108 protein-coding genes, 1 tRNA gene and 2 pseudogenes (2 of these 111 only partly in view) are annotated in these 113,041 nt (G+C 61.2%); 72 read left to right on the top strand and 39 right to left on the bottom strand.

Annotation, left to right across the window (positions count from 1 at the left end; genetic code table 11):
• The 3 genes from ngg to mnmC all read right to left on the bottom strand — a co-directional run.
• Window positions 1–1,335: the 5' portion of an N-acetylglutaminylglutamine synthetase gene (ngg, locus tag AB688_RS21170; protein WP_054893859.1), read on the bottom strand. 408 nt of this gene lie to the left of the window's left edge; 1,335 of the gene's 1,743 nt are visible here — the first part of the coding sequence; it begins with the start codon at window positions 1,333–1,335; the stop codon falls past the left edge of the window.
• A gap of 3 nt (window positions 1,336–1,338) precedes the next feature.
• Entirely contained in the window at window positions 1,339–3,126 is a 1,788-nt protein-coding gene (locus AB688_RS21165; RefSeq protein WP_054893860.1) for an N-acetylglutaminylglutamine amidotransferase, read from the bottom strand.
• 123 nt (window positions 3,127–3,249) lie between these two features.
• A complete protein-coding gene (gene mnmC / locus AB688_RS21160; RefSeq protein WP_063545788.1) occupies window positions 3,250–5,235 on the bottom strand; it encodes a bifunctional tRNA (5-methylaminomethyl-2-thiouridine)(34)-methyltransferase MnmD/FAD-dependent 5-carboxymethylaminomethyl-2-thiouridine(34) oxidoreductase MnmC in 1,986 nt (661 codons plus the stop codon).
• A 132-nt stretch (window positions 5,236–5,367) separates the two neighbouring features.
• Between mnmC and pap the strand changes: the two genes are divergently transcribed.
• Window positions 5,368–6,861: a polyphosphate:AMP phosphotransferase gene (gene pap / locus AB688_RS21155; RefSeq protein WP_063545787.1), complete on the top strand. Its 1,494-nt coding sequence runs from the start codon at window positions 5,368–5,370 to the stop codon at window positions 6,859–6,861.
• Between the two features lie 137 nt (window positions 6,862–6,998).
• Window positions 6,999–7,961, top strand: coding sequence for a DMT family transporter (locus AB688_RS21150; protein WP_054893863.1), 963 nt, complete (start codon window positions 6,999–7,001; stop codon window positions 7,959–7,961).
• Window positions 7,962–8,019: 58 nt separating this feature from the next.
• On the opposite strand, the gene AB688_RS21145 is transcribed toward AB688_RS21150, so the two are convergent.
• Entirely contained in the window at window positions 8,020–9,414 is a 1,395-nt protein-coding gene (locus AB688_RS21145; RefSeq protein WP_063545786.1) for a class II fumarate hydratase, read from the bottom strand.
• 157 nt (window positions 9,415–9,571) lie between these two features.
• Here AB688_RS21145 and AB688_RS21140 point away from each other — a divergent pair, with 157 nt between their 5' ends.
• The 7 genes from AB688_RS21140 to AB688_RS21110 all read left to right on the top strand — a co-directional run bounded on the left by AB688_RS21140 (window position 9,572) and on the right by AB688_RS21110 (window position 17,336).
• Window positions 9,572–10,096, top strand: a complete 525-nt coding sequence (locus tag AB688_RS21140; RefSeq protein ID WP_054893865.1) for a DUF2059 domain-containing protein — start codon at window positions 9,572–9,574, stop codon at window positions 10,094–10,096.
• A 10-nt stretch (window positions 10,097–10,106) separates the two neighbouring features.
• Window positions 10,107–10,403: a BolA family protein gene (locus AB688_RS21135; protein WP_054893866.1), complete on the top strand. Its 297-nt coding sequence runs from the start codon at window positions 10,107–10,109 to the stop codon at window positions 10,401–10,403.
• 117 nt (window positions 10,404–10,520) lie between these two features.
• Window positions 10,521–11,453 carry a rhodanese-related sulfurtransferase gene (locus AB688_RS21130; protein WP_054893867.1) on the top strand — a complete coding sequence of 311 codons (933 nt, stop codon included), beginning with the start codon at window positions 10,521–10,523 and terminating at the stop codon, window positions 11,451–11,453.
• 3 nt (window positions 11,454–11,456) lie between these two features.
• Window positions 11,457–12,089 (top strand): DsbA family protein, encoded by a 633-nt coding sequence (locus AB688_RS21125; RefSeq protein WP_063545785.1) that lies wholly within the window; start codon window positions 11,457–11,459, stop codon window positions 12,087–12,089.
• Window positions 12,082–13,914, top strand: coding sequence for an ABC transporter ATP-binding protein (locus AB688_RS21120; protein WP_054893869.1), 1,833 nt, complete (start codon window positions 12,082–12,084; stop codon window positions 13,912–13,914). The genes AB688_RS21125 and AB688_RS21120 overlap by 8 nt, the downstream gene beginning before the upstream one ends.
• 122 nt (window positions 13,915–14,036) lie before the next feature.
• The gene (locus tag AB688_RS21115) at window positions 14,037–16,493 is read left to right on the top strand and encodes an EAL domain-containing protein (protein ID WP_063545784.1); all 2,457 of its coding nucleotides are present in this window, start codon (window positions 14,037–14,039) and stop codon (window positions 16,491–16,493) included.
• 45 nt (window positions 16,494–16,538) lie between these two features.
• The gene (locus tag AB688_RS21110) at window positions 16,539–17,336 is read left to right on the top strand and encodes a TenA family transcriptional regulator (protein ID WP_063545783.1); all 798 of its coding nucleotides are present in this window, start codon (window positions 16,539–16,541) and stop codon (window positions 17,334–17,336) included.
• A gap of 58 nt (window positions 17,337–17,394) precedes the next feature.
• On the opposite strand, the gene AB688_RS21105 is transcribed toward AB688_RS21110, so the two are convergent.
• The 4 genes from AB688_RS21105 to AB688_RS21090 all read right to left on the bottom strand — a co-directional run bounded on the left by AB688_RS21105 (window position 17,395) and on the right by AB688_RS21090 (window position 20,946).
• A complete protein-coding gene (locus AB688_RS21105) occupies window positions 17,395–18,135 on the bottom strand; it encodes a YciK family oxidoreductase (protein ID WP_054893871.1) in 741 nt (246 codons plus the stop codon).
• A 48-nt stretch (window positions 18,136–18,183) separates the two neighbouring features.
• Window positions 18,184–18,855, bottom strand: coding sequence for an N-acetylmuramic acid 6-phosphate phosphatase MupP (gene mupP / locus AB688_RS21100; protein ID WP_063545782.1), 672 nt, complete (start codon window positions 18,853–18,855; stop codon window positions 18,184–18,186).
• 2 nt (window positions 18,856–18,857) lie between these two features.
• Window positions 18,858–19,556 (bottom strand): bifunctional 2-polyprenyl-6-hydroxyphenol methylase/3-demethylubiquinol 3-O-methyltransferase UbiG, encoded by a 699-nt coding sequence (ubiG, locus tag AB688_RS21095; protein ID WP_063545781.1) that lies wholly within the window; start codon window positions 19,554–19,556, stop codon window positions 18,858–18,860.
• 64 nt (window positions 19,557–19,620) lie between these two features.
• Window positions 19,621–20,946, bottom strand: a complete 1,326-nt coding sequence (locus tag AB688_RS21090) for a TRZ/ATZ family hydrolase (RefSeq protein ID WP_063545780.1) — start codon at window positions 20,944–20,946, stop codon at window positions 19,621–19,623.
• Window positions 20,947–21,055: 109 nt separating this feature from the next.
• Between AB688_RS21090 and mtnA the strand changes: the two genes are divergently transcribed.
• The 7 genes from mtnA (at window position 21,056) to rpsA (ending at window position 32,394) form a co-directional block, all read left to right on the top strand.
• Entirely contained in the window at window positions 21,056–22,132 is a 1,077-nt protein-coding gene (gene mtnA / locus AB688_RS21085) for an S-methyl-5-thioribose-1-phosphate isomerase (RefSeq protein WP_063545779.1), read from the top strand.
• Between the two features lie 257 nt (window positions 22,133–22,389).
• The gene (gene gyrA, locus AB688_RS21080; protein WP_063545778.1) at window positions 22,390–25,161 is read left to right on the top strand and encodes a DNA gyrase subunit A; all 2,772 of its coding nucleotides are present in this window, start codon (window positions 22,390–22,392) and stop codon (window positions 25,159–25,161) included.
• 155 nt (window positions 25,162–25,316) lie between these two features.
• Entirely contained in the window at window positions 25,317–26,402 is a 1,086-nt protein-coding gene (gene serC / locus AB688_RS21075; RefSeq protein WP_054893889.1) for a 3-phosphoserine/phosphohydroxythreonine transaminase, read from the top strand.
• A complete protein-coding gene (gene pheA / locus AB688_RS21070; RefSeq protein ID WP_054893877.1) occupies window positions 26,402–27,496 on the top strand; it encodes a prephenate dehydratase in 1,095 nt (364 codons plus the stop codon). Before serC ends, pheA begins: the two co-directional genes overlap by 1 nt.
• Before the next feature lie 173 nt (window positions 27,497–27,669).
• Window positions 27,670–29,907: a bifunctional prephenate dehydrogenase/3-phosphoshikimate 1-carboxyvinyltransferase gene (locus AB688_RS21065; RefSeq protein ID WP_063545777.1), complete on the top strand. Its 2,238-nt coding sequence runs from the start codon at window positions 27,670–27,672 to the stop codon at window positions 29,905–29,907.
• Window positions 29,904–30,590: a (d)CMP kinase gene (cmk, locus tag AB688_RS21060; RefSeq protein WP_054893879.1), complete on the top strand. Its 687-nt coding sequence runs from the start codon at window positions 29,904–29,906 to the stop codon at window positions 30,588–30,590. The genes AB688_RS21065 and cmk overlap by 4 nt, the downstream gene beginning before the upstream one ends.
• Window positions 30,591–30,714: 124 nt before the next feature.
• On the top strand, window positions 30,715–32,394 hold the full coding sequence (gene rpsA, locus AB688_RS21055) for a 30S ribosomal protein S1 (RefSeq protein WP_054893880.1): 1,680 nt from the start codon (window positions 30,715–30,717) through the stop codon (window positions 32,392–32,394).
• Window positions 32,395–32,487: 93 nt separating this feature from the next.
• Here the strand turns inward: rpsA and AB688_RS21050 are convergent, their stop codons facing one another.
• Window positions 32,488–33,114 carry a hypothetical protein gene (locus AB688_RS21050; RefSeq protein ID WP_155738229.1) on the bottom strand — a complete coding sequence of 209 codons (627 nt, stop codon included), beginning with the start codon at window positions 33,112–33,114 and terminating at the stop codon, window positions 32,488–32,490.
• A 324-nt stretch (window positions 33,115–33,438) separates the two neighbouring features.
• Between AB688_RS21050 and ihfB the strand changes: the two genes are divergently transcribed.
• From ihfB to AB688_RS20940, 23 genes and pseudogenes are all read left to right on the top strand, one after another.
• Window positions 33,439–33,735, top strand: coding sequence for an integration host factor subunit beta (gene ihfB, locus AB688_RS21045; protein WP_063545775.1), 297 nt, complete (start codon window positions 33,439–33,441; stop codon window positions 33,733–33,735).
• Between the two features lie 19 nt (window positions 33,736–33,754).
• On the top strand, window positions 33,755–34,018 hold the full coding sequence (locus tag AB688_RS21040) for a lipopolysaccharide assembly protein LapA domain-containing protein (protein ID WP_063545774.1): 264 nt from the start codon (window positions 33,755–33,757) through the stop codon (window positions 34,016–34,018).
• Between the two features lie 610 nt (window positions 34,019–34,628).
• Complete coding sequence (locus tag AB688_RS21035; RefSeq protein ID WP_063545773.1) at window positions 34,629–35,678, top strand: LPS O-antigen chain length determinant protein WzzB; 1,050 nt, start codon at window positions 34,629–34,631, stop codon at window positions 35,676–35,678.
• Between the two features lie 173 nt (window positions 35,679–35,851).
• Window positions 35,852–37,231: a Wzz/FepE/Etk N-terminal domain-containing protein gene (locus tag AB688_RS21030; RefSeq protein ID WP_231100265.1), complete on the top strand. Its 1,380-nt coding sequence runs from the start codon at window positions 35,852–35,854 to the stop codon at window positions 37,229–37,231.
• Window positions 37,232–38,115: 884 nt separating this feature from the next.
• Window positions 38,116–38,667 (top strand): annotated as a pseudogene (rfbC, locus tag AB688_RS27265) (dTDP-4-dehydrorhamnose 3,5-epimerase); the annotation flags it as partial.
• On the top strand, window positions 38,641–39,108 hold the full coding sequence (locus AB688_RS27260) for a sugar 3,4-ketoisomerase (protein ID WP_231100335.1): 468 nt from the start codon (window positions 38,641–38,643) through the stop codon (window positions 39,106–39,108). The pseudogene rfbC and the gene AB688_RS27260, both read left to right, overlap by 27 nt.
• Window positions 39,083–39,550 carry an acyltransferase gene (locus tag AB688_RS21020; RefSeq protein ID WP_063545771.1) on the top strand — a complete coding sequence of 156 codons (468 nt, stop codon included), beginning with the start codon at window positions 39,083–39,085 and terminating at the stop codon, window positions 39,548–39,550. Before AB688_RS27260 ends, AB688_RS21020 begins: the two co-directional genes overlap by 26 nt.
• Window positions 39,543–40,640, top strand: a complete 1,098-nt coding sequence (locus AB688_RS21015) for a DegT/DnrJ/EryC1/StrS family aminotransferase (RefSeq protein ID WP_063545770.1) — start codon at window positions 39,543–39,545, stop codon at window positions 40,638–40,640. The genes AB688_RS21020 and AB688_RS21015 overlap by 8 nt, the downstream gene beginning before the upstream one ends.
• Window positions 40,641–40,780: 140 nt before the next feature.
• A complete protein-coding gene (locus AB688_RS21010; protein WP_063545769.1) occupies window positions 40,781–42,052 on the top strand; it encodes an O-antigen translocase in 1,272 nt (423 codons plus the stop codon).
• Window positions 42,053–42,095: 43 nt separating this feature from the next.
• Window positions 42,096–43,001, top strand: coding sequence for a glycosyltransferase family 2 protein (locus AB688_RS21005; RefSeq protein WP_063545768.1), 906 nt, complete (start codon window positions 42,096–42,098; stop codon window positions 42,999–43,001).
• Complete coding sequence (locus tag AB688_RS21000) at window positions 42,998–44,347, top strand: hypothetical protein (RefSeq protein ID WP_155738228.1); 1,350 nt, start codon at window positions 42,998–43,000, stop codon at window positions 44,345–44,347. The genes AB688_RS21005 and AB688_RS21000 overlap by 4 nt, the downstream gene beginning before the upstream one ends.
• Complete coding sequence (locus AB688_RS20995) at window positions 44,347–45,234, top strand: glycosyltransferase family 2 protein (RefSeq protein WP_063545766.1); 888 nt, start codon at window positions 44,347–44,349, stop codon at window positions 45,232–45,234. Before AB688_RS21000 ends, AB688_RS20995 begins: the two co-directional genes overlap by 1 nt.
• A 39-nt stretch (window positions 45,235–45,273) precedes the next feature.
• The gene (gene asnB / locus AB688_RS20990) at window positions 45,274–47,199 is read left to right on the top strand and encodes an asparagine synthase (glutamine-hydrolyzing) (RefSeq protein ID WP_063545765.1); all 1,926 of its coding nucleotides are present in this window, start codon (window positions 45,274–45,276) and stop codon (window positions 47,197–47,199) included.
• A 27-nt stretch (window positions 47,200–47,226) separates the two neighbouring features.
• On the top strand, window positions 47,227–48,033 hold the full coding sequence (locus AB688_RS20985; RefSeq protein ID WP_063545764.1) for a glycosyltransferase: 807 nt from the start codon (window positions 47,227–47,229) through the stop codon (window positions 48,031–48,033).
• Window positions 48,034–48,039: 6 nt separating this feature from the next.
• Window positions 48,040–48,999 (top strand): NAD-dependent epimerase/dehydratase family protein, encoded by a 960-nt coding sequence (locus tag AB688_RS20980; protein ID WP_063545763.1) that lies wholly within the window; start codon window positions 48,040–48,042, stop codon window positions 48,997–48,999.
• A 12-nt stretch (window positions 49,000–49,011) separates the two neighbouring features.
• Complete coding sequence (locus AB688_RS20975; protein ID WP_063545762.1) at window positions 49,012–50,352, top strand: UDP-glucose dehydrogenase family protein; 1,341 nt, start codon at window positions 49,012–49,014, stop codon at window positions 50,350–50,352.
• Entirely contained in the window at window positions 50,315–51,325 is a 1,011-nt protein-coding gene (locus tag AB688_RS20970) for an NAD-dependent epimerase/dehydratase family protein (RefSeq protein WP_331249791.1), read from the top strand. The genes AB688_RS20975 and AB688_RS20970 overlap by 38 nt, the downstream gene beginning before the upstream one ends.
• Window positions 51,326–51,348: 23 nt before the next feature.
• Window positions 51,349–52,362, top strand: coding sequence for an MraY family glycosyltransferase (locus tag AB688_RS20965; protein ID WP_063545760.1), 1,014 nt, complete (start codon window positions 51,349–51,351; stop codon window positions 52,360–52,362).
• A gap of 36 nt (window positions 52,363–52,398) precedes the next feature.
• On the top strand, window positions 52,399–54,408 hold the full coding sequence (locus AB688_RS20960) for a polysaccharide biosynthesis protein (RefSeq protein WP_419555247.1): 2,010 nt from the start codon (window positions 52,399–52,401) through the stop codon (window positions 54,406–54,408).
• Between the two features lie 135 nt (window positions 54,409–54,543).
• A complete protein-coding gene (gene rfbB, locus AB688_RS20955) occupies window positions 54,544–55,614 on the top strand; it encodes a dTDP-glucose 4,6-dehydratase (protein ID WP_063545759.1) in 1,071 nt (356 codons plus the stop codon).
• The gene (gene rfbD, locus AB688_RS20950) at window positions 55,611–56,507 is read left to right on the top strand and encodes a dTDP-4-dehydrorhamnose reductase (protein WP_063545758.1); all 897 of its coding nucleotides are present in this window, start codon (window positions 55,611–55,613) and stop codon (window positions 56,505–56,507) included. Before rfbB ends, rfbD begins: the two co-directional genes overlap by 4 nt.
• 5 nt (window positions 56,508–56,512) lie before the next feature.
• Window positions 56,513–57,394: a glucose-1-phosphate thymidylyltransferase RfbA gene (gene rfbA / locus AB688_RS20945; RefSeq protein ID WP_196759911.1), complete on the top strand. Its 882-nt coding sequence runs from the start codon at window positions 56,513–56,515 to the stop codon at window positions 57,392–57,394.
• 468 nt (window positions 57,395–57,862) lie between these two features.
• The gene (locus AB688_RS20940) at window positions 57,863–58,198 is read left to right on the top strand and encodes a ComEA family DNA-binding protein (RefSeq protein WP_063545756.1); all 336 of its coding nucleotides are present in this window, start codon (window positions 57,863–57,865) and stop codon (window positions 58,196–58,198) included.
• Window positions 58,199–58,253: 55 nt separating this feature from the next.
• On the opposite strand, the gene AB688_RS26585 is transcribed toward AB688_RS20940, so the two are convergent.
• On the bottom strand, window positions 58,254–58,421 hold the full coding sequence (locus AB688_RS26585; protein WP_081255297.1) for a DUF2897 family protein: 168 nt from the start codon (window positions 58,419–58,421) through the stop codon (window positions 58,254–58,256).
• Window positions 58,422–58,601: 180 nt separating this feature from the next.
• Between AB688_RS26585 and pyrF the strand changes: the two genes are divergently transcribed.
• Window positions 58,602–59,303, top strand: coding sequence for an orotidine-5'-phosphate decarboxylase (gene pyrF / locus AB688_RS20935; protein ID WP_063545755.1), 702 nt, complete (start codon window positions 58,602–58,604; stop codon window positions 59,301–59,303).
• A gap of 75 nt (window positions 59,304–59,378) precedes the next feature.
• Here the strand turns inward: pyrF and AB688_RS20930 are convergent, their stop codons facing one another.
• Window positions 59,379–60,380 (bottom strand): NADP-dependent oxidoreductase, encoded by a 1,002-nt coding sequence (locus AB688_RS20930; protein WP_063545754.1) that lies wholly within the window; start codon window positions 60,378–60,380, stop codon window positions 59,379–59,381.
• Window positions 60,381–60,609: 229 nt separating this feature from the next.
• Between AB688_RS20930 and AB688_RS20925 the strand changes: the two genes are divergently transcribed.
• Window positions 60,610–61,371, top strand: coding sequence for an SDR family oxidoreductase (locus AB688_RS20925; RefSeq protein ID WP_063545753.1), 762 nt, complete (start codon window positions 60,610–60,612; stop codon window positions 61,369–61,371).
• Here the strand turns inward: AB688_RS20925 and AB688_RS20920 are convergent.
• Window positions 61,322–62,497 carry an MFS transporter gene (locus AB688_RS20920; protein WP_063545752.1) on the bottom strand — a complete coding sequence of 392 codons (1,176 nt, stop codon included), beginning with the start codon at window positions 62,495–62,497 and terminating at the stop codon, window positions 61,322–61,324. The two genes, AB688_RS20925 and AB688_RS20920, sit on opposite strands and share 50 nt — an antisense overlap.
• A gap of 121 nt (window positions 62,498–62,618) precedes the next feature.
• Between AB688_RS20920 and AB688_RS20915 the strand changes: the two genes are divergently transcribed.
• From AB688_RS20915 to AB688_RS27570, 3 genes and pseudogenes are all read left to right on the top strand, one after another.
• Window positions 62,619–64,016: a PLP-dependent aminotransferase family protein gene (locus AB688_RS20915; protein WP_063545751.1), complete on the top strand. Its 1,398-nt coding sequence runs from the start codon at window positions 62,619–62,621 to the stop codon at window positions 64,014–64,016.
• A 116-nt stretch (window positions 64,017–64,132) separates the two neighbouring features.
• Window positions 64,133–65,164, top strand: a pseudogene (locus tag AB688_RS27575) (methyl-accepting chemotaxis protein); the annotation flags it as partial.
• Between the two features lie 36 nt (window positions 65,165–65,200).
• On the top strand, window positions 65,201–66,076 hold the full coding sequence (locus tag AB688_RS27570; RefSeq protein ID WP_371264443.1) for a methyl-accepting chemotaxis protein: 876 nt from the start codon (window positions 65,201–65,203) through the stop codon (window positions 66,074–66,076).
• 133 nt (window positions 66,077–66,209) lie between these two features.
• Here AB688_RS27570 and AB688_RS20905 read toward each other — a convergent pair whose 3' ends face one another.
• Window positions 66,210–67,400 carry a benzoate/H(+) symporter BenE family transporter gene (locus AB688_RS20905; RefSeq protein WP_063545749.1) on the bottom strand — a complete coding sequence of 397 codons (1,191 nt, stop codon included), beginning with the start codon at window positions 67,398–67,400 and terminating at the stop codon, window positions 66,210–66,212.
• Window positions 67,401–67,542: 142 nt separating this feature from the next.
• On the opposite strand from AB688_RS20905, the gene AB688_RS20900 reads away from it, so the two are divergent.
• The gene (locus AB688_RS20900) at window positions 67,543–68,145 is read left to right on the top strand and encodes a glutathione S-transferase family protein (protein ID WP_063545748.1); all 603 of its coding nucleotides are present in this window, start codon (window positions 67,543–67,545) and stop codon (window positions 68,143–68,145) included.
• A 40-nt stretch (window positions 68,146–68,185) separates the two neighbouring features.
• Here AB688_RS20900 and AB688_RS20895 read toward each other — a convergent pair whose 3' ends face one another.
• The 5 genes from AB688_RS20895 to AB688_RS20875 all read right to left on the bottom strand — a co-directional run bounded on the left by AB688_RS20895 (window position 68,186) and on the right by AB688_RS20875 (window position 70,871).
• Complete coding sequence (locus AB688_RS20895; RefSeq protein WP_063545747.1) at window positions 68,186–68,557, bottom strand: glutaredoxin family protein; 372 nt, start codon at window positions 68,555–68,557, stop codon at window positions 68,186–68,188.
• Between the two features lie 76 nt (window positions 68,558–68,633).
• Window positions 68,634–69,179, bottom strand: coding sequence for a GTP cyclohydrolase I FolE (folE, locus tag AB688_RS20890; protein WP_054891992.1), 546 nt, complete (start codon window positions 69,177–69,179; stop codon window positions 68,634–68,636).
• Between the two features lie 69 nt (window positions 69,180–69,248).
• Window positions 69,249–69,809: a Smr/MutS family protein gene (locus AB688_RS20885; protein ID WP_054891991.1), complete on the bottom strand. Its 561-nt coding sequence runs from the start codon at window positions 69,807–69,809 to the stop codon at window positions 69,249–69,251.
• Between the two features lie 70 nt (window positions 69,810–69,879).
• Entirely contained in the window at window positions 69,880–70,200 is a 321-nt protein-coding gene (locus tag AB688_RS20880; protein WP_054891990.1) for a hypothetical protein, read from the bottom strand.
• 80 nt (window positions 70,201–70,280) lie between these two features.
• Complete coding sequence (locus tag AB688_RS20875) at window positions 70,281–70,871, bottom strand: cysteine hydrolase family protein (RefSeq protein ID WP_063545746.1); 591 nt, start codon at window positions 70,869–70,871, stop codon at window positions 70,281–70,283.
• A 176-nt stretch (window positions 70,872–71,047) separates the two neighbouring features.
• On the opposite strand from AB688_RS20875, the gene prmB reads away from it, so the two are divergent.
• Window positions 71,048–71,956: a 50S ribosomal protein L3 N(5)-glutamine methyltransferase gene (gene prmB / locus AB688_RS20870; RefSeq protein WP_054891988.1), complete on the top strand. Its 909-nt coding sequence runs from the start codon at window positions 71,048–71,050 to the stop codon at window positions 71,954–71,956.
• Between the two features lie 39 nt (window positions 71,957–71,995).
• Here the strand turns inward: prmB and AB688_RS20865 are convergent, their stop codons facing one another.
• Both AB688_RS20865 and AB688_RS20860 read right to left on the bottom strand, forming a co-directional pair.
• Complete coding sequence (locus AB688_RS20865) at window positions 71,996–72,778, bottom strand: hypothetical protein (RefSeq protein WP_054891987.1); 783 nt, start codon at window positions 72,776–72,778, stop codon at window positions 71,996–71,998.
• Between the two features lie 140 nt (window positions 72,779–72,918).
• Complete coding sequence (locus tag AB688_RS20860) at window positions 72,919–73,890, bottom strand: alpha/beta hydrolase (RefSeq protein ID WP_231100264.1); 972 nt, start codon at window positions 73,888–73,890, stop codon at window positions 72,919–72,921.
• Window positions 73,891–74,012: 122 nt separating this feature from the next.
• Between AB688_RS20860 and aroC the strand changes: the two genes are divergently transcribed.
• From aroC to AB688_RS20845, 3 genes are all read left to right on the top strand, one after another.
• The gene (aroC, locus tag AB688_RS20855) at window positions 74,013–75,104 is read left to right on the top strand and encodes a chorismate synthase (protein WP_063545745.1); all 1,092 of its coding nucleotides are present in this window, start codon (window positions 74,013–74,015) and stop codon (window positions 75,102–75,104) included.
• 73 nt (window positions 75,105–75,177) lie between these two features.
• The gene (locus AB688_RS20850; protein WP_063545744.1) at window positions 75,178–76,332 is read left to right on the top strand and encodes an MFS transporter; all 1,155 of its coding nucleotides are present in this window, start codon (window positions 75,178–75,180) and stop codon (window positions 76,330–76,332) included.
• On the top strand, window positions 76,332–76,862 hold the full coding sequence (locus AB688_RS20845; protein ID WP_063545743.1) for an oxidase: 531 nt from the start codon (window positions 76,332–76,334) through the stop codon (window positions 76,860–76,862). Before AB688_RS20850 ends, AB688_RS20845 begins: the two co-directional genes overlap by 1 nt.
• Window positions 76,863–76,937: 75 nt before the next feature.
• On the opposite strand, the gene AB688_RS20840 is transcribed toward AB688_RS20845, so the two are convergent.
• Window positions 76,938–77,210, bottom strand: coding sequence for a DUF3509 domain-containing protein (locus AB688_RS20840; protein WP_054891983.1), 273 nt, complete (start codon window positions 77,208–77,210; stop codon window positions 76,938–76,940).
• Window positions 77,211–77,479: 269 nt separating this feature from the next.
• Here AB688_RS20840 and AB688_RS20835 point away from each other — a divergent pair, with 269 nt between their 5' ends.
• Together AB688_RS20835 and AB688_RS20830 are read left to right on the top strand one after the other, a co-directional pair.
• Window positions 77,480–78,001: an ankyrin repeat domain-containing protein gene (locus tag AB688_RS20835; protein WP_054891982.1), complete on the top strand. Its 522-nt coding sequence runs from the start codon at window positions 77,480–77,482 to the stop codon at window positions 77,999–78,001.
• Window positions 78,002–78,056: 55 nt separating this feature from the next.
• Window positions 78,057–78,587 carry a hypothetical protein gene (locus AB688_RS20830; protein WP_063545742.1) on the top strand — a complete coding sequence of 177 codons (531 nt, stop codon included), beginning with the start codon at window positions 78,057–78,059 and terminating at the stop codon, window positions 78,585–78,587.
• A 57-nt stretch (window positions 78,588–78,644) separates the two neighbouring features.
• Here the strand turns inward: AB688_RS20830 and AB688_RS20825 are convergent, their stop codons facing one another.
• Window positions 78,645–79,583 carry a ZIP family metal transporter gene (locus AB688_RS20825; RefSeq protein ID WP_063545741.1) on the bottom strand — a complete coding sequence of 313 codons (939 nt, stop codon included), beginning with the start codon at window positions 79,581–79,583 and terminating at the stop codon, window positions 78,645–78,647.
• Between the two features lie 128 nt (window positions 79,584–79,711).
• Between AB688_RS20825 and AB688_RS20820 the strand changes: the two genes are divergently transcribed.
• From AB688_RS20820 to AB688_RS20805, 4 genes are all read left to right on the top strand, one after another.
• Window positions 79,712–79,903 (top strand): PLDc N-terminal domain-containing protein, encoded by a 192-nt coding sequence (locus tag AB688_RS20820; RefSeq protein ID WP_054891979.1) that lies wholly within the window; start codon window positions 79,712–79,714, stop codon window positions 79,901–79,903.
• Window positions 79,904–80,055: 152 nt separating this feature from the next.
• On the top strand, window positions 80,056–82,134 hold the full coding sequence (locus AB688_RS20815; protein WP_063545740.1) for an LTA synthase family protein: 2,079 nt from the start codon (window positions 80,056–80,058) through the stop codon (window positions 82,132–82,134).
• 177 nt (window positions 82,135–82,311) lie between these two features.
• Window positions 82,312–82,548, top strand: coding sequence for a hypothetical protein (locus AB688_RS20810; RefSeq protein WP_063545739.1), 237 nt, complete (start codon window positions 82,312–82,314; stop codon window positions 82,546–82,548).
• Between the two features lie 183 nt (window positions 82,549–82,731).
• Window positions 82,732–83,064 (top strand): ribonuclease E inhibitor RraB, encoded by a 333-nt coding sequence (locus tag AB688_RS20805; protein WP_054891976.1) that lies wholly within the window; start codon window positions 82,732–82,734, stop codon window positions 83,062–83,064.
• 37 nt (window positions 83,065–83,101) lie between these two features.
• On the opposite strand, the gene AB688_RS20800 is transcribed toward AB688_RS20805, so the two are convergent.
• Entirely contained in the window at window positions 83,102–83,902 is an 801-nt protein-coding gene (locus tag AB688_RS20800) for a c-type cytochrome (protein ID WP_063545738.1), read from the bottom strand.
• Window positions 83,903–84,428: 526 nt separating this feature from the next.
• Between AB688_RS20800 and AB688_RS20795 the strand changes: the two genes are divergently transcribed.
• A complete protein-coding gene (locus AB688_RS20795) occupies window positions 84,429–85,163 on the top strand; it encodes an amidotransferase (RefSeq protein WP_063545737.1) in 735 nt (244 codons plus the stop codon).
• Between the two features lie 74 nt (window positions 85,164–85,237).
• Here AB688_RS20795 and AB688_RS20790 read toward each other — a convergent pair whose 3' ends face one another.
• From AB688_RS20790 to AB688_RS20780, 3 genes are all read right to left on the bottom strand, one after another.
• Entirely contained in the window at window positions 85,238–86,209 is a 972-nt protein-coding gene (locus AB688_RS20790; protein ID WP_054891973.1) for a magnesium and cobalt transport protein CorA, read from the bottom strand.
• Between the two features lie 70 nt (window positions 86,210–86,279).
• Complete coding sequence (locus AB688_RS20785; protein WP_063545736.1) at window positions 86,280–86,999, bottom strand: lysophospholipid acyltransferase family protein; 720 nt, start codon at window positions 86,997–86,999, stop codon at window positions 86,280–86,282.
• A 130-nt stretch (window positions 87,000–87,129) separates the two neighbouring features.
• A complete protein-coding gene (locus AB688_RS20780; protein ID WP_054891971.1) occupies window positions 87,130–87,819 on the bottom strand; it encodes a crotonase/enoyl-CoA hydratase family protein in 690 nt (229 codons plus the stop codon).
• 289 nt (window positions 87,820–88,108) lie between these two features.
• Between AB688_RS20780 and AB688_RS20775 the strand changes: the two genes are divergently transcribed.
• A tRNA-Ser gene (locus tag AB688_RS20775) sits at window positions 88,109–88,198 on the top strand.
• A gap of 120 nt (window positions 88,199–88,318) precedes the next feature.
• Here the strand turns inward: AB688_RS20775 and AB688_RS20770 are convergent.
• Both AB688_RS20770 and AB688_RS20765 read right to left on the bottom strand, forming a co-directional pair.
• A complete protein-coding gene (locus AB688_RS20770) occupies window positions 88,319–90,451 on the bottom strand; it encodes a TonB-dependent siderophore receptor (RefSeq protein WP_063545735.1) in 2,133 nt (710 codons plus the stop codon).
• 217 nt (window positions 90,452–90,668) lie between these two features.
• A complete protein-coding gene (locus tag AB688_RS20765) occupies window positions 90,669–91,043 on the bottom strand; it encodes a hypothetical protein (protein ID WP_054891968.1) in 375 nt (124 codons plus the stop codon).
• Window positions 91,044–91,485: 442 nt separating this feature from the next.
• Between AB688_RS20765 and AB688_RS20760 the strand changes: the two genes are divergently transcribed.
• From AB688_RS20760 to AB688_RS20740, 5 genes are all read left to right on the top strand, one after another.
• A complete protein-coding gene (locus AB688_RS20760) occupies window positions 91,486–92,943 on the top strand; it encodes a serralysin family metalloprotease (RefSeq protein ID WP_063545734.1) in 1,458 nt (485 codons plus the stop codon).
• A 136-nt stretch (window positions 92,944–93,079) separates the two neighbouring features.
• Window positions 93,080–93,391 (top strand): AprI/Inh family metalloprotease inhibitor, encoded by a 312-nt coding sequence (locus AB688_RS20755; RefSeq protein ID WP_231100263.1) that lies wholly within the window; start codon window positions 93,080–93,082, stop codon window positions 93,389–93,391.
• A 37-nt stretch (window positions 93,392–93,428) separates the two neighbouring features.
• Complete coding sequence (locus tag AB688_RS20750; RefSeq protein ID WP_063545732.1) at window positions 93,429–95,150, top strand: type I secretion system permease/ATPase; 1,722 nt, start codon at window positions 93,429–93,431, stop codon at window positions 95,148–95,150.
• Complete coding sequence (locus AB688_RS20745; protein WP_063545731.1) at window positions 95,147–96,439, top strand: HlyD family type I secretion periplasmic adaptor subunit; 1,293 nt, start codon at window positions 95,147–95,149, stop codon at window positions 96,437–96,439. The genes AB688_RS20750 and AB688_RS20745 overlap by 4 nt, the downstream gene beginning before the upstream one ends.
• Before the next feature lie 10 nt (window positions 96,440–96,449).
• Window positions 96,450–97,796 carry a TolC family outer membrane protein gene (locus AB688_RS20740; protein WP_063545730.1) on the top strand — a complete coding sequence of 449 codons (1,347 nt, stop codon included), beginning with the start codon at window positions 96,450–96,452 and terminating at the stop codon, window positions 97,794–97,796.
• Window positions 97,797–97,830: 34 nt separating this feature from the next.
• On the opposite strand, the gene AB688_RS20735 is transcribed toward AB688_RS20740, so the two are convergent.
• Complete coding sequence (locus tag AB688_RS20735; protein WP_063545729.1) at window positions 97,831–98,580, bottom strand: 3-oxoacyl-ACP reductase family protein; 750 nt, start codon at window positions 98,578–98,580, stop codon at window positions 97,831–97,833.
• A 121-nt stretch (window positions 98,581–98,701) separates the two neighbouring features.
• Between AB688_RS20735 and AB688_RS20730 the strand changes: the two genes are divergently transcribed.
• Complete coding sequence (locus tag AB688_RS20730; RefSeq protein ID WP_063545728.1) at window positions 98,702–99,634, top strand: LysR family transcriptional regulator; 933 nt, start codon at window positions 98,702–98,704, stop codon at window positions 99,632–99,634.
• Between the two features lie 9 nt (window positions 99,635–99,643).
• Here AB688_RS20730 and AB688_RS20725 read toward each other — a convergent pair whose 3' ends face one another.
• Complete coding sequence (locus AB688_RS20725; protein ID WP_063545727.1) at window positions 99,644–100,126, bottom strand: GreA/GreB family elongation factor; 483 nt, start codon at window positions 100,124–100,126, stop codon at window positions 99,644–99,646.
• 2 nt (window positions 100,127–100,128) lie between these two features.
• Window positions 100,129–100,515 (bottom strand): hypothetical protein, encoded by a 387-nt coding sequence (locus AB688_RS20720; RefSeq protein WP_054891959.1) that lies wholly within the window; start codon window positions 100,513–100,515, stop codon window positions 100,129–100,131.
• Between the two features lie 143 nt (window positions 100,516–100,658).
• Between AB688_RS20720 and earP the strand changes: the two genes are divergently transcribed.
• The gene (gene earP, locus AB688_RS20715; RefSeq protein ID WP_063545726.1) at window positions 100,659–101,789 is read left to right on the top strand and encodes an elongation factor P maturation arginine rhamnosyltransferase EarP; all 1,131 of its coding nucleotides are present in this window, start codon (window positions 100,659–100,661) and stop codon (window positions 101,787–101,789) included.
• A 48-nt stretch (window positions 101,790–101,837) separates the two neighbouring features.
• A complete protein-coding gene (efp, locus tag AB688_RS20710) occupies window positions 101,838–102,407 on the top strand; it encodes an elongation factor P (RefSeq protein ID WP_028691737.1) in 570 nt (189 codons plus the stop codon).
• Window positions 102,408–102,468: 61 nt separating this feature from the next.
• Here the strand turns inward: efp and AB688_RS20705 are convergent, their stop codons facing one another.
• From AB688_RS20705 to AB688_RS20695, 3 genes are all read right to left on the bottom strand, one after another.
• Window positions 102,469–102,897 carry an organic hydroperoxide resistance protein gene (locus tag AB688_RS20705; protein WP_063545725.1) on the bottom strand — a complete coding sequence of 143 codons (429 nt, stop codon included), beginning with the start codon at window positions 102,895–102,897 and terminating at the stop codon, window positions 102,469–102,471.
• A gap of 127 nt (window positions 102,898–103,024) precedes the next feature.
• Window positions 103,025–103,480 carry a MarR family winged helix-turn-helix transcriptional regulator gene (locus AB688_RS20700; protein ID WP_054891956.1) on the bottom strand — a complete coding sequence of 152 codons (456 nt, stop codon included), beginning with the start codon at window positions 103,478–103,480 and terminating at the stop codon, window positions 103,025–103,027.
• 57 nt (window positions 103,481–103,537) lie between these two features.
• Window positions 103,538–104,491, bottom strand: coding sequence for a LysR family transcriptional regulator (locus AB688_RS20695; RefSeq protein WP_054891955.1), 954 nt, complete (start codon window positions 104,489–104,491; stop codon window positions 103,538–103,540).
• A 116-nt stretch (window positions 104,492–104,607) separates the two neighbouring features.
• On the opposite strand from AB688_RS20695, the gene AB688_RS20690 reads away from it, so the two are divergent.
• Window positions 104,608–105,357 (top strand): sulfite exporter TauE/SafE family protein, encoded by a 750-nt coding sequence (locus AB688_RS20690; RefSeq protein ID WP_063546849.1) that lies wholly within the window; start codon window positions 104,608–104,610, stop codon window positions 105,355–105,357.
• Window positions 105,358–105,363: 6 nt separating this feature from the next.
• On the opposite strand, the gene AB688_RS20685 is transcribed toward AB688_RS20690, so the two are convergent.
• The gene (locus AB688_RS20685) at window positions 105,364–106,215 is read right to left on the bottom strand and encodes a LysR substrate-binding domain-containing protein (protein WP_063545724.1); all 852 of its coding nucleotides are present in this window, start codon (window positions 106,213–106,215) and stop codon (window positions 105,364–105,366) included.
• Window positions 106,216–106,311: 96 nt separating this feature from the next.
• Here AB688_RS20685 and AB688_RS20680 point away from each other — a divergent pair, with 96 nt between their 5' ends.
• On the top strand, window positions 106,312–106,527 hold the full coding sequence (locus AB688_RS20680; protein WP_054891953.1) for a DUF1127 domain-containing protein: 216 nt from the start codon (window positions 106,312–106,314) through the stop codon (window positions 106,525–106,527).
• A 35-nt stretch (window positions 106,528–106,562) separates the two neighbouring features.
• Here AB688_RS20680 and AB688_RS20675 read toward each other — a convergent pair whose 3' ends face one another.
• From AB688_RS20675 to AB688_RS20660, 4 genes are all read right to left on the bottom strand, one after another.
• Complete coding sequence (locus AB688_RS20675; protein WP_054891952.1) at window positions 106,563–107,240, bottom strand: response regulator transcription factor; 678 nt, start codon at window positions 107,238–107,240, stop codon at window positions 106,563–106,565.
• Window positions 107,241–107,247: 7 nt separating this feature from the next.
• On the bottom strand, window positions 107,248–107,637 hold the full coding sequence (locus AB688_RS20670) for a hypothetical protein (protein ID WP_063545723.1): 390 nt from the start codon (window positions 107,635–107,637) through the stop codon (window positions 107,248–107,250).
• A gap of 132 nt (window positions 107,638–107,769) precedes the next feature.
• The gene (locus tag AB688_RS20665) at window positions 107,770–108,069 is read right to left on the bottom strand and encodes a YciI family protein (protein ID WP_050706755.1); all 300 of its coding nucleotides are present in this window, start codon (window positions 108,067–108,069) and stop codon (window positions 107,770–107,772) included.
• Between the two features lies 1 nt (window position 108,070).
• A complete protein-coding gene (locus AB688_RS20660; RefSeq protein ID WP_063545722.1) occupies window positions 108,071–108,667 on the bottom strand; it encodes a septation protein A in 597 nt (198 codons plus the stop codon).
• A 67-nt stretch (window positions 108,668–108,734) separates the two neighbouring features.
• Between AB688_RS20660 and AB688_RS20655 the strand changes: the two genes are divergently transcribed.
• From AB688_RS20655 to rluB, 5 genes are all read left to right on the top strand, one after another.
• Complete coding sequence (locus AB688_RS20655) at window positions 108,735–109,595, top strand: PHP domain-containing protein (protein ID WP_054891949.1); 861 nt, start codon at window positions 108,735–108,737, stop codon at window positions 109,593–109,595.
• Window positions 109,596–109,608: 13 nt separating this feature from the next.
• A complete protein-coding gene (locus AB688_RS20650) occupies window positions 109,609–110,238 on the top strand; it encodes an L-threonylcarbamoyladenylate synthase (RefSeq protein ID WP_081255296.1) in 630 nt (209 codons plus the stop codon).
• A 125-nt stretch (window positions 110,239–110,363) separates the two neighbouring features.
• On the top strand, window positions 110,364–111,062 hold the full coding sequence (locus tag AB688_RS20645) for a segregation and condensation protein A (protein ID WP_162714451.1): 699 nt from the start codon (window positions 110,364–110,366) through the stop codon (window positions 111,060–111,062).
• 15 nt (window positions 111,063–111,077) lie between these two features.
• Window positions 111,078–111,845 carry an SMC-Scp complex subunit ScpB gene (gene scpB / locus AB688_RS20640; RefSeq protein WP_063545720.1) on the top strand — a complete coding sequence of 256 codons (768 nt, stop codon included), beginning with the start codon at window positions 111,078–111,080 and terminating at the stop codon, window positions 111,843–111,845.
• 149 nt (window positions 111,846–111,994) lie between these two features.
• Window positions 111,995–113,041, top strand: the 5' portion of a protein-coding gene (gene rluB / locus AB688_RS20635) for a 23S rRNA pseudouridine(2605) synthase RluB (protein WP_063545719.1). 36 nt of this gene lie beyond the right edge of the window; only the first 1,047 of its 1,083 coding nucleotides appear in the window; it begins with the start codon at window positions 111,995–111,997; its stop codon lies off the right edge, out of view.

Genomic DNA, 113,041 nt, shown 5'->3' with positions numbered 1-113,041 from the left:
CAGCGCCTTTATGGTGTGCTTGCCGTCGCCGATCACCTCGGCCGGATGGCGAATGGCGGCGGCCACTACCTCGAAGCCGATCACCAGGATGCGCAGGTCGAAACCGGCGTGGAAGCTCTCCAGCAGCACGCGGCTGTCGAAACGCCGGGCGTGCTCCACAGCCTGGCTGATCTCGTCGTATTCGGTGAGGTTGACCGCGACGCCCTGGCCCTGCTCGCCATCGACCGGCTTGACCACCACGGCGCCATGCTCTTCGAGAAAAGCCAGGTTGTCGTCGGCGTTGCCGGCCAGTTGCTGGGCAGGCACCTGCAGGCCGGCATCGTGCAACACCTTGCGGGTCAGGCGCTTGTCCTGGCACAGGGTCATGGTCACGGCGCTGGTCAAGTCACTCAGCGATTCGCGACAGCGAATCCTGCGACCGCCCAGGCTCAGGGTGAACAGCCCGGCGCTGGCGTCGTCTACCTGGACTTCGATACCACGGCGCAGGGCTTCGTTGACGATGATCCGCGCGTAGGGATTGAGCCCGGCTTCAGGGCCAGGGCCGAGGAACAGTTCCTGGTTGATGCCATTCCTGCGCTTGACGGCGAAGGTGGGCAGGTTACGAAAGCCCAGCTTCTGGTAAAGCCGCTTGGCCTGGCGGTTGTCGTGCATCACCGACAGGTCGAGGTAGGCCAGGCCGCGGCTCATGAAGTGCTCGACCAGATGGCGCACCAGCACTTCGCCGACACCCGGACGGCTGCACTGCGGGGAGACGGCCAGGCACCACAGGCTGCTGCCGTGTTCAGGGTCGTCGAAAGCCTTGCTGTGGTTCAGACCCATGACGCTGCCGATCACAGCGCCGGTGTCCTCGTCCTCGGCAATCCAGTACACCGGGCCACCCAGGTGGCGCGGGGTGAGTAGCTCGGGATTGACCGGCATCATGCCGCGCGCCTGATACAGCGTGTTGATCGCCTGCCAGTCGCCTTCGGCCTGGGCGCGGCGGATGCGAAACCCGCGGAATACGCGCTGGGCCGGGCGGTAGTCGGTGAACCACAGGCGCAGGGTGTCGGAGGGGTCGAGAAACAACTGTTGCGGCGCCTGGGCCAGCAACTGCTGGGGGGCCGCCACGTACAGGGCGATGTCACGTTCGCCGGGCTGTTCGTCGAGCATGGCCTCGGCAAGTTGTGCAGGGTCAGGGTAGGTGTGGCCGATCAGCAACCGTCCCCAGCCGCAGTGCACGGCGCGCGGCTGGTCGTGGGGGTCGCTGCCGTCACCGGCCAGGCGTGCCTGCAGGCGTTCGTAGGAGGGCGCCTGGCCGCGCAACAGGCGCTGGCCATAGGCACTATGGGCTTTCATCGGTCAGATTCCTTGTTCGCTGAGCCACAGGTTCAGGGCCGCCAGTTGCCACAGCTTGGAGCCGCGCAGTGGGGTGAGCTGGCCGTGGGGGTTGCTCAGCAGGCGATCGAGCATGGCCGGGTTGAACAGGCCACGGTCCTGGCTCGGGTCGGTCAGCAGTTCGCGTACCCAGCCAAGGGTCGCGCCCTCCAGGTGCTTGAGGCCGGGTACGGGGAAGTAGCCCTTCTTGCGATCGATGACTTCATGGGGAATGACCCGTCGCGCCGCCTGCTTGAGCACCTGCTTGCCGCCGTCGGGCAGCTTGAAGCGGGCCGGGATACGGGCAGAAAGTTCGACCAGGCGATAGTCGAGGAACGGCGTACGTGCCTCCAGCCCCCAGGCCATGGTCATGTTGTCGACACGCTTGACCGGGTCGTCTACCAGCATCACCGTGCTGTCCAGGCGCAGGGCCTTGTCCACCGCATGGGTTGCACCGGGACGGGCGAAGTGCTCGCGGACGAAATCGCCAGCGGCATCGTTGTCCAGCAACCAGGGGGCCTGCACGGTGTCGCGGTATTCGTCGTGGCTACGGTCGAAGAACGCCTCGCGATAGGCAGCGAAGGCATCCTCGGCACCATTCACCTGCGGGTACCAGTGATAGCCGGCGAACAACTCGTCGGCGCCCTGGCCGCTCTGCACGCCCTTGCAGTGCTTGGCGACTTCACGCGAAAGCAGGTAGAAGGCGATGCAGTCATGGCTGACCATCGGCTCGCTCATGGCGCGGAAGGCGGCCGGCAACTGATCGATGATCTCGTGTTCCGCGATGCGCAGCTGGTGGTGGCGGGTGCCGTAGTGCTTGGCGATCAGGTCCGAGTACTGGAACTCGTCGCCACGTTCGCCGCCGGCATCCTCGAAACCGATGGAGAAAGTCGACAGGTCGTCCACGCCGACCTCGCGCAGCAAGCCGACCAGCAGGCTGGAGTCGACACCGCCTGACAGCAGCACGCCGACATCCACAGCCGCGCGCTGGCGGATCGCCACGGCATCGCGAGTGGCATCGAGCACGCGGGTGGTCCAGCCTTCGAGGTCGAGGTCCTGTTCGTCCGGGGTTGGGCCGTAATGCAGTTGCCACCAGGTCTGGCGCTCGACTTCGCCGTGGCGGTCGATGCGCATCCAGGTCCCGGGCTCGAGCTTCTGCACGTTGGCCAGCATCGTGCGCGGTGCTGGCACCACGGCGTGGAAGTTGAGGTAGTGATTGAGCGCCACCGGGTCGATCATCGGATCGATGTCGCCGCCTTTGAGCAGCGCCGGCAGGGTCGAGGCGAAGCGCAGGCGCTCGCCGTTGCGCGACAGGTACAGCGGCTTGACGCCGAGGCGGTCGCGGGCCAGGAACAGGCGCTGGTTGTCGCGCTCCCAGATGGCCAGGGCGAACATGCCGTTGAGCTTGGGCAGCAGCGCGGCGCCCCAGGCGTGGTAGCCCTTGAGCAGCACTTCGGTGTCGCCGTCTGACCAGAAGTTATAGCCCAGGTCCTGCAGTTCCTGGCGCAGCTCCGGGAAGTTGTAGATGGCGCCGTTGAACGCCAGGGACAGGCCGAGGGTGTTGTCGACCATCGGCTGCGCCGAGCCGTCGGACAGGTCCATGATCTTCAGACGCCGATGGCCGAGGGCGATCGGCCCCTGGCTGTGGAAGCCCCAGGCATCAGGGCCACGTGGCGCCAGATGATGGGTGATGCGCTCCACCGCGGCGAGATCCGCCGGGCGGGGGGCTTGGTCGATGGGGGTGAAACGCAACTCTCCTGCTAATCCGCACATAAGTCCTTACCGGTTTTGCCGTTGGGGAAAGAGTGCCCCCACATGGGGCACCTTAAGGAACTGACCCAGGGGATTTGCGGGAGTTTTAGATCAATCTGTTATATGGGATGGGTGGGTGCTGTTTCATTTGCCGCGAATCAGCTTGCGCAGCGTGAAGCGGTTTGGATGACAGGCCTCGGCCACGGCCCGAGGTACCGGCAGTGGTTCGCCACTGGCCCAGGCGGCAATCAGCTCGCCGCTCAAAGGCGCGGTAATCAGGCCGCGTGAGCCGTGGCCGCTGTTGACGTACAAGCCTTCCAGCCAGGGGCAGGCGATCGCCGGAACCTGTCGGGCATCCTTGGCCAGCATTGAATAGGTCGTGCTGAACGCAGCAGGATCGGCCAGCGGCCCGACAATCGGCAGGTAATCCGGGCTGGTGCAGCGAAACGCTGCGCGCCCCTGCAACTGTTCCGGATCCAGTGCGGCCGTGTCGAGCCGCTGCGCCAGGTCGGCAGAAATCGCTTCCAGCAGACCAAGATTGCTTGCGTGCTCGCCGGCAGTGGGAGCGAGGTCGAGGCTATGGAAGTCGAAACTGGCGCCGAGGGTGTGCTCGCCATCGCGCGCCGGGGCGACGTAGCCGTCGGCGCAGACCACGGTGCCCAGCGCCTGGCTGCGCTCGGTCAGCGGCAGGCGGGTGATCTGTCCGCGGATACGCTTGAGCGGCAGCTCGGCGCATGCCTCGAAGTTGCGTATCTCAGCGGCACCGGCCAGCACCACCAGCGGCGCACTGGCCAGCAACCGTTCGCCGTCCCAGGCTTGCCACAGACCGTCGACGCGGCGCAGTTCGATCACCTGGTGATGGTTGAGCAGGCGAATGCGCGGGTGTTGCAGTTGCGCGTGGCACAGTGCGGGCGGGTGCACCCAGCCGCCCTCGGGGTAGAACAGCCCACCGCTGGCCAGGGCGACCCCGGCGATCGCCTCGGCCTGCTCGCGATCCAGGCACTGCAGCAGGCTGCTGTCGAAGGCGCCGGCAAGTTTGGCCTGGCGTTCGGTTTCCTTGGTGTCGAAGGCCAGTTGCAGCACGCCGCAGTCGTCCCAGTCGCGGCCACGCTGCAGGCGTTCGAGCCAACGGCGGGTGTAGCCGAACCCGGCGAGGATCATCTGCGACAAGGCGGTGCCGTGTGCCGACAGCTTCAGGTACAGCACGCCCTGGGGGTTGCCGGAGGCCTCTCGGGCCGGGGCGTCGTGGCGTTCCAGCACTTCGACCTGCCAACCGCGTGCAGCCAGGCTGGCGGCGCTGGCGCAACCGGCCAGCCCGGCGCCGATGACCAGCGCGCGACGGGGGCCGTCCACGGGTGCAGGGCGTGCATACCAGGGGGCTGGTTGTGGCGGCGTCGGCAGGTCTTCAGGCCAGCCGACGAACTCTCCCCCCATCACTTCCCACTTCTTGCCCAGCCCCGGCACTTTCTTGATGGCAAAACCGGCGGCTGCCAGGCCGCGGCGCACCCAACCTGTGGTGGTGAAGGTCCCCAGCGTGGTGCCGGGGCGTGACAGCCGTGCCAGTTGCGCGAACAGTTCCGGGGTCCACATGTCCGGGTTCTTCGCCGGGGCGAAACCATCCAGAAACCAGGCGTCGATGGGCGCGTCGAGCTGGGGCAACTGTTCCAGCACGTCACCGACCAGCAGGGTGAGGGTGACCCGGCCCTGCTCGAAGCTGAACTGCTGGAAGCCTGGGTGCACGGCCACATACTGCGCCAGCAAGGGGTCGCTGAAGGGCGAAAGCTCCGGCCACAGCGCTGCCGCGCGGGCCAGGTCGGCGCGACTCAGCGGGTACTTCTCGACACTGACGAAATGCAGCCGCGCCTCGGGGTGGGCTTTTTCTGCGAACAGTTGCCAGGCACAGAAGAAGTTCATGCCGGTACCAAAACCGGTCTCGCCGATCACCAGGCAGGCGTGCGGCGCAAGCTCGGCGAAGCGCCGGGCCAGGTGGTTGCGCTCGAGGAAGACGTATACCGTTTCGTGCACGCCCTCGTTCTTCGAGAAATAGACGTCGTCGTATTGCCGCGAGTGGGGGCGGCCCTGGTCGTCCCAGTCGATCTGGGCGTGCTGGGGGAGTGGGGTATCAGGCATGGTCGGTTCGGCTGGCAGTGAAGCGAAGATTTTATGCCATCTGCGTCGCCGACGCTGTATCCGCCGTGGTGAAGAGGGCGCAAGACTGGCGTGCAATCCGCTACTCTTGCTTATCCATCGAAGGAGTGAGCCATGTTCGAATCCGCGGAAATCGGTCACAGCATTGACAAGGAAACCTACGAGGCCGAATTGCCGGCCCTGCGCGAGGCGTTGCTGGAGGCCCAGTTCGAGCTCAAGCAGCAGGCGCGTTTCCCGGTCATCGTACTGATCAACGGTGTCGAGGGTGCCGGCAAGGGCGAAACGGTCAAGCTGCTCAACGAGTGGATGGACCCGCGGATGATCGATGTGCTCACCTTCGACCAGCAGACCGACGAAGAACTGGCGCGCCCACCCGCCTGGCGATACTGGCGTGCACTACCGCCCAAAGGGCGAATGGGCGTGTTCTTCGGCAACTGGTACAGCCAGATGTTGCAGGGGCGGGTGCATGGTCGCTTCAAGGATGCGGTGCTCGACCAGGCCATCACCGGCGCCGAGCGCCTGGAGCAGATGCTTTGCGACGAAGGTGCACTGATCATCAAGTTCTGGTTCCACCTCTCCAAGAAACAGATGAAGACCCGGCTCAAGGTGCTGCGCGACGATCCGCTGCACAGTTGGCGCATCAGTCCGCTGGACTGGCAGCAGTCCGAGACCTACGACCGCTTCGTACGTTTCGGTGAGCGGGTTCTGCGGCGCACCAGCCGCGACTACGCGCCCTGGCATGTGATCGAGGGTGTCGATCCGCACTACCGTGCGCTGGCGGCCGGGCGCATTCTGCTCGAAAGCCTGAACGCGGCGCTGGCCAATGCGCCGAAGGGCAAGCACCAGGGCAATGTCGCGCCATTGGGGCGCAGTATCGATCAGTTGAGCTTGCTCGGCGCGCTGGATCTCACCCGGCGCCTCGACAAGCACGACTACCAGAAGCAGCTGGTCGCCGAGCAGGCGCGCCTGGCCGGGCTGTTGCGGCACAAGCGCATGCGCGAGCACGCCCTTGTCGCGGTGTTCGAAGGCAACGATGCTGCGGGCAAGGGTGGGGCGATTCGTCGCGTGGCCGCCGCGCTGGACCCACGCCAGTACCGCATCGTGCCGATCGCTGCGCCCACCGAAGAGGAGCGAGCCCAGCCCTACCTCTGGCGGTTCTGGCGGCATGTACCGGCGCGCGGCAAGTTCACCATCTTCGACCGCTCCTGGTACGGCAGGGTGCTGGTGGAGCGAGTCGAAGGATTCTGCACCCCGGCGGACTGGATGCGCGCCTATGGCGAGATCAATGATTTCGAGGAACAGTTGAGCAACTCGGGCATCGTGGTCGTGAAGTTCTGGCTGGCAATCGACCAAGAGACACAGTTGCAGCGCTTCGAGGAACGTGAAGAGATCCCGTTCAAGCGCTACAAGATCACCGAGGAAGACTGGCGTAACCGTGACAAGTGGGATGTATACGCCGAGGCGGTGGGTGACATGGTCGATCGTACCAGCACCGAGATTTCGCCCTGGACGCTGGTAGAGGCCAACGACAAGCGCTGGGCGCGGGTCAAGGTGCTGCGCACCATCAACGATGCACTGGAAGCGGCGTTCGCCAGGCACAAGAAGTGACGCATCCCGTCCGCCGCGGGGCAGCCATGCCCCGCGGGAATGACCTGATGAATTCTTTTCCCGCCACTTTCTGCCAGCCCCATCTTTGCAGCCCTTAGACTTCAATCACCCCACTCAGGGCATTGATCGAGGACGCTATGCACATTTCTTCCGGACGCTGGGTCCATGGTCTGTTCCTGGCGCTGCTGACCGCGCTGCTGTGGGGCATTCTGCCGATCAAGCTCAAGCAGGTGCTGCAGGTGATGGATCCGATCACGGTCACCTGGTATCGGCTGCTGGTCTCCGGCGGCCTGTTGTTCGCCTGGCTGGCCGCCAACCGGCGCCTGCCGCCAGTCCAGCGGCTAGGGCGCAAGGGCTTGGGCCTGGTAGCGGTGGCCGTGTGTGGGCTGATGGGTAACTACGTGCTGTATCTGGTCGGTCTCAAACTGCTCAGCCCTGGTACTGCGCAGTTGGTGGTGCAACTGGGGCCGGTGCTGTTGCTGGTGGCCAGTGTGTTTGTGTTCAAAGAGCGTTTCAGCTTGGGCCAGGGTATCGGGTTGCTGGTGTTGCTGGCCGGTTTCGGGCTGTTCTTCAACCAGCGCCTGGACGAGCTGCTGACATCACTTGGGACCTATACCACCGGTGTACTGACGATCATCCTGGCCACCAGCATCTGGGTGTTCTATGCCCTGAGTCAGAAGCAGTTGCTGACGGTCTGGCATTCGCAGCAGGTAATGATGGTGATCTACCTGTGCTGCGCGGCGCTGCTGACGCCTTGGGCGCACCCGCTGGAGGCGCTGCAACTGACGGCTGTACAAGGCTGGTTGCTGCTGGCGTGCTGCCTGAACACCCTGGTCGCCTATGGCGCATTTGCCGAGGCTTTGGCGCATTGGGAAGCATCGCGGGTGAGTGCGACCTTGGCACTGACGCCGCTGGTCACCTTTATTGCGGTGGCGCTATCGGCCTGGGTGTGGCCGGAGTACGTGCATGCCGAACAGATCAATGCGCTCGGCTATGCCGGGGCGGTGACGGTGGTGGCAGGGTCGGCACTGGTGGCGCTGGGGCCTTCGCTGGTGGCGGGGTGGCGGGCGCGGCGGGCCAGGGTGGCAGAGGTTCGCTGATAATCGGCGATGGCCTCTTCGCGGGCAAGCCCGCGAAGAGGCCCCTATCGGCTCAGGATCAGCCCTTGGCCCCCGGTGCCAGCATGTTTTCCGGGCGCACCCACTGGTCGAACTGCTCGTTGGTCAGGTACTTGAGCTCCAGCGCTGCCTCGCGCAGGGTCTTGCCCTCGCTGTACGCCTTCTTGGCAATTTCCGCAGCCTTGTCGTAGCCGATGTGCGGGTTCAGCGCCGTCACCAGCATCAACCCGCGCTCCAGGTGGGCGGCCATCTGTTCGGCGTCCGGCTCGATGCCGGCCACGCAGTGCTCCTGGAAGTTGTGGCAGCCATCGGCCAACAGTTCGATCGTCTGCAGCAGGTTGTGGATGATCACCGGCTTGAACACATTCAACTGCAAGTGCCCCTGGCTGGCCGCGAAGCCGATCGCCGCATCGTTGCCCAGTACCTGACAGGCCAGCATCGACAGGGCTTCGCATTGGGTCGGATTGACCTTGCCCGGCATGATGGAGCTGCCTGGTTCGTTGGCCGGCAGGCGTACCTCGGCAAGCCCGGCACGCGGGCCGGAACCCAGCAGGCGCAGGTCGTTGGCGATCTTCATCAGGACCACGGCGAGAGTTTTGAGCGCGCCAGCCAGGCTGGTCAGTGGCTCATGGCCGGCGAGGGCGGCGAACTTGTTCGGTGCGGTGACAAAGGGCAGGCCGGACAGCGCCGCGAGCTCAGCGGCAATGGCTTCGGCAAAGCCGTGTGGGGCGTTGAGACCGGTGCCGACGGCCGTGCCGCCCTGGGCCAGTTCACAAACTGCCGGAAGGGTGGCGCGAATTGCCCGCTGGGCGTAGTCAAGCTGGGCAACGAAGGCCGAGATTTCCTGGCCGAAGGTGATGGGCGTGGCGTCCATCATGTGCGTGCGGCCAGTCTTGACCAGATTCGAGTGACGCGCCGACAGTTCTGCCAGGCCCGACGACAACTCGGCGATGGCCGGCAGCAACTTGCCATGCACGGCCTGGGCGGCGGCGATGCTCATGGCGGTAGGGAAGCAGTCGTTGGAGCTCTGCGAGCGGTTGACGTGGTCGTTCGGGTGGACTGGCACCTTGCCGCCACGGCCCTTGCCAGCCAGTTCGTTGGCGCGCCCGGCAATCACTTCGTTGACGTTCATGTTGCTCTGGGTGCCACTGCCGGTCTGCCAGACCACCAGCGGGAACTGATCGTCGTGTTCGCCGTCGAGCACTTCGTCGGCGGCTTGTTCGATCAGTCGGGCAATGTCGGCTGGCAGGTCGCCGTTACGGTCGTTGACTCGTGCCGCGGCTTTCTTGACCAGCGCCAGGGCGTGGAGGACAGCCAGGGGCATGCGCTCCTTGCCGATGGCGAAGTTGATCAGCGAGCGCTGGGTTTGCGCACCCCAGTAGGCGTCCTCTGGAACTTCGACCGGGCCCAGGCTGTCTGTCTCGATACGGCTCATGCTGCGCTCACTCCTTTGTTCAGTCAGAAGTCGCAGTTTAGGCCCTGATCCACCCGGGCGGTCAATCGCTCGTCTTCCCACTTGAGCACAGTGCCCATCGCGGCGCAGAATGCTCTACTCTGAGGTATCCGCCTCACCCTCTCATGAAGGAATTGCAATGACCCGCCTCCGTGTCCTCTTTGCCGCCGTCGCCCTGGCCTGTGCCAGCGGCCAGGTCCTCGCCGCAACTGCCAGCCACAACGCCGCCGCCGAGAAATTCCTGACCCTGGCCAATGCCGACAAGCTGGGCACCCCGGTGTACATGCAGGTCCAGCAGATGTTCGCCCAGCGCTTCGAGCAGACCAAGGCCCCGGCCGCGAAGAAATCCGTGCTCGACAGCTACCAGGCCAAGGCCAACGCCGCCCTGGACAATGCCATTGGCTGGAAGAAGCTCAAGCCGCAGATGGTCAACCTGTACACCGCGACCTTCACCGAGCAGGAGCTCAACGACCTGGTCAAGTTCTACGAGTCGCCGCTGGGCAAGAAAGTCCTGCGCGAAATGCCCAAGGTCACCCAGCAGTCGGCCCAGCTGACCCAGCAGAGCCTGGAGCCTGCAGTGCCGGTGGTGAACAAGCTGCTGGACGACATGACCAAGGAGCTTGACCCGAACGCTGGCAAGGCCGCCGCTCCGGCGAAGAAGTGAGCCTGAATCGATGAGCATGCAACAACGCATCGAGCAGCAACTGGCAGCGCTTGGCGATCAGCACCTGCAGGTGCTGAATGAAAGCCACATGCACAGTCGTGGGCAGGAGACGCACTACAAGGCGGTGCTGGTCAGCGAGCAGTTCGCCGGCCTGAACAGCGTCAAGCGTCACCAGAAGGTCTACGCCACCATGGGCGAGCTGATGGGCGAGATTCATGCCCTGGCCATCCACACCTACACGCCCGAAGAATGGGCGCAGGTAGGGGCGGCGCCGGCCTCGCCGGTGTGTGCCGGCGGCGGGCACTGAAACCTGTCCGTCGTTCTGGTAGAATCCGCTTCATCCGGGGGCCGCTTTGCGGCCCCCGTGTTTTTTGTCAAACCCGGTCCGCCCCTTACGAGGGCAACCACCTGGAGATACAGATTCATGTCCCAACCGATCGTCGTGGCGGCGCTCTATAAGTTCGTCACCCTCGAAGACTACCTCGACCTGCGCGAGCCATTGTTGAAAACCCTGCAGGACAACGACGTCAAAGGCACTTTGCTGCTGGCGCTCGAGGGTATCAATGGCACGGTCTCCGGTACCCGTGAAGGTATCGACGGCCTGCTGGCCTGGCTGCGCAACGACCCGCGCCTGGCGGATGTCGACCATAAAGAGTCGTACTGCGATGAGCAGCCGTTCTACCGCACCAAGGTCAAGCTCAAGAAAGAGATCGTCACCCTCGGCGTGCCGGGCGTCGACCCCAACAAGCAGGTCGGCACCTATGTCGAACCCAAGGACTGGAACGCGCTGATCAGCGACCCCGAAGTGCTGCTGATCGACACCCGCAATGACTATGAAGTGGCCATCGGCACCTTCAAGGGCGCCATCGATCCGAAGACCGAGACCTTCCGCGAGTTTCCCGACTACATCAAGGCCAACTTCGACCCGAGCAGACACAAGAAGGTCGCGATGTTCTGCACCGGCGGCATTCGCTGTGAAAAAGCGTCCAGCTACATGCTCGGTGAAGGCTTCGAGGAGGTCTATCATCTTAAGGGTGGGGTCCTGAAATACTTCGAGGAAGTGCCTCAGGAAGAAAGCCTCTGGGACGGCGACTGCTTCGTCTTCGACAACCGCGTCACGGTGCGCCACGACCTGTCCGAGGGCGAGTACGACCAGTGCCATGCCTGCCGCCATCCGATCAATGCGGATGACCGTGCGTCCGAGCATTATTCGCCCGGGGTGAGCTGCCCGCATTGCTGGGACACCCTGAGCGAGAAGACCCGGCGCAGCGCCATCGACCGCCAGAAGCAGATCGAGCTGGCCAAGGCGCGCAACTTGCCGCACCCGATCGGTTACAACTACAAAGCCGAGGCCTGATGCATGACTGCACGCCTGCTCTATGTGATGGACCCGATGTGTTCCTGGTGCTGGGGCTTCGCTCCCGTGGCCGAGGCGTTGATCGCCCAGGCGCGGGATGCCGGTGTGCCGACGCGCCTGGTGGTGGGTGGCCTGCGCAGCGGTAGCAGCGCGTTGGATAGCTCGACGCGCAAGTACATCCTCGAGCATTGGCAGGCGGTCGCCGAGGCCACTGGTCAGGCGTTTTGCTTCGAGGGCGCCATGCCTGACGGGTTCGTCTATGACACCGAGCCGGCCTGCCGCGCCTTGGTCACGGCGCGTGATCTCGATGCCGAGCGCGGTTGGGCGCTGCTCAAGCTGATCCAGGGCGCGTTCTACGAACAGGGCCTGGATGTCACCCGTGCCCCGCAACTGGTGGACCTGGCCGAGCAGGCAGGCTTCGACCGCGAACGGTTTTCTGCAGCGTTCGCAAGCGTCGAGACCCGCACGACCACGACAGCCGACTTTGCCTGGGTTCAGGACCTGGGTATCGCCGGCTTCCCGACCCTGCTGGCCGAGCGCAATGGTCAACTGGCCCTGCTGACCAACGGCTATCAGCCGCTCGATCGCCTGCAGCCGTTGCTGGGCCGCTGGCTGCAGCAGGCTGCCTGTGCTTGATCTGCCAGGGTCTAGCGACCCTGTGCCGGGGAAGCCCCCCGTTGCGCACGATCGTCTGAGCTGGGCGGAAATCCGCCGCCTGGCGCTGCACCACAAGAAGGCCTTGTGGACTGCCAACCTGGTTGCCGTGCTTGCCGCCCTCTGCAGCGTGCCGATTCCCTTGCTGCTGCCCTTGCTGGTCGATGAAGTGCTGCTGGGCCATGGCGACGCTGCCTTGAAATGGATGAACCAGTTCCTGCCGAGCCAGTGGCAGGTGGCAGCCGGTTATATCGGCTTGATGCTGGTTGCGACCCTCAGCCTGCGCCTGGCCTCGCTGGCCTTCGGCGTGATCCAGGCCAGGCAGTTCGCCGGGCTGGCCAAGGATATCGTGTACCGCTTGCGAATCCGCCTGATCGAGCGGCTCAAGCGGATCTCGCTCAAGGAGTATGAAAGCCTGGGCAGTGGCACGGTCACTACGCATCTGGTCACCGACCTGGATACCCTGGACAAGTTCGTCGGTGAAACGCTCAGCCGCTTCCTGGTGGCCATGCTGACGCTTACCGGCACTGCGGCGATCCTGATCTGGATGCACTGGAAGCTGGCGCTTCTGATCCTGCTGTTCAACCCGTTGGTGATCTATTTCACCGTGCAGTTGGGCAAGCGGGTCAAGCACCTGAAGAAGCTCGAGAACGACAGTACCGGACGTTTTACCCAGGCGCTGAGCGAGACCCTCGACGCCATCCAGGAAATCCGCGCAAGCAACCGCCAGGGCTATTTCCTTGGGCGCCTGGGAGTACGTGCGCGGGAGGTACGCGACTATGCGGTGGCCTCGCAGTGGAAGAGTGACGCCAGTGGTCGGGCCAGCGGTCTGCTGTTCCAGTTCGGCATCGACATTTTCCGTGCTGCGGCGATGCTCACGGTGTTGTTCTCCGACCTGTCGATCGGGCAGATGCTGGCTGTGTTCAGCTACCTGTGGTTCATGATCGGCCCGGTGGAACAGTTGCTCAACCTGCAGTACGCCTATTACGCGGCCGGTGGTGCGCTGAGCCGGCTCAACGAGTTGCTGTCGCGAGAGGACGAGCCGCAGTATCCGGCCGCCTGTGATCCGTTCGCGGGGCACGCGACGGTGGGTATCGAGGTGCGCGACCTGCGCTTCGCCTATGCCGATGAGCCGGTGCTCGATCACCTGGACCTGTCCATCGCTCCGGGCGAGAAGGTGGCTATCGTCGGTGCCAGCGGCGGCGGCAAGAGTACGCTGGTTCAGCTGCTGCTGGGGTTGTACAGCGCCCAGGCCGGGACCATTCGCTTTGGCGGTGCCAGCCTTCAGGAGATCGGCCTGGAGACCCTGCGCGAACATGTCGCGGTGGTGCTGCAGCATCCGTCGTTGTTCAACGACAGTGTGCGCGCCAACCTGACCATGGGCCGCGAGTGCAGTGACGACGCCTGTTGGCAGGCGCTGCGCATTGCCCAGCTCGATGCCACCATCGCCGCGCTGCCGCAGGGATTGGACAGTGTGGTGGGGCGCTCTGGTGTGCGCCTGTCCGGGGGCCAGCGTCAACGCCTGGCGATTGCCCGCATGGTACTGGCCGAGCCGAAGGTGGTGATTCTCGACGAGGCCACCTCGGCCCTCGATGCGGCCACCGAATACAACCTCCATCAGGCCCTGGCGCGCTTCCTCAGCGGCCGCACCACCCTGATCATTGCCCATCGCCTGTCAGCGGTGAAACAGGCTGATCGGGTTCTGGTATTCGACGGCGGTCATGTGGCCGAAGACGGCGGCCACCAGCAGCTCATCGCCGAAGGCGGGTTGTACGCCAAGCTGTATGGGCACCTGCAACAGTCCTGATCGGGCGGTGCATCAATAGGTGCAGTGGCTGCGACAAAAAGCTCCGCGCAGTTATGGCAAATGGCCTACGCTGTGCTTGTCTGGGTCGATTCGTGCCATATCCGCTCTGAGACAGGGACTACATGAAGGGAAATCGGACTCTCGAGGCGCCAAGGTTGCTGGGAATCATCTGGCCCTTCGTCGCAGTGGTGGTTTTCCAGGTGCTGTTGGGCAGCCTCAGTCTTTATTCGCTTTCGGCCATGCGCGCGTACGTGGCCGGCGAAAGCCTGTGGTCCAAGGCACAGAAAGACGCCATCTATTACCTCAATCTGTATGCCGAAAGCCAGGACGAACGCATCTTCCAGCGTTATCGCCAGGCCATTGCCATACCCCAGGGCGACCGTGAGCTACGGGTGGCTCTCGATCAGCCTATCCCGGACCTGGAGGCGGCGCGGCGCGGGATCTTGCAAGGTGGTAACCATCCGGACGACGTCAACCGGATCATCTGGTTCTACCGCAATTTTCGCCAGATCAGTTACATGCAGAAGGCCATCGGCTACTGGAACACCGGCGACGACTACCTGCGGCAACTGGACGGCCTGGCCCAGCAAATGCGCGAGGCCTTCGTCCAGGGGGTGGCCACTGAACGCGAGGTGGCGGACTGGAAAGCGCGTATCGTTTCGATCAACGAGGGCGTGACGCCGGCCGCCAAGGCATTCAGCGATGCCTTGGGTGAAGGCTCGCGGGTGCTGCTCCGGGTGTTGATGGTCACCAACCTGCTCACGGCGTTGATTCTCATCGCCCTGGCCTGGCGCCGTTCTGCACGGTTGCTGTCCCAGCGCCAGGCGTTTGCCAGCGCTTTGCAGGTGGAGCGTGAGCGGGCACAGACCACCCTTGAGTCGATCGGCGATGCGGTGATCACCACCGATGTCGAGGGGTGCATCGTCTACATGAACCCTGCCGCGGAGCAGTTGACCCATTGGCAGGCTTCCCAGGCCCAGGGCTTGCCGCTGGCGGCGCTGTTCAGTCTGCTCGATGAGAATGCCGAGCGGGACAGCCTGACCCTGGTGGAGCAGGTTCTCAGCGGCAGCCTCAAGGGCGGCGCCGAGCATGCCCGGCTGATCCAGCGCCTGGATGGCAGTACGGTGTCGGTCAACCTGGTTGGATCGCCGATCCACACCGACGGCCAGATCAGCGGTATCGTGCTGGCCTTGCATGACATGACGCAGGAGCGGCAGTACATCGCCAACCTGTCCTGGCAGGCGACTCACGATGCCCTGACGGGCCTGGCCAACCGCCGCGAGTTCGAGTATCGCCTGGAGCAGGCGCTCAACACCCTGGCCCGTCAGTCGGGGCGCCATTCGCTGATGTTTCTCGACCTTGATCAGTTCAAGCTGGTCAACGATACCTGCGGACACGCTGCGGGTGATGAGTTGCTGCGCCATATCTGCGCCGTGCTGCAGGCAGGCCTGCGCGAAGGTGACACCCTGGCCCGGCTGGGCGGTGACGAATTCGGCGTGTTGCTGGAAAACTGCCCGCCCGACCAGGCCGAGCGGATTGCAGAGCACTTGCGCCAGACCGTGCAGAGCCTGCATTTCGTCTGGAAGGGACGACCCTTCGTCACCACCGTCAGTATTGGCCTGGTACACATTGCCCAGTCGCCTGGCACCCTTGAGGCTTCGCTGCGGGCAGCCGACATGGCTTGCTACATGGCCAAGGAGAAGGGGCGCAACCGTGTGCAGGTCTACCATGCCGACGACAGCGAGTTGTCGATGCGCTTTGGCGAGATGGCCTGGATCCAGCGCCTGCATGTCGCGCTCGAGGAAAACCGCTTCTGCCTGTATGCCCAGGAAATCGCCCCGCTCAAGCCTGACATGGGCGCCGGGCACATAGAGATTCTCCTGCGCCTGCATGACGAGAGCGGTCGGACCGTTCTGCCTGACAGCTTCATCCCTGCTGCCGAACGCTATGGCCTGATGACCGCACTTGATCGCTGGGTGGTGCGCAATGTGTTTCAGGTGATTCGTCAGGCACTGGATGAAGGTTGCAGCCGGCCGCTGGCGATGTGCGCGATCAATCTGTCGGGTAGCAGCATTGGGGACGACAAGTTCCTGGAGTACTTGCAGCGATCGTTCGCCGAGTACCAGATTCCTCCGCACATGATTTGTTTCGAAATAACCGAGACCAGCGCAATCGCCAATTTGGGAAGTGCTATTCGCTTCATCAACGAATTGAAAGGCTTGGGGTGCAAGTTCTCCCTCGACGATTTCTGCGCCGGGATGTCGTCATTCGCCTATTTGAAGCATTTACCCGTAGACTTCCTGAAGATCGACGGAAGTTTCGTCAAAGATATGCTGGACGATCCCATTAACAGGGCTATGGTGGAGGTGATCAACCATATCGGCCATGTCATGGGTAAGCGCACCATCGCCGAGTTCGTCGAGACGCCGTTGATCGAGCAGGCGCTGCAGGAGATCGGCGTGGATTTCGCGCAGGGTTATCTGATCGAGCGGCCGCAGGTGTTCACCTGTGGCAGCCTCCAGCGACAACGGATTGCAGTAAGGCCCCTGTTGCACCGGGCGCCAGGGACCTTCCGCTGACACCAATAGCCGTCCGGGAAATCACAGGGAATCAAGGAGCTGACAGTGATTGACGCATTCGTTCGGATCGGTCCATTGATGGACGCCAAGAGCTATCCCGACTGGGCGCAGAAAATGATCGATGATTGCGCCGAGAGCAAGCGCAAGGTGGTCGAGCATGAGGTCTACCAGCGCCTGAGCGACGGCAAACTGAGCAAGAAGACCATCCGCCAGTACTTGATCGGTGGTTGGCCGGTGGTCGAACAGTTCTCGCTGTACATGGCCCACAACCTCACCAAGACCCGCTATGGCCGAAGCCAGGGCGAGGATATGGCGCGGCGTTGGTTGATACGTAATATCCGGGTCGAACTCAATCATGCCGACCATTGGGTCAAGTGGTGCAAGGCGCACGACATTACCTTGAAAGACTTGCAGGCCCAGGATGTTCCGCCTGAGCTGAACGGCTTGAACGATTGGTGCTGGCGCGTCTGTGCGACCGAGTCCCTGGCCATTGCGATGGCCGCGACCAACTATGCGATCGAAGGGGCGACGGGCGAGTGGTCGGCGAAGGTGTATCCCGACACGGACTATGCGCAGGCCTTCATCCAGCGAGGTGACAAGGAGTCCAAGGCGGCCATGAGGTGGCTGGATCTGCACGCCGAGTACGATGATGCTCACCCATGGGAGGCGCTGGAGATCATTTGCACGCTGGTGGGCGAGAACCCTTCCGTGGAATTGCAGGCGCAGCTGCGCAAGGCGATCTGCAAGAGCTACGACTGCATGTACCTGTTCCTGGAGCGTTGCCTGGCAATGGAGCCTGTGCAGCGTCAGACCTTCAGCAAGCCGGTGTTGGCGGCGGGCTGATCAGGTGCCCGGCCTCATCGCGCGCTTGCAGGGATGAGGCCGGTGCAGTTGCCGGCGGTTATTGGGCGTTGAACGCCTGCCCGTTCACGCCGCTGCTGTCAGGGCCCATCAGGTACAGGTACACCGGCATGATGTCTTCGGGCAGCGGATTGTCTTGCGGGTTCTCGCTGGGATAGGCCAGCGCCCGCATCGCCGTGCGCGTGGCACCCGGGTTGATGCTGTTGGCGCGCACCGGCGCCACGCCTTCAAGTTCGTCGGCCAGGGTCTGCATCAGGCCTTCGGTGGCGAACTTCGACACGCCATAGGCGCCCCAGTAGGCCCGGCCCTTGCGCCCCACGCTGGACGAGGTGAACACCACCGACGCGTCCTCGGACAACTTGAGCAGCGGCAGCAATGTGCTGGTCAGCATGAAGGTCGCGTTGACGTTGATGTGCATCACGCGCATGAAGTTGTCGCCCGACAACTGCTCCAGCGGCGTACGCGGGCCGATGATCGACGCGTTGTTGAGCAGGCCGTCGAGGCGCCCGAACTGTTCTTCGACCATCACCGCCAGTTCGTCGTATTGATGGGGCAGGGCGGTTTCCAGGTTGAACGGGATCACCACGGGTTGTGGGTGGCCGGCGGCCTCTATCTGGTCGTAGACCTCGTTGAGGTTGGCCTCGGTCTTGCCCAGCAGCAGCACGGTGGCCCCCAGTGCTGCGTAGGCCTTGGCGGCGGCAGCGCCGATGCCGCGGCCAGCGCCGGTGACAAGAATGACCCGACCCTTGAGCAGGTCGGGGCGGGCGATGTAGTCGAACATTGAGAATTCCCTGTTTTTATCCCTGTGTGTGCTGCCAGCCCTTACTGCTCAGCAGCCGCACAACGCACTGTCGATCACCTTGCGCAGGTCCAGCGGGTGGTCCACCACCACGTCGGCACCCCAGTTATTGGGGTTGTCCTCTGGATGAATATAGCCGTAGCGCACGGCTGCGGTGCGGGTGCCGGCATCGCGGCCGGATTCGATGTCACGCAGATCGTCGCCGACGAACAGTACGCTGGCCGGATCCAGGTCAAGCGTCTTGCAGGCGAGGATCAGCGGCTCGGGGTCGGGCTTGCTGTTCTTCACGTGATCGGGGCAGATCAGCAGCGCCGAGCGCTCGGCCAGGCCAAGCTGCTGCATGATCGGCTCGGCGAAGCGTACCGGCTTGTTGGTGACCACGCCCCACAGCAGGTTGCCTTTCTCGATGTCGTCCAGCAGTTCGGCCATGCCCTCGAACAGCTTGCTGTGCACCGCGCAGTCGCGCTGGTAGCGCTCAAGAAACTCCAGGCGCAGCGCTTCGAAGCCTTCGGCGTCAGGGCTCATGGCGAAAGTGGCGGCGACCATGGCCCGGGCGCCGCCGGAGATCACGCCGCGGATCAACTCGTCGTCCACGGCCGGCAGCCCGCGTTCGGCGAGCATGGCCTGGCAGATGGCGATGAAGTCTGGCGCGGTGTCCAGCAGGGTACCGTCCATGTCGAAGAGTACTGCTCGCAGGCGCATGCTCATTCCTCGCGCAGGGTCTGGATCATGTAGTTGACATCGACGTCGCTGGCCAGCTTGTAGTGCTTGGTCAGCGGATTGTAGGTGAGGCCGATGATGTCCTTCACTTCGAGGCCGGCAACACGGCTCCAGGCGCCGAGCTCCGATGGCCGGATGAATTTCTTGAAGTCATGGGTGCCGCGCGGCAGCATCTTGAGGATGTACTCGGCGCCGATGATCGCCAGCAGGTAGGCTTTGGGGTTGCGGTTGATGGTGGAGAAGAACACCTGGCCGCCGGGCTTGACCAGGCGATGGCAGGCGCGGATCACCGAGGAGGGGTCGGGTACGTGTTCGAGCATTTCCAGGCAGGTGACCACGTCGAACTGGCCAGGCAGCTCTTCTGCGAGCGCTTCGGCGGTGATTTGCCGGTACTCGACCTCGACCCCCGATTCCAGCTGGTGCAGGCGCGCCACGGCCAGTGGTGCTTCGCCCATGTCGATACCGGTCACGGTGGCGCCGCGCTGGGCCATTGCCTCGCTGAGGATGCCGCCGCCGCAGCCGACGTCCAGTACCTTCTTGCCGGCGAGGCTGGCGCGCTCTTCGATCCAGTTGACCCGCAGCGGGTTGATCTCGTGCAGGGGCTTGAACTCGCTCTCGCGGTCCCACCAGCGGTGAGCCAGGGCCTCGAACTTGGCGATTTCGGCGCGGTCGACGTTGCTCATTGAACAGATCCTCTGAAAACTTCGATAAAAGGTGTCTCAGGCGGCAGCCGCAGCTGCCGGCCGGTCATTCTTTGCCAGCGCGAATGCGCGCTCCCCAGGTGCGGGCGGTGTCGATCAGTGCGGCTTCGTCCATCTGGGTCAGGCGCCTGTCGTCGAGCAGGTGGTGGCCCGCGACCCAGACGTGGCGCACGCAGTCGCGGCCGGTGGCGTAGATCAGTTGCGAAACCGGGTCATGCACCGGTTGCTGGGCAAGGCCCGAGAGGTCGAAGGCGGTGATGTCCGCAGCCTTGCCCACCTCCAGCGAGCCGATGCTTGCCTCCAGCCCCAGGGCTCGGGCGCCGTTGAGCGTGGCCATGCGCAGGGCGCGGTGGGCGTCCAGGGCCGTGGCCGAACCTGCGACGGCCTTGGCCAGCAATGCTGCGGTCCGGGTTTCGCCAAGCAGGTCGAGGTCGTTGTTGCTGGCGGCGCCGTCGGTGCCTACGGCGACGTTGACCCCGGCCTGCCACAAGCGTTCGACCGGACAGAAGCCGCTGGCCAGCTTGAGGTTGGATTCCGGGCAGTGCACCACGCTGGTGTTGCTTTCTACCAACAGGGCAAGGTCGTCGTCGCTGATCTGGGTCATGTGCACGGCTTGCAGGCGCGGACCCAGCAGGCCGAGGCGCGCCAGGCGTGCCAGCGGGCGTTCGCCGTGCTCGGCCACGGCCCGCTCGACCTCGCCGGCGGTCTCGTGGATGTGCATGTGCAGCGGCGCGTCGAGCTGGTCGGCGATGACCCGGATCTTCTCCAGATTCTCGTCATTGACTGTATACGGGGCATGGGGGCCGAGGGCGATACTGATGCGTGGGTGATGGCGCAGGTCGCCGAACAGCTCGATGGCCAGGTGCAGGGCCTCGTCGGTGGTGCGCGCACCGGGGATGGGGAAGTCCAGCAACGGCACGGCCACCTGGGCGCGGATGCCGCTGCGGTGCACGCGGTCACAGGCTTCGCGGGGGAAAAAGTACATGTCGGCAAAGCAGGTGATGCCACCCTTGAGCTGCTCGGCGATTGCCAGGTCGGTGCCGTCGCGCACGAAGGCTTCGTCGACCCAGCGCCCCTCGGCCGGCCAGATGTGCTCCTGCAGCCAGGTCATCAGCGGCAGGTCGTCGGCCAGGCCGCGGAACAGGGTCATGGCGGCGTGCCCGTGGGCGTTGACCAGCCCCGGGGTGAGCACGCAGTCGGGCAGTTCGCGCACCTCGCGCGCCTGTGGTGCCCGCTCGCGGGGGCCGATCCAGGCAATCAGCCCGTCCCGAATGCCCAGGGCGTGCCCTTCGAGCGCCACGCCGGCCGGCTCCACGGGCACCAGCCAGCGGGGTGCGAGCAGCAGGTCGAGCGGCGAAGAGGCTGAAAGCATAGGCAGGCTACCGGGTTCCGTTAAATGGAACGCGCAGTATACCCGAGCGCCTGCGCCCGAGGCTCGCTATAATCGTCCGCTTTTGATCAGTGAATTGCGGGGAGAGGCGATGCGCGAGCGACTTTTGGCGGCGGAGAAGGTGACCAGCATCCAGTGGCGTGATGGCACCCTGCATCTGCTCGACCAGCGTCTGCTACCGACCCGCGAGCACTGGCTGACCTGCGTCGATGTGGCCTCCGTGGTCCAGGCGATCCGTGGCATGGCGGTGCGGGGTGCGGCTGCCATAGGCATCAGTGCTGCCTATGGGCTGGTGCTTGCGCTGCGTCAACGCCTGGCCGAGGACGATGACTGGGAGCAGGCGCTGGAAGAGGACTTCCTCGAACTGGCCGAGGCGCGCCCGACTGCTGCCAACCTGTTCTGGGCACTCAACCGCATGCGCGAGCGCCTGCAGCGGTTGCGCCCCGACGAGGACGTGCTCGCAGCCATGGAGGCTGAAGCTGTGGCGATCCACGACAGCGATCGCGAAGCCAACCTGACCATGGCGCAGAGCGGTATCGAGCAGATCCGTCGCCACCAGGGCAGCGAGCAGACCTTGCTGACCTACGGCAATGCCGGAGCTTTGGCCAGCGGTGGTTTCGGCACTGCGTTGGGGGTGATCCATGCCGCCTATCTGGAGGGCATGGTCGAGCGCGTCTATGCCGCAGAAACCCGCCCCTGGTTGCACGGATCGCGCCTGACGGCCTGGGAGCTGTCCCATGAGGGGATTCCGGTCACGTTGTGTGCAGACTCGGCGCTGGCGCACCTGATGAAGACCAAGGGCATCACCTGGGTTGTGGTCGGTGCCGATTGCATCGCGGCCAATGGCGACATGGCGAGCAAGATCGGCACATATCAGCTGGCGGTCTCTGCCATGCACCACGGCGTACGTTTCATGGTGGTGGCATCGAGTACCAGCATTGACCTCAACCTCGCCAGCGGTGATGACATCCCTCTCGAAGAGCGCGAGGCAGACGAGTTGCTGGAAGTGGCCGGGAAGCGGGTTGCTGCGGATGTCGAGGTGTTCAACACTGTTTTCGATGTGACCCCTGCGGATCTGATCGACGTGATCGTGACCGAAAAGGGTATTGTCGAGCGTCCGGACGCTGCAAAAATCGCCCAGTTGATGTGTCGCAAGCGCTTGCATTGAGGTTTTCGCGAGGGGGATGGCGGTCGGGACTTTCCGCTTCAGTGGCATCCTGCCCCATCTCCCACCCGCCAACCCTTTGTGATACCATCCGACAGTTTCCAAGGCCGCTCTTTTCCGCGGCCTTCATTGCGCAGATCCTGGGCACAACTCATTGATTTGTCGTATGTCGTCGCACTGTCGAACGCTGCGGCGACGAGCTTCGTTCGTCCACCGATGGATATGGCGAAGTTTCACCAGAAAAAGGAATCAGGCTTCTCATGGGCGAACTGGCCAAAGAAATCCTCCCGGTCAATATCGAAGACGAACTGAGACAGTCCTACCTCGACTACGCGATGAGCGTGATTGTCGGGCGAGCGCTGCCCGATGCGCGTGACGGCTTGAAGCCTGTGCATCGCCGCGTCCTGTACGCGATGAGCGAGCTGGGCAACGACTGGAACAAGCCGTACAAGAAGTCCGCCCGTGTGGTCGGTGACGTCATCGGTAAATACCACCCGCACGGCGATACTGCTGTGTACGACACCATCGTGCGCATGGCGCAGCCGTTCTCGCTGCGCTATCTGCTGGTCGATGGCCAGGGCAACTTCGGTTCGGTGGACGGCGACAACGCCGCGGCCATGCGATACACCGAAGTGCGCATGACCAAGCTGGCTCACGAGCTGCTGGCCGACCTGCACAAGGAAACGGTCGACTGGGTGCCCAACTACGACGGCACCGAGCAGATCCCGGCTGTCATGCCGACCAAGATCCCCAACTTGCTGGTCAACGGCTCCAGCGGTATTGCCGTGGGCATGGCGACCAACATTCCGCCGCACAACCTGGGCGAGGTCATCGATGGCTGCCTGGCGCTGATCGACAACCCCGAGGTCACCGTCGATGAGCTGATGCAGTTCATCCCAGGCCCGGACTTCCCGACTGCCGGCATCATCAACGGTCGCCAGGGCATCATCGAGGCCTATCGCACCGGTCGTGGCCGCATCTACATGCGTGCCCGTTCCGAGATCGAAGACATCGACAAGGTCGGTGGCCGTCAGCAGATCGTCGTCACCGAGCTGCCGTACCAGCTGAACAAGGCGCGTCTGATCGAAAAGATCGCCGAGCTGGTCAAAGAGAAGAAGATCGAAGGCATCACCGAGCTGCGCGACGAGTCCGACAAGGACGGCATGCGCATCGTCATCGAGCTGCGTCGCGGCGAGGTGCCGGAGGTGGTGCTCAACAACCTCTATCAGCAGACCCAACTGCAGAGCGTGTTCGGTATCAACGTCGTCGCGCTGATCGACGGTCGTCCTCGGTTGCTGAACCTGAAAGACCTGCTCGAGGCCTTCGTTCGTCACCGTCGCGAAGTGGTCACCCGTCGCACCGTGTTCGAATTGCGCAAGGCGCGCGAGCGTGGGCACATCCTCGAAGGTCAGGCCGTCGCGCTGTCCAACATCGATCCGGTCATTGCCCTGATCAAGGCCTCGCCGACGCCGTCGGAAGCCAAGGAAGCCCTGATCGGCACGCCGTGGGAGTCCAGCGCCGTGCAGGTCATGGTCGAGCGCGCCGGCGCCGACTCCTGCCGTCCGGAAGACCTGCCGGAGCAGTATGGCCTGCGTGATGGCAAGTACTGGCTGTCGCCTGAGCAGGCCCAGGCCATCCTCGACCTGCGTCTGCACCGCCTGACCGGCCTGGAGCACGAGAAGCTGCTGGCCGAGTACCAGGAGATCCTCGAGCAGATCGGCGAGCTGATCCGCATCCTCAACAGTGCCCAGCGCCTGATGGAAGTGATCCGCGAAGAGCTCGAAGCGATCCGCGCCGAGTACGGCGATGCCCGTCGTACCCAGATCCTCGATGCCCGTCACGACCTCAACTACGGCGACATGATCCCCGAAGAAGAGCGTGTGGTGACCATCTCCCATGGTGGCTATGCCAAGACCCAGCCGTTGTCCGCTTACCAGGCCCAGCGCCGTGGTGGCAAGGGCAAGTCGGCCACCGGCGTGAAGGACGAGGACTACATCGAACACCTGCTGGTCGCCAACAGCCACGCCACGCTGCTGCTGTTCTCCAGCAAGGGCAAGGTGTACTGGCTCAAGACCTACGACATCCCTGAAGCCTCCCGCGCCGCGCGTGGGCGCCCGATGGTCAACCTGCTGCCGCTGGAAGACGGCGAGCGCATCACCGCGATGCTGCAGATCGATCTCGAAGCCCTGCAGCAGAGCGCCGACCTCGACGAAGAGATCGACGAGGCGGAAGACGCGGTGCTCGAGGGCGAGGTGATCGAGCCGGAAGAGGTCGACGAAGAGGATGGCGACACGCCGGAATTGGTTGCCGAGCCAACCGGCGCCTACATCTTCATGGCGACCGCTTCCGGTACCGTCAAGAAGACCCCGCTGGTGCAGTTCGCTCGCCCACGCTCCAACGGCCTGATCGCGCTCAAGCTGAAGGAAGGTGACACCCTGATCGCTGCTGCCATCACCGATGGCGCGAAAGAAGTCATGATGTTCTCCAACGCCGGCAAGGTGATTCGCTTCGCCGAGAGCGTGGTTCGCGAGATGGGCCGTACCGCGCGCGGTGTGCGTGGGATGAGGCTGGGTAAGGGGCAGGAAGTGATTTCCATGCTGATCCCCGAGTCCGGCGCACAGATCCTCACCGCCTCCGAGCGTGGCTTCGGCAAGCGTACTCCGCTGTCCAAGTTCCCGCGTCGCGGCCGCGGCGGGCAGGGTGTGATCGCCATGGGTACCAAAGGGCGCAACGGTTTGCTGATCGGTGCCATCCAGGTTCAGGAAGGCGAGGAGATCATGCTGATTTCCGATCAGGGTACGCTGGTGCGTACACGGGTTGGCGAGGTCTCCAGTCTGAGCCGTAACACCCAGGGTGTGACGCTGATCAAGCTGGCCAGCGACGAGACGCTGGTGGGGCTGGAGCGTATCCAGGAACCGTCCGAGGACGAGCTCGACGACATCGTCGAGGCGGACGAGGAGGGCGTCGACAACGACGCGCTGGACACGGCTGGCGAAGACGCCGCAGGCACCGAAGAGGCGCCGCAGGACTAAGCCAGTGCACTACCCGAACGGGGCGACCAAGGTCGCCCCGTTTGACTGATTAGCGACGGCAACGTCTGGTTTCTGTGGGAGCGGGCAAGACCGCTCCCACAGGATTACCGCTGAACCAGCTGGTTAGATTTTGTTCTATTAGAGCGAGAGTGGATGTGAGCAAACGAGCCTTTAACTTCTGCGCAGGCCCTGCCGCGCTTCCCGACGCTGTGCTGCAGCGTGCTCAGGCCGAAATGCTGGACTGGCGCGGCAAGGGCTTGTCAGTGATGGAAATGAGCCACCGCAGCGATGACTACGTGGCGATCGCTGAAAAGGCCGAGCAAGACCTGCGTGATCTGCTGACCATTCCCTCGAACTACAAGGTGCTGTTCCTGCAGGGCGGTGCCAGCCAGCAGTTCGCCGAGATCCCGCTGAACCTGCTGCCGGAAAACGCCACCGCCGACTACATCGAGACCGGTATCTGGTCGAAGAAGGCCATCGAGGAAGGGCGCCGTTTCGGCAACATCAACGTTGCCGCCAGCGCCAAGCCCTACGACTACCTGGCCATTCCTGGCCAGAACGAGTGGAAGCTGACCCCAGGGGCTGCATACGTTCACTACGCCTCCAACGAAACCATCGGCGGTCTGCAGTTCGACTGGGTGCCTGAAACCGGTGATGTTCCGCTGGTGGTCGACATGTCGTCCGACATCCTCTCGCGCCCGATCGACGTGTCGCAGTACGGCCTGATCTACGCCGGTGCGCAAAAGAACATTGGCCCGAGCGGCCTGGTGGTGGTCATCGTGCGCGAAGACCTGCTCGGTCGCGCGCGCAGCACGTGCCCGACCATGCTCGACTACAAGATCTCGGCCGATAATGGTTCGATGTACAACACTCCGGCTACCTACTCCTGGTACCTGTCGGGCCTGGTATTCGAGTGGCTCAAGGAGCAGGGCGGCGTCGAGGCCATGGAGCAGCGCAACCGCTCCAAGAAAGAACGCCTCTACGGCTTTATCGACGCCAGCGAGTTCTACACCAACCCGATCAGCCATAACGCCCGCTCTTGGATGAACGTGCCGTTCCGTCTCGCCGACGAGCGCCTGGACAAGGCATTCCTCGCCGGTGCCGACGCCCGCGGCCTGCTCAATCTCAAGGGCCATCGTTCGGTCGGTGGCATGCGTGCCTCGATCTACAACGCGCTGGGGCTGGATGCGGTGGAAGCCCTGGTGGCCTACATGGCCGAATTCGAGAAGGAGCACGGCTGATGTCCGAACAGGAACTCAAGGCCCTGCGCGTTCGCATTGACAGCCTCGACGAGAAAATCCTCGAGCTGATCAGCGATCGTGCCCGCTGCGCCGAAGAAGTGGCGCGGGTCAAGACCGCTTCGCTCGCCGAAGGCGAGAAGCCGGTGTTCTACCGTCCTGAGCGTGAGGCTGCAGTGCTCAAGCGCGTCATGGAGCGCAACAAGGGGCCGTTGGGTAACGAGGAGATGGCGCGTCTGTTCCGCGAAATCATGTCGTCGTGCCTGGCGCTGGAAGAGCCGTTGAAGATTGCCTACCTCGGCCCCGAGGGCACCTTCACCCAGGCTGCGGCCATGAAGCACTTCGGTCATGCGGTGATCAGCCGTCCGATGGCGGCCATCGATGAAGTGTTCCGCGAAGTGGCGGCCGGCGCGGTCAACTTCGGCGTGGTGCCGGTGGAAAACTCCACCGAAGGCGCGGTCAGCCACACGCTGGACAGCTTCCTTGAGCACGACATGGTGATCTGTGGCGAGGTCGAGCTACGCATCCACCACCACCTGCTGGTGGGCGAAAACACCAAGACCGACAGCATCACCCGTATCTACTCGCACGCCCAATCGTTGGCCCAGTGCCGCAAGTGGCTGGACGCGCACTACCCGAACGTCGAGCGCGTTGCAGTTTCTAGCAATGCCGAGGCGGCCAAACGGGTCAAGGGCGAGTGGAATTCGGCGGCGATCGCCGGTGACATGGCAGCCAATCTTTATGGTTTGACCCGTCTGGCCGAGAAGATCGAAGACCGTCCGGACAACTCCACGCGCTTCCTGATGATCGGTAACCAGGAAGTGCCGCCAACCGGCGACGACAAGACCTCGATCATCGTTTCGATGAGCAACAAGCCAGGGGCGCTGCATGAGCTGCTGGTGCCATTCCACGATAACGGCATCGACCTGACCCGCATCGAGACCCGCCCGTCGCGCAGCGGCAAGTGGACCTACGTGTTCTTCATCGACTTCGTTGGCCACCACCGCGATCCGTTGATCAAGGCGGTGCTGGAGAAGATCAGCCAGGAGGCCGTGGCGTTGAAGGTGCTGGGGTCTTATCCGAAGGCTGTGCTCTGAATTTATTGTTGCCCGTGGGTGGGAGCGCTTTGCGCTCCATCGCGGGACCAGCCCGCTCCCACAGGTTTCACGTTACCCGTGAGAGTGGCGTCGGACCTATAGTGCGGGTTCGTCCTGCCCATCTGTAGGCTGTAATTTGGCACATGTTGCTGTTCTGAACAGGGTTCGCACTCGTGGTTAATGCTGTAAACAAACCCGCACCGCTCATCAATCGCCTGGTCGTCGTCGGCCTCGGCCTGATCGGTGGTTCCTTCGCCAAGGGTCTGCGTGAAAGCGGCCTGTGCCGTGAAGTGGTCGGTGTCGACCTGGATGCCCAGTCGCGCAAGCAGGCTGTCGCCCTCGGCGTGGTCGACCGCTGCGAAGAGGATCTGGCCGCGGCCTGTGTCGGTGCTGACGTGATCCAGCTGGCGGTACCGATCCTGGCCATGGAAAAGCTTCTGGCCCGCCTGGCGTCGCTCGACCTGGGGGCTGCGGTGATCACCGATGTCGGCAGCGCCAAGGGCAATGTGGTGCGTGCCGCGCGGGCCGTGTTCGGGGAGCGTCTGGCGCGTTTCGTACCCGGCCATCCGATCGCAGGGTCCGAGCAGAGCGGTGTGGAGGCTTCCAATGCTGCACTGTTCCGTCGTCACAAGGTGATCCTCACGCCGCTCGCCGAAACCGATCCGGCAGCCCTGGCCCTGGTCGATCGCCTGTGGCGCGCGCTGGAGGCCGATGTCGAGCACATGCCGGTCGAGCGTCATGACGAAGTCCTGGCGGCCACCAGCCACCTTCCGCACCTGCTGGCGTTCGGCCTGGTGGATTCGCTGGCCAAACGCAATGAAAACCTCGACATCTTCCGGTACGCTGCGGGAGGGTTCCGCGATTTCACGAGAATCGCTGGCAGCGACCCGATCATGTGGCATGACATCTTCCTCGCCAATCGCGACGCTGTCCTGCGCACGCTGGATACATTTCGCAGCGATCTCGACGCCTTGCGCGACGCGGTCGATGCAGGGGACGGGCACCAGCTGCTGGGTGTATTCACCCGCGCTCGGGTCGCCCGCGAGCATTTCAGTAAAATCCTGGCCCGCCGGGCCTATGTGGACGCTATGAACGCCAACGACCTGATCTTCCTGGCCCAACCTGGTGGCCGCGTGTCCGGACGGATTCGCGTACCGGGCGACAAATCGATTTCCCACCGCTCGATCATGCTCGGCTCGCTGGCCGAGGGCACCACTGAAGTCGAAGGCTTCCTCGAGGGAGAAGACGCCCTGGCGACCTTGCAAGCCTTCCGCGACATGGGTGTGGTCATCGAGGGGCCGCACCACGGCCGCGTCACCATTCATGGTGTCGGCCTGCACGGCCTGAAGCCGCCACCTGGTCCGATCTACCTGGGTAACTCCGGGACCTCGATGCGCCTGCTGTCGGGCCTGCTGGCCGCACAGCCGTTCGACGTGACCATGACCGGTGACGCTTCGCTGTCCAAGCGTCCGATGAACCGCGTGGCCAATCCGTTGCGCGAGATGGGCGCCGTGGTCGAGACCGGCCCCGAGGGGCGCCCACCGCTGACCATTCGCGGTGGCCAGAAGCTCAAGGCGCTGAACTACACCCTGCCGATGGCCAGTGCCCAGGTTAAGTCCTGCCTGCTGCTGGCTGGCCTGTACGCCGAAGGCACTACCACCGTCACCGAGCCGGCACCGACCCGTGATCACACCGAGCGCATGCTGCGCGGCTTTGGCTACAGCGTGCAGAGCAATGGCCCTGTCGCCTCGCTGCAGTCCGGCGGCAAGCTGACTGCCACTCGGATCGAAGTGCCAGCCGATATCTCGTCCTCGGCCTTCTTCCTGGTCGCAGCGTCCATCGCCGAAGGTTCGGAACTGGTGCTGGAGCACGTCGGCATCAACCCGACCCGCACCGGCGTAATCGACATCCTGCGCCTGATGGGGGGTGACATCACCCTGGAGAACCAGCGTGAAGTCGGTGGCGAGCCTGTCGCCGACCTGCGCGTGCGTGGCGCAAAACTCAAGGGTATCGAGATTCCGGAAGATCTGGTGCCGCTGGCCATCGACGAATTCCCGGTGCTGTTCGTCGCTGCGGCCTGCGCCGAAGGGCGTACCGTGCTGCGCGGCGCCGAGGAGCTGCGGGTCAAGGAGTCGGACCGTATCCAGGTCATGGCTGATGGCCTGATCGCCCTGGGCGTGAAGTGCGAGCCGACCCCGGACGGCATCATCATCGACGGCGGCCAGATTGGTGGCGGTGAGGTCCACGGTCACGGTGATCACCGGATCTCCATGGCCTTCAGCATTGCCTCGCTGCGTGCCAGTGCGCCGATCCGTATTCACGACTGCGCCAACGTCGCCACCTCCTTCCCCAACTTCCTGGCGCTTTGTGCCGAAGTCGGCATCCGCGTGGCGCAAGAGGGCAAGTCGTGAATTCGCAGGCGCCGGTCATCACCATCGACGGGCCAAGCGGCTCGGGCAAGGGCACGGTCGCTGGCCTGCTGGCACGCGAGCTTGGCTGGCGGCTGCTGGATTCCGGAGCGTTGTATCGCCTGCTGGCGTTCAATGCCTCGAACCATGGCGTCGACCTGACCAACGAAGAGTTGCTCAAGGCGCTTGCCGCCCACCTGGACGTGCAGTTCATCGCTGCCGAGCCGGGCAAGCTGCAGCAGATCATTCTCGAAGGTGAGGATGTGAGCAATGTGATCCGTACCGAAACGGTAGGGGCGGGCGCCTCGATGGTCGCTTCTCTGCCAGCGGTGCGCGAGGCGCTGCTGCAGCGCCAGCGCGCCTTCCGCGAAGCGCCGGGTTTGATCGCCGACGGTCGTGACATGGGCACCGTGGTGTTTCCCGATGCGCCACTGAAGGTGTTTCTCACTGCCAGTGCCGAGGAACGCGCCCGCCGCCGTTACCTGCAGTTGAAGGGCAAAGGCGAAGATGTTAGTCTGTCGAGTCTGCTAGATGAGATTCGTGCGCGCGATGAGCGCGACACCCAGCGCGCAGTGGCCCCGCTCAAGCCGGCGGCCGATGCAATCCAGCTGGACTCTACCGAGTTGTCCATCGAGCAGGTGCTGCAACGGATCAGAAGCGAGCTCGCATTGCGCGACCTGCTCTGATCGCCAGGAAAGCAGGCAGGGGCACCAGTCAACGTCCTGCCCGCTTTCCTTTACTTAAACGAAACCCACATTGTCTGGAATGTGGCGATGGGCGTCTGTCTCGCCCGAATTTACAGGAATTAAAATGAGCGAAAGCTTTGCAGAACTCTTTGAAGAAAGCCTGAAAACCCTCAATCTTCAGCCGGGCGCAATCATCACCGGTATCGTTGTCGACATCGACGGCGACTGGGTTACCGTTCACGCTGGTCTGAAGTCCGAGGGCGTCATCCCGCTCGAGCAGTTCTACAACGAAGCTGGCGAGCTGACCATCAAGGTCGGTGACGAAGTTCACGTTGCGCTGGACGCGGTCGAAGACGGCTTTGGCGAAACCAAGCTGTCCCGTGAAAAAGCCAAGCGCGCCGAGTGCTGGATTGTTCTGGAAGCTGCTTTCGCTGCCGAAGAAGTGGTCAAGGGCGTTATCAACGGTAAGGTTAAGGGCGGCTTCACTGTCGACGTTAACGGCATCCGTGCGTTCCTGCCGGGCTCCCTGGTTGATGTCCGCCCAGTGCGTGACACCACCCACCTGGAAGGCAAAGAGCTGGAATTCAAGGTCATCAAGCTGGACCAGAAGCGCAACAACGTTGTCGTTTCCCGTCGCAGCGTGCTGGAAGCCGAGAACAGCGCCGAGCGCGAAGCCCTGCTGGAAACCCTGCAGGAAGGCCAACAGGTCAAAGGTATCGTCAAGAACCTCACCGACTACGGTGCCTTCGTGGACCTGGGCGGCATCGACGGCCTGCTGCACATCACCGACATGGCCTGGAAGCGCATCAAGCACCCGTCGGAAATCGTCAACGTTGGTGACGAAGTCGACGTTCGCGTTCTGAAGTTCGACCGTGAGCGCAACCGCGTTTCGCTGGGTCTGAAGCAGATGGGCGAAGATCCGTGGGTTGCTATCACTTCCCGCTACCCAGAAGGTACTCGTGTTACCGCTCGCGTCACCAACCTGACCGACTACGGCTGCTTCGCCGAGCTGGAAGAGGGTGTCGAAGGCCTGGTACACGTTTCCGAAATGGACTGGACCAACAAGAACATCCACCCGTCGAAAGTCGTTCAGGTTGGCGACGAAGTGGAAGTCATGGTTCTGGACATCGACGAAGAGCGTCGTCGTATCTCCCTGGGTATCAAGCAGTGCAAATCCAACCCATGGGAAGACTTCTCCGGCCAGTTCAACAAGGGTGACAAGATCACCGGTACCATCAAGTCGATCACCGACTTCGGTATCTTCATCGGTCTGGACGGCGGCATCGATGGTCTGGTTCACCTGTCCGACATTTCCTGGAACGAAACCGGCGAAGAAGCCGTGCGTCGTTTCAAGAAGGGCGACGAGCTGGAAACCGTCATCCTGTCGGTTGACCCAGAGCGCGAGCGCATCTCCCTGGGCATCAAGCAGCTGGAAGACGATCCGTTCTCCAACTTCGTTGCTGTCAACGACAAGGGTGCAATCGTCAAGGGCATCGTGAAGGAAGTTGACGCCAAGGGCGCCATCGTCACTCTGGCCGACGACATCGAAGCTACTCTGAAAGCTTCCGAAATCAGCCGTGACCGCGTTGAAGACGCGCGTAACGTCCTGAAGGAAGGCGAAGAGATCGAAGCCAAGATCATCAGCGTTGACCGCAAGTCCCGCGTCATCAGCCTGTCCATCAAGTCGAAGGACGACGCTGAAGAGCGCGAAGCAATCCAGAGCCTGAAAAACACCGCTCCGGAAGCTGCTGCCGACACCACCATGGCTGCGCTGCTGCGCGAAGCAATGGCCAAGCAGAACTGAGTTCTGTTTGATCGGTAAAAAGGGCGACCCTCGGGTCGCCCTTTTTTTGGCTGTGTGTCAGGGATTGATGGTGCGGGTGTTGTGAAGCTCGTATTAGTTGTTAGGGGGCGTGCGGCTGGAAGTGTCACCTGTAGTGCTTACCCCCATCCCCACGGTGTCGTCGGCAGAAAGCGTGAATATCACGGCATAGCGACTGAGATCGCTTTCGTTTCGCTGAAAGCGGACGGCGACCTGTTTGCCTTCCCATGTGATGGTCTTTATCTCATAGGTTGCGCCTGAGCTCAGTTGAATTCGGCGACTCAGGCTTGAGCCCGGCTGTCCGAGGGTGTCGGTTAGAAAATCATCGACCAATGCCAGGCTGCTGGCTCTTCCTGTCAACATTAATTGGCTGATTTTGCCATCCTTTGTGCTTGCGAAGAGTTGGTACCCCGAGCTGATAGGGATATAGGGCAGCCCGTGAACTTCGTACCGGTCAGGCTCCGAGGTGTTGATGCGGCAGGGTGTGTCTTGGCGAGCGGCGCTCTCGGGGCATTCCGGAACCTGGGCCTTGAAGTTGCCATGCAAAGGAACACCCAGAAACTCGGATGGCTCCTTTTCCCAGATCTGGTGTTGTCGAGCGCCTTGAGCGAACGCCACCGGTGTGGTAATGAGGGTCGCCAGGGTGAGTGAAAGAGAGAGGGTCCGCATAAACAATCCTTGTGTGTACTGCTTGAAGAGCAAGTAGATAACCACTTTGCAATCAGTTTTGAGGGCGAATCAAAATGGGATGCGTCTGATTTTTTATCAGACAAATCTTACGAGGCTTAGGTTCGCTTACGTGGAAAATTTCAATAATCCGCCGAGCGGCTTCTCCGCTTTGCGGCCTGCCGCAGCGCTGGTGGTCGGCCTGGGTCGGTGGTGTGGGGCATTGCTATTCGCCTTATTCCTTAACAATCCAATCTTGAATTTTTTTATTAAGTCAAGAACCACCCTGTTCAAATCCCTCTGAGCGTGCTACAAACTCCTTAAGCAATGATCTAGCTGCTTGATAACGAAGGGAAAAACATGACGAAGTCGGAGCTGATCGAACGTATTGTCACCCATCAGGGGCTGCTCTCGTCCAAGGATGTGGAGTTGGCTATCAAGACCATGCTTGAGCAAATGTCGCAATGTTTGGCCACGGGAGATCGTATCGAGATCCGTGGATTTGGCAGTTTTTCCCTGCACTACCGTGCGCCGCGCGTAGGCCGCAATCCCAAGACGGGCCAGTCGGTGGAGCTCGAAGGCAAGTTCGTGCCGCATTTCAAGCCGGGTAAGGAGCTGCGAGATCGGGTCAATGAAGACGAGCGCGAACACCCTTGAGCGATGAAGGAGCAACCTGATGCGTAACCTCAGGCGTGCGCTGGCAGTAGTATTCGTCCTGCTATTGGCAGCAGCAGTGCTGTTTTTTGTGCTGGAGAACCAGCAGGCTGTTTCGCTGATGTTCTTCGGTTGGTCGGCCCCGGCTTTGCCGGTGGCGGTGCCAGTGATGGCTGCCCTGGTGGTTGGCCTGGCTATTGGCCCCTTGCTGGGGGCTTATGGCGTTCAGCGCAGCAAGCGCAAGATCCGTGCATCGATGCGTCAGGCTGCACCCGCTAGTAATTAGAGAAAGAGCCTGTACGGTTTGGGGATATGCGCCTTTACACGCAGCCACTCAAATACATATCAGGTATCCAATCAGTGGGCTGTGCAAGTGGGCAGGAATATACACTTTCCCAATATTTCCCTTCATGGCGGCGGGCGTAAGGGGCCCTGTCACGAAGCGCATCTTGACTCGGCATCCGGTCGCTCGTCGACTGGGGTGGGCAGGGGGTCGATGCCCATTTCGGCGCCTGCTTTGGCTCAAGATTCAAAACCTGGGTTGTTGAGGCACTGGCTGCTCCCCACAAGCACTTTGATCACGCCCTTGGCATGCGTTCCCTGCTGGACGCAGGCTTTCGTGGGCCGGTTCTCTGCCGTACGCCTTCGGTAAAGCTGTTGCTCTTGATGCTGGAGCGGGCCTATCGGCTGGCTGGCAATCGGACGGAAATCGCTCAGTTGGCGCAGGTCTGGGGAACTTCTAACCTCAAAGTCTCTCTACTTCCGAATAATGCTACACGGTAAAGCTGGCACGCGTGTTGATATTGCCGCTACGCTTGGCTGGAAGGGGGCGTCAAGGTTTGGCGGTCATCCCCTGTGTTGAAGTGATTAGACGGACCCAAGGAAAAAAAGACTAAATGCGCAATGAACGCGAGCGCCTGAGTGGTGATGATGAGATTGATTTGCTTGAGCTTGTGCAGGGGGTCTGGCGGCAGAAATTCTGGGGGGGGATAGTCGCGGCAGCGGTGATTGGCCTGGCCATGATTTATGTGGTGCTCGCTTCGCCGGTCTATGAGGCAAAGCTCTACATTCGGCCTCCAGCACAGAATGATGTGGCGCAGCTCAATTTTGGTCGTGGTGAGGGTACGGGGCTCCAGCCGCTTAGCGCCAAAGACGTCTATAGCGTTTACCTGAGAGCGCTGCAGTCTGAAGCGGTGCGTGAGAAGTTCTTCCGTGGGGCCTTTCTTTCAACGCTGAGCGAAGAGGATAGGAAGGGCTCGCGTGATGCGCTGTTTGCCCAATTCAATAGCATGCTGACGGTGGCCCAGGCGGCGAGGGACATGCCTGATCGCTTTGTTATCACTGCGGACGTCGAAGATCCGCAACTCGCTGCCAACTGGGTGTCCAGCTATGCCGAAATGGCTGCGGACCGAGCGAAAGATGAGCTGCTTGGCGGTACCCGTAGCGACATTTCAATCATGGCGGATAACCTGGAGCAGCAGATACAGGCTTCGCGAGCCAGCGCGTTTAATCAGCGTACAGATCAGATCGCCAAGCTCAATGAGGCGTTGCGAGTGGCAAAGTCCATCGGTCTGGAGAAACCGCCGATCATTTCGAGTGCATTATCCAACGAGGTGTCTGCTGGCATGGGTGGCTCTCTGATCTACATGCGCGGCTCCCGAGCGCTGGAGGCAGAGATCGCCAACCTTGAGTCTCGTGCGTCGGATGATCCCTACATCCCGGGGTTGCGCGAGAAACAGGAAAGGCTGATCTTCATGCGTAATCTCAAGATCGACCCAGCGCTGGTCGCAATGTACCAGCAGGACGGGCCAGTCTTTCAGCCCGACAAGCCGATAAAGCCGCGTAAGGCAATCATCATGGCACTGGGGGTATTCGCGGGTCTGGCTATGGGTGTGCTCGTAGCGTTGGGGCGTGATCAGTGGTTGAGGCGAAGGGCGAGCGATTAAGGCAATTTGATGGCTCAAAAATGCTGTCATGCGTTGTTGTAGGTGTGGGAAGGTGTAACAATACGTCCTTTCCCCATTCACCAATGACATGGATAGCTGGATGAGGTGCACGATGCGCCACTTCTGTTCCTGCCTGTCATGGGTGCTATCCCGTTAGTGTGCAGGCAAAGTCAGTGAACATCGATTCTCGCGGTCCCCACAGCTCTAGTTCTCCTGAAATAGACGTTTTTGACCTTTTTCGAGCAGTCTGGCGCCGGCGTGTTTTCATCGCTGGCCTGGGTTTGCTTTTCGCGGCGGTCGGTGTCGCCCTGGCCTACGTCATCCCTCCTGAATATGAGACATCAGCTACTTTGCGCCCCGTTGAGCTCAATCAACTGGATGCATTGAATCGCTCTAAAATCTACAGCCTGCCTCCTGATGAAGCGCTGAAGCGAGTGGGCGCGAGGCTGGATTCCTATAGCGCACGGTTGGATTATTTTCGCTCCAGGCCAGACCTTGTGCGAGTCTTCACCAATGAGGGGCAAACGATTGAGCAAGGCTTTCAGGACTTCAACAGCACCGACCTAAGTGTCGTCCAGGCTGACCCGAAAAAAACCGATTTGCTGAGCAATTTTATCGGTTTGAAGATGCGTTATGGAAAGGATATCGATGGCCCGGCCGTTCTCAATGCCTTTGTGGATTATGCCGTGGAGCAAGAGCGGGTTCAGTTGTCACGGGATGTGCAGGTCATTTTGTCCAATCGCCTGGCTGAGGTGAATGCCGAGCTAAACTCGGCGGTCTCCGAGTACCGAACTGCCAACGATGGGCGTATCGCTCGTCTGGAAGAAAGTGATGCCATCAGGCGTGCACAGTTGAACGATGAGCTCAAGGCGCTGCGCGTACAGCTGAAAATGCAGCGTGAATCGCGTTTGGCTGAACTGGATGAGTCTATCGCTATTGCCAACAGTCTGGGCCTGAAAAAGCCATCCACTCCCTCCCAGATGGCTGATGAAGGTGTGGTTGGTGGCAACATTATTCGCACCGAAGTGAATGGCCGACCGGTGCCGCTGTATTTCATGGGTACCGAGGTGCTCGAGGCTGAGCGCAGTACGCTGCGCAAGCGTTCCTCTGATGACTTTGTCGAGCCGAGAATCGGTCAAATTCGCAAAGAGCTACTGCTACTTTCCAATAACCGTAATGTCGAAGCAATCAAAGCCCGTGCCAATGATCAGGATTTCCTGGAGGGCGTAGAAGCGTTGCGGGCCGAGCGGGAGCGCTTGCAAGCCATTGATACGCAGTTGAAGGGTTTGCAATTGGTAAGCATCGATCAGCGCGCAGTGGCGGCTACCAAGCCGATCAAGCCGCGCAAGGCGTTGATTGTTATCCTGGCGTTTATTGGCGGTATATTGCTTGGTGTGTTGATTGCGCTGATGCGAGCTGCTTTCAAGGGTCATCTACGGCGGATACGCGTCTTGGAAATAGGTGGTGTGGTGGCGTCTGGTGGGCCGGGGGGGCTCTCGCGCCAAGTCGGCGTGTTGTCGCCAGAAGTACAGATCAGAGCGGGCAAGGAGTGATATTGCCTTGCTGTCATCTTGGTTGAGGTTGGCATGAAGCTCGTAGGGGGGGGCGTATGAAAAGGCTTGGGGCGAAGGTCGGGTAGGCGAAAACAGCCGAGGAGCCGCCGGGGTCACGGTTGTAAATGGGCATTCCGACCGGGCTGGCGCACCAGGCTGTTTTCAGCGCAGCATCACCGAGTATCAGGGCTTTTCGTACAGAGCCTAGTAGGTCGGCGCCGTTAAGCGGCCTGTTATTGGGTCTGCTCCGCCTCGATTCGATAGGCGCCGGCTTGTGCCATTTTACATAGCGCGCGCTTCAGGCACGGGATTGGCTCAACTGCCCCGTTTGCAATGTCTCTGATCATTCCCACCTGTTCGTTGCTTGGCGGTGGGGCAGATATGTCGGTTTTGCTACTTGGCGGGATCGAAATTTCGCTGGCCGCCACCGGTACGGTGTCCATTCGCGGTGTTCTGAGAACTGACGCAACGCATTGATATTTTTTGAATATTGTCTTTGATAGATGTGTGCCATGCTGGCTCTCCAGTGCGTTTTCGGTCGAATTGCATCCTGATCAACGGTGGGTCCTGAGTCGTTGGCAGAATGCTGTGGTCTCAACAGAGGTTCACTGGCAGAATGAGTTGCCATACCCAGAGACTGTGCATGGGGCCGTCTTCCTAGGCGCTGTGCGAAAAGTCTGAAGGCATGGTCGGGTAAGGTGAAAACGGTCAGGGGTTTTCGTACGGGATCTGGTTGATGCCCGCGTCGAAGGGCGACTGATCTTTCAGTAACCCCGAGGCACGATGGGTTTGGGTGTTGGTAGTAAGTGGACGTGCTGTAAGTGCAGTTGGGGAATGCTGTATGATACGGATGAATCTGTCGATATTTATATGAGGTTGGTTGGGTGAAGCTTACAAAGACAGATATTGCTGAAGTTGTCATTATCGAACCCACAATATTCGAAGATGAGCGTGGCTGGTTCTACGAGCTTTACAGTGAACCAAAGTTTCACGCGCTGCTCAGAGCGTCTAATTTACCAGTGCCGCGACCTTTCATCCAAGAAAACTGCTCGATGTCGAAGAAAGGGGTTGTTCGAGGTTTGCATTACCAGCTGTCGCCCAGTTCGCAGGGCAAGCTCGTCAATGTGAGCCAAGGCGCCGTTTATGATGTCGCAGTTGATATTCGTAAAGGTTCACCGACGTTCGGGCAATGGGTTGGCGTAACGCTGTCCGCGGCGAACCGAAAGATGCTCTGGATTCCCGAAGGCTTCGCCCATGGCTTCATGGCGCTTGAGGACGATACGGTATTCCAATACCGCACGACGGATACTTATTCAAAAGCTCACGAGCGGAGTCTGGCCTGGGATGATCCTGACTTGGCAATTGAATGGCCAACGACAGCCGCTCCGGTGGTGAGCGAGAAGGATCGCATGGCACCTGGTTTCGCCAAGGCCGAGCATACGAATTATCTGATCCCCGGTAAGGTCGATATTGTCGAACTGGAATCGCACAGTGATGACCGTGGTAGTTTGATTGGTATTGAGAAGGACCTCAATATTCCGTTCTCGATTAGGCGTGTCTATTATATTTTTGGTACCCAGCAGGATGTCAGTAGGGGCTTCCACGCACATCGTGATTTGCAACAGCTGATTGTTTGTGTCTCTGGTAGTTGCCGGATGGTGCTGGATGATGGTCGTGAACGCGTCGAGCATGTTATCGACAGGCCAAACAAAGCCATTTTCGTTCGTAATATGGTCTGGCGCGAGATGCACGATTTCAGTGAGGACTGCGTGCTGATGGTAGTGGCAAGTGAAGTGTATGACGAGCGCGACTATATTCGTGATTATCAGGATTTCAAGAGGCTGATTGGCAATGACCAGCATTCACAGATTATCTGATGTTCAAACAGATGATGTTGGTGAGGGGACTAGGATCTGGCAGTACGCCGTGGTGCTGCACGGCGCGCAAATCGGCAGGAGCTGTAATCTCTGTGCGCACACTTTTATCGAAGGTGGCGTTGTCGTGGGTGACAATGTAACCATCAAATGTGGTGTGTACCTTTGGGACGGTGTCAGAGTGGAGAATAATGTCTTCATTGGTCCCAATGCTACGTTTACAAATGACAGGGAGCCTCGCTCCAAGCAGTACCCGGACGTGTATGCAAAAACGTTGCTGAAAGAAGGCTGTAGTATAGGCGCCAATGCGACGCTGCTGCCGGGTATTACGATCGGTAAGCACGCCATGGTGGGTGCTGGTGCCGTTGTGACGAAAGATGTGCCTGACTACGCTGTCGTAGTCGGTAATCCTGCCAAAGTAATCAGGGAGTTGGAACGTGATTGATTTTTTGAGCCTGAAAGCGGTCAATCATCAATATCGAGAAGCGTTGTTGAAAGCGTGCGCTGATGTTATTGATTCAGGCTGGTATATCAATGGCGGTGCATTGAAGCGCTTCGAGGCCAATTTTGCCAACTATAGCGACGTTAAATTTTGCATCGGCGTCGCGAATGGCCTTGATGCGCTGACGCTTACGCTCAAGGCGTGGAAGTTACTCGGGCGATTGAATGATGGCGATGAAGTCATTGTTCCAGGTAATACGTATATCGCGAGTGTGCTCGCCATCACTGAAAGTGGCCTGACCCCAGTGCTTGTCGAGCCCGATTTAGCGACGTTCAACATCGAGCCTGAAGCCATCCGTGCAGCCGTCAATCCACGTACCAAAGTGATTCTGCCTGTACACTTGTACGGCCGTATTGCGCCGATGCCGGCGATTCGGGCCATTGCTGACGAATTTGGTTTACTCGTTCTTGAGGATTCTGCGCAGGCTCACGGTGCTGCAACGCAGGGTAAGAGAGTCGGTGGCTGGGGTGACGCATCCGGCTTCAGTTTCTATCCAGGCAAGAACCTGGGCGCACTGGGCGACGGTGGTGCTATCACCACCAACGATGCGGAGCTGGCAGAAGTGCTGTGTGCTCTTCGCAATTATGGGTCGCACGAGAAGTACAAGAACATCTACGTCGGCGTTAACAGTCGTCTTGATGAAATCCAGGCGGCTATGCTGGATGTGAAGCTCAAGCATCTGGACGATGAGATTGCGCGTCGTCGCCATATTGCAAAGTGTTACGCTCAGGGTATCGAGAATTCGAGAATCGCTTTGCCGTCGCACGGTGAAGAGGGCGAACATGTCTGGCATCTCTATGTTGTGCGCACCGCAGTTCGCGACGCCCTGCAAGCCCATCTGGCATCAAAAGGGGTGCAGACGTTGGTGCACTACCCGATCCCGCCTCACAAGCAGCAAGCCTACAGACATCTGAATGGACTGAGCTTGCCCGTCACGGAGAAGATCCATGAGGAGGTCCTCAGCTTGCCGATGGATCCGACAATGACTCAGGAAGCGATCGACCACGTCATCGAGGCGTGTAACAGCTTCTAGTTCGTTAAGAGGGCCATGACCTTGTACGGCATTTGGGTGCCTGCAGGGCTCATGGCTTTTGGTGTTCCTCGATGAACTGATAGCACTGTTCGGGGGGAGGCAGTGATTGGAAAGTCAGATGCTTTTGCGGATCGATACAGATGAATCTCATCAAAACTAGCGTGCTCAACGGTATTGCGGTCGTCATGAAGATGCTGGCGCTGCTTGGTATCAATAAAATGCTCGCGTTGTACGTCGGTCCGGCAGGGTATGCGGCGTTCGGTCAGTTTCAGAATGTTGTTGCATTGATCACTACGCTGATTGGGGGCGCTTTCAATACGGGCGTTACCAAGTACACGGCGGAATACGCAGATGATGCCAAGAGCCGGATTGCGGTGTGGCGCACAGCTGGCACCCTGAGCGTCGTGGTTAGCTTGATTATCGCCTGTCTATTGTTTTTATTTAGGGAGAGGCTCGCTGCAAGGTTTTTGAATGATAGCGGTCTTTCTGATGTATTTACCTGGTTTGCAGTGGGCTTGGTTTTTCTTATTTTAAATACCTTTCTCCTGGCAGTGCTGAATGGCCTTAAGGAGATTGGTAAGTATGTTGTCTGCAATATTGCAGGTAGTGTACTTTCCGTGTTGATCACCGCTATTTTGGTCCATTTTTATGGGTTGAAAGGAGCACTTGTTGCGCTAGCAACCTATCAGTCTATTGCCTTCTTCTCCACGCTGATCGTTTGTCATCGCTTGGAGTTTTTTAGCTTTTTCATGCTCTTTGGTCAGTTGGATAAGAGCGTCGTAAGGAATCTGCTAAAATATGCAGTCATGGCTATTGTTTCAGCGTCTTGCCTTCCGGTCACTCAGATGTTGATCCGGAGCGAGATCGGGCAGACGCTGGGATGGCATGCGGCGGGATACTGGGAAGCCATGTGGCGATTGAGTTCTGCCTATCTGATGATGGCGACCACGACGTTGTCGATTTACTTCCTGCCACGACTATCGGAGCTTAAAACGTATCCGGAACTGATGGCAGAAATCGGCTTTGGGTATCGAGTTATCTTGCCATTGACGGTCCTCGCTGCGGTGGTGATTTATGTCTTGAGAGAGCCTGTCGTACTGTTTTTGTTCAGTGCTGACTTTGCACCTGTCACTGACTTGTTTGCTTGGCAATTGGTCGGTGATTCACTCAAGATCGGCAGTTGGATTATTGCCTATGTGATGTTGGGTAAAGCGATGTTCAAGGCCTTTGTTTTTACTGAAATAATTGGATCGTTTTTGTTTTATGTATTGGCAGTTTTTTTGATTAGGGCTGTAGGCCTCGAGGGCGTAGTTATGGCCTATGCCATCAATTATGCTATTTACTGGGTCCTTGTGTGGATAGTGATTCGTAGGAGTTTGCGGACGATGAGACATCCGGCCGAGCTCGTTTAACAGATTGTTTGACTGAAATTGATGCGTTGCAGGAGCTGGCAAAATGCTGACAGTGGTGATTCCGTCGTACAATCATGCCGACTATATTGTCGAGTCTTTGAGGGCGGCGCTGGCAATTGCAGTGCCAGGCTTGAAGGTTCTTGTTGTAGATGATGGCTCCAGAGATGACTCAATGTCCTTGGTCAGGGAGTTTCTGAAGCAGCAGGGTCTTGGTGAGAATGTCACTATTGTAGAAAAAGCGAATGGTGGCCTGGTGTCTTCGCTCAATGAGTCAATGAAGCTCATCGATACTGAGTTTTGTTGGTTTGTTGCTTCTGATGATATTTTGGTTCCCGACGGTGTTGCGCAAGCGTTTGCTGAAATCAAGTCGAAGGAGAACCTGGGCTTTTTAATTGGTGGTGGTCATTACTTCGATGCTGAAGGCGTTTTGGGCCCTATCTATAATGTTCGGCATGACAGGTTCTTTTCGCTGAATCGCGGCACGCGTGATCGGGAGATGTTTACGCACTATCCATCACCCATTTTATTGCAGTCGACTATTTTTAGAGTTGAAGCACTTAGACGTATTGGCGGCTGGGATCCAGCGTTGCGACTTGATGACTATCCGACCTTTGTAAAGCTGCTGAGTGTTTATGGCGAAGCAGGGCGAGACTTTGGGTTCGAACCGGGCATTGATTGTGTTCGCTACCGTCAACATGGCACGAATAGCTCAAAAAATTTGTCCGCGCAGCTAAGGATGGTGCGAGGCGCTCTTGTTGCGCTGGCGCCAGATAATGTTCGTCTTGAAGCAGTCGCTAATGCCGCCGCCTATTACTCGTTGAACGCGCTAAAACATGGACGATTTAGTTATTTTGTCGATTTATTCCGCGAGTGTGATTTCAAAGAGATCGTTTTGAGCTTTCTGAAAATGCCGATTGTTGCTGTGCAGCATGTAGTGGGTAGAAAATGAGCGATCTGGATTTTTTTGAATTCGCTTTTTCAAATATTCCACTTTTGCTGACTTGCATGTTTGTAACGACGGGGCTTTTGTATTTGTCAGTTCGTCGATTTGCGTTTTTGGGTTATCTTGACCCTCTCCATTTTTACTGGACATTTACTTTCGGAACTGCCTACGGAATCGTTCTGGCCATGTTCATCGGGGGGCATGTCTCTCTCTATTATGTAGCGTTGTTACTTTCATATGCGCTGACTTTTCTGTTTTTTTTACGGTTCAGTGGTCGTCATGGGCAGCAGATGTATAAATGGGTTGTCGCTCTTCTGGTGCCACATGGCCGAGGCAGAGGGGAGTTCTGGATAGTCCTTCTGATCTACATTTGTTTGGCCGTGTTCTTGATAGCGAGCACCGGTTTTGGATCCAGTGCAGAAACCAACAGATTTGAGCAAAATCGAGGTCTTGGCGCTTTTGTCAGAGTGGCTGACGCGTTCAGGTTGTTTTTGGTGGCATGCATCGCTGTTGTCTGTGTTGAGCGCTGGCGCAACGGTAGACGGAACTATTTGACCCTCGTGCTCGGTTTGGGTTACGTGTTTTTGCTCGTGATAAGTTCTCTTCTGAATGGTGCGAAATTTGCTATTCTTGAGGGTATTTATGCGTCGATTTTTGCGTTGGGTGTCTACGGTTATCGACTGCGCTTGAATTTCTTTAAAGTAGGTGCTTTGTTTTCTGTTGTTCTTGTGTTTGCTGTGTGGGTTTTGAGCAAAAATCTTGAAGGTGCGGGTGTTGATACCCAGGCGTCTGGGGTTTACATGCCGAATACGCCAATGCTCTATGAGCGGCTTGCGTTGAGGATCCTTGCAAACGCTGATAAATACTATTTGTCTTTGCCCAACGGTGTGATTGAAGAGCTAAAGACGGATAGTGTGTTCGTGCAGTTTATTGCTCCATTGGTAAGTGTTACCAAAATGAGCGAAATAGTTGGCTATCCTATTAATGACTATGCTGTGGGGCGGCAGGCACTGCTGTACTGGTATCCCGATAATACCATCGCGGGAGGCCCGACCAGCCACTTCGATCTTTTTTCATACAAGTATTTTGGATTCTTTCCAGGACTTATGTTTGCGGCGTTGATGGGTTGGTTTTTAGCCTCTGTGGCAGCGCTTGGCCGTTTGGGGCGTAATCAACGTCCCTATTATGCGGCACTGTGTGCTGCATTGTGGGTACGTTCGATTGCAATGTTGCTTGAGCCAACCGTCGGGTTGGCTTATGTACTCGATATATTCTTATTGTTTTTTGTCATCAATTGCATTGGCGTTCTTCTCCGGTTTGCGTCCAAAGGTAATTTTCGGGTGGTGGTGTAATGGGTGCTGGGTTTGCGGGTGATAATGTTTCAATTCTGGTGACCACATACAATCCCTGTGTGGAAGATTTGCTTGAAAATATCAAGTCCTACTTGCACCAGGCCAAATATATTATAATAGTGGATAACTCGGATTGCATCGCGCGCCAGCATGAAGTTGGTACGTTGGCTGCTTCTTATCCCAGCATTATCATTAAGCAGTTGTCTCAAAATCTAGGTATTGCTGCTGCACAAAATATCGGCATGCAAGCCGCCAAGGCAATGGGGAGCGAGTTTGTCATCGAGATGGACCAAGACTCGAAGCTGCCGGTGGATTATGTCAACAATCTCATGCACCGCCATGCAGAGTTGACTGAAAAAGGTATCAAAGTCGGCGGCATCGGCCCTCTCGCGGTGCGCAAGGACAGTGATGAGGTCTATGACGGACTTACTCGCAGCGGCGATGTGATCGAAGTCGAATACACCCTGAGTTCCGGGTTTCTCATGCGTTTCGATGCCATTGATGCCGTCGGCTTGAAGAACGAGGACTTGTTCATCGACTTCGTCGATTGGGAATGGTGCTGGCGTAGTCGTGAGCGCGGCTATCGTATCTTCATTGATACCACCTTGGAAATTTCCCACATGCTCGGCGATGGCCATAAGAGAATCCTTGGTCAAAGCATTGGTATGCCATCTCCCATCCGCCATTATTACCAGTTCCGCAATTTCATCTACCTGCTGGGCAAGCCCTTTGTTCCAGGAAGATGGAAATTTAAATACAGTGTCATCATGCTGGCTAAGTTATGCCTCATTCCGTTGTGTTTCGATAGAAAAATGAAACGGTTGAGTTTCGCGGTCACCGGGATAAAAGATGCCATTCGTGGCGCTTGGGGAAAGATTGGAGAATGAATATGCTTTCTCGTTACGCGTCAATTGAGGGCAATTGAGATGTGTGGTTTCGCAGGGCTTCTTTCTCACTCGATGCTGGGTAGTGATGCTGACCAGATCCTGGAAAACATGGGGCTTGCGATCGAGCATCGAGGGCCTGATTCCAGTGGAATCTGGTTTGATGCCGCTTCAGGTATCGGTTTTTCCCATCGGCGGCTCTCGATCATGGACGTTTCCAGCCATGGCGCTCAGCCCATGCGCTCAGCCAGTGGCCGTTACATGATCGCCTTCAACGGCGAGATCTATAACCATGTTGACCTGAGAGACAAACTTGCCCGTGATCAGCATGTCATTCAGTGGTCGGGTCATTCTGACACCGAAACATTACTTGCGTGCTTTGAGATCTATGGCATTGAGGCGACGCTTTCCCAGTTGCATGGCATGTTTGCCATCGCATTGTGGGACCGAGACCAAGCGCAATTGACGTTAATGCGAGACCGGTTGGGCGAGAAGCCGCTTTATTACGGTTGGCTCGGTGAGGCGTTTTTGTTCGGTTCTGAACTCAGGGCGTTGAAAGCGGCGCCTGGATTCGAATCGCATGTAGATCCACAGGCGCTATCGCTGTTCCTCCAATATGGCTATGTGCCTGCGCCGTTCTCGATCTACGACCGTGTCAGTAAACTGATGCCGGGAGAGTATTTGCAGGTATCGCTGCGCGATCCTCAGCCTGTGACGCGTGCGTATTGGAGCGTCGACGAGATCATTCGTAATGGCCTGAATGCTCCGTTTCAGGGAACAGCGGATGAGGCCGTCGGTGCATTGGAAAGCATGCTGAAGACGACCATCGGCAGGCAGATGCTTTCCGATGTGCCGTTGGGGGCATTCTTGTCCGGTGGTGTGGACTCGTCACTCATCGTGGCACTGATGCAGGCCCAGTCTTCGGAGAAGATCAAGACCTTCTCGATTGGCTTCGACGACCCACGTTTCAACGAAGCGCCATATGCCAAGGAAGTGGCTCAGCATATTGGCACGGAGCATGAAGAGCTGTATGTCAGCGCCAGGGAGGCGCTGGATGTCGTCCCGATGCTTCCGGACATCTGGGACGAACCGTTTGCCGACCCTTCACAGATTCCGACTTTTCTGGTCTCCAAGCTGGCCAAGAGGAAGGTAACCGTTTCGCTTTCCGGCGACGGTGGTGACGAACTTTTTTGCGGCTACAACCGTTACCTGGTGGCTGGCAAACTGTGGCGGTACATGAAGCCGATTCCTGCCGGGCTCAGAGCGGGTGTAGGGCGGCTACTGACAACTGTGGAGCCTGGGGGCTGGGATTCGCTTGGTCGGTGGTTACCGGGTAGCAAAGGGCTGGGCAGTATCGGCGACAAGGTCCATAAGTTGGCTGGGGTATTTGCCGCCCGCGGGCCTCATGATGTCTACAACAATATCGTGTCGAATCATGCACAAGCGAACAATCTTCTGCTTGAACCGGTTATCGATTCCCGACCCACGAGGCTGGCCAATCAGGGTTTGTGTGATGTACAGCAGATGATGGCCTGGGATCTGAAGGAATATTTGCCGGGCGACATCCTGACCAAGCTCGACCGGGCGGCAATGGCGGTCTCGCTGGAAGGACGCGCGCCGTTTCTGGATCACTCGGTGGTGGAGTTCGCCTGGTCATTGCCCCTCGAGTACAAGTTCCGAGAAGGGGAGACCAAGTGGGCACTCAAGCAGGTCCTCTACAAGCATGTTGATCGTGCGTTGATCGACCGTCCGAAGATGGGGTTTGGCGTTCCGCTGAGAGACTGGCTGATCGGCCCGTTGCGAGAGTGGGCGGAAGCCTTGCTGGATGCCCGCAAGCTGCGAGGTGAAGGTCATTTCAATGTGGATGCCGTACACAGGCTCTGGCAAGAACACGTCGGTGGCAAGCGGAATCATGCGGCAGTTCTCTGGAATGTATTAATGTTCCAGGCGTGGCTGGCGCGTCAGTAGTTTGAATTTTGCAAAGGGATCAGAGCTGTGACTGCTGACTTTTCCGTACTTATCTCGGTTTACGCATCGGAGAAACCCGAGTTTCTGGTGGCATGTCTCGAGAGCTTGACGGTACAGACCTGTAAAGCGCAGGAAGTGGTACTCGTCGAGGATGGGCCGATTTCTGATTCGCTGAAGGCGGTCATTGAGCAATTTCGGTCGAAGCTGCCGATCGTTTCGGTGGTGCTACCTGTAAACGTGGGGCTGGCCAATGCGCTCAATGAAGGGTTGAAATACTGCACCCATGAGCTTGTCGCGCGGATGGACACCGATGACATCTGCCTCCCCGTTCGATTTGAACGGCAGCTGACGTATTTACAAGCCCATCCTGAGGTGACTGTGCTGGGTGCGATGGTTGAAGAATACGATGTGACCATGAGGCATTCGTTGGGGCCGCGCAGACTACCGTTGGACCATGACGCGCTATACGCGTTTTCCAAGCGGCGCAGCCCGCTCAGTCATCCTACCGTCATGTTCCGCAAGTCAGGAGTGCAGGCAGTAGGTGGTTACCCGAGCTTCCGGAAGGCTCAGGACTACGCGCTGTGGTCGCTGATGTTGCAAAAGGGGTACAGGATTGAGAACCTGCCGGACATTCTTTTGAAGATGCGGGCAGGCAGCGAGCTGATGCAACGGCGTGGCAAGGATTATCTCAAGCATGAGCTGGCCATTATCCGTTTCCAGAAGGATATCGGCTTTATCGGTGGCGGTGCGTTTGTCATCAACACGATGTTGCGTTCTATCGTCCGTCGGTCTCCCGCATTTCTTAAACAATTGCTATACAAGTTCGCACGGTAGGCGTAGATGAAAATTTTGATTACTGGCGCTGCTGGATTCATCGGGCATGCGCTGACCAAGGCATTGTCGGCCACCGCTGAAAAGGTGGTGGGCATTGATAATCTCAATGATTATTATGACGTCAGCCTCAAGGAAGCGCGGCTCAAGGATCTCGAGGATATTGAAAACTTCACGTTCATTCGTGCGGATCTTATTGATGCCGAGGCCATCGACACGGTGTTCTCCGCTCATCAATTCGACTGTGTGGTGAACTTGGCAGCCCAAGCGGGCGTGCGCTACTCGCTCGATAATCCAATGGCTTACGTGCAGAGTAATGTCGTTGGTTTCATGAATATCCTCGAAGGTTGCCGTAACCACAAAGTCAAGCGCTTGTTCTATGCGTCTTCGAGCTCTGTCTATGGTCTGAGCAAGGACGTTCCTTTCTCGACTCAACAGTCGGTAGATTGTCCGATCAGCCTGTACGCGGCTACCAAGAAATCGAATGAGCTGATGGCTCATACGTACTCTCATTTGTACGGGATCCAAACCACTGGCCTGAGGTTCTTTACCGTCTACGGCCCGTGGGGACGTCCCGATATGGCGATGTTCAAGTTCACCAAGGCAATTCTCGAAGGCAAGCCGATCGATGTGTATAACCATGGACATCTGTCGCGCGACTTTACCTACATCGATGACATCATTTCCGGCATTCTCCGGTTGCTGCAAAAGCCTGACCTTGATGCTTGCACAGTGTTCAACATCGGTCACGGCAGCCCGGTCAACCTGATGGACTTCATCTACGCCGTGGAGGCCGCAACCGGCATCAAGGCAATTTGTAATTATTTGCCCATGCAACCCGGCGACGTCGAGCAGACATGGGCAGATACTCAGGGATTGTTTGATGCCGTCGGGTACAAACCGAATGTGCCCGTGCAAGAAGGGGCCGCAAACTTTGTGAATTGGTACCGGTCGTACTACGAAATTTGAAGGTGTAAATAGATGAAGATTACTGTTTTTGGCTCGGGCTATGTTGGGTTAGTCACTGGCACGTGCCTAGCTGATGTTGGCCATCATGTGGTATGTGTTGATGTCGATCAGCGCAAGATCGATAACTTGAAGAAGGGCATTATTCCAATCTACGAGCCTGGCCTCGATGAAATGGTTGTTCGCAACCAGCACGAGGGGCGCCTTGACTTCACCACGGATGCTGGCATGGGCGTTTCGTTCGGTGAGATTCAGTTCATTGCGGTAGGTACTCCGCCGGATGAAGATGGCTCTGCTGATCTCAAGTATGTGCTGGCGGTCGCCAATACGATTGGTCAGTACATGACTGAGCCCAAGATCATTGTCGACAAGTCGACAGTACCTGTAGGCACGGCTGACAAGGTCAAGGAATCTATCCAGCGTACCCTGGCCTCTCGTGGTGTCGACCTGCAATTCCATGTCTGTTCCAACCCTGAGTTCCTTAAAGAGGGTGCGGCTCTTGAAGACTTCACCAAAGGTGCGCGAATCGTGGTGGGCACTGATTCCGAGCACGTTCGCCGCAAGATGCGCGAGTGCTATGCGCCTTACAGCCGGAACCATGACAAACTGATCTTCATGGATGTTCGCTCTGCCGAGCTGACCAAGTACGCGGCCAACGGCATGCTGGCTACCAAGATTAGCTTCATGAACGAACTGTCCAATCTGGCCGAGCGCCTGGGTGCCGACATTGAGCAGGTACGTATCGGTATCGGTTCGGACCCACGGATTGGTTACAGCTTCATCTACCCCGGGTGTGGTTACGGCGGCTCCTGTTTCCCCAAGGATGTTCAGGCGTTGCACCGTACCGCGCAGGAAGTTGGTTATTCCGCTGATCTGCTCGCGGCTGTCGAGGGCGTTAACAAGCGCCAGAAAGACAAGATGTTCGCTTCGTTCGAGGGTATCTTCGACGGGCAGCTCGAGGGCAAGACGATCGCCGTCTGGGGCCTGGCCTTCAAGCCCAACACCGACGACATGCGCGATGCGCCAAGTCGTCGGCTTATCGAACAACTCTGGCAGGCGGGAGCGAAGGTACGTGTTTTCGATCCCAAGGCCATGGAGGAATTCGAGCGCATCTACGGTAAACGGGCTGATACCCACTACGCGGCGACGCAGGAAGAGGCCCTGGCCGGTGCCGACGCCCTGGCGATCTGTACCGAGTGGAAATCGTTCCGCGCTGTAGACCCGCACATGCTGCGTGGGGCTCTTTCCAGTGCCATCGTGGTCGACGGTCGCAATCTCTTCGACCCGTGGACGATGGCAGAGGCTGGCGTGGCGTATCATGCGATTGGCAGACCGCACATTGCTCCGGGAGTCTGAAATGGCAGGCCTATGCCAGGTAATGGTTACAGGTGCCTCAGGCTTTGTCGGCAGGCACCTGTGCGAATCTCTGGTCCGAGACGGCTTTTCTGTAAAGGCTGCGGTAAGGCGTGAGCCGGGCCAAGTATTGGCCGGGGATGTCGTGCAACTGGACCTGATGGATCAGGCCTGCGTGCGGAATAGCCTGATGGGTGTCGATTGCGTTGTTCATTTGGCCGGCCGTGCGCATGTGCTTAATGATCAGGTAGCCGACCCATTGGCCGCTTTCCGGGAGGCGAATGTCGAAACGACCCTGGCGCTGGCCAAAGCGGCACTGGCCGCCGGAGTCGGGCGATTCATCTTTGTCAGCTCCATTGGTGTAAATGGCAACGAGACCACTGACCAGGCATTTACCGAGCAGAGCGACGCCGCACCAACGGCGGCTTACGCCGTTTCCAAGCTGGAGGCCGAGCAGGCGTTAGGCGAGCTGCTGGCAGGGACTGACATGCAGCTGGTTATTGTGCGTCCTCCACTCATTTATGATGCTGGCGCCCCGGGCAATTTCGCGCGCTTGCTGGGCCTGGTGGCCAAAGGTTTGCCGCTGCCGTTTGCTTCATTACATAACCGGCGCAGTCTGGTGTCGTTGAACAACCTGATCAGCTTCCTGACGCTGGTGATTACCCATGAGAAGGCCGCCGGGGAGTTGTTCCTGATTGCGGATGGTGACAGCGTTTCAACCCGTCAGATCGTGGCATCTCTCGCGGCTGGCATGGGACGAAAATCCAGGTGTTTCTACATGCCCAAGCTATTGGCCAAGCTGCTTTTGACTGCCTTGGGGCGCACGGGTATGTATGTGCAATTGTTCAGCTCATTGGAAATCAGCACCAACAAGGCGCGCGACCTGCTGGGCTGGTTGCCGGTCGAAGATCCGGAAGCTGCGCTTGCAGAGGCCGGCAGAAAGTACGTCCAGCGATTGATGGTTGATGCTCAGTAACTAGGAATTGGATTTCACGACTCATGGTTCAGCTACTAATAATAGCGTTGGCTCTGGTAGGTGCTGCGGCATTGACTGGAACGGTAAGGCGCTATGCAATACGCAAAAGTGTGCTTGATATTCCCAATGAGCGCAGCTCGCACTCCGTGCCGACGCCGCGCGGTGGTGGTGTGGCTATCGTTGTGGCTTTCATTGCAGCGACACTGTTGCTCTTCGCGTTCGGCAACGTCAGCCTCGCCACCACGTCGGCGCTGGTGCTCGGCGGGGCTGGCGTGGCGGTCCTTGGCTTTTACGATGACCTAGGGCATATCCCTGCGCGTTGGCGGTTGCTCGGTCATTTTCTCGCGGGTATCTGGATCGTATTCAACCTTGGAGGGTTGGCCCCCATCACGCTTTGGGGAGAGGCGTCGAACCTCGGATTCATAGGCAGCTTGCTGGCTGTGGTGTTCCTGGTATGGATGCTGAATCTCTATAACTTCATGGATGGTATTGACGGGCTTGCCAGTTCCGAAGCCGTTTTTGTCGGGCTATCCGGTGGCTTGATCTACTTCCTCTCGGGGCACGGCGGCCTCGCTGGCCTCAGCTTTGCGCTGGCGGCATCGGGCGCAGGATTCCTGCTGTGGAACTTCCCTCCGGCGAAAATCTTCATGGGCGATGCCGGCAGTGGGTTTCTGGGGGTTGTCATGGGCACGATGGCCCTGATCGCCGGATGGACGTCACCCGATTTCTTCTGGTGTTGGGTAATCCTGCTGGGTGTGTTCGTGGTCGATGCCACGGTCACCTTGCTGCGTCGCCTGATGCGAGGTGAAAAGGTCTATGAAGCGCATAGAAGTCACGCTTACCAGTTTGCCTCGCGGCAGTTCGCAAGCCATAAGAAGGTAACGTTGGCAGCCTGGGGCCTGAACCTGTTCTGGTTGTTCCCGGTAGCACTGCTGGTAGCGTTCTGCGGTCTGAATGGCGTGCTTGGCGTATGCTTGGCTTATCTACCGCTGGTAGTGCTCGCTTTGAAATTCCATGCGGGTGAGCGTGAGCTTTGATTTTTTGAAGGATACGAGGCGAGTGGGTAACTGGATATGAAAGCTAGGGAACTGATCGAGCTTCGAAAATATCTGCTTCAATTGCCGCGCAGGGAGAAGCGCACGCTCCAGGTGCTGGTGGATGTGTGCCTGGTGTGGCTGGCCCTGCTGATGGCCTTTGCCGTGCGTCTTGGCCTTGATGACCTGGGTAATCCGCTCAGGGAACACATCTGGCTGTTCGTGACTGCGCCCGTTCTGGCAATACCGCTTTTTGTAAAGTTCGGCATGTACCGGGCAGTGATGCGGTATTTCGGTAACGATGCACTCATCGTCATCGTCAAGGCGGTTTCCCTTTCCGCGCTCTTGCTGGGCGTTTTCGTCTACTGGTATAGCAATCACCAGACTTTGGTACCGCGTTCCGTAATTTTCAACTATTGGTGGTTGAGCCTGGTCATGATAGGCGGGTTGCGCCTGGCCATGCGTCAGTACTTCCTGGGCGACTGGTTCTCAGCAACGCAACACATGCCTTTCGCCTCCCGGGACGATGGTTTGCCGAGAGTGGCGATCTATGGCGCTGGCGCCGCTGGAAACCAGCTTATTGCTGCGCTACGTATGGCCAAGTCGATGAGGCCGGTGGCTTTTATCGATGACGACGTGGAAATTGCCGATCGCATCATTTCCGGGTTGCACGTGTATCGCTCGAATGAAGTTGGCCGAATGATCGATGACACGGGGGCTCAGGAGATTCTGCTCGCGATTCCTAGTGCTAGTCGCAGTCGTCGCAAGGAGATCCTGAGCTTCCTGGAGGGCTTCCCCCTGCATGTTCGCAGTGTTCCCAGCATTCTTGACCTGGCCAGTGGGCGAGTGCAAGTGGGCGACATTCAGGAAGTCGACATCGCCGACCTGCTGGGGCGCGATGTGGTGCCTGCGCAAAACGATCTGCTGGCGCAGTGTATTTCGAACAAGGTGGTGCTGGTCACGGGCGCGGGGGGGTCGATTGGTTCGGAGCTCTGTCGGCAAATCGTCGGGGCAGGGCCGAAAACCTTGTTACTGTACGAGCACAGCGAATACAACCTTTACAGCATCTTGAGTGAGCTGGAGCTGAGGATATGTCGTGAGGCATTGCCTGTAACCGTCTTGCCGGTGCTGGGCTCAGTGCGCAACCAGGCGCACTTGCTGGAGGTTATGCAGTCCTGGCGCGTGGAGACTGTCTATCACGCCGCGGCTTACAAGCATGTTCCCATGGTTGAGCACAACATCTCTGAAGGTGTGCAGAACAATGTCATCGGCACACTCTGTTCCGCCCAGGCTGCTGTTCAGGCCGGGGTCGCTAACTTTGTGCTGATCTCCACCGACAAGGCCGTGCGGCCGACCAACGTCATGGGCAGTACCAAGCGGCTTGCCGAGATGGTACTGCAGGCGCTGAGCCGAGAGAGCGCTCCGGTCCTCTTCGGGCAGAAGGATAATGTCGCGCAGGTGAACAAAACACGTTTCACCATGGTGCGTTTCGGTAATGTGCTGGGCTCGTCAGGGTCCGTCATACCTTTGTTCCGCAAGCAGATCATGTCGGGAGGTCCTCTGACGGTAACCCACCCCAAGATCACCCGATACTTCATGACCATTCCTGAAGCGGCTCAGCTGGTTATCCAGGCCGGCTCGATGGGACGTGGAGGGGATGTATTCGTTCTGGATATGGGGGAGCCTGTTCGTATTGCCGAACTGGCAGAGAAGATGATCCACCTGTCCGGATTGAGCATACGCTCGGAAAAGAATCCACATGGCGATATCGCCGTTGAGTTCACGGGGCTTCGGCCAGGTGAAAAACTCTACGAAGAGCTACTGATTGGCGATAACGTCGCCTCCACCCGGCACCCGATGATCATGAGTGCAAACGAGGACTTTTTGCCGTGGGATGTACTCAAGGTCAAGCTTGTTGAGTTGCTTGGCGCGGTTGAAACGCATGAATTGGTTACCGTGCGAAAACTGCTGCGTGAACTGGTCAGTGGCTATGTTCCGCAAGGAGAGATCGTGGACCTGCTCTACACGCAGCGCAAAAAAGAAATCTGACTTTCGCCCTGCCGCGAGAGTTTTTTGATAACGCCGAAGGCGCGCGCAGGGGCTGTCTCGGGCATGTCTGTCCGGTCAGGCCATCGCTATTCCGCGCTTTTCGCTTTCAATGATTAGTTTAGTAGGTAGCTGATAATGACTGTTTTAGTAACCGGTGGTGCTGGTTTCATTGGCGCAAATTTTGTTCTCGATTGGTTGGCAGTTTCCGATGAGCCTGTGGTGAACCTGGACAAGCTCACCTATGCAGGCAACCTGCAGACACTGAACAGTTTGCAGGGTGATGAGCGCCACATTTTCGTGCATGGCGATATCGGAGACTCCCAACAGGTAGCGCGTCTGCTGGAAGAGCATAAGCCCCGTGCCATCGTGAACTTCGCAGCAGAGTCCCATGTCGATCGGTCGATTCACGGGCCTGAGGACTTCATCGAGACCAATATCGTCGGTACCTTCCGCCTGCTCGAAGCGGTGCGCGCATATTGGGGCGGGCTGGACGAGCAAGCGCGTCAGACATTCCGCTTCCTGCACGTATCTACCGATGAGGTCTATGGTTCTCTGGCTGCTGATGAGCCGGCGTTTACTGAGACCCACCAGTATCAACCGAACAGTCCGTACTCAGCGAGCAAAGCGGCAAGCGATCACCTGGTGCGCTCCTATCACCATACCTATGGCCTACCGGTGCTGACCACCAACTGCTCGAACAACTATGGGCCATTCCACTTTCCGGAAAAGCTCATCCCTCTGATGATCGTCAACGCCTTGGGTGGCAAGGCACTGCCTGTCTACGGTGATGGTCAGCAGATACGTGACTGGCTCTATGTCAAAGATCACTGCAGTGCCATCCGCCGCGTGCTCGAAGCCGGGAAGACGGGAGAGGTATACAACGTCGGCGGCTGGAACGAAAAGCCCAACCTTGAGATCGTCAATCGCGTTTGTGCGCTGTTGGATGAGCTGCGTCCACGTGCTGATGGCAAGCCGTATGGGGAGCAGATTACCTATGTTACCGACCGCCCAGGGCATGATCGCCGCTACGCCATCGATGCACGCAAACTCGAGCGTGAGCTTGGGTGGAAGCCTGCGGAAACCTTCGAGACCGGTATCCGCAAGACGGTTGAATGGTACTTGGATAACTGGGACTGGGTAGAAAACGTGCAGTCCGGTGGCTATCGAGACTGGGTCGAGAAAAATTACGCCGGGCGTTCGGCATGAAAATTCTCCTCCTGGGCAAGGATGGTCAACTGGGTTGGGAGTTACAGCGCAGTCTGGCTGTCTTGGGGCAAGTCCTGGCACTCAGCTCAAGAAGCCATGAGTATTGTGGTGACTTGACCAACCTCCAGGGGTTGGCGGAAACCGTGCGTACCTTTGCCCCCGATGTCATCGTCAATGCAGCAGCCTACACCGCGGTAGACAAGGCAGAAGGCGAGCGCGAGCAAGCATTTCTGGTCAATGCGCAAGCAGTGAAGGTACTGGCCGGTTTAGCCGCTGAGCTGGGTGCATTGTTGGTGCATTATTCGACGGATTACGTCTTCCCAGGCAATGGCAACGCGCCTTGGAGCGAAGAGGACGCGGTAGGGCCGCTGAATGTCTACGGCGAAAGCAAGCTGGGCGGCGAGCAGGCAATTCTGGCCTCCGGCTGCACAAGCCTTATCTTCCGTACCTGCTGGGTCTATGCCGCTCGCGGGAACAACTTCGCCCGGACCATGCTTCGGCTGGCAACCGAGCGGGACAGTCTGGGTGTCATTGATGACCAGTTTGGGGCTCCTACTGGTGCGGAACTGATTGCCGACGTGACCGCTCATGCCATTGCATGTACACGGCGTGACCCTGCTTTGGCTGGTGTGTACCACCTGGCGGCGTCAGGTGAGACAACCTGGTGCGGTTACGCGCGTTTCGTTCTGGAGCAAGCCGCAGCGCGCGGTTTGTCACTGAAGGTGCACGCCGAGCAGGTCAAACCGCTGACTACAGATGCCTACCCGACACCTGCAAAGCGCCCAGCAAACTCGCGACTCAATACTCACAAACTACAAGAAGCTTTCGCGCTGACGCTGCCTGACTGGCGTCAGGGCGTGGCTCGCATGCTGACCGAGATACACGAAAAATGAGCAAACTGAATCGTAAAGGCATCATCTTGGCCGGCGGGTCGGGTACCCGTCTGCATCCCGCGACCCTGGCTATTTCCAAACAGCTTCTGCCGGTTTACGACAAGCCGATGATCTACTACCCGCTCACCACTCTGATGCTGGCGGGCATTCGCGACATCCTGATCATCTCGACGCCCCAGGACACCCCAAGGTTCGAACAGCTTCTAGGTGACGGGCATCAATGGGGGATCAATATTACCTATGCGGTGCAAGCATCACCTGATGGTTTGGCACAAGCTTTCCTGATTGGTGAACAGTTCATCGGTAATGACCTGTCGGCATTGGTTTTGGGCGACAACATCTACTATGGCCACGACTTCCAAGGGTTGCTGGGAAGTGCCATGGGGCGTACCGATGGCGCCAGTGTATTCGCCTACCATGTGCACGATCCTGAGCGTTATGGTGTGGTTGAATTCGACCAGCGAGGAAAGGCGATCAGCCTGGAAGAGAAGCCAGCCAAGCCGAAGTCGAGTTATGCCGTGACCGGGCTTTATTTTTATGACCGTGATGTGGTCGAAATTGCCAAGGGGATCAAACCCTCGCCGCGCGGTGAGCTGGAAATTACCGACCTCAACCGCGTGTATCTGGAGCAGGGCAAGCTCTCGGTTGAAATCATGGGGCGTGGCTATGCATGGCTAGATACCGGCACGCATGATTCATTGCTTGAAGCTAGCGGCTATATCGCGACTATTGAGCGCCGGCAGGGGTTGAAGGTGGCCTGTCCAGAAGAAGTGGCTTATCGCCAGGACTGGATCGATGCCGAGCAGTTGGAAAAGTTGGCGGCGCCCTTGGCCAAGAATGGTTATGGCCAGTACCTTAAACGACTGTTGGAAACAAAAGTCTACTAACGCCGATATAACCTGTCGTTGAGCCGCCGTTGCAGGCGCTTAGGGCAATTGCTTCCTGAACATCAGGCTACTGGTCGGTCTGGTGTTCAGGGTGTGCAATCTTTCGGGTCTATTTCTGGGCGCCTATGAATTCCCTGCCAGGTCTTGTCTCGGGACGAAGTCTTCGCCAGCGCTTTAATACTGCTCGAAAATGAATTGCACAAAGCTTTCTGTAGGAAAAAGTAAAAAAGCTTTGTCTGAATGGAGGTAGTTATTGGGCTTAAATCTTCGAGCGCTTTTAATCAACCTCTTGAATGCTGGCGGGCGACTCGTGCAGCCTCGCAGAGTGTAAACGGAGGGTAGGTGTAGGGAAGCGTTGTTCTGTTCAACTTGGTAACATCTCAGTTTCCTTAATCCAAGGTTTACGCGCTAGGGTTTGTCAAGCAGCCAACGGAAAGCTGCTTTCATTTCTCTCAAGGAGTGCCTAACATGCGTAACACCGTCCTGTCCTATCTTCTGCTGCCGCTATTTGCAACCCTGCCTTTGACACTACACGCGGCTCAAACCACGGTTTCGCAACCAGTAGTAGCAACTGCGACCCAGTCGACAGAACTACAGACAAAGACGTCCAGAATTGACCTGAACAAGGCCGATGCCTTGACGTTGCAGCACAATCTCAACGGGATCGGCAAGGCCAAGGCGGAAGCGATCGTGGCCTACCGCGAGGCGAACGGCCCGTTCGATTCTGTGGACGAATTACTGGAAATCAAAGGAATTGGCAGCGCGCTGGTGGAGCGTAATCGCGAAAAGTTGACGGTGGACTAACGCGACATCAAAAGCCGGCCGGCAATGCGCTGGTCGGCGTCTTCCCAGAATGCTGTTACTTATCCCGCGCCTCCTTGGCATCCATCTCCGCATTCCTCTCATGAACCTTCCTCAACTGCTCCTCTGTCAAGGGCAGTTTCTTCGCCGTATCACGCAACATCATCAATCCACCGAGGATCGAGCCGAGGGCTATGATGAGTATCAGCCAGGCATACCAGGGCATTGTCGTTCTCCTGTGATCGTTAAAGTGCTGCGTGTCATTTCATTCGACCGGCAACCCAGTCTGTCCGTTCAATTATAGCCTTCGGCCATCGCCTGCCCACCCAGTGGATCTGCGGCCCCCAAACCGCGCCCCACTTCGTTTACAATGCGCGCCGTTTACGACTTGCCAAGAGACCTGACCATGTCCGCCTGCCAGACGCCCCTGATCGTCGCCCTCGATTTCCCTACCCGTGAGGCCGCCCTGAAGCTGGCTGACCAGCTCGATCCGGCGCTGTGCCGGGTGAAGGTCGGCAAGGAGCTGTTCACCAGCAGCGCCTCGGGCATCGTCGAGACCCTCTGCGCCAAGGGCTTCGAGGTGTTCCTCGATCTGAAATTCCATGACATCCCCAACACCACGGCGATGGCGGTCAAAGCTGCTGCCGAAATGGGCGTGTGGATGGTCAACGTGCATTGTTCCGGTGGCCTGCGCATGATGTCGGCCTGCCGTGAAGAGCTGGCCAAGCGCAGCGGGCCGCAGCCGCTGCTGATCGGTGTCACCGTGCTGACCAGCATGGAGCGTGAGGACTTGGCAGGTATCGGCCTGGATATCGATCCGCAGGAGCAGGTGTTGCGTCTGGCGGCGTTGGCGCAGAAGGCCGGTATGGATGGCCTGGTGTGCTCGGCGCTGGAAGCGCCGGCATTGAAAGCTGCGCATCCGGCGCTGCAATTGGTGACTCCGGGCATTCGGCCGGCGGGCAGCGCCCAGGATGACCAGCGCCGTATCCTTACGCCGCGTCAGGCGCTGGATGCTGGCTCCGACTACCTGGTAATCGGCCGCCCGATCAGCCAAGCGGCGGATCCGGCAAAGGCGCTGGCGTCGGTGGTGGCCGAGATTCGCGGTTGATTCGATCCAGGGGCTGCGATGCAGCCCATCACGGTACAAGGCCGCTCCCGCACGGAGCGGCCAGCTGTATCCGTTTTAGACCTTCAGCACCAGCTTGCCGAAGTTCTCCCCGCTGAACAGCTTGAGCAGTGTTTCCGGGAAGGTCTCCAGGCCTTCGACCACATCCTCCTTGCTCTTGACCTCGCCACTGGCCAGCCAGCCAGCCATTTCCTGCGCAGCCTTGCCGTACTCTTTGACGTGGTCCATCACCACGAAGCCTTCCATGCGCGCGCGGTTCACCAGCAGCGACAGGTAGTTGGCTGGCCCTTTCACCGCCTCCTTGTTGTTGTACTGACTGATGGCGCCGCAGATCACCACGCGGGCCTTGAAATTCAGGCGGCTCAACACGGCGTCGAGAATGTCGCCACCGACGTTGTCGAAATACACATCCACGCCCTTGGGGCATTCGCGCTTGAGGCCGGCGAGCACGTCTTCGGCCTTGTAGTCGATGACACCGTCAAAGCCCAGTTCATCCTTGAGGTACTGGCACTTTTGCGTGCCGCCGGCGATCCCCACGACGTGGCAGCCCTTGAGCTTGGCGATCTGCCCGGCGATGCTGCCGACCGCGCCGGCAGCGCCGGAAATGACCACGGTCTCGCCGGCCTTGGGCTGGCCGACGTCAAGCAGGGCGAAGTAGGCGGTCATGCCGGTCATGCCCAGCGCAGACAGATAGCGGGGCAGGGGTGCCAGGCGCGGGTCGATCTTGTGCAGGCCCTGGGGCGTGCCGGTGAAGTAGTCCTGTACGCCAAGCGCGCCGCTGACATGGTCGCCGGGCTTGTAGTCCGGATGTTTGGAGGCGACGACTTCGCCGACGCCCAGCGCGCGCATTACCTCACCCAGGCCCACCGGCGGGATGTAGGACTTGCCTTCGTTCATCCAGCCGCGCATTGCCGGGTCCAGCGACAGGTAGAGGTTGCGCACTTGGATCTGGCCGTCGGTGGGTTCTGCGGCGGGGCCCTGCTGGTAGTCGAAATCTTCGCGGCGCACGGCACCGACGGGGCGTTTGGCGAGCAGGAAGCGGCGGTTGGTCTGGGTCATGGTATCTCTCCCTGTAGATGGCAAAGCCTGTTGATAGACCGTCGAGCCTGGCCAGGCAAGGTTGACCGGGTTGGCGAATGCCCGGTAATCCACCTCGATGATCTGGCTGGCAGCGCACAATCACTGCAAACGATGGTAGTCCAACCGTGCTTCTGATGATGCTGCCCAGCCGGGTGGTGCTCTGACTAGACTCAATCTCTACTCGATCTCTGTGAAGCAGGAGCCTGTGATGAGCATGACTTTTTCCGGCCAGGTCGCCCTGGTCACCGGCGGCGCGGCAGGTATCGGCCGAGCCACGGCCCAGGCATTTGCCGCCGAGGGGCTTAAGGTGGTGGTGGCTGACCTCGACGTGGCCGGTGGCGAGGCAACCGTCGCACTGATTCGCGAAGCCGGTGGTGACGCGCTGTTCGTGGCCTGCGACGTGACCCGCGACAGCGATGTGCGCCAGCTGCACGAGAAGATCATCGACGTCTATGGTCGCCTGGACTACGCGTACAACAACGCCGGAATCGAGATCGAGAAGGGGCGTCTGGCCGAGGGTAGCGAGGCCGAGTTCGACGCGATCATGGGCGTCAACGTCAAGGGCGTCTGGTTGTGCATGAAATACCAGTTGCCGTTGCTGCTGGCCCAGGGCGGCGGTGCGATCGTCAACACAGCGTCGGTGGCCGGGCTGGGCGCCGCCCCCAAGATGAGCATCTATGCTGCGTCCAAGCACGCGGTGATCGGCCTGACCAAGTCGGCGGCCATCGAGTATGCGAAGAAAGGGATTCGGGTCAACGCGGTATGCCCCGCAGTGATCGACACCGACATGTTCCGTCGCGCCTACGAGGCCGATCCGCGCAAGGCCGAGTTCGCCGCAGCGATGCACCCGGTCGGGCGCATCGGCAAGGTCGAGGAGATCGCCAGCGCAGTGCTTTATCTGTGCAGCGATGGGGCGAAGTTCACCACCGGCCATAGCCTGACCGTGGATGGCGGTGCCACGGCCATCTGATCGAGACGCGTGCCGAGACCAGCAACGCCACCACCACCGCGACGCAGCCCAGCAGCAGGGCTGCGCCGAACAACACCAGCGCCATGCGCGAGCCGAGGCGATCACTGAGCAGCCCGGTGAAGATCACCGGCAGGCTGAAACCCAGGTAAGCGAGCAGGAAGAAGCCGGCGCTGGCGCGGGTCTTCTCGTTGCCGGCGAGGGTGTTTACCGCCGCCAGCCCGCCAAGGTAGATGAAGCCATAACAGGCGCTGCTGGCAGCCACGGCACCTGCCAGTACCGCTGCCAACCTGCCGTTTTCTGCACCCCAGGCCAACAGGGCATAGCTCAGCGGCAGGATCGTCAGGCCGAGCAGAGTGGCGCGCACGCTTGCCAGGCGTCGAGCCAGCGGCTGGAACAGCACGCCGCAACTGATTACGCAGAAGGTGGAGAAGCCCGACCACTCGCTCAGCCCGTGCTGGCGCAGTACACCTGGCAGCAGCGCGATGACCAGCCCGGTGCAGGCCCAGGCCAGCAGGATCGCCAGGCCGTACGGCAGGCTGCCGGGCGGATAGCAGGGCAGGCGCAGCATGGCGCTGCGTTGTGTCGGACGACGGTCAGGCAGGCGCCACACCAGCAATAGGGCGACGGCGGCCAGCAGCAGTTGCAGGTAGAAGCTACCCGGGCTCAGGGTCGGGCCACGTAACAGGAACAGACTGGTCAGTGCCGCGCCCAGCCCGAAGCCCAACGAGGTGCTGGCGGTTACCCAGTTGGCAGCCCGGGTACTGTCGGCGCCGCCCAGCAGTTCTCCCATGTAGGCGGTCGCGGTGGTGGTCGCCAAGGCCGTACCGACGCCCATCAGCAGTCGGGTCAGGGCGAGGGTTTCGAGGCCAGGTGCGAGCAGGACGAGGGTTGTGGCCAGCATCGACAGTAGCAGTGCGGCCATGATCAATGGGCGGCGGCCGACCCGGTCCGCCAAGCCGCCGAAGGCCAGCAGCACGGGAAGCACACCCAGCACATAGCTGGAAAATGCCAGGGCGGTAGCGGCGGCGCCGTATCCGGACAGATCGGCGTACGTGGTGTAGAGCGGGGCCTGCAGGTTAACGGCGAGGGTGATCAGGCACAGGGCAAAGGCCAGGCGGGCGGGCATGGGGTATCCATCTAGGAAGGGGTGGGTGAAAGCACATTGAATTCATCTCCCTGCGCCAACAAGACACACATCCCCGGCATTTGTGATTAACTGTTCTCCAAAAATCAGCAAACACTTTGCCATGCACATTTCCCTGAATCGCCTCAGTCCCATCCCTCTGGTCCAGCAACTGACCGACCAGTTGCGAGCCTGGATCGAGCAACAGCGTCTGCGACCTGGTGCACGGCTGCCGTCGATTCGCACCTTGGCCAGCACCCTTGAAGTCAGCCAATCCTGTGTGATCGATGCGTACGACCGTCTGGTGGCCATCGGCTGGCTGGAGGCGCGCCACGGTACCGGCTTCTTCGTCGCCGAGCGCAAGCCCGGGCTGGCCCAGGAGGATGCCATGGCCTGGGGCGATGCCATCGATGGCAGCTGGAGGCAGTTCGGGGATGGTCACGAGACCCTGCTCAAGCTCGGTTGTGGCTGGCTGCCCACCGCCTGGCACGCCCGTGATGCCCTGGCACAGGCGATACGTCTGGTCAGCCGTGGCGACCCCGAAGACCTGTTCCGCTATTGCTCGCCGCTGGGGTTGGCCAGCCTGCGCCAGCAGTTGCACAAGCGCCTGTCGCAGCTGGATATCCCCACCGCTGCTGAACGCATTCTCACCACCCAAGGCGGCAGCCATGGCCTTGACTTGCTGGTGCGGACCCTGCTCAAACCCGGCGATACGGTGGTGGTCGAAAGCCCCGGCTACTACAACCTGTTCACCCTGCTGCGCCAGCATCAGGTGCGCATGCTGCCGTTGCCGCGCACCCCTGCAGGCCCTGATGTCCAGGCGCTCGAGCAACTGCTGGTCGAGCACCGCCCGCGTTGCCTGTTCGTCAACAGCCTTTACCAGAACCCGACCGGCACCAGTCTCAGCCCCAAGACCGCCTACCGCTTGCTGGAGCTGGCGCGTGAGCATGATCTGCGGATCATCGAGGATGACATCTACGCAGACTTCCAGGATGGCCCGGCCACGCGACTGGCGACGCTGGACAGCGAACAGCGGGTGATCTACCTGGGCAGCTTTTCCAAGACTCTGAGCAGTGCCCTGCGGGTCGGCTACATCGCCGCCGACGCCGAGCTGATCGGCCAACTGGCGCAGTTGAAGATGGTGACCGGCATCGGGACTTCACGCTTCGTCGAGCAAGTGGTCGGGCAGATGCTCGCCAACGGCAGCTATCGCAAGAGCGTGCAGCGCTTGCGGCTGCGCCTGGCCCAGCACATGGCCAAGTTGCTGGGCCAGTTGGAGGCCTTTGGTTGGGAGGTGTTCTGCGAGCCTTATGGCGGCATGTTCGTCTGGGCGCGGGTGCCGGGCCGGGATTTCGCCTGGCTCGATCACCTGGCGCTGGAGCATTCGGTGTTGCTTACCCCAGGCAGCGCTTTCGATCACCAGGGAGCCGACAGCGACTGGCTACGCATCAATGTCGCGTATGGGCAGGACATCCGTGCCCAGGCCTTCTTCGCACATGCAGGGCGACCTGCAGATAGCTGAAAACGACAGGGTCATAGCTATTTGACACCATTCTGACGTCAAGCCCTTGTGAGCCGGCCGGCACGGTTGTCACTCTTGGTATTCGGGAACACCTGAATGGGCAAGGGGGAGCGGCGATGGGGGCGACCAAGCGCGGTAGTCTGTCCAATCTGGGCATGGCACGTAAACTCGGCCTGGGCTTCGCCCTGGTGCTGCTGTTGACCCTGGCGGTGGCGGCCATCGGTGTGTACGCCCTGAACAATATCGGCCAGCGCTTCGACGGGCTGCGGCAGATGGGCGAGGTCAATACCGACCTGCTGCGTCTACGCCAGCATGAGCAAGCCTTCGCCCTGCGTTCTGACATCAAGGAGGCCGAGGCCCTGCGCGCGGGCTTGCAGACGCTGGTCGAGCGCGTGCGCAGCCTGCCGACGCTGGCGGCGAGCGAGGCAGACCTCAATGCCTATGGCCAGGCCTTCGATGCCTTCGTCGAGGCCGTGCAGGCCAAGGAGCTGGCGCTGGATACGGCTGGCTGGTCGGTGTCCAGCGTCGCCAATAACCTCGATGTGCTGCAGGCCGGGCTGGCGGACGATGGCGCCTACACCCTCAAGCAGTCCCAGGGCCAGCAGGGCAGCGAGTTTCTCGATCAGGCCGCGCAGGTGGCCCAGGTCTCGCGCCTGATGCTGCAGGCGATGGACGAGGCGCGGGTACGTCTGGAGCAGGGGCGCAAGGGCGAAGAAGTGGTGTCCGCCGGGCGCATCGCGCAGACCGTCGATGCGGCGAATCTGGTCGATCAGCTCAAGACCGCCGTCACCGATTCCGGTTACCAGAGCGTATTGGGCGAAGTGGCCGGGCATATCGCCACCTTCTCCGACAAACTCAACGAATACACTGATGAACTGGCCAAGGAGCAGGGCACCAAGACCCAGTTGCAGGCCAGCGCCGAACAGGTCACCAGCCGGGTTGACCAGGCTTATGCGGCGCAGCAGGAAGCCATGCGCCAGGAGCTGCTGCACAACGCGCTGGCCATCGCCATCGCCACGGCCCTGGCGTTGCTGGTGGGCATCGTTGCCGCCTGGTTGATCACGCGCGCCGTGGTCGGGCCGCTCAAACGGGTGATCGCCAGTGCCCAGCGCATCGCGGCTGGCGATCTGGTGGTCGAGGCGCAAGTGGCAGGTCGCGATGAGGTGGGGCAACTCACCCTGGCCATGCAGCAGATGGCGGCGGGGCTGTCAGGTATCGTCAGCGGATTGCAGCAGGGCATCGAACAACTGGCCGGCAATGCCCAGGCGCTGTCGGCGGTGACCGAGCAGACCAACCGCGAGGTCGGCAGCCAGAAGGAGGAGACCGAACAGGTCGCCACCGCGATGCAGCAGATGACTGCGACCGTGCACGATGTGGCGCGCAACGCCGAGGAGGCAGCACAAGCGGCGCAGGATGCCGATGACAAGGTCGAGTCCGGCCAGCAGGTGGTCCGCCAGAGCATGCAGCGCATCGAACAGTTGGCTGAGGCTGCGGAAACTGCCAGTGCCGGTATCGACAGCCTGAGTGCCGAGATCCACACCATCGGCGATGTACTGGAAGTGATCAAGAGCGTCGCCGAGCAGACCAATCTGCTGGCGCTCAACGCGGCGATCGAGGCCGCGCGCGCTGGTGAGCAGGGCCGTGGTTTTGCCGTGGTGGCCGACGAAGTGCGGGCCTTGGCACGGCGTACCCGGCAGTCGACGGAGGAGATCGAGCGCCTGGTAGCCAGCCTGCGCGGCAACGCCCAGCAATCGGTGGCGCAGATTCGTGGCAGTACCGAGCTGGTGCGCATGGCCGTGGCTGATGCGCTGCACACCGAAAGCGCCCTGGGTAGCATCGCCTCGGCCGTGTCGCTGATCCAGCAGATGAACCAGCAGATCGCTGCCGCAGCGGAGCAGCAAAGCTCGGTGGCCGAGGAGATCAGCCGCAGCGTCACGCAGATTCGCGGTAGTGCGGATCAGGCGGCGCTGGCGATGCAGGACAATGCGCGGTCGAGTGTGGAGTTGGCGCAGTTGGGGGATGAGTTGAAGGGGATGGTGGGGCATTTCCGCTTGGGATGAGGCTGGCCTCTTCGCGGGCAAGTCGCAGCGGCGAACCGCCGCTCCCACAGGTACGGCGCAGCCTTCAATATTGCTGGACCTCTGTAGGAGCGGGCTTGCCCGCGAAGAGGTCGGTACAGGCAACCAATAACCTTTACCCCTTGCGCGGACTCAGTATCAGCAAGGTAATCACCCCCGCCACGATCCCCCAAAACGCAGAACCGATCGAAAACAGCGTCAGCCCCGAGGCCGTCACCATGAAGGTGATCAGCGCCGCCTCACGCTCCCGCGCTTCGCTCATCGCCACGGTCAACCCGTTCATGATCGAGCCGAACAGCGCCAGCGCCGCAATCGACAGCACCAGCTCCTTTGGTAGCGCCGCGAACAGCGCCGCCAATGTTGCGCCGAACACCCCGGCGATACCATAGAAGATTCCGCACCAGACCGCCGCGGTATAGCGCTTGGCCGGGTCTTCATGGGCGTGCGGGCCGGTGCAGATCGCCGCGCTGATGGCCGCCAGGTTGACCCCGTGCGAACCGAAGGGGGCCAGCAGCAGCGAGGCGAAGCCGGTCGCCGAGATCAGCGGTGAGGCCGGCACCTGGTAGCCGTCGGCGCGCAGCACGGCAACTCCGGGCATGTTCTGCGAAGTCATCGCCACCACGAACAGCGGGATGCCGATGCTGATGGTCGCTGCCAACGAGAAGCTCGGCGTGGTCCAGACCGGTTTTGCCACCTCCAGGTTGAAGTGGCTGAAGTCCAGCAGCCCCAGGATGCCGGACAGCGTCGTGCCGACCACCAGCGCGGCCAGCACGCAATAGCGCGGCGACAGGCGCTTGACCAGCAGGTAGCTGAAGAACATGCCCAGTACCAGCAGGGTGCGATGCTGGGCGGCGACGAAGATTTCGCTGCCGATCTTGAACAGGATCCCTGCCAGCAAGGCCGACGCCAGCGACGCCGGAATACGCCGCACCAGGCGCTCGAAACTGCCGGTCAAGCCGCAGACCAGCACCAGCACGGCGCAGGTGATGTACGCGCCGATGGCTTCGCCATAGCTGACACCGCCAAGGCTGGTGATCAGCAACGCGGCGCCCGGCGTCGACCAGGCCACGGTGATCGGGGTGCGATAGCGCAGCGACAGGCCGATGCTGCACACCGCCATGCCGATCGACAGGGCCCATATCCACGAGGAAATCTGCGCGGTGGTCAACCCGGCGGCCTGGCCAGCCTGGAACATCAGCACCAGGGAACTGGTGTAGCCGGTCAGCATGGCGATGAAACCGGCGACCACCGCCGATGGGGCGCTGTCCGCCAGTGGGCGCAGACGCGTGGAAGTGGCGTCGGTCATGGGGCATTCCTTGTTCATGTAAGCAGTTTTTTCAGACTAACGCGGGCGAATCGGAAGCTTGCCATACAGCAGTCATTGCATTTAGCCGTACAGTCCCCAACTATTGGGCGCTGACCTGCAACTGCACAGGAGGGGAGGGGCGATGTACAAGGTTTATGGGGATTACCAGTCGGGCAACTGCTACAAGATCAAGTTGATGCTGAATCTTCTGGGGCGCCCCTATGAGTGGCACTCGGTCGACATTCTCAAAGGCGAGACCGAGACCCCCGAGTTCCTGGCCAGAAACCCCAATGGCAAGGTGCCGGTGCTGGAGCTCGAAGACGGTACCTGCCTGTGGGAGTCCAACGCGATCCTCAACTTCCTCGCCGACGGCAGCGAGTTCCTGCCGACCGAGCCGCGCTTGCGCACCCAGGTGCTGCAATGGCAGTTCTTCGAGCAGTACAGCCACGAGCCTTACATTGCCGTGGCGCGTTTCATCCAGTTCTACCTGGGATTGCCGGATGAGCGCCTCGAGGAGTACCGCAAGTTGCACAAGGGCGGCTACAAGGCGCTCAAGGTGATGGAGCGCCAGTTGCAGATGACGCCGTACCTGGTGGGCGAGCAGTACTCGATCGCCGATGTGGCGTTGTATGCCTACACCCACGTGGCGCAGCAGGGTGGCTTCGACCTGGCCGAGTATCCGGGGGTGAGGGCGTGGCTTGAGCGGGTTGCCAGCCATCCGCGGCATGTGCCGATGGTGGATTGATCGGCTTGGCAGCGGCGCAGTCCTTGTGACTGCGCCAGGCTCAGACCGACCCGAAGCGCTTTTCCAGATAGCCAATGATGTCCTTGGACTCATACATCCAGGTCACCTTGCCGTCCTCTTCGATACGCAGGCACGGCACCTTTACCCGGCCGCCGCCTTCCTGCAGTGCCTGGCGGTGTTGCGGGTCGTTCTTCGCATCGCGCAGTGCCACCGGCACGTTGAGGCGGTGGAGGGCGCGGCGGGTCTTGACGCAGAACGGGCAGGCATGGAACTGGTACAGCGCCAGCCCCTTGGCCTGCTGCTCGACCTGGGCCTGGGCGGCGGCGTCGCGCTTGCGCTTGGCCGGGCGGCTGATCCAGTCGCCGAACACGATGAGTTGGCCGAGGCCGACTCGCAGGGCTTTGACGATCATGGGCAACTCCTGATCTGTGGTGCACAACGGAAAATAAAAAGCCGACCCCGAGGGGTCGGCTTCGCGCAGAGTCCGATCACTTGATCAGACTGAGGAATTCACTGCGGGTGGCGGCGTTCTCGCGGAACTCGCCAAGCATCACCGAAGTGATCATGCTCGAGTTCTGTTTCTCGACGCCGCGCATCATCATGCACATGTGCTTGGCTTCGATGACCACCGCAACGCCTGCGGCGCCGGTAACCTTCTCCACGGCCTCGGCGATCTGGCGGCTGAGGTTTTCCTGGATCTGCAGGCGACGTGCGTACATGTCGACGATCCGTGCCACCTTGGACAGCCCCAGCACCTTGCCCTTGGGCAGGTAGGCCACATGGGCCTTGCCGATGAACGGCAGCATGTGGTGTTCGCACATCGAATAGAGCTCGATGTCCCGGACCAGCACCATCTCGCTGTTGTCCGAAGTGAACAGCGCACCGTTGGTGACTTCTTCCAGGGTTTGTTCATAACCGCGGCAAAGGTACTTCATGGCCTTTGCGGCCCGCTTGGGCGTGTCGAGCAGGCCCTCACGGGAGACGTCCTCGCCGATCTGGCTGAGGATCTCGGTGTAGTTCTGTTCCAGGGACATGGATCTACCTGTGGGAAAAAACGCAAAAACGAAGGTTACGGCGGCAAACGCGGCGCTGCAAGCGTGATGTCATTCGTCGCGACCGTCGAGCATGGTCCGCTTGAGCATCACGTACAAGGCGCCGGTGCCGCCATGACGGGCCTGGCAAGAGACGAAACCGAGCACCTGCGGGTGCTGGCGCAGCCAGGTGTTGACGTGGCTCTTGATCATCGGGCGCTTGCCGTCGATGCGCGCAGCCTTGCCATGGGTGACCCGCACGCAGCGCACTTCCAGCTTGGTGGCTTCGGCAATGAAGTCCCAGAGCGTTTCGCGCGCGCGTTCAACGGTCATGCCGTGCAGGTCGAGGCTGCCCTCGAAGGCGATCTGGCCGAGCTTGAGCTTGCGAATCTGGCTTTCCTGCACGCCGTCGCGGCGCCACATCAGTTCGTCTTCGGCACCAACGTCGATGACGAACTGGTCCGACATGCCATCGACCACCAGCGGCTGGTCGCTGCGCACGGTAGCGGCCTGGCGCAGGCCGGCCAGCTGCTTGCGGTCGGCCTTGGGCTTGCCGACTTCGGCGCGGTCGTGTGCGATGGGCTTGACGCCACGCACCTCGCTGCGGAAGAGGGAAAAGTCGTCGTCTTGCATGTGTGCCTCCACGTGGGCGGCGTATTCTACGCGAACGGCCCCGCCTCGTCAGCAGCGCTCCGGTCAACGCTCAATCATGCTTTTTCATCAAGTGCGGCGACAGGTTCAGCTCCCGCCCTCGGCGCAGGCGAATGCGGCTGCGCCGCCAGAAGCGCACCCCCAGGTACAGCATCAGCAACCCGATCACCGTGAGGATGGCCGACAAGGGGCGATTGGCATTGAGTTCGGCCAGGGCCTGGTAGTTGCCCAGCAGTCCGGCGAAACCGGCCATGGCCAGGAGGATGCCCAGGGTGGCGAGCAGGGCGGACAGGCCGGCAGCCAGGCGCGCGCCCCAGTTGCCCGGCTCGCGCGGGCGCAGGCGCTTGGCATCGAAACTGCCTTTGAGCTTCATTCCGTGTTCCTCTGTAGGTATCCGGAATCAGACCTGTGCTCGCCCGTCGGGTTCCGCCCGGCTGCCGGGCGGTTGTACGGTCAGATCAGGCTGGCGGTCGGGGCGACACAGGCAAAGTTGTCGGCCATCACGGCCATCTCGCACTGGTGGATCTGCGCGGCCGGAATGACCGTATCCTTGAACGCCAGGTCACGGGTGGCCGAGGCGTCTTCCACCAGGGTGCAGCGATAACCATAGTCCTTGGCACGGCGCACCGTGGTGCTGACGCTGGAGTGGCTCATGAAACCGCAGACGATCAGGTCCAGGTGGCCGAGCTGCTGCAGCGTCTCGTGCAGCTTGGTGTTCTTGAAAGCGTTGGGCATGCGCTTCTCGATGACGATTTCGTCGCCTTGCGGCTCGAGGCCCGGAATGAATTCGCCGGCCGGCCCCTGCGGGTCGAAGCGGCCACCGACGGTGCCGAGGTGGCGGACATGGATGATCGGGCGGCCGGCCTTGCGGGCAGCCTCGAGCAACTTGGCAATGTTCGCCACGGCCTCGTCCATGCCCGACAGCGCCAGTGGACCGCTCAGGTACTCCTTTTGCGCGTCGATGACGATCAGGCTGGCTTGGCTCAGCCTGGCCGGCGGGTAATCGCGGCCGGTGAGGCGGAACATCGTGGTTGGAACGGACATCAAGGGCTCCTTGGAAGGGCTTTTATCCCTCTATTCTCCCTTGCCTCGGCGCCAATGTGAATGGTTGACAACGCAGGCGGCATGGTTACTGGCCTGTGGCTATCCGAACGGGAACCGGTGGAACATTTCAGCCGGGGGGCTGTTAGACTTTCGCACAGTCTGAAAAGGAGTACTCCGTGATCACATCCCGCCTGCGCACCCTGCGCGACCACATCCGCTGGGCGGTCAGCCGCTTCCATGAGCACGAGCTGTTCTTCGGTCATGGCGCCGACAACGCCTGGGACGAGGCCCGCCTCTTGGTGCTCGGTGCCGTGCATTTGCCCTGGGAGGTGGCCGACAGCTACCTGGACTGCCAGTTGGAGGATGACGAACGGGTGCGTCTGCAGCACTTGCTCAAGCGACGTATCGAGGAGCGGGTACCGACCGCCTACCTGCTGGGCGAGGCGTGGTTCTGCGGGATGTCGTTCATCGTCGACGAGCGGGTACTGATACCACGTTCCCCGATCGGCGAACTGATCGAGAAGCGCTTCGAGCCGTGGCTGGCCAGCGAGCCGGCGCGGATCCTCGACCTGTGCACCGGCTCCGGCTGCATCGGAATCGTTGCCGCCGATGTGTTCCAGGAGGCCGAAGTGGTACTGGCCGACCTGTCCTTCGACGCGCTCGAAGTGGCCAATCAGAATATCGAGCGCCACGGCCTCGACCAGCGTGTATTCACCGTGCAGGGCGATGGTTTTGCCGGGCTCCCGGGCCAGCGTTTCGACCTGATCCTGTCCAATCCGCCCTATGTCGACGCCGAGGATTTCGCCGACATGCCCACCGAGTACCACCACGAGCCCGAGCTTGGCCTGGCCTGCGGCAACGACGGTCTGGACCTGGTGCGACGCATGCTTGCCGAGGCCGCTGATCACCTGACCGAGAAGGGCTTGTTGATTGTCGAGGTGGGCAACAGCCAGGTCCATGTCGAAGCCCTCTACCCGGAGGTGGACTTCGCCTGGCTGGACTTCGAGCGCGGTGGCCACGGCGTGTTCATGCTGACGGCGCAGCAATGCCGGGACCACCAGGAGTTGTTTGCTTCGCGGGTATGAGGCTTCGGTCGCGGGGGGCATGCCCCCCGCGATCGGGCGTCAGCGAGTGGCAATCCAGATCAGCAGGCCGGCCTGGAACACCGCAAAGGCGACCAGGCAGGTGATGGTGAAGCGCAGGCCGCTGTCCTCGCGGCGGTACTTGGCCACACGCTCGTCGCGCTCGCGCAGTTGCGCTTCCTTCTCCTGCAGTTTCTGCTCTGCCTGTTGCAGCATGGTCGCCGCTTCGAGCATGTCGACGCGCTGCACCTTCTCGTTGCTCCAGGCGCTCTTGAGCTGGCCGACCGCCGTTTCGACGGTTCGGGCCTTGAGCATCTGGCCGTCGGCATACTCCACCTCCAGCCCTACGCTGCGCAGCACGTGGTCGCGACGCAGGCGCGAGTCTTCGTTGAGGGCATCCTTGCTGGGCAGGGCCATGCCCTCGACCTGGTAGTGCGACCATTTGCGCTGCAGCCATTGCACGGCCTGCGCCAGCACGTAGCGGCCAAGGCCGCGGTTGAGTGGCTCCAGTTGCAGGCCGGCGTCGTCGCCGATGCGCACGACACGCTGTTCATGGTCGACCCGCACATCGAGGCGGTTCTGCTCCTTGCGTACCTTCTGGCCTGGCAGCAGGATTTCCATGCGCAGCAGGCTGTTGGCCTTGTCGTGGCGCTCGGCATAGCCGAACTGCACGAAACGCAGCGGTCGCGCGCCGCTGTTGCGGTCGGTGGGCAGCGGCGCCAGGCGCAGCAATTGAAAGTGCTCAGCGGCCAGGTCCGCCCAGGGCAGCGGCGCGCTCTCCGGTGGTTGTTCTTCGATCGCCTCGGCGGCGGGTGCATCGGTCATCAGGGCAATCCTCAAGTGCACGGGCCGGGTGATGCCGTGCTTGTGCGCGCAACGCTTGCTGCACGATAAGGCTCTTTGGCATCACCGCCTCTTGCCATGCATTATCGGCAGCACCGGGCAAGACCTGAGGGGTAAAAGTGTCAGGCGGACTGCAAGCGGTGGATGAAGGCGACGATCCGCTCGCCCAGCTCGTGGGCCAGGGGCAGGTCAGGATTGCTGTAACTGTCGCGCTGCTCGCTCATCGCTCGCGGGCTGATGCGCAGCATATGGTTCATGCCATCGATCAGCACCAGCTCGGCGTCCGGTTTGGCGGCTTTCAGGCGCTCGGCGTCGCCGACCTCGACCTGCACGTCGTTGCGGCCCTGGACGATCAGAGCGGGTACCTGCAAGCGCGAGAAAGCCTTGGCCGGGTCCTGGCGGAACAGTGAGATCAGGTAGGGCTGCACCGTCGGTCGAAACACCTCGCGCAAGGGCGTGGGCACATCCAGGCTGGTCTGGCCGGCCTGCAGGCGGTCGAGCAGGCTGTTGCCGCGGGCCAGTTGCGCCGGCGACAGGCGCTGGGCCAGTTGTTCACGCAGCACATCGGCAATGGGGCGGCCGCTGCCGGCCAGCGTGATCACCGCGCTGGCGCCGGCTTGATTGGCGGCGAGGCTGGCTATCAGCGCGCCTTCGCTGTGGCCGATCAGGATCACCGGACCGAAGCGTGGATCGGCTTGCAGCTTGTGCGCCCATGCCACGACATCGGCGACATAACCTTCGACGCTCAGGTCGCGTTCGTCGGGCGCCGCCGGCTGGCTGGCGGCGACCCCGCGCTTATCGTAGCGCACGCTGGCGATGTGCTCGTTGGCGAGCAGTTGGGCCAGGCGCTTGAGGTTGTCGATGCGCCCGGATGCCGGGTTGTTGCCGTCGCGGTCGGTGGGCCCGGAGCCGGCGATGATCAGCGCCACCGGCGGCGGTGTGTCCTGCAGCGGCAACAGCAGGCTGCCGTGCAGCACGCCATGGCCGGTGTCGAGGTCGATGGGATGCTTGAGCACGGTAGGGGCGGCGGCCTGGGCCAGGCTTGTGAACAACAGCAGGAGCAGGGCGACGATGCGCATCTTCGGATACTGCATGGGGAGATGTTGGATTTGACCTGGGGTGCGAACGAAGGTTCTCGCGATTTTTTTCGCAAAGCTGCGGCTTTCCGTATACTGGCGGCCTCTTTCAAGTTCAGGCTGATTTTCGCGGAGCGTCCATGTCCGGCAATACCTACGGCAAGCTGTTCACCGTCACCACCGCAGGCGAAAGCCATGGCCCCGCGCTGGTCGCCATCGTCGACGGCTGCCCGCCGGGCCTGGAGATCTCGCTGGCCGACCTGCAGCACGACCTGGATCGTCGCAAGCCCGGTACCAGTCGGCACACCACCCAGCGTCAGGAAGCCGACGAAGTCGAAATCCTCTCCGGGGTGTTCGAAGGTCGTACCACCGGTTGCTCGATTGGCCTGTTGATCCGCAACACCGACCAGAAGTCCAAGGACTACTCGGCGATCAAGGACCTGTTCCGCCCGGCCCACGCCGACTACACCTACCACCACAAGTACGGCATCCGTGATTACCGCGGCGGTGGCCGCAGCTCGGCCCGTGAAACCGCCATGCGCGTGGCGGCTGGTGCCATCGCCAAGAAGTTCCTGGCCACCCAGGGCATTCGCGTGCGCGGCTACATGAGCCAGTTGGGCCCGATCGAAATCCCCTTCAAGACCTGGGACAGCGTCGAGCAGAATGCCTTCTTCAGCCCCGACCCGGACAAAGTCCCTGAGCTTGAGGCCTACATGGATCAACTGCGCCGTGACCAGGATTCGGTCGGCGCGAAGATCACCGTGGTCGCCGAGGGCGTGATGCCGGGCCTGGGCGAGCCGATCTTCGACCGCCTCGACGCCGAACTGGCCCACGCGCTGATGAGCATCAACGCGGTCAAGGGCGTGGAGATCGGTGCCGGATTCGCCAGCATCGCCCAGCGCGGCAGCGAGCACCGCGACGAGCTCACGCCAGAAGGCTTCCTCAGCAATAACGCCGGCGGCATTCTCGGGGGTATTTCGTCGGGTCAGCCGATCGTTGCCCACCTGGCACTCAAGCCAACCTCGAGCATCACCGTGCCGGGTCGCTCGATCGACGTCAATGGGGACCCGGTCGACGTCATCACCAAGGGGCGCCATGACCCGTGCGTGGGCATTCGCGCCACGCCGATCGCCGAGGCGATGATGGCCATCGTGCTGATGGACCACCTGCTGCGCCACCGTGCGCAGAATGCCGAGGTGAAGGTCAACACCCCGGTGCTGGGCCAGCTCTGATCTAGCCAGGCCCGGCCTCTTCGCGGAGCATTCCCCGCGAAGAGGCCGGTACAGGTCCCCACAAGGCCGATCCATGCAGCCCATCCCTTACTGGCGTCTGTCCAGCTTCTACCTCTGCTACTTCGCCTTGCTCGGTGCCACTGCACCCTTCCTGGCCCTGTACTTCGACCACCTCGGCTTTTCCCCGGCACGCATCGGCGAGTTGGTGGCGATCCCCATGCTCATGCGCTGCATCGCCCCCAACCTGTGGGGCTGGCTGGGTGACCGCAGCGGTCGGCGCCTGCTGATCGTGCGCCTGGGGGCCCTGTGTACGCTGGCGACCTTTTCCCTGATCTTCTTTGCCAAGAGCTACGCCTGGCTGGCGCTGGTCATGGCCCTGCACGCGTTCTTCTGGCATGCGGTGCTGCCGCAGTTCGAAGTGATCACTCTGGCGCATCTGCATGGACAGACCTCGCGCTACAGCCAGGTCCGGCTATGGGGCTCGATCGGTTTCATCCTCACCGTGGTCGGGTTGGGGCGGTTGTTCGAATGGTTGAGCCTGGACATCTACCCGCTGGCGATGGTCAGCATCATGGCTGGCATCGTCATCGCCAGCCTGTGGGTGCCCAATGCCCAACCGGTCGAGCACGCCGAACGGCGCGGGGCAGAGGGCTTTCTCAAGCAACTGGCGGCTCCGGGCGTGCTGGCGTTCTATATCTGCGTGGCGCTGATGCAGCTCAGCCACGGCCCGTACTACACCTTCCTCACCTTGCACCTGGAACACCTGGGCTACAGCCGCGGCGCCATTGGCCTGCTGTGGGCGCTAGGGGTGGTCGCCGAGGTGCTGATGTTCATGCTGATGAGCCGGATCTTTGCGCGCTTCCCGGTGCGCAGCGTGTTGCTGGCGAGCTTCTTGCTGGCCTCGTTGCGCTGGCTGCTGCTGGGCAGCCTTGCCGATATTCCGGCGGTGCTGATCCTTGCCCAGCTGCTGCACGCAGCCACCTTCGGCTGCTTCCACGCGGCCTCCATCGCCTTCGTCCAGTCCAGCTTTGGCGCTCGCCAGCAGGGGCAGGGCCAGGCGCTGTATGCGGCGCTGTCCGGCACCGGTGGCGCGCTGGGTGCGCTTTATTCGGGCTACAGCTGGAAACTGCTCGGCCCGCAGTTCACCTTTGGTATGGCCAGCGTCGCAGCGCTGGCTGCAGCCGTTATCATTGCCCTTCGTTCGCAACAGACCAGGAACAGCCCCTGATGAGCATTCTCAGCGTTTTTCATTCCAGCAGCCCGCAGCTGGCGAACAAGGTGCTGACCCACCATGAAGACATTGCCGCCACCCTGGCCGAGCAGGGTGTGCAATTTGCACGGCACGACCACGGCCTGCGCATTCGCCCTGGCAGCGCCGAGGCCCAGGTGCGCGAAGAGGCCGGTGGTCTGATCGACATGCTGATGACCACGCACGGTTGCCAGACCCTGACGCTGCTGAACCGAGACGGCGATCAGCCGACCGAGGTCGATCTGCGTGATGAGCACGTGCATGACGCCGTCGAGGTATTCGCGATGGTGAGCGGGCGAGGCCAAGTCAGCCTGCGTCTGGGTGAGCAGGTATTTGCGCTACTGTGCGAGAAAGGCGATGTGCTGGTAGTGCCTGCGCAGACTCGACGCTGGATCGATCTGGGTGATACACCGTTCTGCCTGGCCTTGCGCTTGTTTGGCAACGAGCAGGGCATCCGCATGACCGGCGACGAGCAGGCACGACAGTTTGCAGGGATGAGCGAGCTGTAATAGATCGCGGGGCAATCCTCTTCCCACAGAATCCCTTCGTGGAAGGAGGATTGCCCCGCGAAACGGGCGGCACTGTCAACGATAGGTCGGCAGGGCGAAACGTTGCTGGCTTTGCAGCATGGAGATAACAGGCAGTTCGCTGGCTTGCTCGGCCAGGTCGCGGCGAATGGCACTGATGGCCCAGGACAGTTGCTCGGCGCTGTGCAGTTGCGCATAGGAAAGCACACGACGAGTCACGGTGCCGTCGGCGGCGCGCAGGGTCAGCAGGATGCCGCCGTCCGGACGGGACTTGGTGTCGACCTGATAGGCTGGGAAGACCGAAACGAATTTTTCCTGGATGAGGTCCATATCAACTCCTGACGTGTAGGTTGGCAGACGTGAGTTGATGGTTGCAGTGACCGTGCCAGGCTTTTAGATAAAATAATTTCCTTTAAAAACAATAAGTTAGGTTGTTTTTTTGGAATTGATTGCCGTGCATTGTGCATGGTCGTGCATTTTGCACAGTGCATTTTGCAAGGTCATAGAGCCTGCCTCTTGGTCCCATAGAATCTGAACCTTTGCTGCCCGGCGATGGCCTGACACAAAATTGGTCCAACACACTTGCCAGGAGGTTCCAGATGTCCGACCAACAGCCCACCGCGATGACCGAAGAAGAATCCGCCGCCTTCGCTGAAGAAGTATTCGAGCGCGCCCGCCGAGGCGATGCCGCCATGCTCGAGCGCCTGCTTGACGGTGGCTTGCCGGCTAACCTGCGCAATCACAAGGGCGACACCTTGCTGATGCTGGCGAGCTATCACGGTCATCATGAGGCGGTGAAGGTGCTGCTGGCCCATGGCGCGGACCCCTTGATCGCCAACGACAATGGCCAATTACCGATTGCTGGTGCTGCCTTCAAGGGCGACCTGGCGATGATCCGGCTGTTCATCGAGCACGGTGTGCCGGTGGACGCGGCAGCCGTCGATGGCCGCACGGCATTGATGCTGGCAGCGATGTTCAACCGCAGCGAAATCCTCGACTATCTCCTGGCCCAGGGCGCCGACCCGACCCGCCAGGATGCGCGTGGCGCTACCGCGCTGGTCGCGGCGCAGACCATGGGTGCCAGCGAAGCAGCCGCTCGCCTGCAAGCGCTGGTCGGCTGACACCTCGGGGGGTATCCTTGGCGCCTTTTTCGCCATTCGCCAAGCAGGGCCCCCCATGAAGAACCAGTTGCTCGAATTCATCAGCCTCATCGGCGCCGGTTGCCTGCGCGAGGCGGACATCGAGCGTATCGCCGACGAGGCCGCCCAGGCCTACGCCGACCCTGCCGCTTTTCTTGCGGCCAATCCCGACATCAACTACGACGACAGTTTCCCGATCCCGCTGGGCGAATGGGTGGTGCTCGGCAGTCTGCCGGACACCGTGGTGTTCCAGGCCGACAGCTACCAGGACCTGTTTCAGGCGATCAGCGATTCGTTCGACAAGAGCGTGCCCTTCACCCTCAAGCCCAAGCAGTTGGCACGTACCGAGCCGCTGACCGCGCTCAACCGCATCCAGGTGCAGATGGGTGCACTGAACAAGGAAGCGGGCGGCTATGTGCTGCTGAACTTCAGCCAGTTGCTCGATGACGAGCTGCAGATGGTGATGGTCGGTCAGCAGGACCTGGCGCGCGTGCTGGAACTGGGCAGCGAGCTGGGCATCAAGGTGAAGCCGGCGTTGGAGGCCTTGAAGGTCGCGGTGCACGTCTGACGCGGCGATTGCCTGTTGCAGGGGCGGCGAGCGCCGCCCTCATGGGGTTCCCGCAGATCAGCCCAGCGCAGTATCCAAAAACATCATCACCGCAAAGCCGCCCATCAGGCCCAGCGTTGCCGAGGTCTGGTGGCCGTTGCGGTGAGTTTCCGGAATCACCTCGTGCGACACCACGAAGATCATCGCGCCCGCTGCCAGGCCCATGCTGATCGGGTAGGCGAGGGCGAAGCCAGTAGAGATGCCCAGGCCGATCACTGCCCCCAGCGGCTCCATCAGGCCAGAGCCGATCGCCACCAGCGCGGCCTTGAAATTCGACAATCCTGTGGCGCGCAGGGCCATGGCCACGGCCAGGCCTTCGGGAATGTCCTGGATTGCGATGGCGCTGGTCAGCGGCAGGCCGATGCTCATGTCACCGTTGGTGAAACTCACGCCGATGGCCATGCCCTCGGGCAGGTTGTGCAGGGTAATGGCGAGCACGAACAGCCACACCCGGCTGATTCGTTCGGCGTCGGGCCCACAAGGGCCTGTGCTCTCGTGCTCGTGTGGGGTGAATCGGTCCAGGCCGAGCATCAGCAACACCCCCAGCCCCATACCCAGCACGACGACGCCCGCAGCGGCGGGGCCGTTGCCGGTGATTTCCCGTGCCGCATCCAGACCCGGCAGGATCAGCGAGAACGAACTGGCGGCGAGCATCATGCCGGCAGCAAAACCCAGCATCACATCCTGGCTGCGAGCACTGACATCGCGCAGCACAACGGCCAGCACCGCGCCCAAGGCCGTGGCGCCAAAGCCCGAAAGCCCGCCCAGCGCCGCCAGGTGCAGGTTCTGTGAGTGATCGCCGTTGACTGCATTCCACAGGCTGGCCAGCAGCAGGAGTACGATCGCCAGCAGGCTCAGCCCAAGGCCTGCACTGAGCCAGGGGGTACTCAGCGCTTGCTGGCGCCAGGCATCGATGAGAGAAGGGGTGTCGGCGCTGTGGCTGTGGGCGGGTGGCATGGGAACCTCGGAAGCGATGGATGACAGCAGTCTATCCAGTGACCTGCGAGCCCGGCCAAGGATTCCCTTCTATCGCGCCGATAGCAGGCTATGCTCAGCCACAGGAACGTTCACGCAGGAGTTGCAGCATGGGTTCTACCTTCAACAGCCTGGTCGGGCTGGTCATTCTGGCCCTGGATATCTGGGCGATCATCAACGTGCTGAAAAGCGGCAGCGAGACAGGGATCAAGATCCTGTGGATTCTGCTCATCCTGCTGTTGCCGGTGCTGGGCCTGATCATCTGGGCAATTGCCGGTCCGCGGGGCAACGTGCGCCTCTGACCGTTCATCGTGACAAAATTTTCACACGGCATTAACCAAACTCCGCGCCGCACATTTAATGTATGGGCCCTTGCCGGCGATTGTCCGGCACAGGACTGCGAGGCTGCGTCCAGCGCCTTTCCCAACCCCGAAATCCTAGGATCTTCCCATTCATGGCTAACACGGATGCCTTGAAGCAACGGGCCGCGTCGGCACCGTTCTCGCCGACCCTCAAATCGCACCTCGCCTACACCTTGCTCAGCGGATTGCTGATCATGCTGATGCTCAGCCTGGTGCGCCTGGCGCTGCTGATCTACAACAGCGACATGATCGGTGACACCCCGTACTCCACGGTGGCCGAAGGCTTCCTCAACGGCCTGCGCTTCGACCTGCGGGTGGTGGTGTACCTGAGCATTCCGCTACTGCTGGCCCTTAACAGCCCCTGGGCCATGGCGCGGCGCGGCTTCTTCCGTTTCTGGTTGACCGTCAGCTCCAGCGTCGTGATGTTCCTTGGCCTGATGGAACTGGATTTCTACCGTGAATTTCACCAGCGCCTGAACGGCCTGGTCTTCCAGTACATCCAGGAAGACCCCAAGACCGTCATGAGCATGCTCTGGTACGGTTTCCCGGTGGTTCGCTACCTGCTGGCGTGGCTGTTCGGCACCTGGCTGCTGAGCCTGCTGTTCAAGGGCATCGACCGTTTGACTCGCGGTGGCCATGGCAGCGGGCAGATCGTCGCTCAGCGCCGTGTCGCACCCTGGTACGGCCGCCTGGCGGTGTTCATGGTCATCCTGCTGGTAGCAGTGGTCGCCGCCCGTGGCACCCTGCGCCAGGGCCCACCCATGCGCTGGGGTGACGCCTTCACCACCGACTCCAACTTCGTCAACCAGCTGGGCCTGAACGGCACCTTGACGCTGATCGACGCTGCCAAGAGCCGTTTCGGCGAAGACCGTGCGAATATCTGGAAACCGGTGCTGGAAACCGGAGTCGCCCAACAAAGCGTGCGTGACCTGCTGCTGACCCCCAACGACACGCTGGTCGATGCCGACCAGGCGGCCATCCGTCGCGACTTCGTGCCGCCGGCCGGCAACACCCTGCCGATCAAGAACGTGGTGGTGATCCTCATGGAGAGCTTCGCCGGTCACTCGGTGGGCGCCCTGGGCAGTCCGAACAACATCACCCCGTACTTCGACAAGCTGGCCAAGGAAGGGCTGTTGTTCGATCGCTTCTTCTCCAACGGCACCCACACTCACCAGGGCATGTTCGCCACCATGGCGTGCTTCCCCAACCTGCCGGGCTTCGAGTACCTGATGCAGACTCCCGAGGGCGGGCACAAGCTCTCGGGCCTGCCGGCGCTGCTCAGCGCCCGTGACTACGACGATGTCTACGTCTACAACGGCGACTTCGCCTGGGACAACCAGTCCGGGTTCTTCGGCAACCAGGGCATGACCACCTTCATCGGCCGCAACGACTTCGTCAATCCGGTGTTCTCCGACCCGACCTGGGGCGTTTCGGACCAGGACATGTTCGACCGTGCCAACCAGGAGCTGGCCCACAACTACGGCAAGAAACCGTTCTACGCCTTGCTGCAGACACTCTCCAACCACACCCCCTACGCCTTGCCCAAGGACCTGCCGGTGGAGAAGGTCACAGGGCAGGGCCGCCTGGACGAGCACCTGACCGCGATGCGCTACTCCGACTGGGCGTTAGGCCAGTTCTTCGAGAAGGCGCGCAAGGAGCCCTACTTCAAGGAGACCCTGTTCGTGATCGTCGGCGACCATGGTTTTGGCAACCACCAGCAGGTCACCGAGCTGGACCTGGGTCGTTTCAACGTGCCGCTGCTGCTTATCGCACCGGGTATCCAGGACAAGTTCGGTGCGGTCAACCACACCGTCGGCACCCAGGTCGATATCGTGCCGACCATCATGGGCCGCCTGGGTGGCGACACCCGTCACCAGTGCTGGGGCCGTGATCTGCTGAACCTGCCTGCCGGTGACCAGGGCGTGGGCATGATCAAGCCATCGGGCAGCGAGCAGATCGTTGGCCTGGTGCAGGGTGATCACATCCTCATCGAGTCCAAGGACATGACGCCGCGGATGTATCGCTACCAGCTGGGGCGTGAGTTCAAGGCCGAGTTGATCGAGAGCCCGGATCAGCCTGAGATGCTCAAGAAGCTCGAGGCCTATATCCAGACCGCGACCAAGAGCCTGCTGGACAACACCGCCGGTGTGGTTCACGGCAAGCCTGAGTAACGCTTGCCTGTATGAAAAGCCCGCCGATGATGGCGGGCTTTTTCATTTGCGGCATCTGTCATCGCTTGCTGAAGAAATCTTCATCTCCATCCCTCAGCCACTCTGAACATCAGCCTTTGTGTATGGTCAGCTAAGTACGGATATCGCTCACCGTTGTGCTTCCAAGAGGGTCGATCAATGAAAGAGTGGGAAATCATCTTTGCTGATCAGAAAGGTGTAACGCAGTCCCTGCTGCTCAAAAGCGAGCATCTGCCCAGTGAAGAGGATGCGGCGCGGGCCATCCGCTCCAAGCTGTTTCCGCTCATGGATGAACTGGACCTTAACGATTTCCAAGACCGAAAACCGTCCCCTACCGCGCTGTGGCTCAAGGAGCAGAACGGCGTGATCATCACCACCATCCACGAAGCGCCCTGAACGGGGCACCTGGCAAGGTGCCGTCATCCGCACTACGCTGGACAGAGGCGTCGGTCTTCTGCGGGTCTACGCCGTTTTCATTCGCGTCTTGCATCAGCTCGAACTGCCAGGCCCCTTGCGGGCTGCCGGCAGGTGCGTAGTGCACGGAAAGTCTATCCCTTGGGTTTTTCAGGAGGACGTTTCATGAGCAGCCAGAACGAAGACATCAGCAGCAGCGTGCTTCGCCAGATGAAAGCGGGTGGTTTCGATTTCACCCAGATCCATCCCATCGAGTTCTATGCCACTTTTCCAGACGAAGTCGGGGCACGCCGGGCCGCGGGGCAATTCCGCGGAGAGTCGATCAATGCCCAGGTACACGAGCGCGATGACGGCGCCTGGCACCTGGAACTGAGCAAGGTCATGTACGCCACCTACCGAGGGATCGGGGCTTTCGAGGAGGCCTTCGAGGCGGTGATTTCGCCGCTGGGAGGCGAGGTCGAGGGTTGGGGCGTCAAACAGGAAAGACTCATCGCCTGACGCGTTCGGGGCTGCGCTGCGGCCCCGCGCATTCTTCTCAAGGTCGCCGCTTGGCCATGTGCCCGAGGTAGGCGATCAGCGCATCGAGCTCCTGCTCGCTCAACACATCCTTCGAGAACCCCGGCATGCGTGCCTGCGGCCACTGCCTGAGGCTCTGCGGGTCGCGAATGTACAGGCGCAGGTAACTCGGCTGGAAGTACTCGGTGGGGTTGTGCGGCAGGTTCAGGTCCGGCCCGAACTGGGCATCCCCCGCGCCATTGAGGCGATGACAGGCCAGGCAGTTCTGCTGGAACAATGCAAAACCCTGGCGTACCGGGTCTTGCGCGGGAAGCTCGGGCGCAGGCAGCAGGGCAGGAAAGCGCTCGGCGACCGGCGCCAGGCGACGGATGCTGGCGATCTGGTAGGGCCATTGTTCGGGGCGTATGCCGCTTGCCTGCGGGTCGGTCCAGACCAGGTAGAACGGGCCGGCGCCGGGCTTGTCCTCGGCCAGCGCTGGCCATGGCTGGCGCGGATCTTCCACGGCCAACCACGCCCGTGCCGGGCCTTCCTGCAGCAGCGGCGCAGCGGGCATCTCCGCGGCAAAGCCATCCAGTGCCACCGCTTGCAGGTGATCGCCGGGCTTCACCCCTTCGAGCAGGGTCGCCAGCGGCACCGCACGGTAATGCATGGGGCGTTTGTAGGCCACGTCCTGGGGGATGTCGATCGCACGCGCCTGCGGGTGCTCGAGCAATTGCTCGGACTGCCATTGGCGTTGACCGTTGCCCAGCTCCAGTGTCAATTGCGCAGCCGCCAGTGGCAGACTGACCAACAGCAACAGCAAACTCAGGCAATGGCGCATGAGCGATCTCCAACCCGGACAGGTCGGCAGATTACCCTTGCGCAGCGTGCGAATGCCACCGCTGCCTTCAGCCGAACAAGCGTGTCAGGTTCGGCAGGATCAGCAGCAACGTGGTGGCGAAGAGTATGAGTCCGGCTTGGCGTACTTTCGATTGTCTGAACATGGCGGACCGCCTTCTTGTTGTTATTCCTGAATAGCCTTTGGCTTCCTTGTCTTGCGTCGGGTCGATCACTGTGGCGTATGAAACGCAGGCCTTGCGTGCCTCTTGCGTGAATGTCTACCCCAACAGTAGGGCGAACACCGGCCTTGTTTGAGAACCCTTTGTTCTAAGCGTGTTTACAGGCATTTCCGAACGTTATGAGGCCAATGGCCATTTAGCTGGCATGCTCTGACTAGACACATCGAGGATGCTGTACGGGCAGGGTCTGCCAGGTGACCGTTCGTCAGTGCACACCTCTTGCTTGTACGTGTCTTTCGCGTCAGTCTCTACATCAGATTCCATCACATGTCGTTCAGGACTATCCCTATGTCGTTACGCATCTGCATCCTTGAAACCGATGTCCTGCGACCGGAGTTGACCGCGCAGTATCGGGGCTACGGAAGGATGTTCGAGCAGCTGTTCTCGCGTCAGCCGATCGCCGCCGAGTTTCGCGTCTTCAACGTGATGAACGGCGAGTATCCGCCCGAAGGTGAAACCTTCGATGCCTACCTTGTGACCGGCAGCAAGGCCGACTCGTTCGGTACCGATCCCTGGATCCAGACACTCAAGGCCTACCTGCTCAAGCTTTATGAGCGGGGCGAGAAGCTGCTGGGGGTTTGTTTTGGTCACCAGGTGCTGGCGCTGGTGCTGGGCGGCAAGGCTGAGCGCGCCGATCGCGGCTGGGGGCTGGGTATCCACCGCTACAGCCTGGCGGCCCACGCGCCATGGATGGACCCTGAGGTGACCGAACTGACCCTGCTGATCAGCCATCAGGACCAGGTGACCGCGTTGCCTGAAGGCGCAACCCTGATCGCCTCCAGCGATTTCTGCCCGAATGCGGCCTATCACGTGGGTGACCAGGTGCTGTGCTTCCAGGGGCATCCGGAGTTTGTCCACGACTATTCCCGTGCGCTGCTCGATGCGCGCCAGGACGTTCTGGGGGATGAGGTGTATCACAAGGCCGTGGCGAGCCTGGCCGCCGAGCACCAGGGCGATCTGGTGGGCGAGTGGATGCTGCGGTTCGTCCAGCAACCGCGCAAGGGCAGGCAGAGCGCGGCCTGAGCCTGCCACTGCGGCGTTCTTTTCGCGGGCTTGTATGGCGCCGCCGCGAAAAGAACGACTCGCTAGCTAGCCCGTCACAACCATCCCGAGCGCTTGAAGCTCGCATACAGCCCCGCACATCCCGCCCCGATCACGCCCAGCACCGCAAAGTACCCGTAGTGCCAGCCCAGCTCCGGCATGTTCTGGAAGTTCATTCCGTAGATCCCGGCAATGGCCGTGGGGAAGGCGAGTATCGCCGCCCACGCAGCGAACTTGCGCTGCACGATGCTCTGGCGTGACGACTCCAGCAGCATGCCGATCTCGATGGTCTGGCTGGCGATGTCGCGTATGCCGACAAGGTCCTCCATCTGCCGCGTGACGTGGATCTGCACGTCGCGAAAGTACGGGCGCATGTTCTTGTCGATGAAAGGAAAGCTCAGGCGCTGCAGCTCTTCGCCGATCTCCACCATCGGCGCCACGTAGCGGCGCAGGCGCAGGATGTCGCGACGCAAGCTGTGCAGGCGGCGGATGTCCTGTTCTTGCAGCGAGCCGCTGAGCACGCTTTGCTCCAGCTCCTCGATCTCGCCATGGATCGCCTCGCTGACGGGCTGGTAGTTTTCGGTGACGAAGTCGAGCAGGGCGTAGAGCACGAAGTCCTCGCCGTGCTCGAGCAGCAGCGGCCGCGCTTCACAGCGCTGACGTACCAGGGCGTAGGATTTCGAATGGCCGTTGCGGCAGGTGATGATGTAGCCGTTGCCCGCAAAGATGTGGGTCTCGATGAATTCCAGCTTGCCCTCATGGCGCACCGGCGAATAGGTGACGATGAACAGCGCGTCGCCGAAGGTTTCGAGCTTGGGGCGGCTGTGCTTCTCCAGCGCGTCCTCGATGGCCAGTTCGTGCAGGCCGAACTGGCGCTGCAGGTTGGCCAGCTCCTGGGCGTTGGGCTCCTCCAGGCCTATCCAGACGAAGTGCCCAGGCTTGCGTGCCCATTCACTGCCTTCGTCGAGGCTGATGTTGGTGACCTTTCTCCCGGCGCTGTACACCGCCGCTGCGACGACTCGACCCATGGTTGCCTGCTTCTTCGGTTGGACACCCCGACAGCTTGGGCCGTGCTGCGGCGTAGAGCAAGCTGGCGGCTCAGGCCTGCGGCAACTCCCGCTCCATACGATCGATGCACTGCTGCATCTGCAGTCGGCATTGCTCCATCAGCGCTGGCACGTCCTGCTGCCCCAGGCCATGGGTGGCGATCGGTGGCAAGGAGCGGACGATCACCGTGCGCTGTCGCCAACTGTTGAGGCTCAGGCGCTTGGCGTAGCGGCTGACGCATACCGGCACGATCGGCACGCCGGCCTCGACCGCCATGTGGAACGCGCCTTTCTTGAACGCCAGCAGGTGTTCAGCCGGGTTGCGCGTGCCTTCGGGGAAGATCCAGATCGAGGTGTCGTCGCGCAGGATCCGCGTGGTCAGTCGCATCGCCTTGCGCGCCTGGTAGGCATTCTTGCGGTCCACCAGTACGTTGCCGCCGAGCCAGAACAATTGGCCAAACAACGGAATCCAGCCCAGGCTCTTCTTGCCGATGGCGACCGTACGCCGTGGAACCACCTGGCCAAGGATGAACAGGTCGTAGTTGGATTGATGATTGGCGACGATCACGCAGCCGGGCGGCTGGTCCCACAACGGGCCGACTTCAGCCTTGACCCGGATGCGCATGAGCCAGGCTGCTGGCACGCTGTAGAGGCGGGCGAACAGGCGGCTGTTGTCGGGGTTGAAGGGGCGGCACAGGCCGATGACCAGGCCGACGGCGCCGACCAGCAGGAAGTGCAGCGCCAGAAGGAGCATGCGAAGCATATAGAGCATGATACGGCTCACACCAGACAGTCGCGGCGCAGTGTACGACCGTGCACTGGTCAGGGCAAACCGGCGAACAGAGACCGGTCGCGTCCTGGCTTTGCTGGAGCGGCACGCGGCAGCTCCAGCAAGCCTGGTTTCAGCCCATGTGGCCCTTGTCGGCCTCGATTGCCTTGTCGAGCGTTTCCAGCAGCGCCTTGCGCACTTTGCGCTTGGTGTTCTTGTGCGCCAGCATGTTCAGTTTCTTCAGTTCCCGCGCCGCGCTCAGCGCCGTTTCCTGGAGTTGCTCGGCGGGTACTACCTTGTCGAGGAACCCGGCCACCACTGCCCCGTGCGGGTCGAAGACCTCGGCATTGTTCACCGAGCGCTGGAAGGTCGAGCGGGTCAGGCGGTCGCGGGCCAGCTCGATCCCGGCATGGTGCATGGTCATGCCGATCTGGACCTCGTTCAGGCAGATCTTGTACGGACCTTCGACACCGATACGGTAGTCGGCCGACAGCAACAGGAACGCGCCTTTGGCCACGGCATTGCCGGGGCAGGCGACGATCACCGGGAAGGGGTGCGAGAGCAGGCGGCGGGCCAGGGTGGAGCCGGCGGTGACCAGGTCGATCGCCTCTTTGGGGCCGGCGGTCATCACCTTGAGATCGTAGCCGCCGGAAAGAATGCCTGGCTGGCCGGTGATGATCACCACGGCACGTTCTTCCTCGGCACGGTCCAGTGCTGCGTTGAAGGCGGTGATGACGTCCGGCGAGATCGCGTTGACCTTGCCGTTGTTCAGGGTCAGGGTGGCGATGCCGTCTTCGGCGTGGTAGGTAATCAGCTCGCTCATGACAGAGTCCTTTGGGTGGCGTGGCGATGACGTTACCCAGCAGCGCAGGCCAGGTAAAGCGCCAAGGCTGACTGGCCGGTCAGCCTTGGCCAGCTACCCCGTGTGGCGTCGGGGCAGGTGTCCGGAATGCGGAAAAAGCGCAGGCCAGATTGGCAGCATCGCCCTGGCTGGCCAGGCTTTTCCGGGGCGAGGCTTAAGCGCATGAAAATTCTGAAAAAAATGCTTGCCAAAGGAAAGGTCTTCTACTAAATTAGCGCGCCTCGACAGGCTGAATGGCTTGAAGAGATCCGGTGAAGTGTCCGAGTGGTCGAAGGAGCACGCCTGGAAAGTGTGTATACGAGAAATCGTATCAAGGGTTCAAATCCCTTCTTCACCGCCACATTCCACAAGAAACCCCTGAATCGAAAGGTTCAGGGGTTTTTTGTTTGCATGAAATCCGGCTTGGCGGGCTCGCCCGCGAACACCGACCAAGCCGGTGGCCGCGGGGGAAGCGATATATTCAGAAACTGACCGACGCCGACAGTCTTGCCGTGCGCGGCGCGCCCTGGAACAGATAGTTGTCGCCCAGGTAATCCCCCACATCGCGCCAGTAGCGCTTGTCGAAGAGGTTATCGACCGTCAGGCGCAGCACGGTGTCATAGTCACCGATGCGGATGCGGTATCGGCTGCCGATATCGAATACCGTGTAGCCGCCGACCTCGACGTTGCCTGCCTGGCTCGCGTACTTGCTGGCGCTGTAGCGTGCACCGCCGAGCAGTGCCAGGCCCGGCACCGGAAGGTTGTATTCGGCTTGCAGCGCCGCGCGCAGACGAGGCACGTTGATCGCCTGGTGGCCCTCGTAGGCGTCGGTGCCGCTGTTCTTCACCCGGGCGCGGATCGCGGCGGCGCTGGCGTGCAACTGCAGGTTGGATGTCACCCAGCCGCTGGCGCCGAACTCCAGGCCGGTGTTCTTCTGCTGGCCTTGTTGCACATAGATCGGGGCCGTACCGTCCTGCGGGCGGGCGTACTGGTAGGCCTGGCGGATCTGGAACAGCGCTGCGCTCAGGCTCATGCCTTTCCAGTCGCGCTTGATACCCACTTCCAGTTGGCGCGACAGGGTCGGGGCGAGGATCTCGGCAGCGTTGCTGGCGAACCAAGGCGCGGTGCCGCCCGCCGACAGGCCTTTGGACCAGCTGGCGTACAGCGTGGTGTCCGCTTGCGGTTTGTAGATCAGGGCGGCGTTGGGCAGCAACTGGTACTGGCGGGTATGGCGGCCAGCAGCACCGGTTTCGTCCCAGGTCTTTTCGTCCAGGCGCACTTCGCGGGCGCCGAGTACGGTCTGCCATTGCTCGTTGAAGCTGATGCGGTCGCTGACGAACAGGCCGTACTGGCGGCTGTCCAGGCGGCGTTCGCTATGTCCGATCGGTTTTTCGGACTGCGCCAGAGCGGGCGCGCCGGTGTAGATGTTTCCGCTGCCGAGCCACTCGTTGTAATACGGACGCTGATCAAGGGTCCGACGCTGGGCGCTGCTGCCGACAGTCAGTTCATGCTGCAGGCCCAAGGCTTGGAAACGGCCTTCGAGGGTGGCCTGGAGTTCGTCGGTGCGCCGGGTGTCGTCGGGGCTGCGGAAGTCGTAGATGCCGTAGTCGCCGTTTCCGGAGAAGAACGCGTCGTCGCCGGAGCCCCAGGCGAAAGCACTGTAGTCGTCGATCACCACCTTGCTGCGCGAAGCGCTGAGGGCGCCGGTCCAGGTCTCGTTGAAGCGGTACTCGAAGCGCCCGCCCAGGTTCAGCGAGTCGTTCGTCACAGGCTTGGCCCAATGCTGGTAGGCCAGGCGGTCGTCCGGGTCGATGCCGTGGGGCACCTGGGTGCCGCCCAGCAATTGGTAGCCGGGCACCGAACGCTGTTCGCGGTGCTGATACTCGGCATCGAGTTGCAGGGTGGCGTCGGGGTTGATCTGCCAGTCGAATGCCAGCGAGGCGAAGTCGCGCTTGCCGTCGGCATGGTCGACGTAGGAACGGATGTCTTCATGGGCGAGGTTGGCGCGCAGGCCGAACTGTTTCTCGCTGCCGAACCAGCCGCCGAGGTCGGTGGCCAGGTAGCGTTCGCCCTGCTCGTTGGTCGAGACGGTGACACTGCGCACATCCTCGGCGCGCTTGGTCACATAGTTGACCAGCCCGCCGGGTTCGGACACGCCGCTCTGCAGGCCCGACAAACCCTTGAGCAATTCGACCTGTTGTTTGTTCTCCAGCGCCACGTTCTGCTCGCCGGCGATGGTCTGGCCATTGATCCGATAGCTGCTGGCGGCATTCAGTTCGAAGCCGCGCACGTTGAAGTTCTCGTAGTAGCCGATCGGCGCGTAGCTTTCGCCGACCGAGGCATCGCTTTGCAGCACCTCGCTGAGCAGGCGTACCTGGCGATCATCGAGCAGTTGGCGACTGAACACGCTGACCGAGGCCGGGGTGTCGAGCAGCGGTGCGGCATGCCAGCCGCCGACCTGGGCTTCACGTGGTTGATAGCCGTCATCGCCGCTGCGTTCGGTGACCTGCAAGGGGGCGAGGGTCACGCGTTCATCGGCCAGACCCTGACCGGCATGCAGCGCAAGGCCCAGGCCAAGCAGGCCAAAGGGCAGGCGGGGGCGAAGCGGGGTCATGCAAGGCTCCTTGGAAGGCGGACGCGCCGGTTGCTCCGGCGGCAGTCGGTGGGGCGGTTGGCAAAGGGGGCGCAATGGTAGCAGGGGTGTCAGGGGCTGTGCGGTGTTCTTTTCGCGGGCAAGCCCGCTCCCACGGGTATCACACTGCTCTTGGGTTCAGTGGGGTGCCCGCGAAAAGAACACCTCGATCATGCAGACGAACTCGACCCCGATGGTTTTACCTGGCGCCCGAGCGCTGACGCTGGCGCCAGGTGTCGTCGATCTTCGACCAGGTCTTGCCATCGGTAATGGCCAGCAGCTTGCGGCCATCCTTGAACGTGGCGAGAAAGGTGGCTTCCTCCTCTTTGCCGCCAAGCCACAATCCGGCGAGCATGCCGACCGGCCCGGCCACCAGGGCGCCGGCTACACCCCAGCCGAGGGTGGCGCCCAGGTTGCGGTTCGATTCCAGGCTGGCGAGCCGGAGGTCCTTGATACGGGCCAGAGAGATACGCTCACCGGCCTGGCTGCGTGGGGTCTTGAGTGTGAGCGATCCGTTGCGATACTCGCCTTCACCTTGCAAGAAATCGCCGGATTGCACCGTGAGTCTTGTCATTGTGTCGTCCTGTCAGTGGAGGGGCTGTGACCAGCACCTACTGAGCGCCGCACCCCTCGGCAAGTCAACGAGCAGGCGACGGAGGGTCGTGCGACCGGTTGTCGCGAGGCCAGACGCCATTAACGAACGACGGTCTTGAATCATCAGCAGGACGTCGCTTTTTCATAATAAAACTTCCCGGCCTTGAATAATAAACCGGTCAGTCATTATCTGGAGTATGGGTACTCCTCAATACACCTGATGCATAACAGTTTGCGCAAATAACAGCGGCGCACCGCTTATTTCTCCGTTCGGAAGATTGGCGTCAAAAAACACTGGACAGAAAGTTTCTAAATGTGTCAGTTTTTTTGCGCCTCACAAGGGCGAGTGACAGGATGCTCTCGCCGAAAGTTTGAGCGTTCCTGTCGAACATCAACTTTTCCGCAAACAAGGAAGTGTCTGCATGTCGAAAGTCAAAGCAAATGCTGTTGTTTCTGCTGCCTCGGTGTTGCAACCGAACGGGCCGAGTTCGGCCTTCGGGCTGATCAACAGCTTCGCCCACCAGTACGATCGCGGTGGTGCGAACATCAATGGCAAACCTTCGTTCACCGTCGATCAGGCAGCCACCCAACTGCTGCGCGACGGGGCGTCCTGGAAGGACCTGAACAAGGACGGCACCATCAGCCTCACCTACACCTTCCTGACCAAAGCGCCGGCGGACTTCGCCAGCCGTGGCCTGGGCAGCTTCAGCCAGTTCAACAACCAGCAGAAAGCCCAGGCCAAGCTGGCCATGGAGTCGTGGGCCGACGTGGCCAAGCTGAGCTTCACCGAGGCAGCTTCGGGCGGCGACGGTCACATGACCTTCGGCAACTTCAGCGCCAGCAACGGTGGCGCGGCGTTCGCCTACCTGCCGTTCGACGGATGGGGTTCGCACAAAGGTGAGTCGTGGTACCTGATCAATAGCGGTTATCAGGTGAACATCAATCCCGACACTGGCAACTACGGTCGCCAGACCCTGACCCACGAGATCGGCCACGTGCTCGGCCTGTCCCACCCCGGTGACTACAACGCCGGCGAGGGCAACCCGAGCTACCGTGACGCTTCGTATGCACAGGACACCCGCGGCTACAGCGTCATGAGCTACTGGAGCGAAAGCAACACCGCGCAGAACTTCGTCAAGGGCGGCGGGCAGTACTACGCGTCGGCCCCGCTGATGGACGACATCGCGGCGATCCAGAAACTCTACGGCGCCAACTACGCCACGCGTTCGGGCGATACCGTGTACGGCTTCAACTCCACAGCCGATCGCGACTTCTACTCGGCCACCTCGGCTTCGTCCAAGGTGGTGTTCAGCGTGTGGGATGGCGGCGGCAACGATACCCTGGACTTCTCCGGGTTCACCCAGAACCAGAAGATCAACCTTAACGAGGCTTCGTTCTCCGATGTTGGCGGCATGATCGGTAACGTCTCGATCGCCAAGGGCGTGACCGTGGAGAACGCCATCGGCGGTTCGGGCAACGACCTGTTGATCGGCAACGCGGTGGCCAACGTGCTCAAGGGTGGTGCCGGCAACGACATCATCTACGGCGGTGGCGGGGCTGATACCCTCTGGGGGGGAAGCGGTGCGGACACCTTCGTCTATGGGGCCATCAGCGATTCGACGGCCAAGGCGCCGGACCGGATCATGGATTTTGTCAGCGGTCAGGACAAGATTGATCTGTCAGCCATCTCGGCGTTTTCCCAGGGCAAGCTACCGCTAGAGTTCGTCAGCGCCTTCACCGGACATGCCGGCGAGGCCGTTCTCAGCTACGACCAGGCGACCAACCTGGGCAGCCTGTCCATCGACTTCACCGGCAATAGCCTGGCTGACTTCCTGGTGACCACCGTAGGTCAGGCCGTCGCCACGGATATCGTGGTCTGACGGGCCGGGAGCGGCTCGCGTAGCGCTGCGCGGGTCGCTCCCTGCCACATGGACCACACGAGGTTGATGGATGCGAGCAATCAAACGAATGATCGCGCTGGGCGCGATTCCCTTGATGTCTATGACCGAGGTAGGTATGGCGAGCAGCCTGCTACTCCCCAACGCCGCGCAACTGGCCGGGCGCTGGGCGCTTTATCCGCAGCAGCAGCAGGCCAGTGCCTGCACCCTGCGCCTGTCGGCCAGCGAGGGCGCGCTTGACGGCGACCTGGCCTGCGCCGAGCGCTTGCTCGGGGTTCGTCCGGGCAGTTGGCTGGTGACACCCGACACCCTGGCACTGGTGGGCGGCGACGGCAGCACGGTGGTGCATTTCAGCCGACAGGGCGCCGGTCGCTATACCTGGACTTCAGCCGCCGGCAGTGCAGTGGTGCTGGAGCGTGTGGACAATTAATTACCCGGCCAAGTTATAACGGCAATAAGGGCGAAACATGAAACTTCCGAGCAACAGGCCCGGCGCACTTTTGTGGGCGGCACTTGGCGAATTCAAATCGACGTTGATCAGCGTCGGTTTTTTTACTGCGTTGATCAATATTCTCATGCTCGTGCCGTCGATTTATATGCTGCAAGTGTACGACCGTGTACTGACTTCGCAGAATGAAACCACCCTGTGGATGTTGACGCTGATGGTGGTGGGTTTCTTCGCATATATGGGCGTGCTGGAAGCGGTGCGCAGTTTCATTGTGATTCGCGTCGGCCATCGACTGGAACAGCGCTTCAACCTGAACATCTATCGCGCCGCGTTCGAACGTAACTTGCGCCAGGGTGATGGCGCCGCTGGCCAGGCCTTGAACGACATGACCCAGGTGCGCCAGTTCGTCACTGGCCCTGCGTTGTTCGCCTTCTTCGATGCCCCCTGGTTTCCGGTGTACCTGGCGGTGATTTTCCTGTTCAACGTCTGGCTGGGTGTGCTCGCCAGTGCCGGAGCCTTGCTGTTGGTACTGCTGGCCGTGCTCAACGAGCGCCTGACCCAGCGCCCGCTGGCCGAAGCGAGCAACCTGCAGCAGCAGTCGAGCAGCCTGGCCGGCAGCCAACTGCTCAACGCCGAAAGCATCCAGGCCATGGGCATGCTCGGCGCGCTACGCCAGCGCTGGTTCGCCTTGCACGGGCGCTTTCTCGAGTTGCAGAACCGGGCCAGCGACACGTCGGCAGTGATCACTGCCACCAGCAAGTCCCTGCGCCTGTGTTTGCAGTCGCTGGTGCTGGGCCTGGGTGCGCTGCTGGTGATCGAGGGCCAGATGACGCCGGGCATGATGATCGCCGGCTCCATTCTCATGGGCCGAGTGCTGGCGCCGATCGACCAGCTCATTGCGGTGTGGAAGCAGTGGAGCGGTGCCCACTTGGCCTACAAGCGCCTGGAAACCTTGCTGCAGGAGCATCCTGAACCACCAGTGCCAATGTCGCTGCCAGCGCCTGACGGTCAGTTGTCCATCGAGCAGGTCAGCGGCGGGCCACCGGGGCGCAGGGTCGCCACCGTGCAGCAGGTCAGTTTTGCCCTGGCGCCCGGTGAGGTGCTGGGGGTGCTGGGGGCTTCGGGGTCCGGCAAGTCGACCCTGGCCAGGTTGCTGGTGGGTGTCTGGCAACCGCTGGCGGGCCATGTGCGCCTGGATGGCGCCGAGCTTTCCCAGTGGGACCGCGATGCGCTCGGTCCGCATATCGGCTATCTGCCGCAAAGTATCGAGCTGCTGCGTGGCAGCATTGCCGAGAATATCGCCCGATTCGGCGAGCTCGACGGCCATAAGGTGGTGGAGGCTGCGCGTCTGGCGGGGGTGCATGAATTGATCCTGCGCTTGCCGCAGGGGTACGACACGCGCCTGGGCGAGGGCGGTGGCGACCTCTCTGGCGGCCAGAAGCAACGCATTGCCCTGGCGCGCGCACTCTATGGCAGCCCGTGTCTGATCGTGCTCGACGAACCCAACTCCAACCTCGACAGCCTTGGCGAGGCGGCGTTGGCCAATGCCATCGTCCAGTTGAAGGCTCTGGGGCGCACGGTGGTGCTGGTGACCCATCGCAGCGCGGCGCTGGCCCAGGCTGACAAGCTGCTGGTGATGAGCGACGGGCGTGTGCAGGCGTTTGGCCCTGCGCGGGATATTCTCCAGGCGCTGGGCCAGGGCACCGCACAGCGGCCGCTGCAAGCCGGAGGTGGTGCATGAGCCGCGTGACGAGCGATGCACGCTTCTACGTGCGCCTTGGCTGGCTGCTGACCCTGCTGGGGTTTGGCGGATTCATGGCCTGGGCCAGCCTCGCGCCGCTGGATCAGGGCGTGGCGGTGCAGGGCACCGTGGTGGTGTCGGGCAAGCGCAAGGCAGTGCAGTCGATGGCTGCCGGGGTGGTCAGCCGAATTCTGGTCAGCGAAGGGCAGGTGGTGCGCCAGGGTGAGCCGCTGTTCCGCCTCGATCGTACCCAGGTACAAGCAGATGTCGAGGCGCTGCAGGCCCAGTACCGCATGACCCAGGCCAGCCTTGCGCGTTGGCGCGGTGAACGGGACAACGCGGGGCAGGTGCAGTTTCCTGCCGAGCTGATGGATGAGTCCGATGCGCAACTCGGCCTGGTTGTTGAAGGTCAGCGCCAGCTGTTCGATAGCCGTCGCCAGGCCCTGGCCCGTGAACAGGGCGCGGTGTCGGCCAGCATCGAAGGCTCCCAGGCCCAACTGGCCGGCATGCGCCGGGCGCGGGGCGACCTGCAGGCCCAGGCTGACTCCCTGCGCGAGCAGTTGGACAATCTGCGCCCGCTGGCCGGCGAGGGCTACATCCCGCGCAATCGGGTGCTCGAATACCAGCGGCAGTTGTCCCAGGTGCAACGTGACCTGGCGCAGAACGCAGGCGACAGCGCGCGCCTGGAGCAAGGCATCGTCGAGGCCCGGCTCAACCTGCAGCAGCGCCGCGAGGAATACCAGAAAGAGGTGCGCACCCAACTGGCCGAGGCCCAGGTCAAGGCCGCGACGCTGGAGCAGCAGCTCAACTCGGCACGCTTCGAGTTGCGTCACAGCGAGATCCTCGCACCCGCCGACGGCATCGCCGTCAACCTGGGCGTCCACACCGAGGGTGCGGTGGTGCGGGCAGGCGACACGTTGCTTGAGATCGTGCCGCAAGGCACAGCGCTGGAGGTGGAGGGGCGCTTGCCGGTGAACCTGGTGGACAAGGTCGCGCCGCAGTTGCCGGTCGATATCCTGTTCACGGCCTTCAACCAGAACAGCACGCCACGGGTCACCGGCGAGGTGGCGCTGATATCGGCCGACCAGTTGCTCGACGAGCGCAGCGGCCAGCCGTACTACGTGCTGCGCAGCACCGTCAGCGAAGAGGCGCTGGCGCGTTTGCAGGGCTTGTCGATCCGTCCGGGCATGCCCGCCGAACTGTTCGTGCGCACTGGCGAGCGCTCGCTGCTCAACTACCTGTTCAAGCCCCTGCTCGACCGTGCAGGCAGCGCCTTGACCGAACAATAAGGACGTTGCGATGAAATCATCTGCAACCGGTCTGCTGGCGGCCTGCGTGCTGCTGCCGACACTGGCCCAGGCCGGCATGGGGCCGTTTCAGGTCTACGAACAGGCCTTGCGCCGCGATCCAACCTACCTCGCCGCCTTCAAGGCCCGCGAGGCAGGCCAGGAGTATCGCGCCATCGGCCGTGCAGGCCTGCTGCCCAACCTTTCCTACAGCTACAACAAGGGCCGCAACGATTCGAAAGCCAGCTACCTCGGTGATTCGCGTCGTTCAAGTGAAGACAGGCGCTATGACAGCTATGGCTCGACCTTCATTCTCCAGCAACCGCTGTTCGACTACGAAGCCTATGCGGCCTATCGCAAGGGGGTGGCCCAGGCGCTGTTCGCCGACGAAAGCTTTCGCGACCAGAGTCAGCAGTTGCTGGTGCGGGTGATGACCAGCTACACCCAGGCCCTGTATGCCCGGGACCAGATCGCTATCAGCGTGGCCAGCAAGCAGGCCTACCGCCAGCAGTTTCAGCAGAACCAGCGTCTGTTCCAGGCCGGCGAGGGGACGCGCACCGACATCCTCGAGGCCCAGGCTCGTTTCGAGTTGGCTGATGCCGAGGAAATCCAGGCACGTAACGACGAGGATGCCGCATTGCGCGAACTCGGTGCGCTGATCGGCGAGCCGGCTGTACGCATCGATGAACTGGCGCCGCTGCGCAGTGGCTTCGCCTTCCCGCAGGTTACGCCGACCAGCTATGAGGCCTGGCAATCGCTGGCGCTGGCCAGCAACCCGCAACTCGGCTCGCAGCGTCATGCGCTGGAAGTGGCGCGCTACGAAGTCGAGCGTAATCGCGCCGGGCACCTGCCCAAGGTCAGCGCCTTCGCCACTTCGCGGCGCCAGGAGTCGGACAGTGGTAACACCTACAACCAGCGCTACGACACCAACACCGTCGGTATCGAGATCAGCGTGCCGCTGTTTGCCGGTGGTGGCGTCAGGGCTTCGACGCGCCAGGCCAGCCGGCATCTGGAGCAGGCCGAGTACGAACTGGATGGCAATACGCGCAACACGCTTATCGAGCTGCGCAAGCAATACAACGCCTGCGAGTCCGGCGCCAGTCGCTTGCGTGCCTATGAGCGGGCGCTGCAGGCGGCCGAGGCGCTGGTGGTGTCGACGCGCAAGAGCGTGCAGGGCGGCGAGCGGGTGAGTCTGGATGTGCTCAATGCCGAACAGCAACTGGCGACCACCCGGCGTGACCTGGCGCGGGCGCGCTACGACTACCTGCTGGCCTGGATCAAGCTGCATTACCAGGCAGGGACCTTGAGCGAAGCGCAGTTGGCGCGGGTAGACGAAGCCTTCGTGGCAGCTGGCGGATAGGGGCGGCCAGTGGGCCGCTCCCTGTCGCAAGGGCTCAGGCGGCGAAACCGCCATCGGCCAGCAGGCTGGCGCCGGTGATGTAGCCAGCCTCAGGCCCTGCCAAGTAGGCGACGAAGCTGGCGATTTCATCGGCATGCCCGTAGCGTCCGATCGCCATCAACGGGATCAGGCTGTCGGCGAACTCGCCGCTGGCCGGGTTCATGTCGGTGTCCACAGGGCCAGGCTGCACATTGTTGACGGTGATGCCCTGGGGGCCGAGGTCACGGGCCATGCCGCGGGTCAGGCCGACCAGCGCGGACTTGCTCATGGCGTAGGGCGCGCCGCCTGCGAACGGCATGCGTTCGGCGTTGGTGCTGCCGATGTTGATGATCCGGCCACCCTGGCCCATGTGTCGGGCCGCGGCCTGGCTCGCCACGAACACGCTGCGCACGTTGATCGCCAGCATGCGGTCGAAGTCGCTGAGGTCGAATTCGGTCACTGGCGCCACGGCCAGTACGCCGGCGTTGTTGACCAGGATGTCGAGGCGGCCGAAGGCTTTGACGGTGTCGTTCACCGCCTGCTGTACCGCGCTGGCATCAGCGCTGTCGGCGCGCAGGGCCAGGGCGCGACCACCCTCGGCGTTGATGGCGTCAGCCAGGGCCTGCGCGGGGGCAGCAGAGCTGACATAGGTAAAGGCGACCTGTGCGCCTTCGCGGGCCAGGCGCCGGACGATGGCGGCGCCGATGCCGCGGGAACCACCCTGGACCAGGGCGACTTTGCCTTCGAGGTTCGATACGTGGGACATGCTGCTCTCCTGAAGCGAGCAAGGCGGTGTGCCTTGGATGGGGTCAGTATCGACGGGTGATTACCTGCTGATAAGATCGCAATCACTATCATCAGAGTGAACTTCTGGTTGGGAATCGTTTATGGAATCCTTCAGCAGCCTCGAGTGCTTCATCACCAGTGCCGAGGTCGGCAGCTTCGCCGAGGCCGCCCGGCGTCTGTCCATCACACCTGCGGCGGTGGGCAAGAACGTCGCCCAGTTGGAATCTCGCCTGGGTGTGCGCCTGTTCCAGCGTAGTACGCGCAAACTGACCCTGACCGAGGCCGGGCAACGCTTTCTAGGTGAGGTGAGCGAGAGTTTTCGCAGCATCCAGTACGCTGTGGCCAACCTGGCCAGTAGCGAAGGTCAACCGGCCGGGGTGCTGCGGGTCAGCATGGGCATCGTGTTCGGGCGTTTGTACGTGCTGCCGTTGCTGGGAGAGTTCCTGCGCCGATACCCGGCGATCACCCCAGACTGGCATTTCGACAACCGCCAGGTCGACCTCATCGGCCAAGGGTTCGATGCGGCGATTGGCGGCGGCTTCGACCTGCCGCCGGGAGTCGTTGCGCGCAAGCTGGCGCCAGCACACCGAGTCTTGGTAGCCGCGCCTGAGTACCTGCAGCGGCACGCGCCGATCCAGATGCCGGAACAACTACCCCAGCACGACGGCATCCTGATCCGTTCACCGCAGACCGGGCGAGTGCGCTCCTGGCCGCTGACCAGTCGCAACCAGGAGCAGCGCCCGCTGCACCTGCGCCAGGCGATGACCATGAGCGACTCGGATGCAGCCTGCGCTGCGGCGGAGCAGGGGCTGGGCATTGCCTTGGTGAGCATGCCGTTCGCCGTGCCGTCCTTCGCCAGCAAACGCCTGTGCCGGGTGTTGCCGGACTGGTATGTGGACGATGGCAGCGTCAGCGTCTACTACGCTGAGCGCAAGCTGCTGCCGGGCAAGACCCGCGCTTTCATCGACTATCTGTTGGCGTGTTTCGAGGCGCAGGGGTTGGCGAAGCAGTTCGATGCGATGGCAGGCGCCTGAATTCTGCCGTCAGTCGACTTCGACTACGTACTGCACCTGCGCCACCCCGGCGAGCACCAGGCTTACTTCGTCATCGAGTTTCTTGCCGATCAACTGCTTGCCCAGCGGCGAGCGCGGGGTGATCACGGTCACCAGCCCAGCACCTTCGCCGATTTTCAGTCCGGCGCCCTCGGGGCCGAGAAACAGCAACTGCTGGCGACCTTGCTCATCTTCAAGCGTTACCCGGTTGCTCAGCTGGATGCCGCGCGCCGGATCGTAGTCGCGCAGCAGCAACTGCTGGTAGCTCAGCAGCGCCTGGCGGATTTCGGCGGTACGGCGCGCCTGGCCGGTGGCGAGGTAGGAGGCCTCGAGCCCCAGGGTGTCGTACTTGTTCTCGGCGATGTTCTCTTCGGCGGTGGCGGTTTCGTAGGCGGTCTGGGCGGCGCGGCGCAGCACCTCCATGTCGTGCTCTAGGGTGTCGATGATGCGCGCGAGCAGGGTTGGCTTGTCCATGGTCAGCGGCAGAACTCCAGCACGTTGGCCTGGCTCTTGTCGGTCGGTGCATTGCGGTTCTGCTGCAGCCAGAACTGGCATTTGGGGTTGTTCAGGTTGCGCGGGTTGGCCTCGATGGCCTGTTGAGCTTGCTGCGTGTTCAGGATCTCCTTGTAGCGCTCGAACATTGCCTGCTGCGCGTCGGCCGGTTGCGGCGGGGCAACTGGGGCGGGGGCGCTGCGTGCCGGAGCCACTGCCTGGGCCAGTGGCTCGACCTGCTGTGGCCACAACTGCCAGGCCAGCCACAGGCTTAAAGCGATGGCGACGGCGCCGAGCCACAGGCCGAAGGCCACGCAGACAATCAACTGCAAAGGGTTCAGGGTGATCTTCAGTTCGCGGCGACGGGGCATCGTGGCCTCCTGGCAGGGGTCGATCGAGGGGCCATTGTCGCATGGCTGTGCGATTTGTTTTATTGCCGGGTGCGGGTAGCGCTTTTGTCGGTGCCGGTTTATCCGCACAATCCATGGTTTTCTGCGCTGCGAGGGGAGTGGTCGTGAAAGCCACCTGGGACATTTTTTGCACGGTCGTCGACAACTATGGCGATATTGGCGTCACCTGGCGCCTGGCGCGTCAGCTCGCCGATGAGCATGCGTTGACCGTGCGCCTTTGGGTGGACGACCTGCACGCGTTTGCACGCCTGTGCCCGGAGGCTGATCCACAGGCCGCGCGGCAATATCAGCAAGGCGTCGAGGTACGCCATTGGCCGGTCGATTGGCCCGCATGCGAAACCGCCGAGGTGGTGATCGGTGCCTTCGGTTGCCAACTACCGGCGGCCTATGTCGAAGCCCTGGCCGAGCGCTCGACACCAGCGTTGTGGCTGAACCTCGAATACCTGAGCGCCGAAGACTGGGTCGAGGGTTGTCATGGGCTGCCGTCGCCACAACCCAATGGCCTGCGCAAAGTGTTTTTCTTCCCGGGCTTCACCGCCAATACCGGCGGCTTGCTGCGTGAAGGCGAACTGCTGGGCAAGCGTGCTGCGTTCGAGCAGGATGCTGCCGCGCGCAAGGCATTCCTTGCCGGCCTCGGCGTGAAACCTGCGCCCGAGGCGCGACTGATGTCGTTGTTCGCCTACGAGAACGCGCAGTTGGGCCATTGGCTGGAAGCCCTGGCGGCAGACGATCAGCCCACCCACCTGCTGGTCCCCGAAGGTCGAATCCTGTCCGACCTGCGTGCGTGGCTGGGTGAACGACTGGCAGTGGGCGAGGTGCGCCAGCGCGGGGCGCTGACCTTTCAGGTGCTGCCATTCGTCAGCCAGGACGACTACGACCGTATCCTCTGGTGTTGCGACTTCAATGCCGTGCGCGGCGAGGATTCCTTCGTGCGTGCCCAGTGGGCCGGGCGCCCTCTGCTGTGGCACATCTACGTGCAAGAAGAGAACGCTCACTGGGAAAAGCTCGAGGCTTTTCTCAAGATCTATCGACAGGGGCTGTCGGACGATGCCGCAGATGCACTGGTGGCGTTGTGGCGTGCCTGGAACATGGATCGTGACATGGGCGAGGCCTGGCGCGGGGTGCTGAAACACTGGCCGCAACTGCAGATGCATGCCCGGCAATGGTGCCTGGAACAGGCCACTCGGCCGGACCTTGCCACAGCGCTGGTACAGTTTTACCGAAATTGGATATGATATGCGGCCTCGATTTTTATAAATCCATCCAGATTCGGATACTTCGTAATGAAAACTGGTAAAGAGCTGAAACCCGGTACCGTACTGCGGATCGACAACGACCCGTGGCTGGTCCAGAAAGCGGAATTCACCAAGTCGGGCCGTAACAGCGCGATCATGAAGACCAAGCTGAAGAACCTGCTGACCGGCTACAAGACCGAAACCGTCTACGGTGCGGACGACAAGCTGGACGACGTGATCCTGGATCGCAAAGAAGCGACCCTGTCGTTCATCAGCGGTGACTCGTACACCTTCATGGACACCACCGACTACACCATGTACGAGCTGAACGCCGAAGACATCGACGCCGTTCTCCCGTACATCGAAGAAGGCATGGAAGATGTCTGCGAAGCCGTCTTCTTCGAAGGCCGCCTGGTATCGGTTGAGCTGCCGACCACCATCAGCCGTCAGGTTGTCTACACCGAGAACGCTGCTCGCGGCGATACCTCGGGCAAGGTCATGAAGCCTGCCAAGCTGAAGAACGGTACCGAGATTTCGGTAGCTGACTTCATCCAGATCGACGAGTGGATCGACATCGACACTCGCGACAACAGCTTCAAGGGCCGTTCCAAGAAGTAATCTTCGTGCGACCCACAAAAAAACCCGGCCTTGGCCGGGTTTTTTTGTGTCTGGCGTTTACTCAGACCGTCACGTGCAGGCGCACATCGACATTGCCGCGGGTGGCGTTGGAGTATGGGCAGACTTTGTGCGCCTTCTCCACCAGGGCTTCGGCATCTGCCTGGGCCAGGCCCGGCAGGTTGATGTGCAGGTCGATGTCCAGGCCGAAACCGCCGGGGATCTGGCCGATACCGACCTTGGCGGTGATCGAGGCGTCGGCAGGCAGGGCTTTCTTCTCCTGGCCGGCGACGAACTTCAGTGCGCCGATGAAGCAGGCCGAGTAGCCGGCAGCGAACATCTGCTCGGGGTTGGTGCCTTCACCGCCAGCACCGCCCAGTTCTTTAGGGGTGCTCAGCTTGACTTCGAGCTTGCCGTCGCTGGAGCGGGATTTGCCGTCGCGACCACCAGTGGAGGTTGCTTCTGCGATGTACAGGGGAGTGACCTTTTGCATCTTGAGCCTCGCTTGTGTGCTGTGCGCCTTGGCGCTGGGTGGGTATGGGTTTAAATTAGCGTGCAATCATTTAGTGCGCAAGATAAATTTTCGACCATTCGTCCGACAGGCTTCCACAGCATAGTCCTCAGAGGCTTTTTTGCAGGCTGTTGCGCAGGTCGAGCAGTTCGGCCTGCAGCTTCTGCAAGCGTTCCACCGTGCGCCCGGAGGCTTCCAGGATGCAGTGCGGCACCTTGCTGGCCTCGTCGCGCAAATCACGGCCCTTGTCGGTCAGTTGCACCAGCACCACGCGCTCATCCTCGCGGCTGCGGGTGCGCTTGAGCAGGCCTTCGCTTTCCAGGCGCTTGAGCAGCGGGGTGAGCGAACCGGGGTCGGTCAACAGGCGCTGGCTGATTTCGCCTACGGTCAGGCCGTCCTGCTCCCACAGCACGAGCATGGCCAGGTATTGCGGGTAGGTGAGGCCCAGGGCCTGCAACAAGGGTTTGTAGACCTTGGTCATCAGCAACGAGGTGGAGTGCAGGGCGAAGCACACCTGATTGTCCAGCAACAGCTCGTCGCAGGGGGCTTTGATGTCGGCGTTCATGCAGGTCCTTGAATGAGTTCAGTTAAGAATCTAGCACGCTGATCGTTAGCGCGCTCATCAACCACGCAGTCCACTGCGTAGCGCCAGGTCCCAGGGAGGGACAGGACTGAAGCGGCTCTTGAGGAATTCGAGCAGCAAGCGGCTGCGAGAGTTCGTTTCATGTTCGAGTCGTAGTGCATAGATACCGGTGGTTTCCGGTTCGGGCAGGCCGTTTTCGCAGAACAGCGGCAGCAGTTCACCGCGCAGCAGGTATTCGCTGACCAGCCAGGTGGGCAGATGGGCGATGCCGAGGCCGGCGAGGGCGCCGAACAGCAGGGTTTCGGCGTTATTGGCGGTCATGCGCAGACGTGCCGGGCGGTACAGGCGCACCTGGCCGTCGACGGCGAAGCGCCAGGCGAACGGTGGTGCCAGGCCATCCCAGTCCAGGCCGTCGTGCTGCGGCAGTTCGCTGGGACAGGTGGGCACGCCTCTGGCGGCCAGGTACGCGGGGCTGGCGCAGGCGATGCGCACCATGTAGGCCAACGGAGTGGCGACCAGACGTGTGTCGGCCAGAGTGCCTGCGCGCAGCACCAGGTCGACCTCGCCCAGGTGGCTGCCGTGCATGTCGACGAAGCTGTCGATCAGGCGCAGTTGCACATCGAGCCCGGGGTAAGCCACCAGGAAGTCGGCGATCGCTGGCGCCAGGTGGCGGCGGCCGAAGGCTGCAGGGGCATCCATGCGGATAAGGCCTTCTGGTGCATTGCTCAGGGATACCGCTTCAGCCCGTGCCAGGCGCAGTTCCTCGATGATGCGGCGGGCGCGCTCGGCGAAGGCATTGCCTGCCGGAGTCGGGCGCACGGCATGGGTGCTGCGCACGAACAGGCGGCTGCCCACGGCGTTTTCCAGGTTGTCGATGCGTCGGGCGACTGCCGAAGGCGTCAAGGGGTGACGGCGCGCGGCCGCCGAGAAGCTGCCGGTTTCGAGTACATCGAGAAACAGGCTCAGTTGTTCGGTGAGGATATCTGGACTCATGACCCTTCCCATGCTTGTGCGTAAAACGCAAAGCCATTGTGCGCTGCTGTGCGTTTCCCTGCCAGCCTCCACTGGGTAGCATGCCTGGATTGAGAATGCAGTCGAATGAGGCACTGATGATCGAGTGGTTGATGTACATCGTTTTGGGCGCGGCGCTGGGCACCATGGGCGGCCTGTTCGGGATCGGCGGCGGGTTGATTGCGATTCCTGCACTGGGAGTGCTGTTCGGTCTCGACCAGCAGCTGGCCCAGGGCACGGCGTTGGTGATGGTGGTGCCCAACGTGCTGCTGGCGCTGTGGCGCTATCATCAGCGCAACCGCATCGAGCTGCGCCATGCCGTGCCGCTTTCGCTGTGCAGCTTCATCTTTGCCTGGCTGGGCTCGATCTGGGCGGTAGGGCTCGATGCACACTCCATGCGCCTGGGCTTCGTCGCATTCCTGGTGGCGCTGGCGGTGTGGAACGTGGCACGCATGTTCATGAAAGCCAGCCCGCCGAGCAGCCAGCTGCGTTATCCCTGGCCGTGGCTGGGTGTGCTGGGCTGTTTCGCCGGTAGCATGGGCGGGCTGTTCGGCGTTGGTGGCGCGGTAGTGGCCACGCCGATCCTGACCAGCGTATTCGGCACCACCCAGGTGGTGGCTCAGGGCCTGTCGCTGGCGCTTGCGGCGCCGAGTACCATGGTGACGCTGCTCACCTATGGCGTTCATGGCAGCGTTGACTGGCATGTCGGTATTCCGCTGGCGGTAGGCGGTTTGCTCAGCATCAGCTGGGGCGTGAAGCTGGCCCATGCGCTGCCCGAGAAAGTGCTGCGTACGCTGTTCTGCGTGTTTCTGATCGTCTGTGCGGTGATGCTGGGCCTGGAGCTCTGACAACCTTTACCTGAAACCGTCGATCACGTAGTCGGCCATGCAGTCGGTGATCGGCGAATGGCTTTGCGCATTGCGCAGCAGCATCACATTGGCCATCGGCAACTGCGGCAGGCCCTGGTCTTCGCCGAGAATGCACAGCGAGTCGCCGATCAGGCTCTGCAACTGGGCCGTAACCGCCAAACCCGCACCGACGATGGCAAAGATCGCAGCCAGGCTTGGGCTTGTGTAGGCGATGCGGTAATCGATCCCCTGATGTTCGAGGGCGTTGCAGGCCCAGGAGCGGCAGAAACAGTCGGTGTTGAACATCGCCAGGGGTATCGGGCGCTGTTCGTGGGGGCAGAAACCCTTGGCGGCGGCCCATACCAGGCGTTCCTGGCGCAGCAGTTGGCCCACCTCGGCACCCGGCTCGCGGGTGATGATCGTCAGGTCAAGGTCCTGGCGCAGCATCAATTGCTTCGATGGCTCGCAATGCACCTCCACCTGGATCAGTGGATAGCTGCTGGCAAAGCTGGTGAGTATCGCCGGCAGAAAGCGCATGGCGTAGTCGTCCGGTGTACCGATGCGCACTACGCCGACCATGTGTGGCATGCGCAAGGTGTTGAACACCTCGCCGTGCAGCTTGAGGATGCGCCGGGCATAACCGAGCAGCACCTGGCCCTCGGCGGTCAGGCGCACCTGGCGTCCGTCGCGCTCGAACAACTGGCGCTGGAGGATGTCTTCCTCCAGGCGTTTCATCTGCATGCTCACGGCCGACTGGGTACGGTTGACGACCTCCCCGGCACGAGTGAAACCGCCTTGTTCGGCGATGGCAACGAAGGTGCGCAAGACCTCGGCGTCGAGGCTCTGGTAGGTGGACATTGCATCAATCCTCCAGATGCAAGACATAAGAAACATTCGTTGGATTGATCCTAAGCCTGGCGCGAGACTGAAGCCACTCACACGGAGGGCTTCACGATGAAAGGTCATGTCGGTTTTACCCACACTTCCTTCTCCTTGGGCCAACTGCTTGCACAGGCGCTTGAGCGACTGTTGCGCTGGCAGCAGCTGTACCGCCAGCGCCGGCAATTGGCCAGCCTCAGCGACGATGCGCTGCACGATCTGGGGTTGAGTCGGGCAGATACCCTGCAGGAGGTGGAGCGTCCGTTCTGGGACGATCCATTGCGCAAGTGAAGGCGTCGCTGCGGGGCATGGCCGCCCCGCAGCGTTTACAGGCTGTAGTAGTAGCCGCGGCTGCGCAGGGCGACGATGCGTGGACGGCCATCGGCGTGGGGGCCGATCTTCTTGCGCAGGTTGCTGACGTGCATGTCCAGGCTGCGGTCATAGAGCGTCAGTTTGCGGCCCAGGCCGATCTGCGCCAGTTCCTGCTTGTCCAATGGCTCGCCGGGTTGGCGCAGCAGGGCTTCGAGGATGCGGCTCTCGGAGAGTGTCAGGCTCATCTCGCGCTGATCGATGCTGACTACCCCGCGCACGGGGCTGAAGGCCAGGTCGCCGATCTCGATCTGGGTGCTGGGCGCCGCCGGATGACTGCGGCGCAGCACGGCACGCAAGCGAGCCGTCAGCTCACGCGGGTCGCAGGGTTTGGCCAGGTAATCGTCGGCACCCAGCTCCAGGCCCAGGATACGGTCCAGGGGTTCGCCACGGGCCGACAGCATCAATACCGGCAGTTCGGCGTGGTCGCTGCGCAGTTGCTTGAGCAGCTCCAGGCCGCTGCCATCGGGCAGCATCACATCCAGCACCACCGCCGCCGGGGCGTGGGCGGCCAGGGCCTGGCGCGCGCTCTCGCCGTCGTGGCAGGCGCGGACCGCAAAGCCCTCCTGAGTCAGCCAGCTACCGAGCAGCTCGCACAACTCCTGGTCATCATCAATCAGTAACAGCTCGCTCATGACTCACTCAATTCAACCATTGTCGGCGTCTTCTGTGTCCGCCGCTGGCTAAGATACCGCAGACTGCCGACAACAGTGCAACGACCGATCCGATCAGGAACCACTGCTGCTGGTCGGTAAGCAGGCGTAGGGGGCTGGTGGTCTGCAGTTTTTCCACCGTAGCCTGCAGGCGCTGGTTGTCCTGGCGCAGGCGTTCGAGTTGGGTGCTTTCCCGGGCGCTGTCGGCATTTTGCAGCTGTTTGCTCAGTGCAGCGCGCTGTTTCTCGCTTTCCTCCAGACGTTGCTGCAGCTCGGTGATGCGCGCACCGGCTTCCAACGACAGAGGCTGTTCGGCGACGGCGAGGGGGGAGAGCAGCAACAGGCAGAAAAGCAGCAGGGACATCGGACCTTGGCGCATCGGGACTCCTGATTCTTGTTCGATTCAGAAGGTTGTCGGCAGTGGGTCGCAATAGATGAATCCGGGGATTGCCTGGGCCTGTTCGCGTGCACGTCGTCGTGAAGGCTTGCCCGCGAACAGGCCCTATCAGGCTCAGGGCAGCACTTGCTTGAACGGTTTGACCACCACCTTCTCGTACACGCCTGCTGCGATGTACGGGTCGGCGTCGGCCCAGGCCTGTGCGGCGGCAAGGGAGTCGAATTCGGCGACGATCAGGCTACCGCTGAAGCCGGCAGCGCCGGGATCGTTGCTGTCGATGGCCGGATGCGGGCCGGCCAGGACTACACGGCCTTCGGCCTTGAGCTGCTGTAGGCGCTCGATGTGCGCAGGGCGTGCAGCCAGGCGTTTTTCCAGGGAGTTTTCGACGTCGCTGGCGATGATGGCGTAGAGCATGTCAATCCTTGGGTTTAGGGGTGGAAGGGTCGGCGTCGTGCAGGTGGCGCGACAGGTACACGCCCTGAGCCACCAGGAAGATCACGGTCATGCCCAGGCTGCCGAAGACCTTGAAGTCGACCCAGAACTCCTGGAACGTGAAGGCGACGAACAGGTTGGCTGCGCCGCAGACCAGGAAGAACAGGATCCAGGCCAGGTTCAGGCGGGTCCAGATTGTTTCCGGGAGTGTCAGGGCATGGCCCATGATGCGTTTGATCAATACCCGATCGCCGATGAAGTGGCTGCCGGCGAAGGCCAGCGCGAACAACCAGTTGACCACCGGCGCTTTCCATTTGAGGAAGGTTTCGCTGTGGAAGGCCAGGGTTAGGCCGCCGAACACAAGGCAGGCCACCAGCGTCAGCAACTGGCCCTTTTCGAGCTTGCGATGGCGCAGGAACAGCGCGCCGTAGACCACCACGGAGCTGATGATGAGCATCGCCGTGGCACTGTAGATGCCGCCGAACTCGAAGCTTTGTCCGGCAAATTCGACCGGGCGCGGGTCCAGCTTATAGACGATGAAGAACAGCAGCAGCGGGATGAAATCGATGAATTGTTTCACAATGGCAGCCAGAAGCGGGATGTGACGGCATAATAACAAACATCGATTCCGGCGAAAGCGCTCCTCCATGAATGTTGATCTGCACTGTCACAGCACGGCCTCCGACGGCGCCCTGTCGCCCACGGCACTGGTCGCACGCGCCCATGAACACGGGGTGCGCACGCTGGCGCTGACCGATCACGATACCCTCGAAGGGCTCCCCGAGGCGCGCCAGGCCTGTCTTGACCTGGGCATGCAATGGGTCAGCGGGGTAGAGCTTTCCTGCACCTGGGGCGGTGCGACCATCCATGTGCTGGGTTACAACTTTCCCCTCGATGCGCCGCCACTGTTGGAGGCCATCGAGCAATTGCACCGTGGTCGCTGGCTGCGCGCCGAAGACATCGCCAGGCGCCTGGCGGGCAAGGGCATGCCCGATGCGCTCGAGGGCGCGCGCGCCGTGCAGCAGGAGCTGGGGGACAGCGGCAACGCGCCGGCGCGCCCGCACTTTGCCGAATTCCTGGTGCGTGCGGGGCATGTCAAGGACCGCGGCGAGGCGTTCCGCAAATGGCTGGGCGCCGGCAAGCTGGGTGACGTCAAGTTGCATTGGCCGACACTCGAGGAAACTGTCGCGACCCTTCGCCAGTCTAATGCTTGGGTGAGCCTGGCCCATCCCATGCACTATGAACTGACGCGTAGCAAGCGCAGACGCCTGATCGCCGACTATATTCAAGCGGGAGGGCAGGCGCTTGAAGTGGTCAATGGCATGATGCCGCCCGAGCAAGTGGGCACGATGTCCATCCTTACCCGTGAGTTCGGCCTGCTGGCAAGCGCTGGCAGTGACTTCCACGGCCCCGGCACCTGGGGCGAGATCGGTGCCTACCGGCCATTGCCCGAGGACCTGCCACCTCTGTGGCGCCGATTCAGCCATGAACAGCCTATGGCGGTATGAACAGGACGATTACGTGAGTCAATTCTTCCAGATTCATGCGGAGAACCCGCAAGCGCGCCTGATCAAGCAGGCCGTGGAGATCATCCGCAAGGGCGGGGTGGTGGTGTATCCGACCGACTCGGCATACGCCCTGGGTTGTCAGATCGGCGACAAGGCGGCGATCGAGCGGGTCCGGCGCCTGCGCGGCCTGAATAAAACGCACAATTTCACCTTGATGTGCTGCGACATGTCGCAGCTGGGGTTGTATGCCAAGGTCGATACCGGCACCTTCCGCCTGCTCAAGGCCCATATCCCCGGCCCTTACACCTTCATTCTCAACGGGACCCGCGAGGTGCCGCGCCTGTTGCTGCATGAAAAACGTCGTACCATCGGCCTGCGCGTGCCGGACCATGGCATCACCCTGGCGCTGCTCGCGGAACTGGGCGAGCCGTTGATGAGCGTCAGCCTGATCCTGCCCGGCGACGATGAGCCGATGACAGATCCCTACGAAATCCGCGAACGCCTGGAGCACCACGTCGATCTGGTCATCGACGGCGGCTTCGGCGATCTGAAGGCGTCCACCATCATCGACCTGTCCGGTGACGAGCCACAGCTGATCCGCGAAGGCTGCGGCGACCCCACGCCCTTCTTGGTCAACGCGTGAACCAGGTGCAGGCCCCCGAAGCGCCGCCGGTCGAAGGCGAGGTACCGCAGCAACTGCAACTGGCGCTGGTCTATGGCGAAGCCCTGACCGAAATGCCGGTCGACCTGTACATCCCGCCGGACGCCCTGGAAGTCTTCCTCGAAGCCTTCGAGGGCCCGCTGGACCTGCTGCTGTACCTGATCCGCAAGCAGAACATCGATATTCTCGACATCCCCGTGGCCGAGATCACCCGGCAATACATGGGCTACGTCGAGCTGATGAAGTCGGTGCGCCTGGAGCTGGCTGCCGAATACCTGGTGATGGCTGCCATGCTGGCCGAGATCAAGTCGCGCATGCTGCTGCCGCGCTCCAGTGAAATCGAGGAAGAAGAGGGCGATCCGCGCGCTGAACTGATTCGCCGCCTGCAGGAGTACGAACGCTTCAAGGCGGCCGCCGAGGGTATCGACGAACTGCCGCGGATCGGGCGCGAGGTGCTGGTGCCACAACTGGAAGCGCCGCAGGCCAAGGTGCGCAAATTGCTGCCCGACGTCGCGCTGGAAGAAATCCTGCTGTCGATGGCCGAAGTCATGCGCCGCAACGACTTGTTCGAAAGCCACCAGATCACCCGTGAGACCTTGTCGACCCGCGAGCGCATGAGCGAGGTGCTCGAGCGTCTGAAGGGCGGAGGCTTCGTACCCTTCATCGAGCTGTTCAGCGTCGAGGAGGGCAAGCTTGGTGTGGTAGTCACCTTCATGGCGATTCTCGAGCTGGTGAAGGAATCGCTGATCGAACTGGTGCAGAATGAGCCTTTCACCCCGATCCATGTCCGTGCCCGGGCCGAGTGACAGTAAAGAGCACCGATGAACCTGAACGAACCCCGCGACCTTGCGTCGCTGATCGAGGCCTTTTTGCTGGCCTCAGGCAAGCCACAGTCCCTGGAGCGCCTCTTCGAATTGTTCGAGGAGGCTGAGCGACCGGCGCCGGCCGTGTTTAAGAAGGCCCTGGAGGTGCTCGGCAAGTCATGCAATGGTCGCGCCTTCGAGCTCAAGGAAGTGGCCAGCGGCTACCGTCTGCAGATTCGTGAGGACTTCGCACCCTGGGTCGGTCGCCTGTGGGAGGAGCGCCCGCAGCGCTATTCTCGCGCGCTGCTCGAGACCATGGCCTTGATTGCCTACCGTCAGCCGATCACCCGTGGCGAGATCGAAGATGTGCGTGGGGTGGCAGTCAACAGCAACATCATCAAGACCCTGATGGAACGCGAGTGGATCCGCATCGTCGGCTACCGCGAAGTGCCTGGCCGCCCCGCCATGTTCGCCACCACCAAGGCGTTTCTCGATCATTTCAATCTCAAGAGCCTCGATGAGTTGCCGCCCCTGGCCGAGTTGCGCGAGATGGAGCCAGAACCTGTGCTCGACGACCTGGACGATGCGCCGGTGCCCGCGCACCTGCAGGCGTTGGCCGATGCCAGCCTGGGCGAGGATGGGCCTGAAGACGAGGGTGAACCGAAGGAAGAGACCAGCTTCCGCAGCTTGCTGGTGGAGCTGGATGCCATGGAAGAAGGGCTCAAGATCGACTTCGATGACTTACGCGAGGAAGAGGATGTGGTCGAGGATGAGGACAAGTCCTGATCTGCGCTGACCCTTTCACGGGCTAACCGCCGGGCAGAAAAACTTTCTCATCCCGATGCGCCAGCTCCATGAACCGCGTACAATACGCGCCCCTTGGCGCATCCGCCGCCAAACCGCTTTCACTACACCGTACACCGGGAGGTGCCCAGATGAGTGACAAAGACCTGCAAGAAACCCAGATCACCCCACCGTCCGGCGAAAAGCTGCAGAAAGTGCTGGCACGTATCGGTGTCGGTTCGCGCCGTGACGTCGAAGCCTGGATCAGCCAAGGCCGCATCAAGGTCAATGGCGTCGAGGCTACCCTCGGCCAGCGCGTCGACCTGCACGATGCCATCGCTGTCGACGGCAAGCTGATCAAGCGTGAGGAAGCCGCCGAGGCGACCCGCCGCGTCATCATGTACAACAAGCCCGACGGCGAGATCTGCACCCGTGACGACCCTGAAGGCCGTCCCACCGTGTTCGACCGCCTGCCGCGCCCGAAAGAGGGCCGCTGGATCAACATCGGTCGTCTCGACATCAACACCACTGGCTTGCTGCTGTTCACCACCGACGGTGAACTGGCCAACCGCCTGATGCACCCTTCCTACGAGATGGACCGCGAGTACGCGGTGCGTGTCCGTGGCGAGGTCGACGACGAGATGATCGAGCGCCTCAAGGCGGGCGTGATGCTCGAGGACGGCCCGGCCAAGTTCACCGATATCCAGAAGGCGCCGGGCGGTGAAGGCTTCAACCACTGGTACCACTGCGTGGTGATGGAAGGCCGCAACCGTGAGGTGCGTCGCCTGTGGGAGTCCCAGGGCATGGTGGTCAGCCGCCTGAAGCGTGTGCGCTTCGGCCCGGTGTTCCTCAACTCCGACCTGCCGATGGGCCGCTGGCGTGAAATGAGCCAGGGCGAGATCGACATCCTGGCCGCCGAAGTCGGGCTGCAGCCGGTGGCGCTGCCGACCCTCAACCTCAAGGCCAAGGACAAGCTCGAGCGCTTGCAGCGCAAGTCCACGCGCCCCATGGGTCGTGGCGAGCGCGTACGTGACTTGCGCCCAGCCAAGGATGCCGGCGAGCGTCAGCCGCGCGCGGCCAGCGAGCGTCCGGCGCGTCCGGCTCGTGAGGAAGCACCGCGCAAGGGTGGCCGTGGCAGCACCGTTGCCGAACGCCCTAGCGAGATGCGCAAGCGTCCTGCGCGTGCCGAAGGCGACAAG

Origin of the sequence: Pseudomonas putida (assembly GCF_001636055.1) — a bacterium.
GTDB lineage: Bacteria > Pseudomonadota > Gammaproteobacteria > Pseudomonadales > Pseudomonadaceae > Aquipseudomonas > Aquipseudomonas machongensis.
The sequence above is the reverse complement of the archived record's forward strand: the minus strand, read 5'-3'. Positions and strand labels throughout refer to the sequence as shown.

Bases quoted from the DNA above. Each gene is read 5' to 3' on its own strand.
- AB688_RS21165 (WP_054893860.1), bottom strand. From the start codon at position 3,126: ATGTGCGGATTAGCAGGAGAGTTGCGTTTCACCCCCATCGACCAAGCC.
- mnmC (WP_063545788.1), bottom strand. From the start codon at position 5,235: ATGCCTGATACCCCACTCCCCCAGCACGCCCAGATCGACTGGGACGAC.
- pap (WP_063545787.1), top strand. From the start codon at position 5,368: ATGTTCGAATCCGCGGAAATCGGTCACAGCATTGACAAGGAAACCTAC.
- AB688_RS21150 (WP_054893863.1), top strand. From the start codon at position 6,999: ATGCACATTTCTTCCGGACGCTGGGTCCATGGTCTGTTCCTGGCGCTG.
- AB688_RS21145 (WP_063545786.1), bottom strand. From the start codon at position 9,414: ATGAGCCGTATCGAGACAGACAGCCTGGGCCCGGTCGAAGTTCCAGAG.
- AB688_RS21140 (WP_054893865.1), top strand. From the start codon at position 9,572: ATGACCCGCCTCCGTGTCCTCTTTGCCGCCGTCGCCCTGGCCTGTGCC.
- AB688_RS21135 (WP_054893866.1), top strand. From the start codon at position 10,107: ATGAGCATGCAACAACGCATCGAGCAGCAACTGGCAGCGCTTGGCGAT.
- AB688_RS21130 (WP_054893867.1), top strand. From the start codon at position 10,521: ATGTCCCAACCGATCGTCGTGGCGGCGCTCTATAAGTTCGTCACCCTC.
- AB688_RS21125 (WP_063545785.1), top strand. From the start codon at position 11,457: ATGACTGCACGCCTGCTCTATGTGATGGACCCGATGTGTTCCTGGTGC.
- AB688_RS21115 (WP_063545784.1), top strand. From the start codon at position 14,037: ATGAAGGGAAATCGGACTCTCGAGGCGCCAAGGTTGCTGGGAATCATC.
- AB688_RS21105 (WP_054893871.1), bottom strand. From the start codon at position 18,135: ATGTTCGACTACATCGCCCGCCCCGACCTGCTCAAGGGTCGGGTCATT.
- mupP (WP_063545782.1), bottom strand. From the start codon at position 18,855: ATGCGCCTGCGAGCAGTACTCTTCGACATGGACGGTACCCTGCTGGAC.
- ubiG (WP_063545781.1), bottom strand. From the start codon at position 19,556: ATGAGCAACGTCGACCGCGCCGAAATCGCCAAGTTCGAGGCCCTGGCT.
- AB688_RS21090 (WP_063545780.1), bottom strand. From the start codon at position 20,946: ATGCTTTCAGCCTCTTCGCCGCTCGACCTGCTGCTCGCACCCCGCTGG.
- mtnA (WP_063545779.1), top strand. From the start codon at position 21,056: ATGCGCGAGCGACTTTTGGCGGCGGAGAAGGTGACCAGCATCCAGTGG.
- gyrA (WP_063545778.1), top strand. From the start codon at position 22,390: ATGGGCGAACTGGCCAAAGAAATCCTCCCGGTCAATATCGAAGACGAA.
- pheA (WP_054893877.1), top strand. From the start codon at position 26,402: ATGTCCGAACAGGAACTCAAGGCCCTGCGCGTTCGCATTGACAGCCTC.
- rpsA (WP_054893880.1), top strand. From the start codon at position 30,715: ATGAGCGAAAGCTTTGCAGAACTCTTTGAAGAAAGCCTGAAAACCCTC.
- ihfB (WP_063545775.1), top strand. From the start codon at position 33,439: ATGACGAAGTCGGAGCTGATCGAACGTATTGTCACCCATCAGGGGCTG.
- AB688_RS21040 (WP_063545774.1), top strand. From the start codon at position 33,755: ATGCGTAACCTCAGGCGTGCGCTGGCAGTAGTATTCGTCCTGCTATTG.
- AB688_RS21035 (WP_063545773.1), top strand. From the start codon at position 34,629: ATGCGCAATGAACGCGAGCGCCTGAGTGGTGATGATGAGATTGATTTG.
- AB688_RS27260 (WP_231100335.1), top strand. From the start codon at position 38,641: ATGGCACCTGGTTTCGCCAAGGCCGAGCATACGAATTATCTGATCCCC.
- AB688_RS21020 (WP_063545771.1), top strand. From the start codon at position 39,083: ATGACCAGCATTCACAGATTATCTGATGTTCAAACAGATGATGTTGGT.
- AB688_RS21010 (WP_063545769.1), top strand. From the start codon at position 40,781: ATGAATCTCATCAAAACTAGCGTGCTCAACGGTATTGCGGTCGTCATG.
- AB688_RS21005 (WP_063545768.1), top strand. From the start codon at position 42,096: ATGCTGACAGTGGTGATTCCGTCGTACAATCATGCCGACTATATTGTC.
- AB688_RS21000 (WP_155738228.1), top strand. From the start codon at position 42,998: ATGAGCGATCTGGATTTTTTTGAATTCGCTTTTTCAAATATTCCACTT.
- AB688_RS20995 (WP_063545766.1), top strand. From the start codon at position 44,347: ATGGGTGCTGGGTTTGCGGGTGATAATGTTTCAATTCTGGTGACCACA.
- asnB (WP_063545765.1), top strand. From the start codon at position 45,274: ATGTGTGGTTTCGCAGGGCTTCTTTCTCACTCGATGCTGGGTAGTGAT.
- AB688_RS20980 (WP_063545763.1), top strand. From the start codon at position 48,040: ATGAAAATTTTGATTACTGGCGCTGCTGGATTCATCGGGCATGCGCTG.
- AB688_RS20975 (WP_063545762.1), top strand. From the start codon at position 49,012: ATGAAGATTACTGTTTTTGGCTCGGGCTATGTTGGGTTAGTCACTGGC.
- AB688_RS20970 (WP_331249791.1), top strand. From the start codon at position 50,315: ATGCGATTGGCAGACCGCACATTGCTCCGGGAGTCTGAAATGGCAGGC.
- AB688_RS20965 (WP_063545760.1), top strand. From the start codon at position 51,349: ATGGTTCAGCTACTAATAATAGCGTTGGCTCTGGTAGGTGCTGCGGCA.
- AB688_RS20960 (WP_419555247.1), top strand. From the start codon at position 52,399: ATGAAAGCTAGGGAACTGATCGAGCTTCGAAAATATCTGCTTCAATTG.
- rfbB (WP_063545759.1), top strand. From the start codon at position 54,544: ATGACTGTTTTAGTAACCGGTGGTGCTGGTTTCATTGGCGCAAATTTT.
- rfbD (WP_063545758.1), top strand. From the start codon at position 55,611: ATGAAAATTCTCCTCCTGGGCAAGGATGGTCAACTGGGTTGGGAGTTA.
- AB688_RS20940 (WP_063545756.1), top strand. From the start codon at position 57,863: ATGCGTAACACCGTCCTGTCCTATCTTCTGCTGCCGCTATTTGCAACC.
- AB688_RS26585 (WP_081255297.1), bottom strand. From the start codon at position 58,421: ATGCCCTGGTATGCCTGGCTGATACTCATCATAGCCCTCGGCTCGATC.
- pyrF (WP_063545755.1), top strand. From the start codon at position 58,602: ATGTCCGCCTGCCAGACGCCCCTGATCGTCGCCCTCGATTTCCCTACC.
- AB688_RS20930 (WP_063545754.1), bottom strand. From the start codon at position 60,380: ATGACCCAGACCAACCGCCGCTTCCTGCTCGCCAAACGCCCCGTCGGT.
- AB688_RS20925 (WP_063545753.1), top strand. From the start codon at position 60,610: ATGAGCATGACTTTTTCCGGCCAGGTCGCCCTGGTCACCGGCGGCGCG.
- AB688_RS20920 (WP_063545752.1), bottom strand. From the start codon at position 62,497: ATGCCCGCCCGCCTGGCCTTTGCCCTGTGCCTGATCACCCTCGCCGTT.
- AB688_RS20915 (WP_063545751.1), top strand. From the start codon at position 62,619: ATGCACATTTCCCTGAATCGCCTCAGTCCCATCCCTCTGGTCCAGCAA.
- AB688_RS27570 (WP_371264443.1), top strand. From the start codon at position 65,201: ATGCAGCAGATGGCGGCGGGGCTGTCAGGTATCGTCAGCGGATTGCAG.
- AB688_RS20905 (WP_063545749.1), bottom strand. From the start codon at position 67,400: ATGACCGACGCCACTTCCACGCGTCTGCGCCCACTGGCGGACAGCGCC.
- AB688_RS20900 (WP_063545748.1), top strand. From the start codon at position 67,543: ATGTACAAGGTTTATGGGGATTACCAGTCGGGCAACTGCTACAAGATC.
- AB688_RS20895 (WP_063545747.1), bottom strand. From the start codon at position 68,557: ATGATCGTCAAAGCCCTGCGAGTCGGCCTCGGCCAACTCATCGTGTTC.
- folE (WP_054891992.1), bottom strand. From the start codon at position 69,179: ATGTCCCTGGAACAGAACTACACCGAGATCCTCAGCCAGATCGGCGAG.
- AB688_RS20885 (WP_054891991.1), bottom strand. From the start codon at position 69,809: ATGCAAGACGACGACTTTTCCCTCTTCCGCAGCGAGGTGCGTGGCGTC.
- AB688_RS20880 (WP_054891990.1), bottom strand. From the start codon at position 70,200: ATGAAGCTCAAAGGCAGTTTCGATGCCAAGCGCCTGCGCCCGCGCGAG.
- AB688_RS20875 (WP_063545746.1), bottom strand. From the start codon at position 70,871: ATGTCCGTTCCAACCACGATGTTCCGCCTCACCGGCCGCGATTACCCG.
- AB688_RS20865 (WP_054891987.1), bottom strand. From the start codon at position 72,778: ATGACCGATGCACCCGCCGCCGAGGCGATCGAAGAACAACCACCGGAG.
- AB688_RS20860 (WP_231100264.1), bottom strand. From the start codon at position 73,890: ATGCAGTATCCGAAGATGCGCATCGTCGCCCTGCTCCTGCTGTTGTTC.
- aroC (WP_063545745.1), top strand. From the start codon at position 74,013: ATGTCCGGCAATACCTACGGCAAGCTGTTCACCGTCACCACCGCAGGC.
- AB688_RS20850 (WP_063545744.1), top strand. From the start codon at position 75,178: ATGCAGCCCATCCCTTACTGGCGTCTGTCCAGCTTCTACCTCTGCTAC.
- AB688_RS20845 (WP_063545743.1), top strand. From the start codon at position 76,332: ATGAGCATTCTCAGCGTTTTTCATTCCAGCAGCCCGCAGCTGGCGAAC.
- AB688_RS20840 (WP_054891983.1), bottom strand. From the start codon at position 77,210: ATGGACCTCATCCAGGAAAAATTCGTTTCGGTCTTCCCAGCCTATCAG.
- AB688_RS20835 (WP_054891982.1), top strand. From the start codon at position 77,480: ATGTCCGACCAACAGCCCACCGCGATGACCGAAGAAGAATCCGCCGCC.
- AB688_RS20830 (WP_063545742.1), top strand. From the start codon at position 78,057: ATGAAGAACCAGTTGCTCGAATTCATCAGCCTCATCGGCGCCGGTTGC.
- AB688_RS20825 (WP_063545741.1), bottom strand. From the start codon at position 79,583: ATGCCACCCGCCCACAGCCACAGCGCCGACACCCCTTCTCTCATCGAT.
- AB688_RS20820 (WP_054891979.1), top strand. From the start codon at position 79,712: ATGGGTTCTACCTTCAACAGCCTGGTCGGGCTGGTCATTCTGGCCCTG.
- AB688_RS20815 (WP_063545740.1), top strand. From the start codon at position 80,056: ATGGCTAACACGGATGCCTTGAAGCAACGGGCCGCGTCGGCACCGTTC.
- AB688_RS20810 (WP_063545739.1), top strand. From the start codon at position 82,312: ATGAAAGAGTGGGAAATCATCTTTGCTGATCAGAAAGGTGTAACGCAG.
- AB688_RS20805 (WP_054891976.1), top strand. From the start codon at position 82,732: ATGAGCAGCCAGAACGAAGACATCAGCAGCAGCGTGCTTCGCCAGATG.
- AB688_RS20800 (WP_063545738.1), bottom strand. From the start codon at position 83,902: ATGCGCCATTGCCTGAGTTTGCTGTTGCTGTTGGTCAGTCTGCCACTG.
- AB688_RS20795 (WP_063545737.1), top strand. From the start codon at position 84,429: ATGTCGTTACGCATCTGCATCCTTGAAACCGATGTCCTGCGACCGGAG.
- AB688_RS20790 (WP_054891973.1), bottom strand. From the start codon at position 86,209: ATGGGTCGAGTCGTCGCAGCGGCGGTGTACAGCGCCGGGAGAAAGGTC.
- AB688_RS20785 (WP_063545736.1), bottom strand. From the start codon at position 86,999: ATGCTCTATATGCTTCGCATGCTCCTTCTGGCGCTGCACTTCCTGCTG.
- AB688_RS20780 (WP_054891971.1), bottom strand. From the start codon at position 87,819: ATGAGCGAGCTGATTACCTACCACGCCGAAGACGGCATCGCCACCCTG.
- AB688_RS20770 (WP_063545735.1), bottom strand. From the start codon at position 90,451: ATGACCCCGCTTCGCCCCCGCCTGCCCTTTGGCCTGCTTGGCCTGGGC.
- AB688_RS20765 (WP_054891968.1), bottom strand. From the start codon at position 91,043: ATGACAAGACTCACGGTGCAATCCGGCGATTTCTTGCAAGGTGAAGGC.
- AB688_RS20760 (WP_063545734.1), top strand. From the start codon at position 91,486: ATGTCGAAAGTCAAAGCAAATGCTGTTGTTTCTGCTGCCTCGGTGTTG.
- AB688_RS20755 (WP_231100263.1), top strand. From the start codon at position 93,080: ATGGCGAGCAGCCTGCTACTCCCCAACGCCGCGCAACTGGCCGGGCGC.
- AB688_RS20750 (WP_063545732.1), top strand. From the start codon at position 93,429: ATGAAACTTCCGAGCAACAGGCCCGGCGCACTTTTGTGGGCGGCACTT.
- AB688_RS20745 (WP_063545731.1), top strand. From the start codon at position 95,147: ATGAGCCGCGTGACGAGCGATGCACGCTTCTACGTGCGCCTTGGCTGG.
- AB688_RS20740 (WP_063545730.1), top strand. From the start codon at position 96,450: ATGAAATCATCTGCAACCGGTCTGCTGGCGGCCTGCGTGCTGCTGCCG.
- AB688_RS20735 (WP_063545729.1), bottom strand. From the start codon at position 98,580: ATGTCCCACGTATCGAACCTCGAAGGCAAAGTCGCCCTGGTCCAGGGT.
- AB688_RS20730 (WP_063545728.1), top strand. From the start codon at position 98,702: ATGGAATCCTTCAGCAGCCTCGAGTGCTTCATCACCAGTGCCGAGGTC.
- AB688_RS20725 (WP_063545727.1), bottom strand. From the start codon at position 100,126: ATGGACAAGCCAACCCTGCTCGCGCGCATCATCGACACCCTAGAGCAC.
- AB688_RS20720 (WP_054891959.1), bottom strand. From the start codon at position 100,515: ATGCCCCGTCGCCGCGAACTGAAGATCACCCTGAACCCTTTGCAGTTG.
- efp (WP_028691737.1), top strand. From the start codon at position 101,838: ATGAAAACTGGTAAAGAGCTGAAACCCGGTACCGTACTGCGGATCGAC.
- AB688_RS20705 (WP_063545725.1), bottom strand. From the start codon at position 102,897: ATGCAAAAGGTCACTCCCCTGTACATCGCAGAAGCAACCTCCACTGGT.
- AB688_RS20700 (WP_054891956.1), bottom strand. From the start codon at position 103,480: ATGAACGCCGACATCAAAGCCCCCTGCGACGAGCTGTTGCTGGACAAT.
- AB688_RS20695 (WP_054891955.1), bottom strand. From the start codon at position 104,491: ATGAGTCCAGATATCCTCACCGAACAACTGAGCCTGTTTCTCGATGTA.
- AB688_RS20690 (WP_063546849.1), top strand. From the start codon at position 104,608: ATGATCGAGTGGTTGATGTACATCGTTTTGGGCGCGGCGCTGGGCACC.
- AB688_RS20685 (WP_063545724.1), bottom strand. From the start codon at position 106,215: ATGTCCACCTACCAGAGCCTCGACGCCGAGGTCTTGCGCACCTTCGTT.
- AB688_RS20680 (WP_054891953.1), top strand. From the start codon at position 106,312: ATGAAAGGTCATGTCGGTTTTACCCACACTTCCTTCTCCTTGGGCCAA.
- AB688_RS20675 (WP_054891952.1), bottom strand. From the start codon at position 107,240: ATGAGCGAGCTGTTACTGATTGATGATGACCAGGAGTTGTGCGAGCTG.
- AB688_RS20670 (WP_063545723.1), bottom strand. From the start codon at position 107,637: ATGCGCCAAGGTCCGATGTCCCTGCTGCTTTTCTGCCTGTTGCTGCTC.
- AB688_RS20665 (WP_050706755.1), bottom strand. From the start codon at position 108,069: ATGCTCTACGCCATCATCGCCAGCGACGTCGAAAACTCCCTGGAAAAA.
- AB688_RS20655 (WP_054891949.1), top strand. From the start codon at position 108,735: ATGAATGTTGATCTGCACTGTCACAGCACGGCCTCCGACGGCGCCCTG.
- scpB (WP_063545720.1), top strand. From the start codon at position 111,078: ATGAACCTGAACGAACCCCGCGACCTTGCGTCGCTGATCGAGGCCTTT.